The following is a 112,522-nucleotide window of genomic DNA, read 5'->3' on the forward strand; positions in this document are numbered from 1 at the left end:
AGGGGCAGACGTGTACGATTTCATCATCATTGGAGCCGGTATTCTGGGACTGTCGACCGCCATGCAGCTCAAGCGGGCGTATCCCGGCAAGCGCATGCTGGTCCTGGAGAAGGAGGAGGGGCCGGCGCGTCACCAGAGCGGCCACAACAGCGGCGTCATTCACGCCGGGGTCTATTACGCCCCCGGCAGTCACAAGGCGACGTTCTGCCGCGAGGGCAATCGCGCCACCAAGGCGTTCTGCGACGAGCATGCCATCCCTTACGACATCTGCGGCAAGGTCCTGGTCGCCACCAACGACCTGGAAATGCAGCGCATGCATTCGCTGTGGGAGCGCATCGGGGCCAATGGCCTGCAGCGTGAATGGCTCTCCGCCGAGGCGCTTCGCGAACGCGAGCCCAACATCACCGGGGTGGGGGGCATCTTCGTGCCTTCCAGCGGCATCGTCGACTATGCCCGGGTGGCGGCGGCGATGGGCGACGAATTCGTCCGCCAGGGCGGCGAGATTCGCTTCGCCACCAGCGTCACGGGACTCAGCGAGCGTCGCGAGGAGGTGGTCGTCGACACCACTCAGGGCACCTATACCGCCAGCCACCTCGTCTCCTGCGCCGGGCTCATGGCCGATCGCGTGGTCAGCATGCTGGGCGTCAAGCCGGGCTTCACGATCTGCCCGTTCCGCGGCGAATACTATCGCCTGCCGGCCGAGCACGACACCATCGTCAATCATCTGATCTACCCGATTCCCGACCCGTCGATGCCGTTTCTCGGCGTGCACCTGACCCGCATGATCGACGGCAGCGTCACGGTGGGCCCCAATGCGGTGCTGGCGTTCAAGCGCGAGGGCTACCGCAAGCGCGACGTGTCGCTGGCCGACAGCGCCGCCATGCTGACCAACCGCGGGGTGCTCAAGGTACTCAAGGCCAATCTGCGCCCGGGACTGGCCGAGCTCAGGAACTCGTGGTCCAAGAAGGGCTATCTGGGCGAGGTGCGCAAGTACTGTCCGAGCCTGACCCTCGACGACCTTCAGCCCTATCCGGCCGGGGTGCGCGCGCAGGCGGTCTCCGACGACGGCAAGTTGATCGACGACTTCCGCTTCGTCAACACGACCCGCACGGTGAACGTCTGCAATGCGCCGTCCCCCGCGGCCACCTCGGCACTGCCCATCGGCGCGCACATCGTCGACAAGGTCAAGGCGCTGGTGGGTGGCTGAACGCCGCTACAGGCGTACCTTGTCGTCGCCGCGCATCGGTATCAGTCGACCGTGGTCGATCACCGGGCCGGTGGGCTTGCCCTGCGGGGCGCCGCCGGCGGGCTCGATGCTCACCGCCAGGTCGACGTGGCGCATCAGCGAGCGCAACTCCCGCGGCATCTCCATGCGCGCCTCGCCGCGGTCCGGCAGCATGCCCAGCGAGACGGGCTCGCCATCCTTCATCAGCCACAGCTCACCGGCCATGCCCGAGGGCATCGCCGGCTGGACCGCCTGGACCATCAGCTCGCCGCTTTCGCTGGCGCTGATGATCCAGCCCGGTACCTGATCGTCGTCGAGGACCACGAAGACGGCATCGCCGGGGATCATGCCCGGGGCCGGGCGCAGGTAGAGCGCGCCGGCGAGCATCAGCGCCGCCAGTGCGAAAGTGGCGGTCAGTCCGCGCCAGACACCCAGGCGTCGACGCCAGGGCGTGCCGCTCAGCCCCAGCGTGCGGGCGATGCGTGGCCACAGGGTCTCGGGGGGCGGCACGGGGTCGAGCTGGTCGTTGAATACCTGGAGGTGCTCACGCCACCGGGCGACCTGGCGCCGAAGGTCGGGGCTCACCGCCAGCAGGGCCTCGAAGTTGGCGCGCTGGCGGCTGTCCAGGGTGCCCAGCACGTATTCGCCGGCGGCCAGGTCGCGCTCTTGCGGATCGCTCAGATCCCACGGCTCATGCATGCCTTCAACCTCTCCAGTCCGCGGCGTATCCAGCTCTTGACGGTGCCCAGCGGCTGGCTCAGGGCGCCGGCCAGCTCGCCATGGGTCAGCCCCTCGAAATACGCCTTCTCGAGCACCCGGCGTTGATCCGGCGACAGTTCCTCGAGACAGACGTGCAGGCGCCGGGTCTGCTGGGCGAGCTCGCTGATGGCGGCCATGTCGGGATCGCTGCCCAGCCGATCGAGCGCCTCGTCGCCGTCCTCGACATGGCGATAACGGCGCCGCAGCCAGTCGATGCCGATGTTGCGGGCGATGGTGCTCAACCAGGTCATGGGTCGGGCCAGGTTGGCATCGTAGCGTCCCGCCGTCTGCCAGACACGCAGGTAGACCTGCTGCAGGCAGTCCTGGGCGGCGCCTTCCTCCCTGACGATACGCAGCAACTGGGCATAGAGATGCGGGCTGGTCGCCCGGTACAGGCGTTCGAAAGCCCGGGCCTCGCCGTTGGCGCAGGCGGCCAGGTTGTCGATCAGGTCTTCCTGCGGTTCGTGAGGCATGCCGTTCCCATGGCGTAAGGCGACGTCGAGCGGCGCGTCATAGGGTGTTTTGGTCTAGTCTTCGCTACCCGGTGCTTCCTGTAAAGCCGTCACTCTCCAAGGGCGCGTCAGGCTTACCACTTTGGTCGCGGGTACGGCGCCGAGCGCTTGATGCTCCCGGTCGGGCGACGCATCATCTCTCGAACTTTACTGATGATCTCCCCCTCGGCCTCCTCGCCGGGTGGGGCCCGGGAACGCTCCCTCTATGACGATGCAGCCTTCGACGGTGGTCGTGGTCGACGATGATGCCGAGATTCGTGAACTGCTCAAGACGTACCTCGATCGTCACGGCTATCGGACGCAACTCGCCGAGGACGGCGATGCCCTGCATGCCCTGATGCGGGAAGCGACGCCGGATCTGGTGATCCTCGACATCATGCTGCCCGGCGAGGATGGGCTCTCGCTGTGTCGCGATCTGCGCCGCCACGACGACGTGCCGATCATCATGCTCACCGCCAGTGCCGACGAGACCGACCGCATCCTCGGCCTGGAACTGGGCGCCGACGATTACCTGGCCAAGCCGTTCAACCCCCGCGAACTGCTGGCGCGGATCAAGGCGGTGCTGCGCCGCGCCCGGCCGGCGACCGCGGAGTCGGCGCGGGTGGTGCGCTTCGGGCACTGGCGGCTGGACCGCATCACCCGCGAGCTGATCGACGGTGACGGCAACCGCAGTTCGCTTTCCGGCGCGGATTACCTGTTGCTGGGGGTCTTCCTCGACCATCCCGAGCAGGTGCTTTCACGGGAACAGTTGTTCGACCTGAGTCGCGGCCGTCGCGCGCCACCGCTGGACCGCTCGATCGACGTCCACGTGTGTCGCCTGCGCCAGCGTCTGGGCGAGGATGCCCAGCATTCACAGCTGATTCGTACCGTGCGTGGCGCCGGCTACGTGCTGGCCGCGCCGGTCGATGCGGTGACGTGAAGCACTGGTTTCGCCCGCGCACCCTGCGCGGACGCTTCGTGCTGCTCATGCTGGTCGGCGTCTTGGGCGCCCAGGTGACGAGCTATGGCCTGTGGAGCTGGCAGGCCGATCGCGAGCGCATGACCCAACTGGATACCGTGTCGCGCAATCTCGCCGAGAGTCTGGCGGCGACGGTGCGCTACTTCCGTTCGCTGCCCTACGAGTATCGGCACATCGTTCTCGATCAACTGCGCGACATGGGCGGCACGCGCTTCTTCGTCAGCGTCAACGACCACCGTATCCCGATCGAGCGCACGCACGGCGGCCGGGCGCGGGAACTGGTCGCCCGCAACCTGCGCGACGGGCTGACCCGCGAGCTGGGCCGGCTCGAACTGCACATCGGCTTCTCGCGGCCCGCCGACCTGCGCGTGTTCAACAACGAGGTACCGCTCAACGAACTGCCGGCACACTGGGCCCATCGCAGCCTGGCGATGGCGCCGCTGTCGACGCCGATCCTGGTAATACAGATGCCGCTCGAGGGCCGTCACTGGCTGTTCGTGGCCACCACGCTGCCGATCGCCGGGCTGCTCGACGAACCGGCGTGGTTCTCGGGGGATCGGCTGTTCGTCTCGCTGGCGGTGCTGATCACGGTCATCGGCCTGTCGCTGCTGGGGATCCGCTGGCTGACCCGGCCGCTGTCGGTGCTGGCGCGTGCCGCGCGGCGCCTGGGCGACGATCTGGAATCGCCGCCGCTGGCCGAGCGTGGCCCCCGCGAGCTGCGGGACACCGCCATCGCCTTCAATCGCATGAGCGAGCGGATTCGCCATCAGGTCGACGAGCGCGAGCGTTTGTTCTCGGCGATCTCCCACGACCTCAAGACGCCGATCACCCGGCTGCGCCTGCGTGCGGAGATGCTCGACGACGTCGACCAGCGCGAGGCGTTCGTGCGCGCCCTCGACGAGATGGATCAACTGGTCAAGGGCGCGCTGGCCTCGGTGAAGGGACTCGACCTGCACGAGCAGGCCGTGACGGTGGACGTGGATGCGCTACTCGAGGATCTCGTCGCCGAACTGGCCGTCTACGACACGCCGCTTCGCCGTGACGGTCGGGCCGGCGAGATCGTTGCCAAGCCGCTGGCGCTCAAGCGCTGTCTGGCCAACCTGATCGAGAACGCCATCTTCTACGGCCAGCGCGTCGAGATTGCCTGCCGACGCCACGCAAATCAGCTGGTCGTGACCATTTGCGACGACGGCCCGGGCATCCCCGAGGCGCAACGCGAGCGGGTCTTCCAGCCCTTCGTGCGTCTCGAGCCCTCGCGCAGTCGCCACACCGGTGGCAGCGGCCTGGGGCTGGCGATCGCCCGCCACATCGCCCGGGCTCATGGCGGCGATATCCAGCTCGGCGCGGCGCCGGGCGGGGGCCTTGCCGTGCGGCTCAGCCTGGCGCTGGGCGGCAATCTGGGCGCGACGGAGCGGAATATTACGAGCCTGTAAGAAACCGGCAAGACTTTGCAGGACTCGGTAACTCGCAAACCGCTGAGCGTACGTTACTGTACTTAACATGATGCCGAATCCGGCACGTGATAACGACAAGAGTGCAGGACCACGCCATGCCGTTTACCGAATGCCTCACCAGTCAGGCGTCCATCATGCGCCGTGCCTCCCCGCCGCCATGGCGTCTCGCTATCCGTGCCGAATATCGGGATTCCGTGACGCGTAGCGTCCGTACCACTTCCCGTGTTTCCCAGGATCGAGACGAGTGCGTCTCGTGACCGACCCCGCGTCAGCACAATAACCAGAAGGAGTCACACGCCATGAAGCCGATTCATACCCTTGCCGTGGGTGCCGCCCTGGCAGCCGCCGTCGGACAGGCCAACGCCGCCGAAATCGAGGTGCTGCACTGGTGGACCTCGGGTGGCGAGGCCAAGGCGGCCAACATGCTCAAGCAGAAACTCGAGGCCAAGGGCCATACCTGGAAGGATTTCGCCGTGGCCGGAGGGGGTGGCGACAGTGCCATGACGGTTCTCAAGTCGCGGGCGATCTCCGGTAATCCGCCGGCGGTGGCCCAGATCAAGGGGCCGTTGATCCAGGAGTGGGGCGAGATGGGTTTCCTCGGCAACATCGACGAAGTCGCCGAGAAGGAGAACTGGAATGCGTTCCTGCCGGAGCGCCTGGCCGCCGACGACAAGGTCGATGGTCACTTCGCGGCGGTACCCGTCAACATTCACCGCATCAACTGGCTGTGGGCCAACACCGAGGTGCTCGAGAAGTCGGGTATCGACACCCTGCCCAAGACCTGGGACGAGTTCTTCGCCGACGCCAAGAAGATCCGTGAGGCGGGATTCATCCCGCTGGCGCATGGCGGTCAGCCCTGGCAGGACGCCACCGTCTTCGAGGTGGTGCTGATGGGGACCGGGGGCGCCGATTTCTATCGCAAGGCCTTCGTTGATCTCGATCCCGAGGCGCTGACCAGCGACACCATGGTCGAGTCGCTGAAGACCTTCAAGAAGCTGCGCGGCACCATGGACCCGGACATCGCCGGGCGTGACTGGAACATCGCCACCTCGATGGTGATCAGCGGCAAGGCGGCGATGCAGATCATGGGCGACTGGGCCAAGGGCGAGTTCACCGCTGCCGGTCTCGAGCCGGGCAAGGATTATCTGTGCGAGGCCGCCCCCATGACCGAGCACATGTTCTCCTACAACGTCGACAGCTTCGCGATGTTCCAGGTCGACGACGAGGGCCAGCATCAGGCGCAGATGGATCTGGCCAGCCTGATCCTCTCCAAGGACTTCCAGGCGACCTTCAACAAGGCCAAGGGCTCGATCCCGGTGCGCATGGACGTGCCCCTGGATGATTTCGACCCCTGCGCCAAGGCGTCCCACGAGGCCTTCCTCGCCGCCCAGGACGGCGGTGGGCTGGTGCCCAGTCTGGCGCACGGCATGGCCGTCTCGGCGAGCGTCCAGGGGGCGGTGTTTGACGTGATCACCAATTTCTTCAACGATCCCGACATGAGCGCGGAAACCGCGGCGGAACGCCTGGCCAGCGCGGTGCGCGCGGCCAGCTGATGTCGCGCCGGGGCCGGCCTTGTCGGCCCCGGCTTCCCACGCCCATCCAGAGGGTGTTTACAGGACGGCCGATGGCGGTCCTGGTAGGTATCCTCTCAGCAAGGTTCTGTTCATGACTCCGACCCATTCCTTGCCACGCGCGCGGGCGCAGGCGGGACGGCGTTCGCTGTCCGGCTTTCTCGAGCGCGCGCTGCCACGCCTGGTGGTGGCGCCGTCGCTCGCCGTGGCGCTGTTCTTCGTCTACGGCTACATGCTGTGGACGTTCATCCTCTCGCTGACCAAGTCGCGCATGCTGCCGCAGTACGACTTCGCCGGCTTTGCCCAGTACGCGCGGCTGTTCGCCGACGAGCGCTGGCACGTCGCCGCCACCAACCTGGTGGTCTTCGGTGGGCTGTTCGTCGTCATCTGCCTGGTGCTGGGGCTGGTGCTGGCGATCCTGCTCGACCAGCGCATCCGTCAGGAGGGCGCGCTGCGCACCATTTACCTCTATCCGATGGCGCTGTCGCTGATCGTCACCGGCGTCGTCTGGCGCTGGCTGCTCAACCCCGGCCTGGGCATCCAGGCGATGGTGCGCGGCTGGGGCTTCGAGGGCTTCGACTTCGGCTGGCTGGTCGATCCCGACATGGCGATCTACACCCTGGTGATCGCCGCCGTGTGGCAGGCCTCGGGCTTCGTCATGGCGCTGTTCCTGGCGGGGCTGCGCAGCATCGACGACAGCCTGTTCAAGGCCGCCGCGCTCGATGGCGCCAGCCTGCCGCGGATCTACTGGCGCATCGTGCTGCCGTGCCTGCGCCCGGTGGTGTTCAGCGCGGTGATGATCCTCTCGCACATCGCCATCAAGAGCTTCGACCTGGTGATGGCGCTGACCGGCGGGGGGCCGGGGTATGCCACCGATCTGCCGGCGACCTACATGTATGTCCACACCTTCACACGCGGTCAGATCGGCCTGGGCTCGGCGAGCGCGATCATGATGCTCTGCGGGGTGCTGGCGATCCTGATTCCCTACCTGTATTCCGAACTGCGGGGGCGCAAGCATGGCTGACATGATACGTCGTCGAACGCCCGGCGCCCGGCTGCTGCGCGCCGGTCTCTACGCGTTGCTGATCGTCGCGGCGCTGGTCTACCTGATGCCGCTGGTGGTGATGATCCTGACCTCGCTGAAGCCGCTCGACGAGATCCGTGCCGGCGGGCTGCTCACCCTGCCGCAGGAGATCACCTTCGAGCCCTGGATCAAGGCCTGGAGCGAGGCCTGCACGGGCATGCGCTGCGAGGGGCTGTCCGGCTACTTCGTCAATTCGATCCGCATCGTCGTGCCGGCGGTGGCGATCTCCACGCTGATCGGCGCGATCAACGGCTATGCGCTGACCAAGTGGCGCTTTCGCGGTTCCGAACTGGTCTTCGCGATGCTGCTGTTCGGCTGTTTCGTGCCGTTCCAGGTGGTGCTGATGCCGATGGCTCGGACCCTGGGCTGGCTGGGGCTGGCGAGTTCGGTCAGCGGGCTGGTGCTGGTCCACGTGGTCTATGGCATCGCCTTCACCACGCTGTTCTTCCGCAATTACTACGTCTCGGTGCCCGACGAGATGATCGCCGCGGCCAAGCTCGACGGTGCCGGTTTCTTCCGCATCTTCTGGCGCATCCTGCTGCCGGTGTCGGGACCGATCATCACCGTCTCGGTGATCTGGCAGTTCACCCAGATCTGGAACGACTTCCTGTTCGGGGTGGCCTTCGCCGGGTTCGATTCCCAGCCGGTGACGGTGGCGCTCAACAACCTGGTCAACACCTCGACCGGGGTGAAGGAGTACAACGTCGACATGGCGGCGGCGATGATCGCGGCGCTACCCACGCTGGTGGTCTATGTACTGGCCGGCAAGTATTTCGTTCGCGGGCTGACCGCGGGATCCGTCAAGGGTTGAATCGAGGATTCGGAGGTTTTTCATGTCCGCACTGGCAATACGCAATCTCTACAAGACGTTCGGCAGCACCGACGTGCTCAAGGACATCTCGCTGGCGATCGATTCGGGGGAGTTCCTGATCCTCGTCGGGCCCTCGGGCTGTGGCAAGTCGACGCTGATGAACGCCATCGCCGGCCTCGAACCGGTCACCGCGGGGGAGATCCTGATCGGCGGCGAGGAGGTCACCTGGCACACCCCGGCCGAACGCGACATCGCCATGGTCTTCCAGTCCTACGCGCTGTACCCGAGCATGACGGTGCGCCAGAACATCGCCTTCGGTCTGGAGATGCGCAAGGTCCCCAAGGCCGACCGTGAACGGGCGGTGGAACGGGTCGCCGACCTGCTGCAGATCTCGGCGTTGCTCGATCGCAAGCCGTCGCAGCTCTCCGGCGGCCAGCGTCAGCGTGTCGCCATGGGCCGCGCACTGGCCCGCGAGCCGCAGATCTACCTGTTCGACGAGCCGCTTTCCAACCTCGATGCCAAGCTGCGCGTCGAGATGCGCACCGAGATCAAGAAGCTCCACCAGCGCCTGGGAACCACGATCGTCTACGTCACCCACGACCAGATCGAGGCGATGACCCTGGCCGATCGCATCGCGGTGATGCGTGATGGCCGCATCCTTCAACTGGGCACGCCCGACGAGGTCTACAACGATCCCGCCGACATGTTCGTCGCCGGATTCATGGGCTCGCCGTCGATGAACTTCATCCACGCCGCGCTGGAGGGCAACCCGGGCGACTACCGGTTGCGCATCGATACCCAAGCGGGGCAGGGGGCGTTGACGCTGCCCTGGCCGGGTGAGCGGGAAACGCCGGAGATGGCGCGCTGCGTGGGCGAGACGGTGATCCTGGGCCTGCGCCCCGAGCATTTCAGCGAAGAGGATGTCCGGCTTGGCGACCAGGCCGAGGGGACCCTGTTCGAAGCCACGACCACCGTGGTCGAGCCCACCGGTGCCGATACCCTGCTGCAGGTCAGCCTGGGCGAGACCGAGGCGACCGTGCGACTCGGCCCGAAGAGCCGGCTGGTGGCCGGCGAGCGGGTGGCGCTGCGGATCGACATGAGTCGCGCGGTGTTGTTCGAGGAAGATAGCGAGCGCCGCCTGGCCTGAGCCTCAGGGGTCAATCCAGCGGCTGGATCGACTCCCTGGTCTCCACGTGGCGCGGGCGCAACTCGCTCCAGGCGCCATAGGTGCTCAGGAAGACCCGGCCGGTCAGGTCGTCGAGCAGATCGCTGTGCTTGAGACGATCCATGACCGGCCCCTTGACCTCGGCCAGATGCAGGGTCACCCCGGAATCCTTGAGGCGGGCGTTGATCGCCTCGAGGCTCTCCAGCGCCGAGGCGTCGATCAGGTTGACCGCCGAGCAGATGAGCACCACGTCGGTGAGTTCGGGACGCCGGGCGACCAGCGAGTAGAGGGTGTCCTCGAGATAGCGGGCGTTGGCAAAATACAGGCTCTCGTCGATGCGCAGCAGCGCCACCCGGGCGTGACTCTCCACGTTGTGGCGGGCAACGTTGCGGAAATGCTCGGTGCCTGGCACCCGGCCCACCAGCGCGCTGTGCGGGCGGCTGGTGCGGTACAGGAACAAGCCGACCGACAGCGCCACGCCGGCGATGATGCCCGCCTCGACGCCTTCGAGCAGGGTGACGGCCAGCGTGGCCAGCAAGCCGGCGAAATCGCTGCGCGAATAGCGCCAGGTCCGGCGCATCGCCTTGACGTCGACCAGCGTGAGGATCGATACGGTGATGGTCGCCGCCAGGGTGGCGATCGGCAGGTAGTGAATCAGCGGCGTGAAGAACAGTGTGATCGTGGCGATGCCGAGTGCCGCGATCAGTCCCGCGGCGGGGGTGCGGGCGCCGGCATCGAAGTTGATCACCGTCCGCGACAGGCCGCCGGTGACCGGCATGCCGCCCGAAAAGGCCGCTGCCAGATTGGACGTTCCCAGTCCGATCAGTTCCTGATCCGGGGAGATCCGCTCGCGCCGCTTGGCGGCCAGCATCTGTCCCATCGACACCGATTCCACGAACCCCACCACGCTGATCAGCAGCGCCGGCACCAGCAGGCGATGCCACAGGTCGGTATCGAAGCCGGGCAGGGTCAGCGGCGGCAGGCCGCTGGGGACCGCGCCGACCACGGCCACTCCGGCCTCGTCCAGGGCGAACCGCCAGGTGACCCAGGTGGTCAGTACCACGGCGAACACCGGGCCGGCCTTGGCCAGCAGGTCGGCCAGCTTGCTCGGCAGACCCAGCCGCGTGAGCAGCCCTCGCCCGTGACGACGCACCGCGACCAGAAAGACCAGGGTGGCGAGGCCGATCGCCAGTGTCGGCAGGTTCAGCGAGGCGAGGTCGCCGAACAGACTGCCCAGCAGGTCGGGGAGGGTGAAGCCGGAGGCCGACACGCCCAGCAGGTGGGCCGCCTGGCTGGCGGCGATCAGGATGCCCGAGGCGGACAGGAAGCCCGAGATCACCGGATGGCTGAGGAAGTTGGCGAAGAATCCCAGCCGCAACAGGCCCATGGCGGTGAGCATCAGCCCCGACAGCAGCGACAGGACCAGCGCGGCCTGGACATAATCGGGTGACCCCGGTGGGGCGACGTTCGCCAGGGCGGCGGCGGTCATCAGGGCGATGATGGCGACCGGTCCCACGGCCAGGGTCCGGCTGGAGCCGAAGACCATGTAGACGATCGCCGGCAGGATGCTGGCATACAGCCCCATCACCGCCGGCAGTCCGGCCAGCAGGGCATAGGCCAGCGATTGCGGGATGACCATCACGGTGACGATCAACCCGGCGATCAGGTCGTGGCCGAATGTCTCGCGCCGGTAATCGGGAAGCCAGCTGAGCAGGGGCAGGTAGCGTTTGAGCATGAGCTAGGATGTCTGGAAACTGCCGAGAGGCCCGGCATGGCGGATTTGCGGAAATGATGAGGGGTCGCCCGCGTGGGTGCAAGGTGCGGCCCGGACTCATCCCGGCGAAGTCAGGTGGCGGCGCTCGTCGGGTGTGCCACCCGGGCGGTAGCGGGGTATTGGGAGGGTGATGCCCGCAGCGGTTCGTGCAATACGTGAAGAAAGCCTGACGTGAAGGTTGATACTTCCTGGTATTCATACGCGGAGCCGTGGGCCATGCTGAGCCTGACCATCGGGCAAGATCACAACCACAGGATTCCCGCCATGCCAAGTCTCGACACCCAGGCCTCGCGGCCACCCGCCCACGACGATGCCCTGTCGGCCGGCTCGGCCTACTGGATGCCGTTCACCGCCAATCGCGACTTCCGCGACAATCCGCGCATGGTGGTCGGCGCCGAGGGGCGCTATCTGATCGACCGGGAGGGGCGGCGGTTGTTCGATTCGTTGTCCGGTCTCTGGTGCTGCGGCGCGGGCCACAATCGGGACGCCATCCAGCAGGCCGTGGCGCGCCAACTGGGCAGCCTGGACTACGCGCCGGGCTTTCAGGTCGGTCATCCGCTGGCCTTCGAGCTCGCCGAACGGATTGCCGCGCTGACGCCGACGGGGCTCGATCACGTCTTCTTCACCAATTCCGGCTCGGAGAGCGCCGATACCGCGCTCAAGATGGCGCGGGCCTACTGGCGGCTCAAGGGCAAGCCCGAGAAGACGCGCCTGATCGGGCGCGCCAAGGGCTATCACGGCGTCAACGTCGGCGGTACCAGTGCCGGCGGGATCGTCGGCAATCGCAAGCACTACGGGCAATTGCTCGAGGTCGGCCATCTGCCGCACACCCTGCAACCCGGCCATGCCTTCACGCGCGGCCAGGCCGACAGCGGCGCCGAACTCGCCGATGCGCTGCTCGACCACATCGCGCTCAACGATGCCTCGAACATCGCCGCCGTCATCGTCGAGCCGATGTCCGGCTCGGCCGGGGTGATCGTGCCGCCCAAGGGCTACCTGGAGCGCCTGCGGGCGATCTGCGATCAGCACGACATCCTGCTGATCTTCGACGAGGTGATCACCGCCTTCGGTCGCTGCGGCGCGGCGACCGGCGCGGCGGCCTTTGGCGTCACGCCGGACATCATGAACGTCGCCAAGCAGGTGACCAACGGCGCCGTGCCGATGGGCGCGGTGATCGCCTCGAACGAGATCTTCGACACCTTCATGCAGGGGGGCGGGCCGCGCCACGCCATCGAATTCCCCCACGGCTATACCTACAGCGCACATCCGGTCGCCTGTGCCGCCGGCCTGGCGGCCCTCGACCTCTTCGAGCGCGAAGACTTTCCGGCCCAGGTGCGCGAGATCGCCCCGGCCTTCGAGACACGCCTGCATGCCCTGCAGGGGCGCTCCCACGTGGTCGACATCCGCAACTACGGCCTGGCCGGGGCCATCCAGCTGGCGCCGCGCGGCAACGACCCGACCATCCGGCCGCGTGACGCGGCGCTGGCGCTGTGGGAGGCGGGCTTCTACGTGCGTTACGGGGGCGACACCCTGCAGTTCGGCCCGCCGTTCGCCTCGACCGACAGTGAGCTCGAGCGGCTGTTCGATGCCGTGGCCACCGCGCTCGACGCGCTCGACTGATCCCTTTCCACTCAACGACAACTCGACAAGGAATCTTCCATGACGGTCATCGCCCATCTGATCGACGGTGAGCCCCACAACGGTACCGGCGCCTCGCTGGATGTCACCAACCCTTCGACCGGCGAGGTGATCCGGCAGGTCGCCTGCGCGGACGCCGCCACCGTCGAGCGTGCCGTGGCCGCGGCCAAGGCGGCGTATCCCGCCTGGCGCGATACGCCGCCGGCCAAGCGTGCCCAGGTCATGTATCGCTTCAAGCAACTGCTCGAGGACAACGCGGAGCGCCTGACGTATCTGGTCAGCGAAGAGCACGGCAAGACGCTGGAAGATGCGGCGGGGGAGCTGCGCCGCGGCATCGAGAACGTCGAATATGCCTGTGGGGTGCCCGAGCTGCTCAAGGGCGAGTATTCCCACAACGTCGGTCCATCCATCGATGCCTGGTCGAATTTCCAGCCGCTGGGCGTGGTGGCCGGTATCACGCCGTTCAATTTTCCGGCGATGGTGCCGCTGTGGATGTATCCGATGGCGATCGCCTGCGGCAACACCTTCGTGCTCAAGCCCTCCGAGCGTGACCCCGGTTCCGCCCTGGCGATCGCCGAACTGTTGCAGGAAGCCGGCCTGCCCAAGGGCGTGATCAACGTGGTTCACGGCAGCCGCGAGGCCGTCGATGCGCTGATCGACTCGCCCGACGTCAAGGCACTCTCGTTTGTCGGCTCGACGCCGGTGGCGGAGTCGATCTATACCCGGGGGGCGGCCAACGGCAAGCGTGTCCAGGCGCTGGGCGGGGCCAAGAACCATGCCGTGGTGCTGCCCGACGCCGACATCGAGAACGCCGCCAACACCCTGATGGGCGCGGCCTACGGTAGTTGCGGCGAGCGCTGCATGGCGATCTCGGTGGCCGTCTGTGTCGGCGACGAGACCGCCGATCAGTTGATCGCCTCCCTCGAGCCCAAGATCGCGGCGCTCAAGATCGGCCCCGGGACCCAGAAGGGGCTCGACATGGGCCCGCTGATCACCGCCGAACAGCGTGAAAAAGTGCTCGGCTATATCGAGGATGGCGTCAAGAGTGGTGCCAAACTGGTGGCCGATGGTCGCGGGCTGAGCGTGGCGGGGCACGAGGGCGGCTTCTTCGTCGGGGGCTGTCTGTTCGATGCCGTGACCTCGGAGATGCGCATCTATCGCGAGGAGATCTTCGGCCCGGTGCTCTGCGTGGTGCGGGTCGAGTCCCTGGACGCGGCGATCGCGCTGATCAACGCCCACGAGTACGGCAACGGCACCTGCCTGTTCACGCGGGACGGCGAGGCCGCGCGGCGTTTCGCCGACAGCATCGAGGTGGGCATGGTCGGCATCAACGTGCCGCTGCCGGTCCCGGTGGCTTACCACAGCTTCGGTGGCTGGAAGCGTTCGCTGTTCGGCGATCTGCATGCCTACGGGCCCGATGCGGTGCGTTTCTACACTCGCCGCAAGGCCATCTCCCAGCGCTGGCCGTCCTCCTTCGAGACGACCCACGCCGAGTTCCATTTCCCCTCCGGCGGCCAGTGATCATCAGCCAGTACCCGCCCGGCAGCGTCGGGCGGGTTTTTTTCGACCCTGAACTTATACCGTTATCTTATTTTCTTGAACGCACTAAACGATAGAATCCTAATGATCGTTTGGCAACGTTGGTTCATTCCTGCAAGAAAAAGGCACATTCCGTGTGAAATCGCTCAAGAAGCGCCCATGATGGCCGTTAAAGGAGATAAGGGTCGATGACATAACACGTAAGAAGAAGAACGGCTTGCACGGTTGCCGCGGCGAGACCGTTTCGTACGCAGGAGTCAAGTATGATCAAGGGCATATCTAGCCCGCTTAGCCTGTTGCAGGAATCCCTGCTGGGCGAAGCGGCAGGCGAAGTACTGTCGCTGGACCGGTTGACCGAAGAACTGATGATTGCCTGCCGCGAACTGGCGGCGCCGCTCCATCGCCTGAGTCTGGGGGATGCGCCTTCCGAGGATGTTCGAGCCAGGGCGCTATCGGCCAGCACCCTGGCCATGCGCATGAGCGAACCGATGCATGCCCTGCAGGCCTGGGCGCTGGCCGAAACGCCGTCCGGTGGCGTCACCTTGGCCCCCGAGACACTGGGTGATTTCTGGTACCTGGTCATGATGGCCCGCAGTCTGACCGAGACGCTGGAAACACCGCCGCCCGACCGGTTGCTGCATCTGCTGGGCCTGGTCGGCCTGCGACTCCGGCTCGAGAAACACGTGGGGCTGACTCCCGCGTTGCCGATCGTGGTCGGCGATGGCGAGCCGTATGGATTGAGCGTCACCGAGATCGCCGCACTGTGCGGACTCAAGCTGTCGACGGTGCGCAATGCGCTGTCGCGCCGCGAAATGCATTATCAGCGGGACAGCGGGGTGGGGCTCGACGAGGCCCTGGACTGGATGGTCCAGCGCAGCGGTTTCCTGTATCCCCACGTCAACGCCGCGACCCGGGACCGGCGCATCAACGGGCGCCTGGCGGCCGAGTGGCTGGCGGCGAGTGATGCGGTGGTCTACGAGCGTTCGATCAGTCGCCTGCGGTTGTCGATCTGGCGCTCGTCGACCACTGGACGACGCTTTGCCCTCAATACCGAAGGTGTGCGGAGCTGCGTCGTGCTGCTTCCCGAGACCCGGCTCGACGAACTCGGCGACATTCCACTGGACGGCTGGGAGGAACGCGGCCGGGACCCCTCGGCGACCATGCACCGCGAGGCGCTGGGCCTCGAGGAGGGGGCCGCGCTGCTGCAGTGCCAGATACCCACGACGGGAGCCTTGGCGGCGATCGTCGACTGTCTGGGCACGCCACGCCAAGAGGGGGAGGGCGGTGTGGCACGACAATCCGTGGGTCGCTGTCAGCCGGTCGGCTGAAACCGTGCCGCTCAGGCCGCCCGCGCTCGTGAGCGGCCCTGCCACGCCGAGTAGGAATACAGCGCCAGACCGATCCAGATCAGCACGAAGGTCGCCAGTTGCACAGGGTCCAGGGGTTCGTGGAAGACCAGCAGGGCGATGAAGAATTGCAGGGTCGGGTTGAGGTACATCAGGAATCCGATGGTCGCCAGACGCAGCCGCCGGGCGGCACCGGCGAAGGCCATCAGGGGGAGCGCGGTGATCACGCCACTGGCGATCAGCAGGTTGGTCGCGCGTGTATCGCCCTGAAGGAAATGCGATTGGTCGGCGACACTCAAACCGGCGAGGGCCAGCACGGCCAGGGGAAACAGCAGCAGCGTTTCCACGAAAAGCCCCGACAGGCCATCCAGCGGCACCTGCTTGCGTAGCAGCCCGTAGGTACCGAACGAGATCGCCAGCGTCAGCGTGATCCAGGGTAATTCGCCGAGCATCACCAACTGGCCGAGAATGGCCGCCGCCGCCAGCAATACCGCCACCCCCTGAAGCCGCGACATGCGCTCCTTGAGGATCAGCATGCCCAGTGCGACATTGACCAGCGGGGTCAGGAAGTAGCCGAGACTGGCCTGAAAGACGTGCCGGCTTTCCACGGCGTAGATGTAGATCCCCCAGTTGGCCCCGATGAGCACGGCACAGGCCAGCACCCGCCCCAGGCGGCGGGGGCGGGCCAGCGCGCCCCGCACCGGCCCCCAGCGCTTGAGCAACGTCACCAGTCCCGCCAGGAAGACGCAGGACCAGAGTACCCGGTGAATCAGCACTTCCCAGGCGGGTGTCGACTCGAAGAGCGCGAAGAACAGCGGGAAACAGCCCCACATGAGATAGGCACAGAGGCCGAAGGCGACGCCTCGGGAGGCTTCCTTGTCGGGTGGGGTGGCCGGGGTCATGGTTGTCCTGACACGTTGGTGAGTGAGGACGATCGTTGCGAATCGCCGCGCTGAAGCCGGCGCTAATGTTAGCATGGGTCACCTTGACCGGCTGCACGCAGGCGCGCACTTCATTACCCTGGAAGCAGGGCTTCGATCACATTTCTCGACCATTGAGGACACCCCATGAGCGAGCTGCGTATCTCACTGGTTCAACCGGACCTGCGCTGGGAGGATCCCGATGCCAACTGTCGCCTGCTCGACGAGCAGCTCGGCGGTCTGGACCGTACGACGACCGACCTGATCGTGCTGCCGGAGATGTTCGCCACCGGTTTCACCATGAATTCGCGGGAGATGGCCGAACCGATGGCAGACAGCCGCAGTGTCGCCTGGCTGCGCGCCCAGGCCCGGCAGCGGGGCTGCGTGGTGACCGGCAGCGTGGCGATCCAGGAAGACGGCGATTACTACAACCGGCTGGTCTGGGCGACCCCCGACGGCGACGTGATCCACTACGACAAGCGGCACCTGTTTCGCATGGCCGGCGAGCACGAACGCTACGCTATGGGCAACGACCGGGTCATCGTCGAGCTCAAGGGGTTCCGGATCCTGCTCACGGTCTGCTATGACCTGCGCTTTCCGGTCTGGCTTCGCCAGCAACCCCGCGGGGGAGAGCATTTCGAGTATGACGCCCTGCTATGCGTCGCCAACTGGCCGGCGCCACGGCGTCAACCCTGGCGGACCTTGCTGCAGGCGAGGGCCATCGAGAATCTGTGCTACGTCATCGGTGTCAATCGTGTCGGCCAGGACGCCAAGCAGATGGACTATGCCGGCGACTCGATGCTCGTCGATTTCAAGGGCGAGGCGCTGATCGATGAACCGCGCGATGAACCCTTCATTCGTACCGGCTCGATTTCCCACGAGACGCTTGCGCGCTTTCGCGACAAGTTTCCGGCGTGGATGGATGCCGACCGCTTCGAGGTAAACGCCTGATGCGCCTCGACAAGTTTCTCTGCGAATCGACCGACCTGACCCGCAGCAAGGCCAAGAAAGCCCTGCATCGTGGCGAGGTCACGGTAGACGGGCAGGTCGTCAAGGACGCCTCGTTCCATGTCGCTGACGACGACGAGGTGCACTGGCTCGAGGAACGCCTGGTGTCGTTCGGCCACCGCTACCTGATGATGCACAAGCCGGCCGGGGTCGAGTGCACGACGCAGTCAGGCCTTTACCCGACCGTGCTCGAGCTGATCGAGCTGCCCAAGGTGGAACGCCTGCATCCGGTCGGGCGCCTCGACGTGGATACCACCGGGCTGGTACTGCTCAGCGACGATGGCCAATGGTCGCACCGCGTCACCTCACCGCGTGCGGCCTGTGCCAAGGTGTATCTGGCCGACCTCGTCGATGCCTTCGACGAGCCAGCCCGGGAAAGGGCATCGCGGCAATTTGCCGAGGGCATCCAGCTCGATGGCGAGAAGAAACCGACGCAACCGGCGACACTGGAATGGCTGACGCCGACCGCGGTGCGCATCGTCATCACCGAAGGCAAGTATCATCAGGTCAAACGCATGATCGCCGCCGTGGGCAACCGGGTCGGCACCCTGCACCGTGAGTCGATCGGCCCGTTGTCGCTGGACGACGGGTTGGCGCCCGGCGAATGCCGGCATCTCACGCTGGACGAGATCGAAGCCTTTTGAAATCTATTATACCGTTATCTCCGATGATTCGATTATAGATAGCCGATCCACCTGTTTTCCTGAAAACTGCGAAATGCCAGGAAGATAGATATGCCAGAAACCCAAGAGACGGAGGCGCAGGGCGTCCGCATCCACGAGCGTCTGGTCCCCGTCCCCGCGTCGATCAGCGCCGCCGCACGGGGGATGCTGCAAGCCGCCGTACGCCACGATGGCACACCACTGAATGCGCTCTATCCGTCCCCCGCCCCGGAAGATCATGACGGCTGGAGACAAATGCAGGAAGCCGCCGACGCGCACTACGCGGAAGCGGTCAGGGGGCTCGCGGGCGAGCTGGAAGCCGAGATCGAGACTCAGTACATTGGCCCAGCAACCGTGCATATCGCGACGCCGCACGATCTTCGCCACGAAGACTGTGTCTGCATCGATTTCCACGGCGGCGCGCTGGTCTTTGGTGGTGGGGAAGCCTGCCGCCAAAGTGCGCGGATGCAGGCGGGCCGGCATGGCATGGTGTGCTTCGGTGTTGACTACCGGATGCCCCCGGATCATCCCTACCCGAACGCTCTGGACGATTGCATGGCAGTCTACAGGCATGCAATCGAAGCGTACGGTGCCGATCATGTCATCCTCTGCGGACGCTCGGCCGGCGGCAATCTCGCGATGGCCATGATCCTGCGGGCGCGGGACGAGGGACTGCCTCTGCCGGCCGCCGTTGTCCTTCTATCCCCGGAAATCGACTTGACGGAATCGGGTGACAGCTTCCAGACCAATCGGACCATCGATGTCGTGCTGCCGAATTCCTTGATGTCATGCAACCTGCTCTATGCGGGTGACGTGGATCTGACACATCCCTATGTTTCACCGCTGTTCGGTAAGATGACGGCCGACATGCCGCCAATGTTCCTGCAGAGCGGAACCCGTGACCTTTTTCTCTCCAATACGGTACGCCTTCACCGCAAGCTGCGACGGGCGAGCGTACCGGCAGAGCTACACGTCTTCGAGGCGATGCCGCATGGCGGGTTCGGAGGTACAGCCCCCGAGGATCTCGAACTTGTGCAGGAGATGACCCGTTTCATCACGGACAATCTGCCTCAACGCAAGGTGTAAAGCCAGCCTCTCCGTCATGCGCGATGTCTCCAATGCAGCGTTCAAGGCCCATACGCTCGATACGGGTATCCGGACCAAATGATTGACTGCAACATTCCGAGAGGGTCAAGAGGTGGATATGCAGGAAAGTTCCATCCACCATTTAATCCGTATACCCAGACTTAGGATAAGGAATGTCCGATGAAGACGAAAAAGCAACGTATCATCGAAACGCTGCTGGATCGGCATGGGCAGACGTTCGCCGAAGAGCTGGGGGCGAACATCCCGCGTAACACCCCGTCTCCGTTGTTTCGCGTATTGTGCCTGGCATTGTTGACCAGCGCCCCCGTCGGTGCCGCTCAGGCCATGCGGGCCTGCAGTGCGCTGGGTGAGGCGGGGCTGACCACGCCGCGCAAGATGGCCGACTCGAGCTGGCAGGAGCGAGTGACGATACTCAACGAACACGGCTATGCGCGCTATGACGAAAAGACGGCCAGCCAGCTCGCGGTGATGACCTACCACCTGCAGGAAAACTATCACGGCGACTTGCGTTATCTTCGCGAGGAAGCGGACGGCAACCGCGACAAGGCGCGCAAGCGACTCAAGACGTTCAAGGGCATCGGCAGTGTCGGTGCCGATATCTTCCTGCGCGAGGCGCAGGTCTGCTGGCCCGAGTTTCGTCCGTTCGCCGACAAGATGGCCCTCAAGTCGGCGGCACGTCTCGGGCTCGGCGACGATGTCGAGACGCTGTCGCAATGGGTCGAGCCGGAAACCTTTCCACGGCTGGTCGCCGCCCTGGTGCGTGCCCAGTTGAACAAGGATCACCCGACGATCGAGAAAGCGGCCGCCTGAATTCGGCCACGGGGGTCATCGTGCCGAGAGCAGCCCGGCGGCCCCGAGCAGGGCACGGGTGTAGTCGCTCGACGGCGCGTGCAGGACCTGCTCGCAATCCCCCTGTTCGACCACCTCGCCGTCCTTCATGACGAGCACCCGGTGGGCCATGGCACGGACCACGCTCAGGTCGTGGCTGATGAACAGGTAGCTCAAGCCATGCCGGGCCTGGAGATCGCGCAGCAAGACGACGAGCTGTTTCTGGACCGTGCGGTCCAGCGCCGAGGTGGGTTCGTCGAGTACCACCAGATCCGGTTCGAGGATGATCGCCCGCGCCACGGCGATGCGCTGTCGCTGGCCGCCGGAGAACTCATGGGGATAGCGCGACACGACGTCCTCGGGCAGACCGACTTCACGCAGGGTGGTGACGACCCGCTCTCGCACTTCGTCGTCGCCGAGATGCGGATGGTGGTAGCGCAGCCCTTCGCTGACGATGTCGAAGACCGGCATGCGCGGCGACAACGAACCGTAGGGGTCCTGGAAGACGATCTGGGCACGGCGGCGCTGCCGACGCAGGGCCTTGCCGCTCAACGCGTCGAGACGCGTCCCGTCCAGACGGATCTCGCCGCGCGCGGCGTTGAGCCGCAGCAGGCCCATCGCCAGGGTAGTCTTCCCGGACCCCGATTCGCCGACGATACCCAGCGTTTCGCCGCGTGCCAGATGCAGGTCCAATGGCTTCACGGCGACGAAATCCGGCGGGCGCTTGGCCAACAACCGCTTGGGTCGCGCAAAGGTCACGCCGACGCCACGCGCCTCGAGAAGTGTCGTTGCGGCGTGGCAGGGCGCCGGACGCCCGTCGGGTTCCGCTGCCAGCAGGGTGCGGGTGTAGTCACTCTCGGGCGCCTCGAAGACCCGCTGGACCGGGCCGGTTTCCTGCTCCCGACCGCGATAGAGCACGCAGACGCGGTCGGCGTGGCGCCGCACCAGATTGAGATCGTGGGTGATCAGCAGCATCGCCATGCCGTGGCGTGCCTGGAGATCGCGCAGCAGATGCAGGATCTCCTGCTGGACGGTGACGTCGAGGGCGGTGGTCGGCTCGTCGGCGATCAGCAGGCGCGGGCGATTGGCGATCGCCATGGCGATCATCACGCGCTGTCGCTGGCCGCCGGAAAGCTGATGCGGCCAGGCATCGAGCAGTTCCTCGGGGCGCGGCAGGCGGACCTGCTCGAGCAGCTCGCGAGCCTCACGGCGCGCCTCCCGCCCGCGCAAGCCACCGTGCAGTCGCAGCATCTCGCCGATCTGCTTGCCGACCGTGTGCAGCGGGTTCAACGAGGTCATCGGCTCCTGGAAGATGAAGCCCACCTGATTGCCGCGAAGGCGCTGCCACTCCCGGGCGTTCAGCGCTCCCAGGTCGCGGCCCGCCATGTGCCGGGTCCCGCCGATACGGGTATCGGCCGGCAGCAGGCCCATGGCCCCCAGCGCGCTCACCGACTTTCCGGAGCCCGATTCGCCGACCAGGGCCAGGGTTTCACCGGCGTCGACGCGCAACGACAGGCGCTCGACGACGGGCTCCCCGCCAAAGGCGATGGTGAGGTCCTGGAGCTCGAGGACGGTTTCAGCGTTCATCGACGCGCTCCCTCTCGGCGGCGGGGTCATGGGGCGGTGCCTCGCTCTGAGGTATCGGGGCCGGGGCCCGTTCGGCGTGTTCGATGTGTCTCGGATCGAAGGCGTCGCGCAGTCCCTCGCCGATGAAGACCAGCAACGACAACATCAGGCTGAGACTGACGAAGGCGGTGATCCCCAGCCACGGCGCCTGGAGGTTGTTCTTGCCCTGGGCCACCAGTTCGCCCAGCGAGGGTGATCCGGGCGGCAGGCCGAAACCCAGGAAGTCGAGCGCCGTCAGCGTGGTGATGGCCCCGGTAAACAGGAAGGGGATGAAGGTCAGGGTGGCGACCATGGCGTTGGGCAGCACGTGGCGCCACATGATCAGATGTGGCGGCAGGCCCATGGCACGTGCGGCACGCACATACTCGAGGTTGCGCGCGCGCAGGAATTCGGCGCGCACGATATCCACCAGCCCCAGCCACGAGAACAACAGCATGATCCCCAGCAGCCACCAGATGTTGGGTTCCACCAGACTGGCGAGGATGATCAACAGGAACAGCATCGGCAGCCCCGACCAGATTTCCGACAGCCGCTGGCCGATCAGGTCGACCTTGCCGCCGAAGTAGCCCTGGATGCCGCCGAAGAGCACGCCGAGGATCAGCGAGCCCACCGTCAGGGCCAGGGCGAAGAGCACCGACAGCCGAAAGCCGTAGATCACCCGGGCCAGCACGTCGCGCCCCTGGTCGTCGGTGCCCAGCCAGTGGCGCGCGTCGGGCGGCGAGGGCGCGGGGTGGTTGAGCTGCTGATCGAGGGTATCGAACGCGAAGGGGATCGGCGGCCAGAGCATCCAGCCGTGGGCCTCGATCTCCTCGGCGACGAAGGGGTCGCGGTAGTCCGCCGTGGTGGGCAGGAAACCGCCGAACTCGGTCTCCGGGTAATCGACCAGCAACGGGGCGTACCAGTGGCCCTGATAGTGCATCACCAGCGGTTTGTCGTTGGCGATCAGTTCGGCCCCCAGGCTCAGCGTGAACAGCGCGAGAAAGCACCAGAACGAGATCCAGGCGCGGCGGTTGCCTCGGAAAATGCGCAGCCGACGGCGGGTGATCGGCGACAATCGGGACTTGCGGGCAGGGGAAGTGGCCATCATGACTCCCGCGCCTCGAAATCGATGCGGGGATCGACCCACACATAGGTCAAGTCGGAGACCAGCTTGAGGATCAGGCCGATCAGGGTATAGAGATACAGGGTGCCGAAGATCACCGGGTAGTCGCGCTGCATCACCGCCTCGAAGCCCAGCAGGCCCAGGCCGTTGAGCGAGAAGATCACCTCGATCAGCAGCGAGCCGGTGAAAAAGATGCCCACCAGTGCCGACGGCAACCCGGCGATGATCAGCAGCATGGCATTGCGGAAGACATGCCCGTAGAGCACGCGCCGGTCGCTTGCGCCCTTGGCCCGGGCGGTCAACACGTACTGCTTGTGGATCTCGTCGAGAAAGCTGTTCTTGGTGAGCATCGTCAGGGTCGCGAAGCTGCCGATCGAGGCGGCGATCACCGGCAGGGTGATGTGCCACAGATAATCGGTCACCTTGCCCCACAGCGAGAGCTGATCGAAGTCCGGCGAGGTCAGCCCGCGCAACGGGAACAGGTCGAAGTAGCTACCCCCGGCGAACAGCACGATCAGCAGGATGGCGAACAGGAACCCGGGAATCGCGTAGCCGACGATCACCAGTCCCGAGGTCCAGACATCGAAGCGGGACCCATGGCGCAGCGCCTTGCGGATGCCCAGGGGGATCGAGATGAGATAGACCAGCAGCGTCGTCCATAGTCCCAGCGAGATCGACACCGGCAGCCGTTCGAGCATCAGATCGACGACCGGGCGGTCGCGGAAGAAGCTGTTGCCCAGGTCGAAGGTCGCGTAGTCCACGATCATGTCGAAAAAACGCTGATAGGCGGGCTCGTCGAAACCGAACTGCTTCTCGAGCTGGGCGATGAATCGCGGGTCGACACCGCGTGCGCCCCGCGATTCCTGACCGCTGCCGACCGAATCGCCGCCCCCGCCCTCGAGACGGGTGCTGGCGTTGCTGTCCAGGCCCTGATAGCGGGCGATGATCTGGTCGATCGGCCCGCCGGGGGCCGCCTGGACGATGATGAAGTTGAGCAGCATGATCCCCAGCAGGGTGGGGATCATCAGCAGCACTCGTCTGAGGACATACGCAGCCACCGCGGCTTATTCCCCGTGCTGGCGATTGTCGATGGTCTTCGCCCGCTGCGGGTCGACCCACCAGGCGTCGAGATCGGGGGTGTAGCGGGGAGGCGGCTGCGGACGGCCGAACTTGTCCCAGACGGCGATCCGCGTCTTGTCGAGATGCCACTGGGGGATCACGTAGAAGCCCCAGCGCAGCACGCGATCCAGGGCCTGGGCCGCGGTGTTCAGCGACTGCCGCGAGTCGGCGCGGATCAGGTCATCGACCAGGGCGTCGATCACCGGGTCCTCGAGGCCGATCAGGTTGCGGCTCTGCGGCTTGTCGGCGTACTCGGAGGTCCAGTACTCGCGTTGCTCGTTGCCCGGGTTGGACGACTGCGGAAAGCTGCCGACGATCATGTCGTAATCGAAGCTGCGCAGCCGATTCAGGTACTGGTTGACGTCGACGGTGCGGATGCGGCCGTCGATGCCGATTCTCGCCAGGTTCTTGAGCAGCGGCTGGACGATGCGTTCGAACTGGGTGTCGTGGAGCAGGACCTCCAGCGTGAAGGGCTGGCCGGTCTTGCGGTCGACGAGCTGCCCGTTCTGGATCTCGTAACCGGCATCGCGCAGCAGTCCGAGTGCCTTGCGCAGGCGCGGACGCAGGTCCGCGGGCTCGTCGATCGGCAGCGGCGCGTCGAAGACCGACTCGGGCAACTGGTCGCGGTAGGGCTCGAGCAGCTCGAGCTCGCCCGGCCCCGGCTCGCCGCTGGCGGCCATCGGTGAGTTCTCGAAATAGCTGTGGGTGCGCTGGTAGGCGCCATAGAACAGGTTGTCGTTGAGCCAGGGAAAGTAGAACGCCAGGCTGAGCGCCTCGCGAACCCGCACGTCCTTGAACTTGTCGCGACGCAGGTTCATCACGTAGCCCTGCATGCCCGCCGGTTGGCCGTCGGGAATCATCAGCTTGTCGACGAAGCCCTGGTTGGCGGCGGGGAAATCGTAGGCCGTCGCCCAGTTGCGCGCGCTCGACTCGATACGCATGTCGAGGTTGCCGGCCTTGAAGGCTTCCAGGGCGACGCTCTGGTCGCGATAGTAGTCGAAGATCAGCTTGTCGATGTTGTGGCGCCCGCGATTGACCGGCAGGTCCTTGCCCCAGTAGTCGTCGACACGCTGGTAGACGATCCGCCGCCCCGGTTCGATCCGGGCGACCCGGTAGGGGCCGGAGCCCAGCGGCGCGTCGAGCGTCGGCCGGGTGAAGTCGCGGTCTTGCCAGTAATGCTTGGGCAGCACCGGCAACTGGCCGAGGATCAGCGGCAATTCCCGGGAATTGTGCTCGGCGAAGTCGAAGCGCACGGTGTCGGCGTCCACGGTCTGGACCGACGTCACGTCGGCATAGTAGGACGCATAGAAGGGCGAGCCCTCGTCGCGCAGCAGACGAAAGCTGAACGCCACGTCCTCGGCAGTGACCGGTGTGCCATCGTGGAAGCGAGCCTTGGGGTTGATGTCGAATTCGATCCAGCGACGCTGCGGATCGAGACGCACCCCCGACGCGAGCAGGCCGTACATGGAGAAGGGCTCGTCGGGGTTGCTGACCATCAGCGTGTCGTAGACCTCGGTCAACCCGCTGGCGGGGGTGCCCTTGACGATGAACGGGTTGGTGGAATCGAAGCTGCCGTAAGCGGCTCGGGCCAGCGTACCACCCTTCGGTGCCTTGGGATCGACGTAGGGAAAGTGGGCGAAGTCGTCGCCCAGTTCCGGGCGGTCGTAGAGTGACAGCCCCGACACGGTGGGTACCTCGCCGGGATCGGCAGCCAGCGCCAGGGGTGAGGCGACCAGCGCCGAGGCGGTCAACAACGCGGCGAGGGCGTTACGTAGCATCGAGGACGTCCTTTTGGGCACAGTTCGAAACGAATCCGCTGCCGCGTGCCCGGGCAACGGCGCGGCGGCATCGCTGAGCAGCGCCCGGCCGAGGGGCCAGGGCGCCGCATTCTTCCAAGACTGCCGGCCATGATGCGAGTTCCTTCAACGGCAATCAACGCAATCGCGGCCGGCCGTCATTGGTTCGCGAACAGGGTCAATTCCTGGCCGGGTCGTAGATACTGGTCGCTGTCGAGTTCGTTCCAGCGGGCGAGGTCCGCGACGCTCACGTCATGCTTCGCGGCAATCCGGCTCAGACTGTCGCCGGGTCGGACCTGGACCACCAGGGTGTCGCCGGCGGTATCCGGGCCCGGCGGGCCCAGCGGTACGCGAAGCACCTGGCCGACGCGGATGATGTTGCCACGGATGCCGTTTTCGCGGCGCAGCGCGCTGAGCGGGATCCCGTGTCGCGCGGCAATCGCCGATAGGGTGTCGCCGGGCTCGACCCGATAGCGATCGACACGCGCCATGGCCTTGTCGGGCCGGGAGGCCAGTGCCGCGACCAGCGCGTTGCGGGCCTTGGTGGGTACCAGCAACGCCGGCGAGCGCCGCGGCAGGGTGGCACTCTGCAGCAGGCCCGGATTCAGGGCCCGCAGCTTGCTCTTGCTGACGCCGGCCAAGCGAGCCGCCTGGGCCAGATCGATCTGCCCGGGGACCTCGACCCTGGCGAACGCCGGACGGTCGGGAATGTCGGGCAGCACGACCCCGTAACGCTCGGGGTCGGCGATGATCTCCGAGAGTGCCAGCAGCTTGGGAACGTAGTTCATGGTCTGCCGGGGCAGGGACAGGCTCCAGTAGTCGCCGCTGCCGCCCTGCGAGATGGCCCGGCGCATCGCCCGGTTCACGGTGCCGGCGCCGGCGTTGTAGGCGGCCAGGGCCAGCTCGAGATCGCCGTCGTACCACTGGTCGGCCTGCTGCTGCAGATAGTCGAGCGCCGCCCGGGTCGAGGCGATCACATCCACGCGGCCGTCGTACCAGCCGTCACGGCGCAGCCCCAGCGCATCGCCGGTACCGGGCATCAGCTGCCACAGGCCGGTGGCACCGCCGGGATTCTTGGCCGTCGGCCGAAAGGCGCTCTCGATGAACGGCAGCAGGGCGATCTCGGCGGGCATGCCGCGACGCTCGACCTCCTGAGTGATCCAGTAGAGCCAGGGGCGTGCCCGCTCGGCGATGCGCGCCACCCCGAGCGGGTGGCGGCGATAGTAGTCGAGCCAGTGCTCGACCCGCGGTTCCCCGGTGTCGACCTGCCACTGGAACCCCGATCGCAACTGCGCCCAGAGGCTGGCCTCGGTGGGGCCCTGCAGTTGCAGGGCGTCCCAGAAGGTATCGGGGGCGGCATCCGGCTGGGCCTGCACCGCCCCACCGAGCGTGGAAAGCGTCAATAGCAACCCGCCCGCCAGGTACCTGGCCCGGCGGCGGTTCGATCGATCTGTCATATCGTTTGGGCCTCGTGGGCGCGTCGGTTGGCGTCCATGGGGAATCAGAAGCGGTCCTTCCAGCCACGCAGGGTGGCGAATGTCTCGAGCGGCGTGCCGCTGTCGCCCTGTTGGGCCGCGGCGCGCTGTACGCTGGGCTCGGCCGCGCGCAGGAACGGATTGATCTGGCGTTCGCGGCCGATGTTGCTGGGCAGCGTCGGTCGGTCGAGCGAGCGGGCCTGCTGGCATTCCCGCAGAAAGGCGTCGCGCAGCGGGTTCTCCGGTTCGGCGGCCTGGGCGAAACGCAGATTGGCCAGGGTGTATTCATGCCCGGCGAAGACCAGGGTGTCCTCGGGCAATGCCGCGAGGCGGGCGAGCGAGTCGAACATCTGCTCGGCGCTGCCCTCGAACAGGCGCCCGCAGCCCCCGGCGAACAGGGTGTCTCCGCAGAACAGCAGCGGCGGCGTGCCCGAGGCGAAGAAGGCGATGTGATCCAGGGTGTGACCGGGCACCGACAGCACGTCGAAGCGGCGTCCCAGCACGCGGCAGGCGTCGCCGTCGCCGAGGTGCTCGTCGAGCCCGTCGATATCGGGGTTGGCCGGGCCGATGACCCTCGGCGAGTAGCGCTCGACGAGTTCGGCGATGCCCCCGGTATGATCGGGATGGTGGTGGGTGATCAGGATGTGGCCGAGTTCGAGCCCTTCGCGTTCGAGGGTATCGATGACCGGGGCGGCATCGCCCGGATCGACGATGGCCACCTGAGGCGTGGTATCCTGGCGCAGGAGCCAGATATAGTTGTCCGTGAAGGCCGGTATCGGTGTCACGCTCATCATGGAGAGTCTATCCTTAGCGCGGTTGACGGCAGCCGACGACGAGTCCCAAGGCGCGGCGTCGTGAGAATCGCCCACGGCGCCTTCCGCAACACCGGCTGCGTAAAATGGCTAAACCTTGGGGGGAACGAGCCGCCGTGTCAAATTCGCCATTGACGATATCGTTGGCTCAACTGGTGCGGGAAGGGCGCCAGTACTGGACGACGCCCCATGGCCGGGCCCACTGGCAGGCCGAGCGGGCCTGCCTGGGCCCGGTCTGCGAACGGCTCTTCGGCCAGCACAGCCTGCAGCTCGGCATGGCGCCGCGACTGACCGACATGTGCCCCGTGCGCCACGCCCTGACCTGGGCGCCCACCCGTGAGCTCGCCCAGGACGCGAGTAGCGTGATCTGCACGCCCCACCGTCTGCCACTGCCCGACGAAAGCATGACGCTGGTGGTCGTGCACCACCTGCTCGAAGTGGTACCCGAGCCGCACCGCGTCCTTCAGGAAGCGACCCGCCTGGTCTCCGACGGTGGCCGTCTGATCCTCTTCGGCTGGTCGCCGCTGAGCGTCGAGGGTTGCCGACGCCCCTGGCCCGGCCGTCGGGCGATGCTGCCCTGGCGGGGCAACTGGCGAACGCCGGGCCGCCTGCGCGACTGGCTGACGTTTGTCGACTTCGAGATCGAGCGGGTAGACTACTGCGCGTTCCGACTGCCCGGCAGCCAGCCACGGAACGCCGGTCTGGAGACGCTGGGCCGCCGCCACAACGTGCCGCTGGGCGACAGTTACATGATTCGCGCTCGCCGCCGTGCCCAGCGGGTCCAGATCGTTCGCCCGCGCCTCCGGGCACCGGCGGTCGGACCCCGTCTGCTGGGCCATGCGCCGCGAGTCGCCCCCACCGAGCACGAACGCGAGAGGATGACCGAGGTTGACTGACCAGAAGACGCCCGCCGTGATCATTCATACCGACGGCGCCTGTCGCGGCAATCCCGGCCCCGGTGGCTGGGGCGCGCTGCTGCATGCCGGCCGCCACGAGAAGACGCTCAACGGCTACGAGGCGGTGACCACCAACAACCGCATGGAGCTGAAAGCGGCGATCATGGCGCTGCGGGAACTCAAGCGTCCCTGTCACGTGGCGCTGTATACCGACTCGGAATACCTGCGCAAGGGCATCACCGAATGGATCCACGGCTGGCAGAAGCGGGGCTGGAAGACCGCGGCGCGCCAGCCGGTCAAGAATGCCGAGCTGTGGCAGGAACTGCTCGCCGAAACCCGGCGCCACCAGATCGAGTGGCACTGGGTGAAGGGGCACAGCGGCCACCCCGGCAACGAACGCGCCGACGCCCTGGCCAACGAGGCCATCGACGCCGCCATGGCGACGACGGACTGAAGCGACAACCCGGTTACCGCGAGAATCCTATGCGTCAGATCGTACTCGACACCGAAACCACCGGCATCGACCCCCGGGAAGGCCACCGTCTCGTCGAGATCGGTGCCGTCGAGGTCGTCAACCGCCGTCTGACCGGACGCCACTATCACCAGTACATCAATCCCGAACGCAACATCGATGCCGAAGCGGTGGGGATCCACGGCATCACCAACGAGCGCGTCGCCGACGAGCCGGTATTCGCCGAGATCGCCGACGCGTTCTGGGCCTTCATTCAGGGCGCCGAGCTGGTGATCCACAACGCCGCGTTCGACGTCGGCTTCATCGACCACGAGTTCGAACTGCTGCAGGCCAAGCGTGGCGAGCCCCGACTGGGGCCGGTGGCCGAGCACTGCGGCATACTCGATACCCTGAAACTCGCCCGCGACCGCCATCCCGGCCAGCGCAACAACCTCGACGCCCTGTGCAAGCGCTACGAGATCGACAACGGCCATCGTGTCCTCCACGGCGCCTTGCTCGACGCCGAGATTCTCGCCGACGTCTATCTGGCGATGACCGGCGGGCAGACCGCCCTGGTCCTCGACGCCGACAGCGTCGAGGCCAGCGAGAACGGGGCCGGCACCACACGCATACGTCGCCTGAACAACGATCGCCCGCGCCTGGTCGTCGCCCGCCCCAGCGAGGCGGAGTGGGCCGCCCACGAGGCCAAGCTGGCCAGCATCCGCGACAAGGCCGGGCAGTGTTGCTGGGATGCCCTGAATGATGCCGGCCGTCTCGGAGGCGAGTAGATGTTTCGTCGTGACCTGGCCGAGGCCGAAGCGCACCGTGGCGGACTCTTGATCCGTGTCGACGCCGCCGGGGGCATCGCCGAAGGGCCCGACGGCTGGCCCTTCGCGGCGGTCGAGACCTGGCCCGAGGCGGCCCAGCCGCTGGGTTTCTGGAACGACGAGCCGGTGGCGGTGCTCGCCGAGCCCGAGGAGCGCGGCTGGCCCGCGGCCCGCCAATGGCTCGGCGATCTTCCCGAGTCGCGCTTCACGCTGCTCTCCACGGCGCTGCAGGTGATCGCCTGGCAGCGCAACCATCGCTTCTGCGGACGTTGCGGCAGCACCATGCGGCGGATCGCCGGCGAGTTCGCCATGCACTGCGATGCCTGCGGGCATCGCAACTATCCGCGCATCTCGCCGTGCATCATCACCCTGGTCACCCACGGCGAGGACCTGCTGCTGGCCCGCAGCCCGCGCTTCCCGCCCGGGCGCTACTCGACGCTGGCCGGCTTCATCGAGCCGGGGGAATCCGCCGAGGATGCCGTGCGCCGCGAGATCTTCGAGGAAGTCGGGCTGACAGTAGGGCGGATTCGCTATTTCCGCAGCCAGGCCTGGCCGTTTCCCCACTCGCTGATGCTGGGCTTCTTTGCCGAGGCCGCCAGCCGGCGGATCCGTATCGACGGGGTGGAGATCGCCGACGCCGCCTGGTTCACGCCACGCCGCCTGCCGCAACTGCCCCCGGCCTACTCGATATCGCGGGCGTTGATCGAGACCTATCTCGACGGCATCCGTTCACGCTGAGCGAGCCACCACGACGCAGGGCGGCCGTTCGGGTATAATCCGGCGCCACTTCGAGGGTTCCCTCACCCCTCGCCATTTCGACCGTCAGTAAAAAGGATCCGCATGCTCTCGCTCACCGCCAGCCAGTACCGGCGTTGTCTGGCCGCCATGGTCGCCTTCCATATCCTGATCATCGCCGCCAGCAACTATCTGGTGCAGTTGCCGTTCACCATTGCCGGCGTGCACACGACCTGGGGCGCCTTCAGCTTCCCGTTCATCTTCCTCGCCACCGACCTCACCGTGCGGCTGTTCGGCAAGACGCCGGCGCGACTGATCATCGCCCGGGTGATGATCCCGGCGCTGCTGGTGTCGTATCTGCTCTCGGTACTGTTCGAGAAGGGCGAGTTTCGCAGCCTGGCGGCGCTCACGCACTTCAACCTGTTCGTGGCGCGCATCGCGCTGGCGAGCTTCATGGCCTACGTGATCGGTCAGTTGCTCGACATTCAGGTCTTCGACCGGCTGCGGCGCAACGCCCACTGGTGGGTGGCCCCGGCAATATCCACGATCTTCGGCAACCTCGCCGACACCTTCGCGTTTTTCGCGATCGCCTTCCACCAGGGCCCCGACGCCTTCATGGCCACCCACTGGGTCGAGATCGCCTGGGTCGATTACGCCGTCAAGCTGACCATTTCGCTGCTGCTGTTCCTGCCGCTCTATGGCGTGCTGCTGGGCTTCCTGACCCGGCGCCTGCTGGCCTGGGGGGCGTCGCCCGGCCGCGAAGGCGTCTGAGCGACGGCAAGCCATCATCACCAAGGGAGACCCACCATGACCGACACCGTCGCGCTGTATTGTCAGGACAACGGTCCCGAAGGGACCCGGCCGCTGGTCATCCTCCACGGCCTGCTTGGCAGTGCCGACAACTGGCGGTCGCATGCCAAGCAGTGGCAGCGAAGCCGCCGGGTGATCGCCGTCGACCTGCGCAACCATGGTCGCTCGCCCCATGTGGCCGGCATGAGCTACACCGCCATGGCCGCCGACGTCATCGCGCTGCTCGATCGGCTATCGATCGACGACTGTGACCTGCTGGGGCATTCGATGGGCGGCAAGGTGGCGATCAGCATCGCCCGTGAAGCGCCGCGCCGCGTGGCCTCGTTGATGGTCGCCGACATCGCGCCGGTCGCCTATGGTCACGGCCATGACGACATCTTCGCGGCCATGCGGCGGGTCGAGGGCGAGGCTCCCACGTCACGCCAGGCGGCCGACGCGCTGATGGCCGAGACGATCGAGACCCAGGCGACGCGCCAGTTCCTGGCCACCAATCTGGTCCGCGACGACGCGGGCGTCATGCGCTGGCGGGTCGGGCTCGACGAGATCGAGGCCGACTACGACGCGATCATCGCCGAGCCCGCCGGCCAGGGTGCCTTCGAGGGAGCGACCCTGGTGGTGCGCGGCGCGCAGTCGGACTATGTGCCCGACTCACTGCTGCCGAAGCTGCGTGAGGTGCTGCCCAGGGCCGACATCGTCACGCTCGAGGCCGGCCACTGGCTGCATGCCGAGGCCCCGAAAGCGTTCCGCGAAACCATCGACGCCTTCCTCGAGCACAACGGCTGAGGCCGTCAGAGGGTGTTTACAAAATGCCTGCGCTCGACAATACGGCGTTAAAATCGGCCTCGTACGCGAGCCCGGTCAAAATGCTCATTTACCCCGTGTAAACTCCGCTTTTTCGGCCGATTTTGCCTTGTCTTGCCTTCGCTCGCCTAATTTGTAAACACCCTCTCAGGGGAGTGGGCGAATCTCCAGCCCACTGTCGTCGGCATCCAGAAAGCGCCGCAGGATCTTGTAGGTGTCGACGTCGAAACGCGGCGGGCGGTCGTCCAGCGAGGCCAGGGCGTCCGGAGACAGCCGCTCGACACTGCCGCGATAGCACCAGTGATCGACGATGTGCCAGACACGCGCCCCGTCGCCGGCCGTTTCACCGAAGGCCATGGCACCGGGCCAGGGCCAGTGATGGATACGCAGCCGTTCCAGTGCCTCGGCCGTGCGCCGACGATGTTCCGCGAGGCTCTCCCCGCCGTGACAGGCCCCGCGGCAACGTCCCAGCTGGCTGGCGAAACAGCGCCCCTGGCCCGCGACCAGCCCCAGCAGCTGCGGACATAGCCGATGCTGCTCGGCGATGTGTTCGAGCGCCGTGCGGGCTTCCTTGCGGTTGCGGAACAGCCCGTAGAGGGCCCGCGAGGCCGTGGGCTGGAGGGAGTCGCTGTCGACCAGCCGGGGCAGGGCGTCGTCCGGGGTCCATTGCCAGCTCACCAGTCGCCCGCGCCGCCGCAGCCGGCGGTTGTGGATCGGCATCAATGTCTTGATCCAGTGCGCCTCGAGCAACTGGGCGCCGAGATCGCCGGCGGTTTCCTGCCACGTCAGCGCGTGGGTCTGTTGCTTGAGGCGCATCTCGCGATCGCTGCGATGGTCGCCGTGGAAATGGCTCATGACCCGAGAGCGCAGGTTGACGCTCTTGCCGACATAGAGCACCGCGCCGTTCTCGCCGCGGAAGACGTAGACGCCCGGACGTTCCGGCAGGTCCTGCAGCTCTGCCGGGTCCAGATGCGCCGGCAGGCTGGCCTGACGACGCTGCGCGTCGAGCAGGCGCTCGATGTCGGCCGGGGCGTGCTCCTCGAGCCAGCGCCGCCAGAGAGCCAGCATCGCCCGGGCATCGCCCTCGGCGCGATGGCGGGGATGGTCGTTCAGCGCGTGCCGGGCGAGCAGGGCGTCGAGATTGTGGTGCCGCTCCTGCGGCGCCAGGCGTCGCGAGAGCTTGAGGGTGCAGATCACCTCGGCCCGATAGCGCAGGCCGGCGCGCTCGAAGGCGTTACGCAGGAAGCCGTAATCGAAACGCGCATTGTGAGCGACCAGCGGATCGTCACCCAGCCAGGCGAAGAAGTCGTTGGCCAGTGCCGCGAATGTCGGCTGGTCGCGGACCATCGCGTCGCTGATGCCGGTCAATGTCTGGATGCGCGCCGGGATCGCCATCGCCGGGTCGACCAGCGTGACGAAACGATCGACGACGCGGCCATCGATGACCCGCAGGGCGGCGATCTCGGTGATGCGATCGCGCGTGGTCCGGGTCCCGGTGGTTTCCAGGTCGAGAAAGATCAGCGGGCGTTCGAGCATGGCAGAAGCGCAGGGTCCGGTAGCAGCGTTGTTGGTTGCGGGTCAGGGCGATGGCGTCTCCGGCGCCGTGACATCGACGGCGAGGCTCGCCAGCGGCGTGACTTGCCCCACCAGGCCGCGCCGATACAGGTAATGCTCGAAGCGGCGATAGCGCTCGACCTGCAACAATCCCGGCCGCAGGGCGAAGTAGGGCAGCAGGGTCGGCCAGGCGCGGGCGTTTTCCGGCGTATCGAGGGCCGGTTCGGCCTGGCTGATCAGCGTCCAGGCTGCCTGTGGATGGCGCACGATCCAGACCATGGCTTCTTCCACGGCATTCATGAAGTGGGCGATGTCCCGCCGGTGCCGGCTCAGCGTGTCGCGGTTGGCGACCACGGTCAGCGCGTCGTAGAGCGGTAGCGTGCCGTCCTCGATCTCCAGCTCGTGCGTCGCCACCCCTTGTTCGGCCAGCCCGTCACGTTCCAGGGGCCGCAAGGGGCCGACGATGGCATCGACCTTGCCGCCGGCCAGCGCCTGCCCGAGACCGAAGTCGACGGGCTGGAGGGTCACGGCGTCGAGACCGAAAGGCTGATGCGCGAACAGGGCGTCGAGATAGACCCGCGCCGGGCCTTCGACCGCATAGCCGATGGTCTTGCCCTCGAGGTCGGCAACCGAGTCGATCCCGGCATCGTCGCGGACCAGGACCCCGCTGAGCGGCAGCGGAATCAAGGTGCCGACCCGGATCAGCGACAGGCCCTGGTCGACCAGCCGATGCAGGCTCGGTTCGGAAACCAGGGCGAGTTCCGCCCGGCCGGCCGCGACCAGCTTGGGCGGCACGCTGGGGTCGGCGGGGGGTGAGAGCGTCACGTCGAGCCCCAGCCGATCGAACAGACCGCGTTCGCGGGCCACGATGAGGGCGGCGTGATAGGGGTTGACGTACCAGTCGAGCACGATCCGCAGCGCATGGGTGGGCGGTGGCGTGATCGGCTCAGGGTCCTTGCTCACGTAATCCGGTTCGTCGGGCTCGTCGAGCAGCACGGCTCCCCGCTCGCCGGCCAGCTCGTGGATCAGCGGGTTGTCGCGAATGATGTCGGCCGGGGACTCGGCATCGGCCTGGACGCTGCTGAGCGCGGCGGCGACCGACGCCGGGTCGAGCGAGGCAGCGGCGAATGCCACGGGACTGGCCGCCAGGCACACGCTCAGCAGGATGGCCGGAAGACAGCGTTCCAGCATGATGTCGATGGTTCCTGTAGCGAATGGGAGTGTCCCGCGCAGACGAGCGGCGTTCCAGTCTATCCGCGCGCTTGCTGCCTGGCCAGACGGGCCCGCGGGCGTGCGCCTTCCCAACGATGACGCCTCTCGTTCTTGCCTCGCCTGCGACCATGGCATAATGGGCTCGGATTCGCGACAGGGACGGCCATGGATAGCATTCACACTCTCTTTCTGTTCAGCGGCTCGCTGCTGGCCCTGAGCATTCTCGCCAGTCGCCTGTCGTCGCTGTTCGGCGTGCCGCTGCTGTTGATCTTCCTCGGCCTGGGGATGCTGGTCGGCGAGGACGGCCTGCTGGGCATCGAGTTCGACAACTACCCGCTGGCGTTCATCATCGGCAATCTGGCACTGGCGATGATCCTGCTCGACGGCGGGCTGCGCACACGGCTGAAGACCTTTCGCGTCGGCTTCAAGCCGGCCCTGTCGCTGGCCACGCTGGGAGTATTCCTGACCAGCGGGATCATGGGGCTGTTCGCCATGTGGATCCTCGACCTGTCGCTGGCCCAGGGGTTGCTGGTGGGGGCCATCGTCGGTTCGACGGATGCCGCGGCGGTGTTCTCGATGCTCGGCGGGCAGGGCGTGAACCTCAACGAGCGTGTCGGTGCGACGCTGGAGATCGAGTCCGGGACCAACGACCCGATGGCGATCTTTCTGACCATTTCGCTGGTGGAGATCCTGACCGGCGACGTCCAGGGCCCGCTGGATACGCTGTGGCTGTTCCTCAACCAGTTCGGCCTGGGCCTGGCGATCGGTCTCGGCGCCGGCTGGTTGATCGCCCGGCTGCTGAGCTGGCTGTATCTGGCACCGGGACTCTATTCGTTGCTCACCCTGGCGCTGGGCTTCTGCGTCTTCGGCCTGACCAGCGCCCTCGATGGCAGCGGTTTCCTGGCGATCTATCTCACCGGCCTGATGATCGGCAATCGCCCCGGGCGCCACCTCAACTTCATCCTCCCGGTCCACGACGGCTTCGCCTGGTTGAGCCAGATCGGCCTGTTCCTGGTGCTGGGGCTGCTGGTGACGCCCAGCACCATGATCGGTTACGCCTTGCCCGGCATCGCCCTGGCACTGATCCTGATCTTCGTCGCCCGTCCGCTGGCGGTGGTGTGCGCCATCAAGCCGTTCTTTCGTTTTCGCTGGCGGGAGGTGGCCTTCATCGCCTGGGTGGGCCTGCGCGGCGCGGTGCCCATCGTGCTGGCGATCTTCCCGGTGATCGGCGGCGTCGAGAACGCGGCGCTGTATTTCAACATCGCCTTCTTCGCCGTGCTGATTTCGCTGCTGATCCAGGGTGGCTCACTGTCGCCGATGGCCCGCTGGACCCGGGTGCAGATCCCCCCGCGGGTCACGCCCAATCTGCGCGGTCCGCTGGGCGTGCTGCCCGAAAACGACTACGAGATGTTCGTCTATCGGGTCGAGAACGATGCCCTCGAGGATGTGCCGATCCGCCTGTTGCGCTTTCCCTCGGGGGCCCTGATCTCGGCGCTGTTCCGCCAGCACACCATGTTGCACCCCAAGGGCAGCACCCGGCTGCGCATGGACGACGTGCTCTGCGTGATCGGCCGCAGCGACGACCTGCCGGCGCTCAACCGACTGTTCAACGGCGATGCGCGACTCAAGCGTGAGCGGGCCTTCTTCGGGACCTTCACCCTCGACGGCGCGGCACTGATGCGGGACGTGGCCGATGCCTATGGTCTGACACTGAGCCCGGGCGAGCAGGAGATGACGCTCGGCGAGTTCGCCTCGCTGCGGGTCGGCGGGCATCCGGTGGTCGGGGACGACATTGACTGGCACGGCATCCACTGGGTGGTCAGCGAGATGCAGGGCAATCAGGTGACCAAGGTGGGACTGCGGCTCTATCAGTGAACGTCACGACCGCTGTTGCGGTGGGGCATTGCGTGGTGCAACCGGGCAGCGGTCTCGGCAGGATGGGCACGCCGCAGCGGCCACCGGCATCAGCCAGTGAGGCCTCGACCGGTGCGGCGGCCAGGGCAGGGGACGCGTCAGGCGCGTCTCACTGCGTATCCGGTTCCTCCTCGTTCGGCGGATCGATGGCGACACGGTTGGATGCCTTCATGCTCTCCATCTCCGCCTCGGCGGCCTCGTAGGTCTCGAAGGTGCCCAGTGGCGTGCCCGTGTCGCTGTCGTAGACTTCGTAGTGGGGCGCCTCATCGGCGCCGGATGCTGGAACTTCGCGAATCGCGATGGCCTCGTGCAGCATGATCGAGTCCTGCCCTGCGGATGGGTGGGTCGCTTGTCCGGGCCGCTACCGACCCGATGGATCAAGCCTAGTGAAGCCTAGCAAAGGCATCAGGTCGCGCCGCGATAACCTGGAGCAAGTCGCCCGTGGCAGCTCGAGGCGGCGACTCAGCCGAAGCGCCGTTCCGGGGCGTTCAGCCAGCCGCCGCACTGCGTGCCGGCCCCCGCCCAGTCGTCGCCGATACGCACCACGAAAACCGCATCCTGACCATGGATGTGCGCCTTGAGCTGGTCACGCAGGCTGCCGGCATCGTCGTCGCTCTCGACGAGCCAGCAGCCATCCATGATGTGATCGTGCGGAAACGATTCGAGCAGATTGTAGAAGCCCTCGTAGGTCTCGGGTTGTTGCAGATCGTAGCTGACGTTGAATACGGCCATGGTTCACCTGCGTGGCTCTTGTCGTGTGGGTTCGATAGGCGTACCCCACTCACGATACGGACCGTGACACGACGCAGGCAACCGGGTCTCGTGACCTCGGTCAATGTCGGCCTGCTTCCCCGATCCTCAGGCCGTCTGCGGGTCGAGCACCTGCTCGTGCAGGGCGCGTCCGGCGACATCCATCAGGGTCACCGTGAGCCGTTCGCTGTCGCCGTCGAGATCGACCCGGCCGAAGAACTGGTAGCCCTCGGACGGCGGCAGGTTCGAGCGCCCCTGCGGCGGCGCCTTCTGATAGACGACCCGGGGGCCGAAGGTGGCGTCCAGGTCGCCGGGGCCGAAGGTGCCGGCATGCAAAGGGCCGCTGACGAACTCCCAGAACGGGGCAAAGTCCGTGAAGCTGGCCCGCTCGGGGGCATAGTGATGGGCCGCCGTGTAGTGGACGTCGGCGGTCAGCCAGACCACGTTGCGCACGTCCGCGTCACGAATGCCCCGCAGCAACCGGGCGATCTCGCGTTCGCGTCCCAGCGGCCGGCCCGCCTCGTCATTGGCCACGGCCTCGAAGTCGTCGCCATCCCGCACCACCAGCCCGATGGGCATGTCCGCCGCGATCACCTTCCAGGTCGCCGTCGAGCGTTTCAGGCCATCGAGCAGCCAGTCGACCTGGGCGTCGCCGAGGAAAGGCGCCGGCTGCGGCGCGGCCTGACGATTGCGGCTGTTGGCGTCGCGGAAACTGCGCATGTCGAGCATGAACACCTCCAGCCCCGGGCCGTAGGCAAAGCGGCGATAGATCCGCTGCGGGGATTCCGGGCGCTGGCGGATCGGGGTGTACTCCAGAAAGGCCTGGCGGGCGCGGGCGGCGAGCAACGACACGTTCCTGACCCGGTAGCGGTCGTCCTCGAGCGTCTCGCCGGGGTACCAGTTGTTGAGGGTCTCGTGATCGTCCCACTGGGCGAGCATCGGCACCTCGCCATAAAAGCGCCGGACATTGTCGTCCAGCAGGTTGTAGGCGTGCTGGCCGCGAAACTCGTCGAGCGTTTCGGCGACCTTGCTCTTGGCTGGCGTCAGCCGGTTGCGCCAGGTGCCGCCGTCGGGCAGCGTCACCGTCTCGGGCAGCGGGCCGTCGGCATAGACGGTATCGCCGGAATGGATGAAGAAATCGGGGCGCTGCGCGCGCATGGTCTCGAAGATGGTCATGCCCCCACGCGACTCGTCGATGCCCCAGCCCTGGCCGGCCACGTCACCCGACCACACGAACCGCACGTCACGGGGTGCGGTCGGCGGCAGCCGCAAGCGCCCCTCGACCGGCTCGCTGACCGCGCGCGGATCGCCCAGCGCCGCGAACCGCACCCGGTAGTGCAGGGTATCGCCATCGAGCCCGGTCACGTCCTGCTTGGCCGTCAAGCCGCCGGCCGGCAGGGCGTTGGGCCCCTCGAGCCGGCGGGCACCGTGAAATTCCGGGTTGTCGGCGATTTCCAGTAGCATCCGCGCGGGCCGGTCGACCCGCGACCAGAGCATGGCGCGGTCGGTCAGCATGTCGCCGCTCATCACGCCAGACGTGATGACCGGACGCCGGCTTTCGGCCAGCACAATCGACGGGGCGGCGATCACGGCCCCCATTGACGCGACACCTTTCAGCCCCAGGCCGAAGAGCTCCCTGCGTGACAGTTGCATGACGGCTTCCTCACGGTCGTGGATCCATCCCGGACGATGGCAGCAGGCGATGACGCTTTCGGGTCATTTCGTTGAAGACACGGCAAGCCGAAAGACGTGCCACGTGGCGGGAGCGACCGCTAAGGCATTGTATTGATTGTGTCAGACAGTTGACGCCGAAAGAAAAAGTGGTAATATGCGACGCCGTGAGCCGGAGGGATGGCAGAGCGGTTGAATGCACCGGTCTTGAAAACCGGCGAGGGTTAACGCCCTCCCAGGGTTCGAATCCCTGTCCCTCCGCCACTTTATTCCAGGGAATCAGCCATTTGGCTGGTTCCCTTTTTCGTTTGCGCTGGCCATGGCGGGGCGATGGCAGATCGCTCTTCCCGTTGGCGGGACGCGACGCCGAAGATCTCGGCGGACGGTGGCGCAAACCCTAGGCGAACTCGCGGCAGGCCTGCTAGGGTAATCCATGAGCAGCCATGAAGGCTGCCCACATGAGTAGACAAGGAGACAGTCATGAACTCGGATCAGGTCAAAGGCAACTGGAATCAGCTCAAGGGCGAAGCCAAGAAGCGCTGGGGCAAGCTCAGCGACGATGACCTCGACGTCATCGGCGGCGAATACGACAAGCTGGTCGGCAAGCTCCAGGAGCGCCACGGCATGGAGCGCGAAGAGGCCAAGAAGGAAGTCGACGCGTTCTACGGCAAGCTCTGAAACGAAACGGCCACGGAGAGGCATATGCAAACCGAGAACCCTCAGAATGACACGCTCCTCATCGAGAAATCGTCCTCGGGTGAGCGGCTGGGTCCCGTGCATGGCACGGTCACGGGCGACACCGTCATCCTCGAGGCGCTGCACGACATCGACAAGGGTGACGTGCTGATTCACCGCCGCGTGGATACCGACGATGCCCGGCTGACGGTGACCGACCCGCGTTACCATCCCGAGGTCGGCGATGTGCCGGCGCACTACGAGGCGCGTGTACAGCCTCAGTCCTGAACGCTCTCGCCGGATGCGAGACCCATTCCAGAATGGCAAAAGGAGACGCCATGGAGATCACGATTCAGAACGCTGGCGAAGACGAGACCAACTTCCACGACATGGTCGCCGGGGAAGTCGGTACCGCGTTGCGCAAGACTGGCAAGGATTATCTCGGTTCCAAGAATCTGTCCGAGAACCAGCTGCTGGCCATGCAGCGCGATGACGCCGAGGCCTTCAAGCAGCTCGAAGCGGACATGACTCAGCATGCGCTGGAGCTCAACAATGTCCGCACCAATGCCGGCATTGCCCTCAAGATCAACCTCACTGGCGACAAGAAGACCTGACGCCGGTCGCTCGGTCCCGGCCTGCGCCGGGGCCGTTTCACGCCCCCACCCGACCTCCGCCATCATCGATCGCGGTACGCCATGCGTGGCGACCGACCTCAACCGGCACCGTCTGCCCGAGACACGATGATCGAACGCTTCGCCCCCAATCGCTACGGTACCGACTATGTCGTCGGTGACATCCACGGCTGTCATGGCCTGCTGATGGCGGCCCTGGACCGGCTCGGTTTCGATACGGCCCGCGACCGTCTGTTCAGCGTCGGCGACCTGATCGATCGCGGCCCGGATTCACCGGCGTGTCTGAAGCTGGTCTTCGAACCCTGGTTCCACGCCGTGCGCGGCAACCACGAATGCCTCGCGCAGGACGCCCTCGACAACGGCGCCTGGCCGCTGTGGCTGGAAAACGGCGGGCGCTGGGCACTGAAGGAAGATCGGGCATCGCTGCAGGCGCTGGTCGATGCCGCGCTGGCGAGGATGCCCTACGCCATGGAAGTGGCGCTCGGTGCGACGCGGATCGGCATCGTTCACGCCGAACCGCCGGATGACTGGCGGGATATCGAGCAGGCCGACCCCATGCTGCGCCGGCATCTCGTCTGGGCGCGGCAGCGACTGGCGGGTTGGGATACGCGGCCGGTCGCCGGCATCGATGCGGTGATCGTCGGCCACTCGATTCTCGAACGGCCGACCAATCTGGGTAACGTTCGCTACATCGATACCGGCGCCTTCACCACGCAGCATCTGCATGTCGAACCGCTGAGCGAAAGTCTGGCCAGGCTCGCCGACTGACGGGGGCGTCTGAAAAGCGTCAACCGTCGCGTTCGCAGCGGGCTTGCGTAGGGAACTCGCAGTCGGCATGCTAGGTCCAATCGTGCAGTATTCGATCCCACAGGAGTCCGAGCACATGGCCTATCAATCGTCCCAGGTCACCGATCGCCGCGAGTCGGCGTTGGCGACCAACAAGGTTCTGCGCAATACCTACATGCTGCTGGCGATGACGCTGCTGTTCTCGGCAGTCACCGCAGCGGCGGCCGTCGCCATGGGCGTCGGCCAGATGAACATCCTGATCTTCTTCATCGGCGCCTACGGCCTGATGTTCCTGGTGCACAAGACCGCCGACTCCGCGGCGGGCCTGGCGGCGATCTTCGCCTTCACCGGGTTCATGGGCTTCACGCTGGGCCCCATCCTCAGCCTCTACCTGTCGGTGCCCAACGGGGCGCAACTGGTGATGACCGCGCTGGCCATGACCGGCGCCACCTTCGTCGGTCTCTCCGCGGTGGCACTGGTGACCCGCAAGGACTTCAGCTTCCTCGGCAACTTCCTCATGGCCGGCGCGATCGTGCTGATCCTGGCGATGGTCGTGGCGATGATCTTCAACATCGGCGCGCTCGCCCTGGCGGTTTCGGCCGGCTTCGTGCTGTTCTCCTCGGCCGTGATCCTCTACCAGACCAGCGAGATCGTGCACCGCGCCGGGGAAACCAACTACATCCTCGCCACCGTGACCCTGTACGTGTCCATCTACAACCTGTTCATCAGCCTGCTGTCGCTGCTGGGCGTGATGAGCGACGACTGAGCGTCGGGGTAACGTCGTGCTTCCGGCCCCGTCGCGATGACGGGGCCATTTGCATTCAGGGAGTCAGGTCAGCTTGCAGAACGCACCGTTGCGCTACGCCGTCGTCGTCCAGGGCGGCCCCTACAGCCACCAGGCGGCGCATTCCGCGCTGCGCTTCGCGCGGGCGGTCATCGCTGCCGGGCATCGGCTGCAAACCGTGTTCTTCTATCACGACGGGGTCTACAATGCCTCGCGACTGGCCGCGCCCCCCCAGGACGAACCGCAACTGCGGGAAGGCTGGCAGGCACTGGCCAGCGAGCACGGCTGTGAACTGCTGGTATGCATCGCTGCCGCCCTGCGCCGCGGCCTGATCGACGAGGGCGAGGCCGCACGACACGGCAAGCCGGCCCACAGCCTCGAAGCGCCCTTCGTGCTGACCGGGCTGGGGCAGCTGGTCCAGGCGGCGATCGATCACGACCGGCTGGTCACGTTTTCGCCCTGAGGAGCCGAGATGAGCGAGAAAACCGCGCCCGCGATGCTGGTGATCCTGCGCCACGCCCCCCACGACAGCAGCTGGCTGCGCGAAGGGCTCGACGTGGCGCTGGTGGCGGCGGCGTTCGGCCAGCGCGTGACGCTGCTGTTCCTGGGCGACGGCGTCGAGGCCTTGCGCCCCGGCCAGCGCGCCGGCGCCCTGGGGCAGAAGGGGACGCATCCCACCCTCGACATGCTCGCCATGTACGACATCGAGGACATCCGCGTGGATCGCGATTCGCTGGAGCGTCGCGGGCTGACGCCCGACGCGCTCGGCTGGACGGCGGCGCCGGTGGATGCCGAGTCGCTGCCCGCCCTGATTGCCGGCAGCGCCGCCGTTTTCAATTTCTGACCCCAGCCAGGTAGCCTGTCGACATGCTGTTGCATCTCCTCAACCGCTCGCCCGCCAGCAGCCAGGTCCCGCAGGACGCGCTGCGGGCGATGGGCGCGCACGATCGGCTGTTGCTCATCGAGTCCGCGGTCTACGGCGCCGTGGCGCCCCAGGCGGACCTGTTCGCCGCGCTCGAGGGGCGCTGCTTCGCCCTGCGCGAGGACCTCGTGTCGCGGGGGCTGGTCGAACACTGCGCCCCCTGGATCGCGATGGTCGACATGGCCGAATTCGTCGACCTGACCGCGCAAACCCAACGCACCGTGAGCTGGTACTGATGGCAACCACCAACCCGACACGTCATCTGGTCGTCGACGGGCGCGAGGTGGCGCTCGACCCGGAAGGGTATCTGGTCGATCTCCAGGCCTGGACGCCCGCCGTGGCCGAGGCGCTGGCCGCCGAGGAGGGGCGTGAACTGACCGCCGAGCACTGGGAGGTCATCGAGGTGTTGCGCGCCTTCTATGCCCGCTACGAGGCGGCCCCGGCAATGCGTCCGCTGGTCAAGGCGGTGGGGCTGGAACTCGGCGCGGAAAAGGGGCGTTCGCTGCACCTGATGCGGCTGTTTCCCGACAGTCCGGCCAAGGTGGCGGCGCGTCTCGCCGGCCTGCCCAAACCGACCAACTGTCTCTAGGCTTATATGAAAAGTCGCCGAGCACGGGCAGTTTTCGTCCAGGGCCGAGGCACGCCGTGAACTTTCTCGCCCATGGCTGGCTGGCCCGCGGCGGCTCGGATGGTTTTCTCTACGGCAACCTGGTCGCCGACGGGGTCAAGGGGCGCGATCTGGAAGCGTGGCCCGTCGATGTCGCCGCCGGCATCCGCCACCATCGGCGCGTGGATGCCTGGGTCGACCGGCACCCCGTGGTTCTCGGCGCGCGCGCCAGGGCGCCTCGTCCCGGACGGCGCTATGCGGGCATCGCGCTGGACATGGTCTGGGATCACTTCGTCGCCCGGGACCATGCCGATGCGGCGCTGATCGAGCGCTGTTATCGGGTCCTGGCGTCGGGCGAAGCCCCCGATCGCCTGGCGCGTCTGGTGCCCGCCCTGATCGCCGAGGACTGGCTGTCGCGCTACGCCGAACTCGCCTTCACCTGTCGGGCAATGGCCGGCCTCGGCCGCCGGCTGTCCGGCCCCAACCGGCTCGCCGGCCTGGTGAGTTGGGTCGAGGCGGACTATCCGGCGCTGGAAAGCGACTTCAACGCCCTGTGGCCGGCGCTCAACGACGCACTCGGCGTGTGAACGGCGTTCAATCGTCGACGAGCCATCGGCATTCGATGGCGTCGCCTTCGTTGACCACGCTGTGGGCGGGTATCACCGCCAGCGCATCCGCCGCCGCACAGGACGTGAGCACCGCGGAATTCTGATCGGCGAACGCCCGGGCAACGATCCCATGCGTAGTGAACTCGAGACTCACCCGCATGTAGTGCCGGCGCGCCTGGGTGCGTGTCGAGAAATCCGCACGCGCGACGAGCCGTGGCAGTTCATTCAGCCGGGGGCAGCCCAGCAGGGCGCCGATCAGCGGGCGCAGGTAGAGCCAGGCGCCGACGAAACTCGACACCGGATTGCCCGGCAGCCCCACGAAGCGAACCATCGGCGTGTCCTTCCCCGCCAGCCGCCCCAGTGCCAGCGGCTTGCCGGGGCGCATCGCCAGCCGCCACAGGTCGAGCCGGCCTAGCGCCTCCAGCGCCTGCTTGACGTGATCCTCCTCGCCGACACTGACCCCGCCGGTCGATATCACCACATCGGCCCGCTCGGCCGCCGCCTGCAGCTGCTCGCGCGTCGTCGCCGGATCGTCGGCGACGTGGACGGCCATCACCACCTCGGCGCCGAAGCGTTCGAGCAGACGCACCAGCATGGGCCGGTTGGAGTTGTAGATCTGCCCGGGGGCAAGCGGCTCGCCGGGCTCGATCAGCTCGTCGCCGGTAGAGAGCAGGGCGACGCGGGGCCGTCGCCTGACCGCCACCCGGGTGATGCCCTGGCCCGCCAGCAGCCCCAGGGCCGCGGCTTCGAGCCGCGTTCCGGCCGCCAGCAACGGCTGACCGACGCTGACATCGCGGCCGCGACGCCGCACGTTGTCGCCGGCGGGGATGTCGGCGGGCAGCATCGCGCTGTCGCCCGCCACGTTCACGACTTCCTGCATGACCACGCAGTCCGCGCCGTCGGGAATCTCGCCGCCGGTGAAGATGCGCGCGCAGGTGCCCGGCGCCAGCGGCTCGGCAGCGCGGCCGGCAACGATCCGCTGACTGATCGGCAGGGTGCGGCCGGCATCGGTCGCGCGCAGGGCGTAACCGTCCATGGCACTGTTGTCGGCGGGCGGCACGTCGAGGCGTGCGACCACCGGCTCGGCGAGCACGCGCCCGGCCGCCCGCTCGACGCACAGGGGCTCGGCGGGCAGCGCCGCGACGCCGTCGAGCAGGGCGGCCAGGGCCCGTTCGACGCTCTGCAGCTCAGCCATGCTGGCCTCGTCCGGGGATCACCAGATTGGCGTAGTTGCAGGGCCGGTGACAGCTGTCGAGCTGTTCACGGAGGATGCCGTCCCAGGCCGTGCGACAGGCACCGGTCGAGCCCGGCAGACAGAACACCACGGTGGCATTGGCCAGCCCGCCCAGGCAGCGGCTCTGGATGGTCGAGCTGCCGATCTCCTGCCAGGAGAGGTGACGGAACAGTTCGCCGAAACCCTCGATGGTCTTGTCGAGCAGCACGCCCACCGCTTCGGGGGTCGAGTCACGGCCGGTAAAGCCGGTGCCTCCGGTGGTCAGCACCACCTGGACGCGCGCATCGGCGATCCACTCGGCGACCACCGCGCGGATTCGATAGACGTCATCGACGACGATGCGCTTCTCGGCGAGCTGGTGGCCAGCCTCGCTCAGGCATTCGACCAGCGCCTGGCCGGAACGATCGGTGTCCTCGGTACGGGTGTCGGAAATGGTCAGTACCGCGATATTCAGCGGCACGAAAACGTCGCGATCGGTACTCATGCGTCGTCCTTCTGCTTGCGACTCTGGCGGGCTTCCAGCGCCGCCAGCTGGTCGGGTGTCGCCGGCGCTTGATAGTGGGCCTTCCAGTCGCTGTAGGGCATGCCGTAGACGTACTCGCGGGCGCTTTCGTAATCCAGGGTCTCGCCGCGCTCCTCGGCGGCGGCGGCCAGCCACTTGGACAGGCAATTGCGACAGAAGTCGGCGAGGATCATCAGATCGATGTTCTGGACGTCCTTGTTGGCGTCCAGGTGCTCGAGGAGACGCCGGAAGGCGGCAGCCTCGATGGCGTCGCGGGTGGCGTTGTCCAGATGGTCCATAGCAGGCGGCTCCGGGTGATGAAAGTGCGCCCAGCATAACAAAAAGGCAATGACGACAGGGCTGCCCGATGCGGGATCACTCGCCCAGCGCGGCGCGGAAGGCCCTCAAGTGACCCACCTGGCGCCTCAGGTCGGCCTCGCCGCCGTCGCTGTCGCCGATGGCCGGTTTCCGCTCGGCGTATACCGAGCGCCCGCCGAGCAGCGCAACGATTGCCAGGGCGGGGCCGGCAAGGCCCAGGCCGCGGAGAAAGCGACGGCGGGCAGTGCATGAGGGGGCGGACATGCGGTTCTCCTGAGCGATGTGCCATCCAGAGCGGCGACACTATCGTGGCGGCGGCCGGCGGCGGTTTCTACCTTTCGAGAATAGCGGCGCATTCGAACGAGAGGCCGCTGGTCATTCCCGACACAAGGAGAATTACTATGACAGGGGATACGTCTTCCCACCAACTGGTCCGCGTGCTCGCCCGCAAGGATGTTCTGGCCCTGGCGTTCGGGGCGATGATCGGCTGGGGCTGGATCGTGATGACCGGACGCTGGATCGCCTCGGCCGGCAGCCTGGGGGCGATCACGGCCTTCATCCTCGGTGGCCTGGCGATCGTGCTGGTCGGCCTGACCTACGCCGAGCTCGCCTCGGCGATGCCGCGGGTCGGTGGCGAGCACGTCTACAGCTACCGCGCCCTGGGGCATTTCCCGTCGTTCTTCTGTACCTGGTCGATCGTGCTGGGCTATGTGAGCGTGGTCGCCTTCGAAGCCGTCGCCTTGCCGACAGTGTTCGAGAACCTGTTTCCGGGGTACTCGGCCGGGCATCTGTGGACCATCGCCGGCTGGGAGGTCACCGCCAGTTGGGTGGCGGTCGGGGTGATCGGCTCGCTGATCATGATGGGCGTCAATTACCTGGGGATTCGCACCGCGGCGCTGGTCCAGAAACTGGTCACGCTGCTGATCCTGGTGGTCGGCGTGATGTTCATCACCGGCGCCTTGTTCGAGGGTGACACGGCCACCATGCAGCCGCTGTTCAATACCCAGGCCGGGGTGGTCGGCGGGATCATGACGGTGATCGTCATGGTGCCGTTCATGTTCGTGGGCTTCGATGCGATCCCGCAGGCGGCCGAGGAGATCGACCTGCCGTTTGGCGAGATCGGCCGGGTGCTGATGTTCTCGGTGATCCTGGCGGTGTTCTGGTACGCCCTGATCATTCTCGGCACCTCGCTGATGCTCGACAGTCAGGCCCTGGCCGACAGCAAGCTGGCGGTGCCGGCTGCCATGCAGGCGGTCTTCGATGCACCCTGGGCCGGCAAGCTGATGGTACTGGCCGGCGTCGCGGGGATCATCACCAGCTGGAACGCCTTCTACGTGGGCGGCTCGCGGGCCATCTACGCACTGGCCGCGTCGGGCATGCTGCCGGCCTTCCTGGCCAAGCTGCATCCGCGTCATCGCACGCCGGTCAACGCCATCCTGCTGATGGGGGCGTTCTCCAGCCTGGCGCCGTTCTTCGGGCGTCCGGCCCTGGTCTGGCTGGTCGACGCCGGCGGCCTGGGCATCGTCATCGCCTACCTGTGCGTGGCGCTGTCCTTCGTGGTGCTGCGCCTGCGCGAGCCGGCGATGCCGCGGCCCTTTCGGGTACCCGGCGGGCTCGCGGTGGGTGGCGTGGCGGTACTGCTGGGCCTGGGGATGGTGGTGCTTTATCTGCCCGGCAGCCCCTCGGCCCTCACGCCGGTGGAGTGGGCGGTTTACGGGGTCGCCATGCTGGTGGGGCTGGCGATGTATGCCTGGTCGCGGGCTCGCTACGGCCTCGAGCCGACTCGGGAGATCGTGCGCGAGGAGCTGGCCGGCGAGTCGCGCTGAATGCGAGAGGCGGGCGCTCAGCCGGCGTCCGCCCGCGTGCACACCGACAGCACGATGGCATCCTGCTCGCTCATCGACACCAGGGCGTGGCCCATGTCGCTGTCGAAATAGATGCTGTCGCCGGCGTCGAGCGGCACCGGCTCGTAGAACTCGGTGTAGAGCATGATGCTGCCGTCGAGGACGATCAGGAACTCCTCGCCGTCGTGACGGACCCATTCGCTGAATTCGTCGAAGCGCCGGGCCCGGACGATGGTCTTGAAGGGGATCATGCGCTTCTGTGCCAGTTGATGGGACAGCAGTTCGTGCTCGTAGGTCGGGGTGGGGTGGCGCTGGCCGTCCCCGGAACGCGTCAGGTCGCGTCGCCCCATGGTACGGGTCTGGGCCTTCGGCGTGCTGAGCAACTGGGGCAGGTCGATGTCCAGGCCCTGGATCAGCTTCTGCACCGCCGTGAAGGTCGGCGAGATCTGGCTGTTCTCGATCTTGGACAGCGTCGAACGGGCCAGGCCGGTGCGCTGGCTGACGTCCTCGAGCGTCCACTGGTTGGCCAGACGAATCTCCTTGAGCCGCTCGCCGAGGCGTAGCGGTTCGACGAAGGGCTTGCGACCCGAGGCGATGCGCAGAGCGGCATCCTGATCGGTGTTGGACATGGCGGCGTTCACGATAGGAAACAAAATTTCCCGTCATGCTACCACACTCGCCCCGCCGGGCCGTGCCATTCGCGCCACGCACGTGGTCGCCGGCGACTGGGGGCCGGCGAGGTTTCCCGGGACCGAGAAACCTCCCGCGCCAGACTCACGGCATGACGTAGGGCTGGCCGAGCAGTGCCCGGACGTGGGCGGTCGCGCTGCGCCCCAGGGCCTCGAGCGAATAGCCCCCCTCGAGCACCGAGACCAGCCGGTTGTCGGCATGGCTTCTCGCCACGTCCATGAGCAGGGTGGTGACCCAGTGATAGTCGGTCTCGTCCAGGCAGATGTCCGCCAGCGGGTCGTCGCGATGGGCATCGAACCCGGCGGAGACCAGCACCAGTTCGGGGCGGTGGGCCTGCAGGGCCGGCAGCCAGTCCCGCTCGACTCGGGCACGGAAGGTGGCGCCGTCGCAACCCGCCTCCAGCGGGGTATCGACCACGTTGTCGAACTCGGGGCGCAGGTAGCGCCACGGATAGAAGGGGTACTGGTAACTGGTGCAGATCAGGGTGTCCGGATCGCCACCGAAGATATCGATGGTGCCGTTGCACTGGTGGACGTCGAAGTCGATGATCGCCACGCGCCGGATCCCGTACTGTGCCCGGGCGTGAGCGGCGGCCACGGCGACGTTGTTGAAGAAGCAGAATCCCATCGCTTCGCTGAGCTCGGCGTGGTGGCCCGGTGGCCGTACCGCGCAGAACACGTTGTCGGCCTGATGGCGGAAGACGCGGTCGACCCCGGCGACGGCGGCCCCGGCCGCATACCGCGCCGCCTTGAGGCTATCGGGATTCATCAAGGTATCGTTGTCGAGGTTGATCAGCCCCTGATCGGGCACGCAGCGCGCCAGCGCCTTGAGATAACGCAGCGGATGAATGCGCGAGATCTGCTCGTCGCTGGCCTGGCGGGCATCCGCTTGCATGGTCTGCTGCAGCACCCCGGCCAGGGCCATGTGCGAGCGGATCGACTCGAGCCGCTGGGGGCTTTCCGGGTGCGCCGGCCCCATGTGGTGACGATCACAGTAGGGGTGACTGATGAAAGCGGTGATCATGAGGGGCTGTCTCCGGCGGCGAGCGGTTCCACGGTAATCGGCGACGAGGCTTGCACGACACTGGCAATAAGTCGTACACAGGGAACATTCTCGAGGCAAGGGCGAGGCAGGAGAGCATCGTGAGTACGCGCTTTCTACGGTATTTCTTTGACCCACGCAGCATTGCGGTGATCGGCGCCTCCGAAAAGACCCATTCGATGGGCGGTCTGGTGCTTCGTAACCTCACCGACAGCCAGTTTCCGGGCACCCTCTGGGCGGTCAATCCCAAGGGCTATGCGTCGGTCCATGGCTGCGACTGCGTGCGCCGGGTCGCCGACCTGCCGCAGGTTCCCGATCTGGCGGTGATCTGCTCCCCGGTGGCCAGTGTCCCGGGGCTGATCGAACAGCTCGGCCGCTTCGGCGTGCGGGCGGCCATGGTACTCTCGGGTGGCGCCCATCTCGACGACCGGCCGCACCACGGCGGTTCCATCCGCGAGCGCATGCTGACGGCGGCGCGTCGCTCGGGGATCCGCGTGCTCGGCCCCGAGTGCATGGGCATGATCGTGCCCGGCCGGCGGCTCAACGCCACCTACGCCAGCCAGCCGGTCAAGGCGGGCCGGGTCGCCTATCTCGGCCAGTCGGGCATGCTCGGCAACGCCATGATCGACTGGGCGGCGGGGCGGGGCATCGGCTTCTCGCACCTGGCCACCCTGGGCGACAGCGTCGACGTGATGCTTCCCGACCTGATCGACTACATCAACCAGTATTCGCCCTGCCAGGCGATGCTGCTGCACCTGGAGCGTATCCACGACGCCCAGCATTTCATGACCGCGCTGCGCGACGCCTCGCGCAATCGCCTGGTTCTGGCGATCAAGAGTGGCCGCACGCCACGCTCCGACCTGTCCCAGGCGCCGCCCACGCCGGGCATCGCCAACCGCGACGTGGTCATCGACGCCGCGCTCGCGCGTGCCGGGGTGGTCAGGGTCGACGATTCCGACGCGTTGTTCGACGCCCTGGAAACCCTGTCACGCATGAAACCGCTGCGCGGCGACCGCCTGGCGATCGTCGCCAACGGACTGGGGCCGGCCCTGCTGGCGATCGACAAGCTGATCAGTGCCGGCGGTCAACTCGCCGAATTCAGCGATGCCACCCGGGAAGCGCTCACCGCCGGCGAGTTCGATATCAGCCTGCCCGGGCGCAATCCCGTCGACCTGGGCGGCAACGCCACGCCCGAACGTTTCGTCGAGGCCCTGGAGATCGTCGCCGCCGATCCCGGGGCCGATGCGGTGCTGGTCGTCCATGCGCCGACCCGCCTGGCGCCGTCGCGAACCACCGCACAGGCGCTGGTCGCCAACCGCAAGCGCTTCAAGCGCAATCTGCTGACCAGTTGGATGGGGCTGGAAGAGGCGCTGTCGGCCCGTCACGAGTGCAATCTCGCCGGGATCCCGACCTATATCTCGCCGGAGAAGGCGATCAAGGCCTTCATGCACATGGTCGACTACCAGCGCGTTCAGGCGCTGTTGCAGGAAACCCCGCCGAGTCTGCCGTTCACCACCACGCCGGCGATCCGCGAGCGCTGCCACCGGCTGATCGAGTCGGCCAAGGAACGCGGCCGCGACCGCCTGACCCATGAGGAAACCGCCGACGTGCTCGCCGCCTACGGTATTCCCGCGGCACCCAGTCGCTACGTCTTCGATCCCGATCAGGCTGCCGAGGCCGCGGCCCAGCTCTCCGGACGCCTGGCGCTGAAGGTGGTCCACGCGCACAACTGCCTGCCGTTTCGCTATCGCCAGCACCCCCACAAGCTCTCGGCGGGGCTGCTGCAGGACCTGGAAACCCCCGAGCAGGTCGCCGAGGGCGTCCGCCAGCTGGGCGACAAGGTCCGCGAGAAGTTTCCCGACAGCCCGGTCTACAGCTATTGCCTGCAGAGCATGCAGCGCGGCAAGCATTCGATGCAGCTGTGCGCCGGCATCACCCGCGATGCGGTCTTCGGGCCGGTGATCGTCTTCGGCATCGGCGGCTACAAGGTCAACGTGCTGGCCGATCGCCACGTCGCGCTGCCGCCGTTGAACATGACGCTGGCCGATGAACTGATCCGGCGTACCCACGCCGCGCGCTTGATACTCGAGCATTCCCGGGCCCCCGACCGCGACATCGAGCGGCTCTGCCAACTGCTGGTCAAGCTCTCGCAGATGGCCTCCGACCTGCCGGAACTGCGCGGGCTCGAACTCAACCCGCTGCTGCTCAATCGCGATGGCCTGGTCGCGGTGGATTTCGCCATGGATCTGGGTGAACCGGCGCGGCACGCGATCATGCCCTATCCTGAAGAATTGCGTGAGTGGCTGACCCTCGACGATGGCATGGCCGTCGAGATACGTCCCATCCGCGGCGAGGATGCCCCCCTGATCCGTGCCTTCCACGACCGGCTCTCCGAGGAAAGCATCCGCTTTCGCTACTTCCACAACAAGGCGGACCTGTCCCAGCGCGACCTGTCGACGCTGGCCCAGATCAACTACGACCGCCAGATGGCTTTCATCGCCGAGCACCGGCGCGACGACGGCAGCCAGGAAATGCTCGGCGTGGTCAGGGTCTGGAACGACCCCGACAACATCCGCACCGAGTTCTCGATCATCATTCGCGACGACCTGCATGGCCACGGGTTGGGGCGCTTGCTGATGGAAAAGATGATCCGCTATTCCCGGGGGCTGGGCACGCTGGAGATGACCGGCAAGATCATGGTCGACAATGGCCCGATGCGCGCCCTGCTCAAGCAGCTGGGCTTTACCTGCCGCTACAACATGGAAGAGCAGGTGATCGATGCCTCGCTGAGGCTCAACGAACCGAGCAGCGACTGGCAACGCCACCGTCTCGAGAACTCACTGTACTGATCGGGGAATGCTCACCAAGGCGCATGGTTGAGCCAACGGGTTATTGAACCGTTGATCAATCATCAGATCTTCTGATTTGAAGCCCGTTTAATAAGAATGTACGATGCGTGAAAAATCATAATCAATCGTTATGAAAAAAAGGGGTAACGATTTCAATGGAAAATCGTTGGCGATCGCCCCCGACACAACGAGAACAGGTCACGACGAAAAACAGGCAAAGCCGATGAGCGAATCCCAAACGATCAAGATTCAGGTACGCGGCTTGAGCAAGGTCTTCGGCAGCCAGCCGAAGAAGGCGCTCGAGTTGCGCGACCAGGGCCTGAAGCGCCCGGAGATTCTCGACAAGACCGGCCAGACGCTGGGTCTGTCCAATATCAGCTTCGATGTCCAGGAGGGGGAACTCCTGGTGATCATGGGCCTTTCCGGCTCCGGCAAGTCGACGTTGATCCGCTGTCTCAACCGACTGATCGAGCCCACCGAGGGCGACATCATCATCGACGACGAGAACATCCCTCAGCTCAACGATAAAGAGCTGCTGCAGTGCCGTCGTCGGCACTTCTCGATGGTCTTCCAGAACTTCGCGCTGTTCCCCCATCGCACGGTGCAGCAGAATGCCGAGTACGGTCTCGAGATCCGCGGCATCGACAAGGAGGAGCGCGCCAAAAAGGCGCGGGAGTCCCTCAAGCAGGTCGGTCTGGACGGTTGGGAAGACGCCTTGCCCAACCAGCTTTCCGGCGGCATGCAGCAGCGTGTCGGCCTGGCCCGGGCACTGGCCAACGATTCCAGCGTGCTGCTGATGGACGAGGCCTTCTCGGCACTCGATCCGTTGATCCGCAAGGACATGCAGCAGGAACTGCTGGAACTCCAGCATCGCATGAAGAAGACCACCATCTTCATCACCCACGATCTCGATGAGGCGTTGAGCATCGGCGATCGCATCATCCTGCTCAAGGACGGCGAGATCGTGCAGATCGGCAAGCCGGAGGAGATTCTCACCAAGCCCGCCAACGACTATGTCGCGCGCTTCATCGAGGGCGTCGACATGTCGCGGATTCTCACCGCACGCCATGCCATGCGGCCGGTCCGTGCCACCGCCCGCGAGGACGACGGCCCGCGTACCATCCTGCACAAGCTCCGCGAGAACAGCCTCGACTCGATCTACGTCACCAATCGCGAGCGCAAGCTGCTGGGCCTGGTGGAGGTGGACGCCGTCGACCAGGCCGCCAAGGACGGGGCGCAGTCCATCAAGTCGCTCATCCACGACGACTTCCCGCGGGTCGGCCCCGACGAGCCCCTGCACAACCTCTTCGCGATGTTCAGCGAGAAGAGCTATCCGATCGCCGTGGTCGACGAGGACCAGCGCCTGCTCGGCGTGGTGGTCAAGGGTGCCGTGCTGGCGGAACTGGCTGAATCTGGAGAACGCTGATGGCTATCGATATTCCCCGTATTCCTCTCGGCGACTGGATCGAGAGTGGACTGGACTTCCTGACGACGCAGTTTTCCTCGGTCACCCGGGGCATCTCGCACGTCACCCAGACCGGTATCAATGCGCTCAACGACGCCCTGGCGTGGATGCCCGAATGGTCGCTGATGGCGCTCATCGCGCTGCTCTGCTGGCGGTTGTCGGGCATCCGCCTGGCGATCGGCTCGCTGCTCGGCCTGGGACTGATCTGGAACATGGGCCTGTGGTTCCCGATGATCGAATCGCTCACCCTGGTGGTGATCGCGACCCTGGTGGCGATCGTCATCGCACTGCCGGTGGGCATCGCGGGGGCGTTGTCGGACCGTCTCTACAGCGTGATCATGCCGGTGCTCGATTTCATGCAGACCATGCCGGCCTTCGTCTACCTGATTCCGGCGATTCCGTTCTTCGGCATCGGCTCGGTGTCGGCGATCTTCGCCACGGTGATCTTCTCCATGCCGCCGGCGATCCGCTTCACCACCCTGGGCATCCGCCAGGTTCCCAAGGAATTGATCGAGGCGGCCGATGCCTTCGGCTCGACACGCGGGCAAAAATTGTTCAAGGTCCAGTTGCCGCTGTCGCTGCCGACCATCATGGCCGGCATCAACCAGACCATCATGCTGGCCTTGTCGATGGTGGTGATTGCCGCCATGATCGGTGCCGACGGTCTGGGCAACGAGGTCTGGAAGGCCATCCAGCGGCTGCGCCCGGGTGATGGCTTCGAGGCGGGGATCGCGGTGGTCATCCTGGCCATGCTGCTCGATCGCCTGACTCAGTCGTTCCGCAAGACCAAGAAGGCGCAATGAAGCAGTGAATAAGACGCCTGGACCGACTCTTGCATGATTCATGCAGGGTCGGGGCGGCCCGAAGCGTGACGGCGGGCCGCCCTCACACTCAACCAAGAAGAAGGGGAAAGTGATGAAAGCGTTCAATACGATGTCACGCGCCGTGCGTTTCGGTTCGCTGATGATGGTTGCCGGCCTGGGCATGAGCGGAGTGGCTCACGCGCAGGACGACAGCAAGGGCACCGTGACCCTGGCCTACGTCGAATGGGCTTCCGAGGTCGCCTCCACCAATGTGGTGCGCGCGGTGCTCGAGGACATGGGCTATGACGTCAAGATGTCCTCGCTGTCGGCCGCCGCGATGTGGCAGGCCGTCGCCTATGGCGATGCCGATGGCATGGTGGCCGCCTGGTTGCCGACCACGCACAAGAACTACTTCGAGCAGACCAAGGACAAGGTCGTCGACCTGGGTGCCAATCTCGACGGCACCAAGCTGGGTCTGGTGGTTCCCGCCTATACCGACATCGATTCCATCGAGCAGCTCGACGACAAGGCGGACAGCTACGGCGGCGAGATCATCGGCATCGACCCGGGTGCCGGCCTGATGGGCCTGACCGAGGACGTGATCGACGATTACGGCCTGCAGGGCGACGTCAAGCTGCGCAGTGGCAGTGGCGCGACCATGACCGCCGCGCTCAAGTCGGCGATCCAGAACCACGAGGACATCGTCGTCACCGGCTGGACTCCGCACTGGATGTTCTCGCGCTGGGATCTCAAGTATCTCGACGATCCCAAGAACGTCTACGGCGATGCCGAGCACATCAATACCATCGTGCGCCAGGGTCTCGAGGAAGACATGCCGGCGGTGTACGAATTCCTCGACAACTTCCACTGGACGCCCGAGCAGATGGGCGAGGTCATGTTGATGAACCAGAAGGAAGGCTCCGACCCGTACGAAAATGCCCAGAAGTGGGTCGACGAGCACCCGGACGTGGTCAAGGAGTGGACCGCCGACATCCAGGGCTGAACCCCGAGCGAATGTCGCTGACGAGAACGCCCGGCCTGGCCGGGCGTTTTTTCGATCCGGCGCGCGCCCGACGGCTCAGGGCGCCAGACGCACCTTGCTCCAGTGATCGTCCTGGCGGCGATAGCGCAGCCGATCGTGGAGCCGGTCGGCCTGCCCCTGCCAGAATTCGATGATCTCGGGTTCGACCCGGTAACCGCCCCAGTGTGGCGGGCGATCGACATCCTGACTGGTGTAGAGTTGCTCGAAGCGGTGGCGACGCTCCTCGAGCCATTCGCGGTCGGGAATCTCCACGCCCTGCTGGGAGATCCAGGCACCCAGTTGGCTGGCCCGCGGGCGACTCTGGAAATAGCGGTCCGATTCGCCGTCCTCGACCTGCACGACCCGGCCCTCGACGCGGACCTGGCGCTGCAGGACCGGCCACCAGAAGACCAGGGCGGCGTGGGGCACATTGGCGAGTTCTGCGCCCTTGTGACTCTGATAGCTGGTGTAGAAGGCGAAGCCGCGCTCATCGAGGCCCTTGAGCAGCACGATGCGCGCATGGGGGAGTCCCAGGCTGTCGACGGTGGCCAGGGTCATGGCGTTGGCATCGTCGTTCTCGCGCTCCAGCGCCAGTGTCAGCCAGCTCTGGAACAGCTCGAGCGGCGCGTCCGGCGTGCTCTCGGCGTCGAGATGGTCCCCGCTGTAGTCGCGTCGTACATCGGCAATGTCGGTGTTCATGGCGCTCTCCTGAGGTTTTCCTCATCATCGCCCGTGATGCCGGGAGGCTCAAGCGTAGCGGGCCCGAATCACCCTCTGTCAAGGGCCGATGACCCGCATCGAGATCATGCCGGGCGCTATTTTCATCTGACGCACCTCATCCGGTGCCCCCGGGACGTCGCGGCTATACTCCCTCGATGAGGGGAACGGGGCCGGTTCTACCGATCGAGGGCGTGGCCACGAGGAGTGACGATGAAGACGCTGAAAGCCTGGGACGTCCCCATCCGGTTGTTCCACTGGATACTGGTCGCCAGCATCCTGGTCTCCTGGTACACGGTGAAGACCAGTGGCGAACCCCTGCTGTTCCCCATCGAATGGCATGCACGCGCCGGCTACACCATTCTGGTGCTGCTGGTCTTTCGCTGGTCGTGGAGTATCGTCGGCAGCCGGCACGCCCGGCTGCGCGCCTTGCTGCGCTCGCCACGGGTCGTGGCGCGCTACGCCGCGGGCTGGTTTCGGCGCCATCCCGACCGGTATGTCGGCCACAACCCGCTGGGCGGCTGGATGACGTTACTGCTGTTGCTGTCGCTGAGCCTTCAGGTCACCTCGGGGCTGGTGATGAGCGACGATGTGCTGTTCACGGCACCGCTGGCCGGCAAGCTGGGCGGGCGCCTCGAGGAGATCCTGGTGACATTGCACCACTGGAACGGCAACGCGCTGTTCGTGCTGGTGGGCATCCACCTGGCGGCGATCGTGCTTCACCGACTCCGGGGGGAGGCGCTGGTCGTGGCGATGGTCACCGGACGCAAGCGGTTCTCTGGTGCCGTCAAGGATGGCGAGAACCAGCCGGTATCCGGCTGGCGGGCCTGGGCCGTCGCCGCCTTGGCCGTCGCGGTGCTGGTGGCCATTCTGGAGTGGGCCTGACCCGGCGGCGACTCAATCGGCACGGTAGTCGTCGTGGCATGCCTTGCAGCTGCGCGCCATCTCGGCGAAGCGGGCCCGCATCGTATCGAAGCTGCCGTCGCCGGCGACCTCGGCCAGTTGCACGGCGGCGTCCTCGAAGGCCTGCGCCTTGGCATCGAAATCATCGCGATTAGCGGCGATCTTGGGCAACGCATGGGTGCCCTGGCGATCGTAGGAGTCCGCGATGAACCCTTCCCAGGGCAGCGGCGCCAGGTCGGCGACACGTCGGGCACGCTCGGCGAACGCCTCGGCATCGTAGTCGATGTCGCCCTTGACCATCCGGGACATCGGCCCCATTTGCCAGGCGATCACTTCCATGGCCGCGTGCCGATAGTGGATGGCGTCGTCGATGTCATCGGCCTGAGCGATCGTCGCGGGGCCGCCCGTCAGACTCGCCAGGGCGAGCAGGGAGAGCAGGGAGAGCATGCGCTTCATGAGTCACTCCTCGTTGTCTTGTTATTGCGGCGTTCGCCGCCGACGACCGGGATGTCAGTCCTGCCACCGATCGCCCCGGGACCTTCACAACATAGGCACCCGAGCCCGGCGCGTCGAGAGGCCGTGATCAGGACAATGCCGCACGCACGCCGAGGATCGCCCCGCAGGCCAGCCAGCCGACGATCGCGTAGGGCAGGTTCCAGCGCAGCATCTCCCGGGGCGCGACGCCATAGCGCGAACACAACACGAGATTGCTGCCCGATAGCGGGCTGCTGCCGGTCCCCAGCGCCCAGCCCATGAGAAAGACCATGCCCAGCAGCGTGGGGTCGGGATGCAGCGAGGCGAGCAGCGGCGCCAGGGTCGTCACGCCGACCAGCGGGTGGATGCCGACGAAGGCCAGTGCCACGATCACCCCCAGGGTCAACCAGGCCTGTAGATGCCCGAAGTGCGTGAACGGCAGTGCCGGGCCCTCCGGCCAGCTCGCCAGCAGGGCGCTGAGGCCGCTGGACAGTACCCCGGCGGCGAGAAACAGTGCGAACTGCGGCATCAGCCGTGACAGCCCGTGGTCGAGCTGGTGACGCAGCCGCGAGCGGCGCTCGCGTGCCGGCGCCAGCAGCAGGGCGGCCAGCGGGGAGACGATGCTGATGATCAAGGGGATGCCCAGCGTCGGCCAGGCGGTGTGAAGCAGGAGAACGGCGAGGGCGAGAACGCCGGGCAGCACCAGGGCGCGTGCCTCGAGCGGGTAGCCCGTGAAAGGCCCTTTGACGCGCAAGGTGTCCAGGGCGACCAGGGTCAGCAAGGCCAGCGCGCAGGCCAGCCCCCAGGGCAGCAGGGCGGTGAACTCGAGCCCCGGGGCATAGGTCAGGGCCACGCCCATGGCGACGAAGAACGGCGACCAGGCCGCTGCCGCGGGAAAGGCGCGACCCAGCACCATCGCCTGCCGCCGGGAAAGCCGTCGATCGTGTTGCATGCGGTCGGCGAACAGGAACAGCGCCGAGAGATTGATCACGGCGCCGAACAGGTGCACGCCGAACAGCGTGCCCCAGAAACTGTCGCGCTGTGTCGTGTCGGCCCGGGTCGGCACGCTGGGCGCGGCCATCGACAGAAAGCTAACGCCGGCGAACATCATCAGCAGCGTCTGGTTGATCGCCAGGGCATGCAGGAGCGTCACCGGCGTGCCGCGGACCAGGGCGACGGCCCAGAACACCACGCCGGCACCGCCCAGGGCCAGCGCCTGGCGGCGCGAGGCCCGTGGCAACTGACGGGCCAGACGCAGGGTCGCCAGCCAGCTGAGAATCGCCGCCGGCCACAGCGGCCAGTGCATCAGACTGCTGGCGATGCTCAACGCGAGCATCGCCAGGATCAGCGCGCTCGAGGGTCTCACGAGCGCAGTTGCCGCCCGCGCCAGCGCGCATAGAGCGCACTGGCGACACACAGCACCGCCGCGGCGGCGATCTCGAGCCCGCCCAGCCAGAGCTTGTCCGGCAGCGAGGCGATCATCACCCCCTGCATGAGATAGAGCAGACTGACGAAGGCCAGCCAGAGGTGACCGCGCGGGCGGCGGGTCAACAGGCTCGGCAGCAGCAGCACCAGCGGCAGGAGGCGGACCAGGATCGGCCCCCAGCCCACCTGATGCTGGCTCTTGAGCAGCCAGCCGCCAAGGCACAGCAGCACGATCAATGCCGCATAGCTGCCGATCACCACGCGGCGTGCCTGACGAAGGCGTTGGTCCTGACGGGTCGCAGGCGTCGCGGTGTCGCCCGTCATCGGCGCGCCTCCGTCAGCTCCTGCAGCGCCTTGGCCAGTCGCCCGATCCGCCGTCCCTGGGCCTGGGCCAGCTCGCGTTCGGTGTCGTCGACGCTACGATCGCTGCGCCCCCCGGCGACGTGACTGGTGCCGTAGGGCGTGCCGCCACTGGTGGTCGCCAGCAGCCCCGGTTCGCTGTAGGGCACGCCGGCATAGACCATGCCGTGGTGCAGCAGCGGAATCAGCATGGTCAGCAGGGTGGCCTCCTGGCCGCCGTGCAGGCTCGCCGTGGAGGTGAAGGCAGTGGCCGGCTTGTCGACCAGGGTACCGCCGAGCCAGAGCTCGCTGGTCCCGTCCAGGAAGTACTTGAGCGGCGCGGCCATGTTGCCGAAGCGCGTCGGGCTGCCCAGGGCCAGTCCGGCGCACTCGCGCAGGTCGTCGAGCGTGGCGTAGACCGCGCCCTCGTCGGGGATCTCGGGATCGACGGCCTCGCAGGTCGCCGACACCGGCGGTACCGTGCGCAGCCGGGCGTCGATGCCGGCGTTGCTCTCGATGCCGGCCGCGACCTGTTCGGCCAGCAGGCGCGTCGCACCATGACGGGAGTAGTACAGCACCAGCACGAAGGGGCGTGACGAACTCATGGGCATTCCTTGTCGTTGCGACGGCCAGCCGGCCAGTCGGAGAGAGTGTTCGGCACCGACGGTCCCGTGTCGTGCGGGCCGTGGTCGTGCCAGGTTCTAGTCGTCGGCGAGCAGCGCCATCACCGCCTCCGGCGGCCGGCCGATGACCGCCCTGTCGCCACGATCGAGAATCGGCCGCTGCATGAGCCGCGGGTGCTCGGCGATCGCTGCCAGTATCTCGTCGCGGGACGGAGAACTCAGCGCGAGAGCCTTCCATTCCGTCTCGTTGTCACGCAGCAGCGATTCGACCGGGGTGTCGAGGCGCGCGGCCAGCGACTCGAGTTGCGCCCTTGGCAGGGGATCGTCGAGATAGCGGTGAACCTGGAATTCGACGCCGCGCGCCTCGAGCAGCTTGAGGGCGTCGCGGGATTTCGAGCAGCGCGGGTTGTGATAGAGCGTCAGGGCGGACACGCCGACTCCTTGATTTTCAAGGGTTGATGATGCCGTCCATTCTACGGGGGCGGCTGACGGGCCACAACGCATGGCCGGCCCGCTCAGGATTCAGGGGGCGTCAGCCGGTCGTAAAGCCATACGCGCCGGCCATCGGCCAGGGTGGTCTGTATCCGACGATAGCGCACGCCCAGGTGTTCATAGCGGTCGAGCTGCGCCAGTTCCTCGGCGTCGACCGTGAGCACCAGGCCCGGCACTCGGGCGCCGGGCCGGGGTTCGACGTCCAGGCCGTCGCGCTGGTGATCGTCGAGCACGCCGGGCTCGGGGTCACCCCAGCGGCCGTAGACCAGCCAGCGCACCACGCCGTAGCGCAGGGTGCCGTAGACGAAGACGGCATGCTCGCCCGGCGCGATCGGTTCCAGGTCAGCAGGCCGCTGATACCCATAAGGGCTGGCGAAGGTGAACCACAGATAGACGATGGCCGCCAGCGGCGCGGCCAGCAGGGCCGTGGGTACCCAGCTCAGTCGTTTCATCGAAACTCTCGCGTGTCGCAACGAACCCGAGACCTTGCCACAAGCCACGGGTGGCTGCCCAGCGGTGTCAGCCAGGGGACGTTGCGTCTTAAGTCCGGACAGAGAGCTTTGCTACCATCGAGTCATGACCACCACGGAGGGCGTAGCCATGAATCGTCACCAGGACGCGGATGCCGATTTCGAGGCATTGATGGGAAATCAGGTGCGCCCGCTGACCAAGGGCCGGGACAAGGCCGACGTCGCGCCGGCCTCGCGCCCGCCCAACGAGGCGCAACTGGCCCGCCGGGCCAGCGCCGAAGCGCAGGAGGAGGTCGCCAACTTCCTCAGCGAGGAATTCGTCGACCTGATCCCCCACAACGACCCCATCGAGTATCGCCGCCCCGGGGTGCAGACCGGGGTCGCCGACCGCTTGCGGCAGGGCGGTTACCCGCCGGAGGCCCGGTTGCACCTGATCAAGCAGCCGGTCCGCGAATGTCGCCGGGAACTCTTTCGCTTCATCCGCGAGGGCATCGACCACGACCTGCGCTGCCTGTTGATCGTGCATGGTCGTGGCAAGGCGCTGGACAGCCACGCCAACGTGGTGCGCTCCTACGTCGCCAAGTGGCTCACCCAGTTCGACGAGGTTCAGGCCTATGTCTCCGCCCAGTCGTTTCACGGCGGGCTGGGCGCGACCTACGTGATGCTGCGCAAGTCGCTGCGTGCCCGGGCGCTCAACCGCGAACGCCAGCAGAAGCGGCGGGGTTGAATGCGACACGGCGCCACCCGAAGGCGGCGCCGTGTCGACGGGGTGGGGGATCAGGCGGTCTCGCGCAGGCGCCGCTCGAAGAGCGCCTCCTTGACGTCCACCGCGGGCTGATAGCTGACGCTGAAGGCGCCCAGCGCGCGCAGGGCGTCGTCGAGGCGCTGGTCCTCGCGTAGCGCCAGGGCGTCGAAGCCGCAACGCGTCATGTAGAACAGCTGGTCGACCAGCACATCGCCGATCGCGCGGATCTCGCCGCTGTACCCATACCGCTCGCGCAGCAGCCGGGCCAGCGAATAGCCGCGGCCATCGGTGAAGGCGGGGAAGTCGATCGCCACCAGGGGCGCCTGGCGGAGCTGTTCTGCCAGCTCGGCGTCGAGTTCTGTGTCGCTGGGCAGCCAGGGCGCCAGCTGCGGCTCGTCACGGTGTGCCTGCCACAGCGCCAGGGGCACGATGGTCGGGCGCTCCTCGGGCAGCGTCTGGTCATCGCGTGACAGCGCCCAGGTGTCCTGCTCGGGTCGGCCGAGCTTGATCAGGCTGGTATCAGGCATAGACACGCTCCTTGAACGGCTTGATGCCGATGCGACGGTAGGTATCGAGAAAACGCTCGTCCTCGTGGCGCTGGGCGAGGTAGACCTGCAACACCTTGTCGATCACCTCGGGGACGTCCTCGCGGTAGAAGGAGGGGCCGAGGATCTTGCCCAGCGAGGCATCGTCGCGGGCGTTGCCGCCCAGCGAGATCTGGTAGTACTCCTCGCCCTTCTTGTCGACGCCGAGGATGCCGATGTTGCCGACGTGATGATGACCGCAGGCGTTCATGCAGCCGGAGATGTTGAGATCCAGCGGACCCAGGTCGTAGAGGAAGTCGAGGTCCTCGAAGCGCTCCTGGATCGCCTGGGCGATGGGGATCGACACGGCGTTGGCCAGCGCGCAGTAGTCGCCGCCGGGGCAGCAGATCAGGTCGTTGAGCGTGCCCACCGTGGGGTTGGCCATGCCCAGTTCCTGGAGGTTGTGCCACAGCGCCTGGATCTCGTCGACCGGCACGTCGGAAAGCACCACGTTCTGCTCGTGGGTGACGCGCATCTCGCCGAAGCTGAAGGCATCGGCGAGATCGGCGATCGCCTCCATCTGGTCGGCGGTGACGTCCCCCGGGGCGTGCTCGCGGCGCTTGAGCGACAGCGTCACGGCCTTGTAGCCGGGCACCACGTGGTCGGTCACGTTGTTGGTGACGAAGCGCGCGAAGGCGCGATCGTCACGCCGCAGTTGCTCGTAGCCGGCGATCGCCGCCTCGTCGACCGGGCGGCGATCCGGCTCGGGGAAATGCGCCCTGGCAGATTCGACCGCGCTCTCGGTCAGCGTCTGCGGGCCGTCCTTGAGGTGCGCCCACTCGTCCTCGACACGCCGGCGATACTCCTCGATGCCCAGCGCCTTGACCAGGATCTTGATGCGCGCCTTGAACTTGTTGTCGCGGCGCCCGAACTGGTTGTAGACCCTGACGCAGGCTTCCAGGTAGGTCAGCAGGTGCTGCCAGGGCAGGTCCTCGCGGACCACGTCGCCGATCATCGGCGTGCGGCCCATGCCGCCACCGGCCAGGACCCGCACACGCAGTTCGCCGGCCTCGTTGCGCCACAGGCGCAGCCCGATGTCGTGGACCTGAATGGCCGCGCGGTCGTGATCGGCGCCAGTCACCGCGATCTTGAACTTGCGCGGCAGGTAGGCGAATTCCGGGTGCAGGGTCGACCACTGGCGGATCAGCTCGCACCACGGGCGCGGGTCCTCGATCTCGTCGCCGGCGATCCCCGCGAACTGGTCGCTGGTGGTGTTGCGGATGCAGTTGCCGCTGGTCTGGATGGCGTGCATCTGCACCTTGGCCAGCTCGCCGAGGATGTCCGGCACGTCCTCGAGCTTCGGCCAGTTCAGCTGCAGGTTCTGCCGCGTGGTGAAGTGGCCGTAGCCGCGGTCGTAGCGGCGGGTGATGTCGGCCAGGGCGCGCAGCTGCTGGCTGGAGAGCATGCCGTAGGGGATAGCGATGCGCAGCATCGGCGCATGGCGCTGGATGTAGAGCCCGTTCTGCAAGCGCAGCGGACGGAACTCGTCCTCGCCCAGGCGCCCGGCCAGATAGCGATCCATCTGGTCACGGAACTGGGCGACGCGCTCGTCGACGAGCGTCTGATCGTAGGTGTCGTACCGATACATACCGGATATGTCCTGCTAGTCAGGGCGAAATGGGATCCGTGCCGTTGGCACAGACCATACTCCGTTCCATTTATTCTATGAAAGAATAAATAGGCATACTTTTTGATTTTGAAGTTATTAAGGCATTCGGACCGGTCGTGTCGCTCATACCGCCAGGCGCTGCCAGCGTCGACGCTGCCAGACCCGCGCGAAGATCAAGGAATTGAGCCCACGATAGCCCAGCTGGGCCCACCAGATGCCGAGCAGGCCGTAGCCCTGGACCACGCCGACCCACCAGGCCAGCGGCAGGAACAGCAGCCATTGCAGTGCCAGCGTCAGCAGCATGACGGTGCGATTGGCGCCGGCCCCCAGCAATGCCTGGGCGAGCACGATGGCCGCGGCGTCGAGCACGATCATCAACGCCGTCAATTGTAACGGGACACGCCCCATCTCGACCAAGCTGCCGGGCAGGAACAGGCCGAGCACCTCGGCGGGGAACAGCAGCATCGGCAAGGCGAGCAGCGTCAGGCTCAGCCAGGCCAGGCGCACCACGTCCCAGCCCCAGCGATGGGCGTCGTCCGGCGTCTCCCGGCCCAGCGCCTGACCCACCAGGCTCATGGCGGCCAGCCCCAGACCCACGCCGGGCAGGATCAACAGCAACGACAGGTTGACCAGCACGTGTCCCACGGCGACGCTGGCGGTGCCTATGTGGGCGAGAATCCAGAACAGCACGGCGTAACCGCCGGCGAACCACAGTTGCTGGAAGGAGTGCGGCGCGGCCAGGCGCAGGGTGGTCGCGAAGACCCGCCGTGGCGGCCAGCGCCGATGCCCGCCGCGACGATCGCCGGGCAGGTGTCGCCAGGTCTGGGCGGCCCACAGCAGCACCCCCAGGTACACTGCCGCGGCGGAGCCGGCACCGGCGCCGGAAGCGCCCATCGCCGGCAGCCCCGCCAGACCGAAGACCAGACCGGCGCTGATCGCCACGTTGAGCGCCTGGGTGATCAGGATGATGCGCAGGTAGACGTGCGCCTGCTGAATACCGTTCCAGTAGCCGCGAAAGCAGACGATCAGGGCGATCGGCACCAGGGCGGCGACCCGCCAGCGGAAATAGCTCGCGGCGACCTCGTTGACTTCGGGGGCGGGCGTCATCAGGCCGAGCAGTTGCGGGGCCTGCCAGACACACACGAGACTCAGCGGCAGCGCCACGGCCAGGGCGATGAGCAGCCCCGCCTGCAGCGGCTGGGCGAGCCCGGCTCCAGCCGACTCGCCGTGACGCCGCGCGGTCTGCGCCTGGACCCCGGACGACAGCCCCAGGACCACGGCGGTGACCAGGAACATGGCGTAGCCACCCAGCCCCACACCGGCCAGCGGGACCTCGCCCAGGGTACCGACGAAGGCGGCGTCCACCAGGTTCATCAGGCTCTGGGAGAGCATGCCGCCGATGATCGGCAGCGCCAGCCTGAGGATGGCGCGGCTGCGGGCAACGTCGACCATTCAGTCCGGATCGTAGCCCAGCACCGGCGACAGCCAGCGTTCCAGCTCGCCCAGCGGCATGCCCTTGCGTTCGGCCAGGACCTCGACCTGATCGCGGGTGATCTTGCCGGTGGAGAAATACTTCGACTGCGGGTGTGCGAAATACCAGCCGGAGACCGCCGCCGCCGGCCACATGGCGAAGCTTTCGGTGAGCTCGAGCCCGGTGTTGGCCGTGGCGTCGAGCAGGCGGAACAGCGTGGCCTTCTCGGTATGGTCGGGGCAGGCCGGATACCCTGGCGCCGGCCGGATGCCCTGATACTTCTCGGCGATCAATTGATCGTTGTCGAGGGTCTCGTCGGGCACGTAACCCCAGAACTCCTTGCGCACCCGCTCGTGCATGCGTTCGGCGAAGGCTTCCGCGAGCCGGTCGGCCAGCGCCTTGACCATGATCGCGTTGTAGTCGTCGCCGGCCGCCTCGTAGCGGGCGGCGAGTTCATCGGCGCCGTGGCCGGTGGTCACCGCGAAGCCGCCGATCCAGTCGGCCTTGCCGGACTCCTTGCCACTCGTCTCATAGCGAGGCGCGATGAAGTCGGCCAGGCTGTAGCACACGCCGTCGCGGTTCCTGGTGGTCTGCTGGCGGATATGGAAGAGCCGCTCGACGACGGTTTCACGCCGCTCGTCGGCATACACCTCGATCACGTCGTCGTCGACGCAGTTGGCCGGCCACAGGCCGATCACCCCGCGCGCGGTGAGATGCTTCTCGTCGATCAGCTTGCGCAGCATGGCCTGGGCCTCGGCGAACAGGGTGCGCGCCGCCTCGCCGACCACCTCGTCGTCGAGGATCCTGGGGTACTTGCCGGAGAGCTGCCAGCTGAGGAAGAAGGGCGTCCAGTCGATCCGCTCGACCAGTTCCTCGAGGTCGTAGTCGTCGAACACCTTGAGACCGGTGAAGGTCGGCTCGGGCGGCGTGTAATCCGCCCAGTCGGGCTGGAAGCGCCGCTCGCGGGCCTCGGCGTAGCCGAGATCCGCGGCCTTGGGCCGGCGCCTGGCGTTGCGCTCGCGGACCTTTTCGTACTCGGCGCGGATCTCGGCGACATAGTCCGCCTTGAGCCCGGCCGAGAGCAGCCGACCGGCCACGCCCACGGCGCGCGACGCATCGGTGACGTAGATCACCGGGTGCTCGTAGCCCGGCTCGATCTTGACCGCGGTGTGCGCCTTGGAGGTGGTCGCGCCGCCGATCAGCAGCGGGATGTCGAAGCCCTGGCGCTGCATCTCCTTGGCAACATGGACCATCTCGTCCAGCGACGGCGTGATCAGGCCCGACAGGCCGATGATGTCGGCGTTCTCGTCGCGGGCGGTCTGCAGGATCTTCTCGGCCGGCACCATCACGCCGAGGTCGATCACCTCGTAGTTGTTGCACTGCAGCACGACGCCGACGATGTTCTTGCCGATGTCGTGGACGTCGCCCTTGACGGTGGCCATGACGATCTTGCCCTTGGCCTGGGTCTCGCCGCTCTTCTCGGCCTCGATGTAGGGGATCAGGTAGGCCACCGCCTGCTTCATCACCCGGGCCGACTTGACCACCTGGGGCAGGAACATCTTGCCGGCGCCGAACAGGTCGCCGACCACGTTCATGCCGTCCATCAGCGGCCCCTCGATCACCTCGATGGGGCGCTCGGCGCGTTGCCGGGCGAGTTCGGTGTCTTCCTCGATGTAACTGGTGATGCCCTTGACCAGGGCATGCTCGATGCGTTTCTCGACCTCCCAGCCGCGCCACTCGAGGTCTTCCTTCCTGGTCGCGCCGCTCCCGTCATCCTTGTAGCGCTCGGCGAGTTCGAGCAGCCGCTCGGTGGCGTCCGCGCGGCGGTTGAGCACCACGTCCTCGACCGCCTCGCGCAATTCCCCGGGCAGGTCGTCGTAGACCGCCAGCTGGCCGGCATTGACGATGCCCATGGTCAGCCCGGCCTGGATGGCGTGATAGAGGAACACCGAGTGGATCGCCTCGCGCACCGTATTGTTGCCGCGGAACGAGAACGACACGTTGGAGACTCCGCCAGAAACCATGGCGTGGGGCAGGTGGCCGGTGATCCAGCGGGTCGCCTCGATGAAGTCGACGGCGTAGTTGTCGTGCTCCTCGATGCCGGTGGCGATGGCGAAGATGTTGGGGTCGAAGATGATGTCCTCGGCGGGGAAGCCGATCTCGTCGACCAGCAGCCGATAGGCGCGCGCGCAGATCTCGGTCTTTCTCGCGAGGCTGTCGGCCTGGCCGCTCTCGTCGAAGGCCATCACCACGATCGCCGCCCCGAAGCGCCGGCAGGCCAGGGCCTGCTCGCGGAAGGCGTCTTCCCCCTCCTTGAGCGAGATCGAGTTGACCACGGCCTTGCCCTGGATGCACTTGAGGCCGGCCTCGATGATCGGCCACTTGGACGAGTCGATCATGATCGGCACACGGGCGATGTCCGGTTCCGAGGCGACCAGGTTGAGGAAGTGGACCATCGCCTCCTGGGAGTCGAGCATCCCCTCGTCCATGTTGATGTCGATCACCTGGGCGCCGTTCTCGACCTGTTCCAGGGCGACTTCCAGGGCGGTGGTGAAGTCCTCTTCCTTGATCAGCCGCTTGAAGCGTGCCGAGCCGGTGACGTTGGTACGCTCGCCGACGTTGACGAACAGCGAGTCGGCTTCGATGTTGAATGGCTCGAGACCGGACAGCCGGCAGGCGGCCGGGCGTTCGGGGATGCGTCGTGGCGTCACGCCCTCGACGGCATCGCGGATCGCGGCGATGTGCTCCGGCGTGGTGCCGCAGCAGCCGCCGATGACGTTGAACAGACCGCTCTCGGCGAACTCGCCGACGATCGCCGCCATCTCCTCGGGGGTCTGGTCGTACTCGCCGAACTCATTGGGCAGCCCGGCGTTGGGGTGGGCCGAGACCAGGGTGTCGGCCTTGGCGGAGAGCTCTTCCAGGTAAGGGCGCAGTTCGGCCGCCCCCAGCGCGCAGTTCAGGCCCACCGACAGCGGCCGGGCGTGACGGATCGAGTTCCAGAACGCCTCGGTGGTCTGGCCCGACAGGGTGCGACCCGAGGCGTCGGTGATGGTCCCCGAGATCATGACCGGCAGCCGCGCACCGCGCGCCGCGAACAGCTCCTCGAGGGCGTAGATCGCCGCCTTGGCGTTGAGGGTGTCGAAGATCGTCTCGATGAGGATCATATCGACGCCGCCGTCGATCAGCGCCTCGGCGGCCTCGTAGTAGTTCTCGCGCAGGGCGTCGAAGGTGACGTTGCGCTTGGCCGGGTCGTTGACGTCCGGCGACAGCGAGGCCGTGCGACTGGTCGGTCCCAGCACCCCGGCGACATAACGCGGCACGCCGGTCTCCGCGCCGACCGCATCGCACACCGTGCGGGCCAGGCGCGCCGACTCGCGATTGAGCTCGACGACCAGATCCTCCATGCCGTAGTCGGACTGCGACAGGCGCGTGCTGTTGAAGGTATTGGTCTCGACGATGTCGGCGCCGGCCTCGAGATAGTCGCGATGGATGCGACACACCAGCTCCGGCTGGGTCAGCGCCAGCAGGTCGTTGTTGCCCTGGAGCTGGGTCGGCCAGTCGGCGAAACGCTCGCCGCGAAACGCCGCCTCGCTGAGTCGGGCGTTCTGCAGCATGGTCCCCATGCCACCATCGAGGAGCAGGATGCGGCGTTCGAGACTCCGTGCCAGCGTCTCGGGGAGGCAGGCGGCGAGCGAAGGCGGAAGCGACGAAAGAAGCGTATCGGCAGCCATGGTCGGCAGGTGTCTCCAGCGATGTCGTTATGTCGGTGGCCAATGCGGATCGCGGCAAGCGGCGGCCCGCCGCCCGGCAAACACGCCCGGCGAGGGTCGAATATGCTACCAGAAACGCGCCGCTGGCGGGGATCCCGCGACAAAACCCAGTATTTCACTCAGGATTGTGCCGTGGGCGGTTTTTTCTTACCATTGCATAAAACCTGCATTTCCCTGACGGACCGAAACGATGAGCGAGAGCATCCAGATCACCGACAGCGCACAGGACTACCTGGCCGAGCTGCTGGCCAAGCAGAACGTCGACGGCATCGCCGTGCGTATCTTCATCACCCAGCCGGGCACGCCCTACGCCGAGACCTGTCTGGCGTATTGCCGCCCCGGCGAGGAAGAGCCCACCGACGAGACCATGACGCTCGACAAGATCAAGGTGTTCGTCGATACCCACAGCGTACCGTTTCTCGAAGAGGCCGTGGTCGACTTCAATGCCGACCGCATGGGCGGTCAGCTGACCATCAAGGCGCCCAATGCCAAGATGCCCAAGGTCAACGCCGACAGCCCCCTCGAGGATCGCATCAACTACATCCTCTACAGCGAGATCAACCCGGGCCTGGCGGCACACGGCGGCGAGGTGCGGCTGATCCAGCTCACCGACGAGAACTTCGCCGTGCTGCAGTTCGGCGGGGGGTGCCAGGGCTGTGCCGCGGTCGACCTGACCCTCAAGGAGGGCGTCGAGAAGACCCTGGTCGAGCGCATTCCCGAGCTGGCCGGGATCCGCGACGTGACCGACCATACCGACACCACCAACGCCTACTATCGCTGACCTCGTGAGGCCCGGGCGACGCCTCGGGCGCATTGCGCCGAACACATTGCACCGAACACATGAAAAGGGCCGCTCCGGACATCGGGGCGGCCCTTTATCGTGTGAACCCGCTCCCCGCGGGCGGCGCGCTCAATAGACGAAGGGCGGCAGGGGCGCTCGTGCCAGCCGCGCCTCGAGGTCGCGCTGGCGATCGCGGGCCTCGTCCCGCGCGCGTTCGCTGTCGGCCAGTTCCGCCGCCAGCCGTGCCTCCCGGCGTTCGCCGTCCTCCCGGGCCGATTCCGCCTGCTTGAGTGCCCACTGGGCCTCACGGTGTGTCGCCTGTTCCTCGGCGAGCTCGCCACGTACCGCCTGCAACGTCTGATCGCTCTCGCGTAGCCGCGTTTCGAGCGCTTCCAGCCGCTGGTTGAACTGCTTCTCGCTGCGCTGGCGTTCCTGACGCGCATCGTCGAGCAGCGTCATCAGGCGGGCCTCGGCGGCTTCGTTACGCTGCTCCTCCTGGGTCAGTTGTTGGCGCCATTCCGCCTCCTTCTCCGCCAGCGCGCTCTGATGGGCGTCCACCAGGCGCTCGTTATCGGCCTGCAGGCGGGTCAGTCGCTCGTGGGCCGCGTCCCGTTGCTGCCCGAGCTGAGTCTCACGCTGTTCGGCCCCCTCGAGGGCGGCTTCCAGTCGCGCAAGGCGGGCGCTGGATTCCTGTAACTGCGCCTGGGTCGCCACCAGATGTTCGTTGAGCGCGGCCTCCCGCTGGCGGGCGTCCTCGGCCTCCCGTCGGGCGCGCTCCGCCTCGGCGCGCGCCTGTTCGATGGCACGATCCGCTTCCTCGCGATAGTGGGCCAGCCCCTCGACGGCGCTCTGCTGCGCCTGCTCCCAGAGCGCCTGCATCAACGCCTCGACGGGCTCGGGGATCGCCTGGGCGGGTGGCTGATCGCGATTCTCCTCGCGCTGCGCGCGCCATTCGCGCAGGTGATCGCTGATGGTGGTGAAACTGCCCGTGCCCAGCACCTCGCGTACCTTCTGAACGCCCGGCGTTTCGCCACGCTGCAAGAGGGTATCGATGGCCCGTCGAACATCCTCGTACTGCACGCCACTGCGCGCCATGACTGCCTCCTTGGTCACCTGGGAGCGCTTGCTCGAGACAGCAATTCTAGCTCAGAAGGGGGCGAACGTCAGCTTTTTACGTATTACGTAATATGGATAATTACGTATAAAACTAGCCAATAATTCATGATTACGCGGCTTATCTTGATTATTGGCGCCATGCCCGGGACAATTTCCCGGTAGATGGGATGCCAGCGAAAGGGGGGAGCATGGACAGCCGAGATATCGCGGCGGGGTGGAGCGACGGTGACGCGCCCCCGCAAGCACGGGCAGCGCCGGAAGAAGAGACGGCGCCGAAAGAAGAGGCGGCGCCGGTCCCGGGCGGCAACCCGCCGCTGGAGGCCGCCACCAGCGCGCCCCTGGTGGCGCTCGATTCACGTCCCGTCGCGGCGCCGGATCACGTCCATATCGCCGCCGCCGACGACGTGGAAGCGGTGGCCCTGTGGCTCGACGAGTACACCGCCACGCCGCAGACGTGGCGGGCCTACCGCAAGGAGGCCGAACGGCTGCTGCTGTGGCTGGACGAGCAGGCGCTCACCCTCGGCCAGGTCGATCGCGCGGTACTGCAGCGCTTCGAGGCCTTTCTCACCGATCCGCGACCGGCCGAACGCTGGATCGGGCCGCCGCGTTCGCGAACCCACCCCGAGTGGCGGCCGTTCCGCCGGCCGCTGTCGGCCGCGAGCCGCCGCCAGAGCCTGGTGATCCTGCAGGGGCTGTTCGCCTGGTTGAACGAGGCCGGCTGGGTCGCCCACAACCCGTTCCGACTGATGCGCGACAAGCGTCGGCGCCTCGACAACCGCCAGACGGGCATTGAGCGCTACCTGGAACGCCCGGTCTGGGAGTGGCTGTGGCGCTGGCTGAACCGACCGCCCGACGACCAGGCCACCTCCCGTGAATGGCACCTCTGGCAGCGGCGGCGACTGATCTTCGGCTTTGCCTATCTCCTGGCGCCACGCATCGGCGAAATGGCCCAGGCGCGCATGCGGGACTTCACGTATCGCGAGGGAGGCTGGTGGTGGCGGGTGACGGGGAAGGGCGCCAAGCTCGCGAGCATCCCGGTGCCCGACGACATGATGCGACTGCTCGCTGAATGGCGCCGCAGTCTGGGGCTTGTCGCGCTACCTGATAGCAGCGAAGCGACGCCGGTGATCCGCGCCCTGGATGGCAGGCGCGGGCTCGGCGACAACCAGCTCTATCGGTTGATCAAGACGACCTTTCACGAAGCGGCCCGGGATCTGGCCGACGATCCGGCGGGGCACCAACTGCCGCCACATCTCGTCGAACAGCTCGCCCGGGCCACCCCGCACTGGCTGCGCCATACCGCGCTCACCCATCAGGCCCAGGCCGGCGTCGAGCTGCGCTTTCTCGCCCGGACCGCACGCCACTCGCGACTCGACACCACGGCGCGCTATCTTCACGTCGAAGCCGAGGAGTGGCAGCAGCAGGTGGCCATCCACCGCCTCGATGGCACGCGGCGGGCGGACGACGAGGGGGGCGAGTCGTTATAATGCCGGGATCGAGCAACGAGGAGAGACCATGACTGCCCAGCAAGCCCAGGCGGAACTGATCGAGGAATTCGACATCTTCGACAACTGGATGGACCGCTACCAGTACATCATCGACATGGGCAAGCAGTTGCCGGCGTTCCCCGAGGCGCTCAAGACGCCGGAGACCAAGATCCACGGTTGCCAGTCCAACGTCTGGATCCATCACCAGCGTCAGGGCGATACGCTGCATTTCCAGGCGACCTCGGATGCCGCCATCGTCTCCGGTCTGATCGCCGTGCTGATGCGCATCTACAATGATCGCTCGCCGGCGGAGATCGTCGCCACGCAACCCAGCTTTCTGGAGGAACTGGGCCTCGACAAGCATCTGTCGCCGACCCGTTCCAACGGCCTGCACGCCATGCTCAAGCGCATCTATGCCGTCGCCGAGGCGGAAACGGCCGCCTGATCGCGGCGCTGTGCGGTCGGGCCTATGGCCGACGCGGCGCGTTCGACAGCCGTGAAGCCGACGCCCGGCAACAGGTCTCGTCGAGTTCCGGGTCGTCGCGGCACAGCTGCTCGCTGGGGCCGCCCGGAACCGGGTCGAGGCCGCCGGGCGAAGCGGGATGGCAGCGCAGAATGCGTTTCACGGCCAGCCAGCCACCGCGCCGGAGGCCGTGACAGCGCAGCGCCTCGAGGGCGTAGTGCGAACAACTCGGCCAGAAGCGGCAGCGCGGGCCAAGCAGGGGGCTGATCAGCAGTTGATAGCCCTTGATCAGCGCGACCAGTGGCGCTATCGCCAGGCGTCGCACCGGTCGTGCAAAGAGACCGTCAGCGCGATTGGCCATACAGTTCGCCGGGATCGACGAGGGCATCGGCATCGACCTCGCCGCGTTCGGCCCCCAGAGCGATGTAGAAACAGCTACGCCGGCCGGTGTGGCAGGCCGGCCCCTGCTGATCGACCTTCACCAGCAGGGTATCGCCGTCGCAATCGAAGTGCGCCGATTCCAGGCGCTGCAACTGTCCCGAGGTTTCGCCCTTGCGCCACAGCTTGCTCCGCGAGCGCGACCAGTAGCAGACCCAGCCGGTGGTCAGGGTTTCCTCGAGGGCCAGGCGGTTCATCCAGGCCATCATCAATACCTCGCCGCTGTCGTGCTGCTGGGCGATGACGGGGACCAGGCCATCGTCGTTCCAGCGCACGGCGTCGAGCAGGGCGTTGGTGGAACGGGTCGTGCCGCGCTCGGCGGACTCGAGGGTCTTGAACAGGGTCGTCATGGTAACCGGGCTCGTGGGGTCAGTGGGTCGGGAAGGGGCGTTTCAGGAAGAGGCCACGGCCGACGTCGCACGGCAGGCGTCGCAGGCGCCGAGCAGCTCGATGGTCTGACGTTCGACCTGAAAGCCCATGTTCGCCGCGCGGGCGCTGAGCTGGGCACTGACCTCGTCGAGATGCAGCTCCTCGACGCGACCGCAATGGCGGCAGATCAGCAACTGGAAGCCGTGGCGATGCTCGGGGCAGGAGCAGGCAACGTAGGCATTAAGCGATTCGATGCGATGCACCAGCCCCTGCTCGATCAGGAAATCCAGCGCCCGATAGACCGTCGGTGGGCGGGCGGCCCCGTGCTCGGCAGCCAGCTTGTCGAGCAGGTCATAGGCCTTCAGGCCGCCGGGCGCGGCGGCGATCATTTCCAGCACGCGCCGCCGGATCGGCGTGAAGCGCACGCCGCGGCGCTGGCACTGGCGTTCGGCCTGCTGGGTGAGGGTCTGCGTATCGGGCATGAAGCGGGTATCGATATCCGTGGAGCCTCCATTCTACGCGTCCGGCCGATGGGCGGCCAGACGCCTGCCGTCACGATGCCGCCTGGAGTTCGCCGCGGCGGGCGAAGTGCGTCTGGGCGAAGGCCACGCGTTCGGCGACGCTCTTGCCGTCGGGCTGACGCTCGACCAGATCCAGCCGGGGTCGCAACCCCTCGCCGTTGGTCATCTGGATGGCCAGGCCGGGGCGGGCGTTGAGCTCCAGCAACATCGGCCCGTGATGACGATCGAGTACCATGTCGGTGCCCAGATAGCCGAGGCCGGTCATTTCGTAGCAGCTGGCCGCCAGGTTCAGCAGGGTGTCCCAGGCGGGCACGCGCAGGCTGGCCAGGTCATGACCGGTATCGGGATGATCGCTGCGTGGGCGGTCGTGCTGGACGCCGCGCAGCGCCAGGCCCGAGGCGATGTCCAGGCCCACGCCGACGGCCCCCTGGTGCAGGTTGGCCTTGCCGTCGGAGGCGGCGGTGGAAAGCCGCATCATGGCCATGACCGGATAGCCCTTGAAGACGATGACCCGGACATCCGGCACTCCCTCGTAGGTATAGGCCGACAGCGTCTCGTCGAAGGCGATCAGCGACTCGACCAGGGCCACGTCCGGCGTGCCGCCCAGCGAATACAACCCCGACAGGATGTTGGACACGTGGCGCTCCAGGTCCTCGCGCTGCAGACGGTGGCCGCTGGGCTTGATGTAGCCGTCGCCATCGTGATGCTCGATCACCAGAATGCCCTTGCCGCCGCTGCCCTTGGCCGGCTTGATGACGAAGCCGGGGTGGGCGTCGACCATGGCGGCCACGCGCTTGACATCGAACTGGGTGGTGACGGTGCCGATCAGCGCCGGAGTGGTGATGCCATGCTGCTGGGCCAGCAGCTTGGTCTTGAGCTTGTCGTCGACCAGCGGATAGCGGCTGCGGTCGTTGTAGCGGCCGATGTAACGGATGTTGCGGCGGTTCATGCCGATGATGCCCTTGGCCTTGAGCTTGCCGGGGGTGGTCCACATGGCCTCAGTCCTCCGTGACCGGCTTGAACCGCCGCAGCTCGAGCAGCCGGTAGCCGGTGTAATTGCCCAGCAGCAGGATCAGCGCCATGAGAATCAGCTGCACGCCGAGGAAGTTGAAGGTGAGGTGGCGAATCCACGGATTGTTCATCGCCAGATAGGCGAGCACCGCGGTCAGCAGGCTGCCGCCACCCTGGATCAGTACCTCCTTGGGGCCTTCTTCCTCCCAGAGGATCGACATCCGTTCGATGGTCCAGCTGAGAATGATCATCGGGAAGAAGGTGATGGTCAGCCCGGCATTGAGTCCCAGTCGATAGGCGAGCACCGAGAACAGCGAGATGATCGCGATCACCGTGATGATCACCGCCGAGACCCGGGCCACCAGCAATAGATTGAGGTGCGACAGGTAACTGCGGATCACCAGCCCCACGGCCACCACCAGCAGGAACCCGATCAGCCCGGTGAACAGGGTGGTCTGGATGAAGGCCAGGGCGATCAGCACCGGCATGAAGGTGCCGGACGTCTTGATGCCGATCAGTACGCGCAACAGCACCACCACCAGCGCCCCGATGGGAATCAGCAGGATGGTCTTGAACAGCGATTGCTCCTCGAGCGGCAGACTGTGGATCGAGAAGTTGAGCAGCGTATCCTCGGCGAGCTGATTGCGTACCGCCACCGCCGCGGGCTCGTTGTGGCGGATCATCGAGAACGTCACCTGCGAGCGGCTGCCGCCCTCGACCTCGAGAACCGACTGTCCGCCGGCGCCCCACAGCAACAGGTTGTCGGGCCGCCCCTGCTCGCCGGTGACCGGATCGATCAGCATCGATCGGTCGTTCTCGAAGACCTGGACCCAGGGCGTCAACGACTGTCGCCGTCGGCCATCCTCGAGCATCAGGCCGTTGACCACGCGGGCCGGCACATCGGCCTGATTGAGCAGGCGGACCAGCAATTCGGGGCGCGGATACTGGGTCAGCAACAGGCGGGCATTCTCGCCGGCGTCGTCGTCGCTGAAACGGCCGACCAGTTCACGCGCGAAGGTGAACGGATCGGCGGAACGCTGATGGGAGCGCGCGATGATCGCGCGGGCCGCCGTATCGTAGGGCCGCTCCCAGGCGACGTCCCGGGGGACCTCGGGAGGCACCGCCGGCGGCGCCTTGGCCCCCGGCGCGACGAGCAACTGTACCGAATAATAGAGGCGTTGCGTGCCCGTCGCCTCACGGATCGCCCACTGCGCGCGCCGCGCCCCCTGGTCGTCGAGAAACGACAGGCCGTAACCCGACGAGGCGGTGTTCTCGGTCAGCACGCGAAACCCCTGCTGGTGCGTGGGCAGGGCAAGGTCGATCTTGGCCGGGCCGCCATCGGCGACGAAATTGACCTGGGCCTCGATCTCCCAGACCTGACGCTGTTCACCCGGTGTCCAGGGAACCTCGAAGGCGATGTGGCGGTAGAGCGTGACGGCGACGCCGGTCACCAGCAATACGCCGACCAGCAGATAGAAGGGCAGACGGGACATGCGCGTTCCTTATTCGTCGTCGTCGTTATCGGTGGCCTCGTCCCTGGCGGCCGCGGAGGCGGGGGCCCCACCGGGGTATTCGGGACGGTCGTAGAGATAGTGCCGGGCAACGTCGACGACGACGATGTCCCGCATGAAGCGCCGCCCCAGGAGTACCGGATAGGTGAGGTGGGTACGGTCGTTGAGGGTGAACTCGACGTTCTGCTTGATCGGACCCAGGCGCATCAGCAGGCTGATCACCGGTCGGCTTTCCTCGCCGGAGGCCTGGATGATCCGCACCCGGCGCGTGATCTCCGCCTCGATCCATCGATCGCGGACGCTGTCGACGACGACGGCGTCGTCCTCGAGCGCCAGCTTGAAGCGCACCCAGTCCTCGCCGTCGCGCTCGAACTCGGTGATGTCGCGGGCCGACAGCGAGCCGGTATTGGCCCCGGTGTCCAGGCGCGCCTTGAGATAGGTGCCGAGGGTCGGGAAGCCGACCCATTCACTGCGCCCCACGACTTCCATGTTCTCGAGGGAGGGATCCACGCTGGTCGGGCAGTCGGGGACCTTGATGGCGGGCTCGCTATCGCGTTGCTGGAGATCGCCGCGCAGTGCCTTGAGCTGCAAGGTCGTCGCCCGGACATCGCCCTGCAGGACGGCCAGACGCTGTCCCGTGTCGTCGCGACGGGCGGCGTCGGCCGCACACTGCGCGGCCAGGGTGTTCTCGAGTTCGGCGATGCGGTCATCGAAGCGCGACGTGGTCAGCAGCGTGTCGAGACGCGGATCCTGGGAAGCCGGCAGGGCGCAGCCCCCCAGTAGCAAGAGCAGGCCGGCGGCGATCGCCGGCCTCGAATGTCGAATCGGCATGACGGGGATCCTTGTCGACCGTGTCGGGGCCGTCGGCCGCTGGCGACCGACGGCACGGGGTCAAAATGCCGAACGATGATAAGGAGCCCCATCGCCCCTGTCCACGCCGGTCAGCCGTGACCGGCGCTGGAACCCTCGGAATCGGCGGCTCCGGCATCCCGTGCGGCGTTGTGATCGCGGGCCAGAAGCAGATAGAAGGCCGGCAGCACGAACAGCGTGAACAGCGTGCCGATGCCCAGCCCCGCGGCGATGGTCAGGCCGATGTCGAAGCGGCTGACCGCCCCGGCGCCGGTGGCGATCAACAGCGGGAACATGGCGACGATCAGTGCCACCGAGGTCATGATGATCGGTCGCAGACGAATCGAGGCCGCCTCGATGACCGCCTCGCGCTTGTTCAGGCCACGGTCGTGCTGCAGCGTGTTGGCGAACTCGACGATCAGGATGCCATTCTTGGCCACCACGCCGATCAGCGTGATCAGCCCGACCTGGGTGTAGATGTTGACCGTCGACACCCCGAGCGTGATGAAGGCCATCGCCCCGGCGATCGACATGGGCACCGAGACCAGGATGATCAGCGGGTCGCGCCAGCTCTCGAACTGCGCCGCCAGCACCAGATAGATCACCAGCAGCGAGAGGAAGAAGGTCACCATCAGCGCGCTGCCCTGGTTCATCAACTGCCGCGAGGAACCGGTGTAGTCGATCGAATACTCGGCGGGCAGGGTCTCGCTGGCCGCCTGGTTGAGCCAGCCGAGAGCGTCGCCGAGCGCCACGCCGGGGCGCGGCACGCCTTCCAGGGTGATCGCATTGAGCTGCTGGAACTGGGTGCGCTTGGAGGGTTCGACGCCACGCTCGAAGCTCACCACGCTCGACAAGGGCACCTGAGCGCCGGAATCGGCCTCGATGTAGTAGTTGTCGATCATCGAGCTATCCAGACGGTAGGCCTGCTCGACCTGGGGGATCACCTTGTAGCTGCGGCCTTCCATGCTGAAGCGGTTGACGAAGCCTTCGCCGAGCAGCGTCGCCAGCGCCTGACCGACATCCGCCATCGACAGCCCCAGGTCGGCGACCCGGTCGCGGTCGACCTGGATATGGGTGACCGGCCGATCGAGATCGATCGACTTGCGCAGGAAGGCGAAATTGCCGCTGGCCATGGCCTTGCCGAGCAGCTGATCGGCGGCGGCGCTGAGATCCTCGAAGCTGTTGCCGGTGGTGATCACGAACTGCACCGGCAGGCCGCCGCTGGAACCGGGCAGGGAAGGGCGCGGGAAGGCGGCGGTCTGCAGGCCGGTGACCTGGGACAGCGCCGCCTGGACGTTGGGCAGCACGCTCATCTGCGAGACGTCGCGCTGGCTCCAGGGCTTCATCTTGAAGCCGCCGAATACCGTGTCGGCGCTGGTGCCGCCGAGGATCATGAAGGTCTCGTCGTAGCCATCGATGGTCTCGACGCCCTGCTGGATCTGCGTGGCATAGCGCTTGAGGTAATCCAGCGTGGCGGTCTGCGGCGCCGTACCCTGGAAGAAGATGATGCCCTGGTCCTCGGTGGGGGCCAGCTCGTTCTGGCTGGTGATGAACATGAAATAGATCGACACCAGCACCACGGCGGCGAAGACCACGATCACCGAGACCGTCTGCAGGGCCCGTGAGAGCAGGGCACGGTAGCCGTTGGCCAGGCCGTTGAAGGTACGCTCGACCAGCCCCTCGAACCGCGACGGATCGCCGTGGGGCTTGAGCACCTTGCCGGCGAGCATCGGCGACAGCGTCAGCGCGATGATGCCGGAGACGATCACGGCGCCGGCCAGGGTGAAGGCGAACTCGGTGAACAGCGAGCCGACCAGACCGCCCATGAAGCCGATGGGGGCATAGACCGCCACCAGGGTGGTGGTCATGGCGATGATCGGCGTGGCCATCTCGCGGGCGCCATTGAGGGCGGCCTGGAAACGGGTTTCGCCGGCCTCGATATGGCGATGGACGTTCTCGACGATGATGATCGCGTCGTCCACCACCAGGCCGATCGCCAGCACCATCGACAACAGCGTCAGCAGGTTGAGCGAGAAGCCCAGCACCAGCATGACGAAGGCGCCGCCGATCAGCGACAGCGGCACGGCCACCGCGGGGACCAGGGCAGCGCGAAACGAGCCCAGCGACAAGAAGATCACCACCAGCACGATGATCAGTGCCTCGGCGAGGGTCTTGATCACCTCGTCGATCGAGTCCTCGATGAATTCCGAGGCATCGTAGGGCAGTACCACGTCGAGCCCGGTGGGCAACTGGCTGCGGATTTCCGGCAGCGCCTCGCGAACGGCGCGGGCCACGTCCAGCGGATTGGCGCCGGGCGCCTGTTCGATGGCCATGAAGGTCGAGGGCGTACCGCTGTACCAGGCGACGCTGTCGTAGCTTTCGGCGCCGAGGTCGGTGCGCGCGATGTCGCGCAGACGGATCAGGTTGCCGTCATCGTTGCGAACCACCATGTCGGCGAACTGTTCGGGATCGGTGACGTCGGTGCTCGCGGTGAGGTTGATCGCCACGAACTCGCTGCGGGTCTTGCCGACCCCGGCCTGATAGTTGTTGTTGCGCAGGACGTCGACGACGTCCTGCGGGCTGACGCCGAGCGCGGCCATGCGCTGCGGGTCGAGCCAGATGCGCATGGCGAAGCTCTGGCCGTAGAGTCGCGCCTTGGCGACCCCGGGCAACGCCTGGAGCTTGGGCTGGACTACCCGCGTGAGATAGTCGGTGATCTGCGGTACCGGCATCTCGTTGGAGTAGAACGCCAGGTACATCAGGGCGGTGGAATCGCCGGTCGTCGACTCGATCACCGGACTTTCGGCAGAGGCGGGGAGTACGCTGCGCTGACTCGCGACCTTGGCCTGGATCTCGGCCAGGGCGGCGTTGGCATCGTAGTTGAGCATCATGTGCACCTCGATCGTCGAGGAACCCTGGATACTGCTCGAATCGATGTAGTCGATGCCGTCGGCCTCGGCGATCGCCTGCTGCAACGGCGTGGTCACGAAGCCCTGGACCAGTTCGGAACTCGCACCAGGATAGCTGGTGGTGACCGTGATCACGGTGCTCTCGAGTTCGGGGTACTGGCGGACCTCCATGTCGAGCGTGGAGCGCAGGCCCATCAGCAGGATCAGCAGGCTGATGACGGTGGCCAGGACCGGCCGGTGGATGAACAGGTCGGTAAATGACTTCATCAGCCCTGCGCCTCCGGCGTCGTCTCGCTGGACGCTGCCTCGCCGGATGAATCACCGCCGGGCTGGGCTGCCGTCGCGCTCTTGCCGTCACCGTCCTGGTCGACAGGCTTGATCGCCTGACCGTCGCGCAGGCGCAACTGGCCGGCGGCCACCACGCGGGCACCGACCTCGAGGCCCTTGACGATCTCCACCTGGTCACCGCGGACACGCCCGGCGGTCACCTGGGTGCGCTGGGCCACGGTCTGTCCCTGATCGTTTTCCACCACGCGGAAGACGTAGTCGCCGTAGGTGTTGAAGGCCAGCGCCGTGCGCGGCAGGGTCAGCACGCGCTGGGTATCCGGGGCGAGGGTGCGCACGTCGGCGAACATACCGGGCCTGAGCCGATTCTCGGGGTTGTCCAGTGTGGCGCGCACGGCCAGTGTCCGACTGCTTTCATTCACCGCCGGGGCCACGGCTTCGATCTTGCCGGTGAAGGCGCGATCCGGGAACGCCGCCACGTGCACCTCGACCTCACGGCCGGCCTGGACGCGGTCGAGCTGCTTCTCGGGGATGCTGTAGTCGACGTAGATGGGGTCGAGCATGTTGAGATCGACGATCGGCGTGCCCACGGCGATGTACTCGCCGATGTCCACCTGACGCAGCCCGACCACGCCATCGAAGGGCGCGCGAATGGTCTTCTTGTTCAACTGGGCCTGCTGCTGGGCGACATCGGCGCGGGCCGCCTGATAGTTGGCTCGCGCCTCGTCGTATTGTGACTGCGAGATCGCCTTGCGCGGCAACAGGTCGGAATAGCGCCGGAACGTTTCGTTGGCCAGACGGGCCTGGGCCTGGAGCGCCGCCAGCGCCGCCTGGTCGACGCTGTCTTCGAGCTGGATCAGCACGTCACCCCGCGAGACGCGCTGCCCGGACTCGAAGGCGATCTTGCTGACTACGCCAGCCACTTCGTTGGACACCGCCACGCCGTTGATGGCCCGCAGCGAGCCCACCGATTTCAACGCCGGTCGCCAGGGTTGGGCTTCGAGCTCGACGACCTCGACCGGCGCCGGCGGCTGGGCCTGAGCCATCTGCTGGCCCATCTGCTGCATCTGCCAGTATTTCCAGCCGAAAATGCCCCCCAGAACGATGGCCAGCAGGACGATCACGACGATCATGCGTAGGGTGGTCTTCATGGGGGAACTTCCTGAATGAATGCGTTTTTCTTGGTGTGCGGACGTCGGCGGCGCGACCGATGACACAAACGCCACATCATGCGATGTTCATGCAGCAAAGACCAGTCCCGTCTCGCCAACGTCGATCAACGCCGAGGACACGGTCGGCGATGGCTGGTGACCCAGTCAGCTGTTAACGCCGCGTGGGCGGGCGCAGACATGTTCAAACACAGCGTAAGCGCCGGGTGTGACAGTGCGAAGACGACAAGGATCCAGGCAATGACGCGACCGCGTATGACTCGCCAAATGCATTATTTAACATAATATAGATTATACGAACTAAAGGATCGGCAAGGTCATTCTATTCTCGACCGGTGCTCGGTGATTCGATCGCGACACGCGCCCACGGCGTATCCGTTCGCATTGGGACCCGACTGACAGGCAATGCCGGCCACGTGATCGTCACTCGTCACATGGCCGGAAGACGGCGTGCGCCAATCCCATTCAGCCCGTTCGGTCAGCCGTAATGCGTCGAGCCGCCGAGGAACAGCTCGCCGGCCTCGCCGAGCGTTTCGGTCAGCGTCGGATGCGGATGCACGGTCAACGCCAGGTCCTCGGCGACGGCGCCCATCTCGATGGCCAGCACGGCCTCGCCGATCAGCGACTCCGCCTGGGGCCCGACGATCCCGGCACCCAGCAGCCGGCCACTGCCAGGCTCGACGATCAGCTTGGTCAGGCCGTCATCGGCCTGCAGCGTCAAGGCGCGCCCGGCAGCCTGCCAGGGAAACTTGAGCACCTGGATCTCGCGGCCCTCGTCGCGGGCCTGGGTCTCGGTCAGGCCGCACCAGGCGATCTGCGGCACGGTATACACCACGGCCGGCACCGCGCGGGCGTCGAAGGCCGCCGCTTCGCCGGCTGCGGCGCGTGCCGCCACCTTGCCCTGGTGCATGGCTTCATGGGCCAGCAGCATGCCGCCGGTGACGTCGCCGATCGCATGAATATGCGATACGTTGGTGCGACATTGCGCATCGACCTCGATGAAGCCGGCGTCATCACAGTGCACGCCGGCCTTGTCGAGATCCAGCCCATCGCTGTTGGGACGCCGGCCCACCGCGACCAGCACCCGGCTGAAGCGGTGATCGCGCGAGCCATCCGCGTCTTCCAGCGTGACTCTTACCTGGCGCTGCGTTTCATGCAACCCGGAGACCTGGGTCTCGAGGTGCACGGCCTTGAAACGCGACGCCAGTGTCCTGGTGAGCGGCTCGACCAGATCCGCGTCGGCATTGGGCATCAGGCGCTCGGCCATTTCCACCACGGTCACCTGACTGCCCAGCGACTGATAGACCATGCCCATTTCCAGACCGACGTAGCCGCCGCCGATGACCAGCAACGAGTCGGGAATCTCCTCGAGTTCCAGGGCATCGGTGGAATCCATGATCCGCCGGCTCGCGGCGATATCCACGTCGGGCAGCGCGACCGGTCGCGAGCCGCTGGCGATGATCGCCTGCTCGAAGCGCAACGTGCCCGAGACCTCGTTACCTTCGACGGTCAGGTTCTGCTCGTCGGCAAGGCGCGCGCGGGCCCTGACCAGCCGCACACCGCGCTGCCGACACAGCCCTTCCAGCCCGTCGGTGAGCGTCTTCACCACCTTCTGCTTCCACTGGCGAAGCGCATCGACATCGATCTCGGGCCTGGCGAAGCGCAGGCCCATGGTCTCTGCGGATTCGCTGGCATGGATCAACTCGGTGACCTCGAGCAGGGTCTTCGAAGGGATGCAGCCACGCAACAGGCAGACGCCGCCGACCGGTGTCTCGTCGTTGATCAGCGTCACGTCCAGGCCCAGCTTGACCGCCTCGAAGGCCGCGGCATAGCCGCCCGGCCCGCCGCCGATCACGGCCAGCTGCGTGCTGTCGGGCAGCTTGGAAGATGTGTGCTTTCTTGCCATGGTCGTCCATTACCTCCGGCAACGTGGCTCAGATCTTGAGCAGCAGCGAATGTGGGTCCTCGAGGGCGCCGATCAGCGTGGTCACGAAGCTGGCGGCATCCGCGCCATCGTTGGCGCGGTGATCGAAGCCGAGCGACAACGGCAGCATCAGCCGCGGCTTGATCTCGTAGTCATCGAGGTCGCCGTGCACCACGGGTTCGAGTCTGGCCTGCCCCATGCCCAGGATGGCGACTTCGGGCGGGTTGATCAGCGGCGACAACGAGGTGCCGCCCATCGGCCCGGGGTTGGTGAGGGTCATGCAGCCGCCCTCCATGTCCTCACGTGCCAGCTCCCCCGCCTTGGCCTTGTCGATGATCGCTTTCAGCTCGGCGGTCAGCTCGATCATGTTCTTGCGATCGACGTCACGAATCACCGGCACCAGCAGGCCCTGGTCGGTGGCCACGGCCACGCCGATATGGAAATAGCACTTGAGGACGAGCTCCTCGTTCTCGGCATCCAGGCTGGCGTTGAAGCGGGGAAACTGCTTCAAGGCGTAGACCATCGCCTTGAGCATCAGCACGGTCATGGTGAACTTGCCGCCGTTGCTCTCGGCGCTGGGTTCGTAATCGCGACGAAAACGTTCGAGGGCCGTGATGTCGGCCACGTCCTGATGATAGACGTGAGGGATCTCCTGCCATGACCGGGACATCCGCTGGGCGGTGGCGCGGCGGATCGAGCGCATCGCTTCGCGCTCGGTCTCGCCCCAGCGCGAGAAGTCCGGCAGCCCGCTGGACTCTTGCCGCGATGGCTGTTCGGCCGACAGCGTCTCTCGGGCGGCTGCGCCCTGCTCTCCCTGTGCCGCGGCCTCGACATCGTCCGCGGTCACCCGGCCCTGCGGGCCGCTGGGCTCGACATCGTGCAGGTCGACGCCCATCTCGCGGGCGATGCGCCGGGTGCTGGGCGCCGCGGGGACCGGCTGGCGGCGATCGGTATGCTTGCCGTTGGAACGCGTTTCGCCCTCCTGTCGAGAGCCCGTGTCTTCCTGGGCACTCTCGTCCTGAGCGCTCTCCGCGTCATCTTTCTTCGACGCCTCGCTATCGGCTTCCTGCGTCTCGTCTTCGCTCTCGCGAGAAGACGTATCCTCCTCCTGGTCCTGCGTCGCTTGTTCGTCCTGTGACTCGTCGGCAGTGGCTTCCTCTTCCTTCTCGCCGTCGGGTTGGTAGGTGATCAGCGCGTCATCGACCCGGACGCGATCGCCGGTGCCGGGATGCACGGTCTCGACGGTACCGGTGAACGGCGCGGGGATATCCGTGGCGGCCTTGTCGGTCTCCACCGTGAGCACGGTGTCGCCGTCGTTGATGTGATCGCCCTCGCCGACATGAATCTCGAGAACTTCCGCTTCCTCGAGCCCCTCGCCAGGGTCGGAAAATCTGAACGTTTCGCTCATGGTCCCTTGGTCCTCAATCGTTCAACACGCCGCGGGCGGCTGCCAGGATGCGTTGCTGATCCGGCAGATAATCCTGCTCCCGGGCGAACAACGGTACGATGGTGTCGAAGCCGGTCACGCGGCGCACGGGGGCCTCGAGATAATAGAAGGCGTCCTCGATCAGCCGGGCCATGATTTCGCCCGCCGGGCCATAGGTGCGATGCGCTTCGTGGACGATGACCACCCGCCCGGTGCGGCGTGCGGATTCGGCGAATCGCGAGTGATCGAGCGGCGACAGGCTCAGCAGGTCGATCACCTCGGCCTCGATGCCGTCCTCCTCGGCCAGGGTATCGGCGGCCTGAAGGGTCCGATGGAGCATCGCGCCGTAGCTGATCAGGGTCAGGTCATCGCCTTCGCGGGCAGTCCGCGACTCGCCCAGCGGCAGGGTCTCCTCCGCGTCGGGCACTTCCTCGCGAAAGGCCCGATAGACGGCCTTGGGCTCGAAGAACACTACCGGGTCCGGGTCGCGAATGGCACTGACCAGCAGCGCACGGGCGTTGCGCGGCGTCGAGGGGACGACCATCTTCAGACCCGGGGTATGGGCATAGAAGACCTCCTTGCTCTCGGAGTGGTGCTCGAGGGCATGCACCCCGGCGCCATAGGGCATGCGCAGCACCATCGGCACGCTGTGCCCGCCGCGACTCCGCCAGCGCATGCGCGCGGCGTGGGCTTCCATCTGGTGAAAGCCCTGGTAGCTGAAGCCCGAGAACTGCATTTCGCAGACCGGCTTTAGACCATTGATCGCCATGCCCACCGAGATGCCCGTCAGCGCGGTCTCGGCCACCGGCGAATCGATCACCCGCCGTTCGCCGTAACGCGCCAGCAAGCCGTCGGTGATACGAAAGACCCCGCCGTCGACACCGACATCCTCGCCGAGCACGACCACGGACTCGTCGTTGTCCATTTCCTGGCTCAGCGCCAGATTGAGCGCATCCGCCATGTTCAGTTCGGCCATCGGTCACTCTCCTTCCTTGAGTCGATCGGCGAACGATTGCCGTTGCGATTCGAGATACTCGGGGGTGTCTGCATGGATGTGATCGAAGATCACCTGCGGATCGTTCAGCGATTCGATGCGTTCGTGGGCCGCCTTCCAGGCCTCGTCGACCTGCTCCTCGATCGTCTTCTCGAGCTTGTCGATCTGCTTGTCGCTGAGCCAGCGCTTCTTCTTGAGATAGCTCTGCAGACGGGCGATCGGCTCACGCCCCTGCCACTTCTCGACCTCTTCCTCGTCGCGATACTTGCCGGGATCGTCCGCGGTGGTATGTACCGTCAGCCGATAGGTGACGCATTCGATGAGGGTCGGACCCTCACCGTCCCGGGCACGCTTGGCGGCCTCCTGGACGGCGGCATACACGGCCAGCACGTCGTTGCCGTCGACCTGCAGCGAGGGGATCGCGTAGGCCAGCCCCTTCTGGGCCAGGGTCTTAGACTCGCTCTGGCGCCCGCGCGGCATCGAGATCGCCCAGTGGTTGTTCTGGCACAGGAAGATCACCGGGGTCTTGAACACGCTGGCGACGTTCAGAGCCTCGTGGAAGTCACCCTCGGACGTGGCACCGTCGCCGAAGAAGGTGATGGTGACTTCATCGAGCTCGCGCAGACCGGAGGCGTAGCCGATCCCCACCGCATGGGGGATCTGGGAGGCCACGGGGATGGAGATGGGCAGATCGTGACTACCCTGCTCGATGGCGCTGCCTTCGCTGTAGCCGGCGTTGTAGAGCAGCAGGTTTTCCGGCGGAACGCCACGCCAGAGCATGGCCGACGTTTCCCGGAAGGCCGGAACGAACCAGTCATCGTCGCCGAGTGCCGCCATGGCCGGGATCTGGGACGCCTCCTGGCCCTTGGCCGGGGCGAAGGTGCCGATCCGCCCCTGGCGCTGCAGGGTGAGCATCCGTTCGTCGAGGCGTCGGCTGAGCAGCATCGTGCGATGGATGTCGAGCAAGGTGTCCTTGCCGATGTCCGGCTCGAGCTTTTCATCGACCCGGCCCTTCTCGTCGAGTATCGAGAGATACTCGACGGCGTGTTCCAGTCTGACTCGCTTCCTCGGCATGACGTCCCTCCGCGGATTCAGTGAGTTCCCTGTCCCGGCCGCGCTCCGTGCGACCTTGCGACGACTACTGACTGTAGAAACCCTGCCGAGGTATTGCCAATCATTACCGGGCTACCGATCTACGCCGGCCTGTCGATGCCGAGCACACAACGCAAGACGCCCCCGCCATGGGCGGGGGCGTCGTTTTGCGCAGTCTTGCGTCGGCGAGCGCTTAGAGCTCTTCGGCGGGCGCGTAGGAACCATCGGGACGATGGTCTTCCTTGCCGGTCAGACCCGGCGTGAAGACACAGGCCAGCACCAGGGTCTCGGAGGCACGCAGCATGTGGTCGTCATGCTGGTCGAGGATGTAGATGTCGCCCGGGCCGATGGGCCAGATCTTGCCATCGGCCAGGGTTTCCACCTCGCCCTTGCCTTCGATGCAGTAGACCGCCTCGAAGTGGTGCTTGTAATGGATGTGCGTTTCGGTACCGCCGAAGATACGCGTGATGTGGAACGAGCAGTTGCCGCCATCGTCGGCCAGCGAGAGGCGGGTGCTGTCCCAGTTGCCATTCGCGGCCGTGACCAGACGGTCGGTCTGGCGAGCTTCTTCGAGATTGCGAACGATCATAGCCGTTTTCCTTTTCTAGTTCGTGAAGGAGCGCGCCATCCTCGATCCGGGCACGCTCCACCGGGCTTTGCCGGCCTCGGTCAGGCCAGAGCTTCCTTGGCGCTCGCCTCGAGAATATCCAGCCCTTCGATCAGGTCTTCGTCGGAGATGGTCAAGGGGCAGAGGCACTTGACGACTTCGCCGTCCTGGCCGCTGGTCTCGATGATCAGCCCCTTCTCGAAGGCCTTGTGGGTGATCTTGTCGGCGATATCGCCGCTGGCCACGTCGATGCCGCGCATCAGGCCGCGGCCACGCTCGGAGGCCGGGAAGCCGTTCTCGGTGAGCCAGGCGGCGATCTTCTGGAAGCGATCCTCGACCACGCGACCCTTGCGCTGCACGTCACGCTCGAGGGTGTCGTCGCTCCAGTACTTGCGCATCGCCGCGGCGGCGGTGACGAAGGCCAGGTTGAAGCCGCGGAAGGTGCCGTTGTACTGGCCCGGTTTCCACTTGTCGAGCTCGGGGCGCATCAGCACGTGGGCGAACGGCAGCCCGAAACCGGACAGCGACTTGGAGTTGGTGACGATGTCCGGGGTCACGCCGGCATGCTCGAAGCTGAAGAACTTGCCGGTACGTCCGCAGCCCGCCTGGATGTCGTCGACGATCAGCAGGATGTCGTGGGCGCGGCAGATCGACTCGAGGCGCTTGAGCCAGTCGAGGCCGGAGACGTTGATGCCGCCCTCGCCCTGGACCGTCTCGACGATCACCGCGGCCGGCACGTCCAACCCGCCGGACTTGTCGCCGAGCAGCTTCTCGAAGTAATCCAGGGTGTCGACGGCATCGCCCATGTAGCCGTCGTAGGGCATGAAGGCGGCGCCCTGGGTGGGGATGCCACCGGTCGCTTCACGGAACTTGCGGTTGCCGGTGGTGGCCAGCGCGCCCATGGTCACGCCATGGAAACCGTTGGTGAAGGTGACGATGTTGTGACGTCCCTTGGCGACACGGGCCAGGCGGATCGCCGCCTCGACGGCGTTGGTCCCGGTCGGCCCCGGCAGGTGGACCTTGTAGTCCAGGCCGCGCGGCTTGAGGATTACTTCCTCGAGGGTTTCCAGATACTCGCGCTTGGCGGCGGTCCAGAAGTCCAGGCCGTGGACGATGCCGTCGCTGGCCAGGTAATCGACCAGTGCCTGCTTGATGTGCGGGTTGTTGTGCCCATAGTTGAGGGTCCCGGCGCCGGCCAGGAAGTCGATGTATTCGCGACCGGTCTCGTCGGTCAGGCGGGCATTGCGCGCCTGGGTGAAGACGACCGGAAAGGAACGCGAATAGGTCCGGACTTCGGATTCCATGCGCTCGAGAATCTGTGTCTGCATTGAACGACCTCCGGGTCGATGACAAGTGACTGATTAAAAGCGTGTGACGATGATGACGCGTTGCGCGGTCAGATGCGTTCGGGATCGAACGGGCCGATCCGCACCAGGTTTTCGGGATCGTGCTCCCCGCCCAACTGGTCGGTGGAGAAGTATTCGCGACTGTTCAGCGGGGCCTGCCAGCGGTCGGCGAGGCGCTTGAACAACCCCCAGGACGCCTGATTGTCCGGCGTGATGGTGGTTTCCAGATGACGAACGTGGGCCAGTTCGGGGCGCCGCATGACGGCCTCGACCAGACGCCGGGCGAGCCCGGTGCCGCGTGCCTTGTCACCCACGGCGACCTGCCAGAGGAAGTAGGTTTCCGGGGAGTTGCGCTTGGGGTAACCGGACACGAAGCCGACGATGTCGCCCTCCTCGTCCGTGGCGACGGCACAGCTGTCACGGAACTGCGTGGCCAGGAGCAGATAGGCGTAGGCGGAATTGACGTCGAGCGGCGGGCAGGACTTGACGAGTTCGTAGATGCCCCAACCGTCATCGGTGGTCGGCTTGCGAATGAACAACGGGGCGTGCTGACGCCCGACCACGGCATCCGCGACGCTGGGCTTGGCCAGTTCCGCCGACGGAGTGAAGGATTGCGTTGTCATGGTCATGGGATCGATTCGCCATTGCGAGTTTGAATTCAACCTTAACAGGCGCTTAGCGATAAATCAAAAATATGGTTATGCCGGGAGGCAATGTCCATAAAGGCGGGTTATGTAAGCCGCAAGACGCCTACCGTCGATGACACTGGCAGAAGCTCACCGCCCTTTTATGCACGGCGCCTGTGTCGAGCCCGTGACACGGCCATACCGATCGCCGACCGGTGCGCTCCGGGCCCGGGTCGTCAATCAGTCTAGGCAAGGCTGGCGGTCACGGCGAGGCCGGAGATCGAGAAGCGGAGATTCCGCGAGAACGAGCGGATGCCGCGGGGAGGCGGGCGACACGCCCGGAAACGATGAGGCCGCCCGAAGGCGGCCTCGTGAGACGGGGTATCAGCGACGCGTCGGCGTGCGCATGGTGACGAATTCCTCGGCCCCGGTGGGGTGGATGCCCACGGTGGCATCGAAGTCGCTCTTGGTCAGACCGGCACGCACGGCGATGGCGATGCCCTGGATCACCTCGCCGGCTTCCTCGCCAACCATGTGGGCGCCGAGCACCCGATCGCTCGCCTCGTCCACCACCAGCTTCATCAGACAGCGTTCGTCGCTGCCCGACAGGGTATGTTTCATGGGCCGGAAGTCCGCGGTATAGATGCTCACGGCCTCGTATTCGGCGCGCGCCGCCTCCTCGGAGAGCCCCACGGTACCGATGTTGGGGTGACAGAACACCGCGGTGGCGATGTTGCGATAGTCCAGCGGCCCCGGCGGGTTGGCGGTGAAGTGATGCTGGACCATGTGCATGGCCTCGGCCAGGGCCACCGGGGTCAGTTCGGGGCCGCCGGTCACGTCACCGAGCGCCAGGATCGAGGGAACCGACGTCTCGTAGCGGTCGTTGACCTTGATGGTGCCGTCGGGGTTGAGCGCGATGTCGAGCTGGTCCAGCCCCAGGCCACGGAGGTTGGGCCGGCGCCCGGTGGCGGCCAGGACCGTATCCACGACGAGCGTCTCGCCATTGGTCAGGGTGACCGCGAGGCCGTCGTCACGCTTCTCGATGCCCTCGATGGTGGTCTCGAAATGCAGATTGACGCCCTTCTTGGCCATCTCGTCGCGGGTGAACTCGCGCACCTCGTGATCGAAGCCGCGCAGGAACAGCTCGCCGCGGTAGACGAGATGGGCATCGCTGCCCAGGCCGTTGAAGATGCTGGCGAACTCGACGGCGATGTAGCCGCCGCCCAGCACCAGGAAGCGCTTGGGGAATTCGTCGAGATCGAAGACGCGGTTGGAGTCGAGCACGTGCTCCCGACCCGGAAAGTCGGGCACCCAGGGCCAGCCGCCCACGGCGACGAGGATCTTCTCGGCGCTGATCGATTCGCCGTCGACCTCGACGGTGTGGGCGTCGACGACCCGGGCCCGGCCGTTGATCAGGCGCACGTCGGCATTGTCGAGCAGGCGCCCGTAGATGCCGTTGAGTCGCTTGATCTCGGCAATCTTGTTGTCACGCAGCGTCGCCCAGTCGAAGCGCGGCGCCTCGGCAAGCTGCCAGCCGAATCCGGCACTGTCCTCGAAGGCTTCATGAAAATGTGCCGCGTAGGAATACAGCTTCTTGGGCACGCATCCGACGTTGACGCAGGTGCCACCCAGGTAGCGATCCTCGGCGATGGCGACGCGAGCCCCGGTCGCCGCCGCGGTACGTGCCGCACGCACGCCACCGGAGCCGGCGCCGATGACGAACAGATCGTAATCGAACTCAGCCACGTTGCTCTCTCCTGTCTACTGTTGGCGGCGATGATAACAGCCGTGCCGCCCGCCCGGGAGGCCCGGGCCATTGACCCTCTCTATACCGTTGATAAAGAATGCAAGCCGCCGCGCGGCCCGACCACAAGGAGTCCTTTTCCATGAAAAAAGAAATGCAGCGTCTGCTGGAACGCAACCGTGACTGGGCCGAGAGCGTCCGTCGGCAGGATCCGGATTTCTTCGCCCGCCTGTCGCAACAGCAGAATCCGGACTATTTGTGGATCGGCTGCTCCGACAGTCGCGTGCCCGCCAACCAGATCGTCGACCTGCCCCCCGGCGAGGTCTTCGTCCACCGCAACGTCGGCAACATCCTCAATCACAGCGACATGAACGCCCTGTCGGTGGTGCAGTTCGCCGTCGACGTGCTCAAGGTCAAGCACATCATGATCGTCGGCCACTACGGGTGTGGCGGGGTCAAGGCGGCGATCACCGGCGGCGAGTTCGGGATCGTCGACTACTGGCTGCACTCGATTCGCGAGCAGTACAGCCGCCATCGCCAGGACCTGCAGCAGCTGCCGCTCGAGGAGCAGGTCGACCGCATGTGCGAACTCAACGTCAAGGCACAGGTCGCCAATCTCTGCCAGACCAAGATCATCCAGCGCGCCTGGCTGCGCAAGCAGCCGCTGGCCGTTCACGGCTGGGTCTACGGGCTCAATGACGGTCGCGTCAACGACCTCGACTGCTCGGTCGAGGGTCTCGAACAGGTCTCGCAGCTCTATCGCGTCGACCGCGTCGAGCCGATTCCCGGCGACGACTGACCCCCCTTCGGCGTCATTGTCGCCACGACGATGACGCCCGTTCGCGCGCTTTTGCGACGTTTTCCCGCCGCCCTGCCGAACGCTCGCCGGACACCGCCCCACCAGCCGGCCGATACGCCGGGCGCATGACCCCAGTCAGTTTTTCGATTGTCCGCCTGTCGGGGGCTCACTATGGTGGTCATGGGACCCAAGGGTCATACAACGAACAATCAACCTTCAGGTTATGACATGACATTCAAGAAAACGCTGCTGGCCTCTCTGGTAGGCGCTTCACTCTGTCTGCCGATGGCGGCCCTCGCCCAGGACGTCAACGGTGACGGTAAAGACGTTATCCTGCGCGTCGCCTATGACGCCGATCCGGTGTCCCTGGACATCCACGAGCAGCTGTCCGGGGGCATGCTGCAACTTTCCCACCTGGCCTTCGACCCCCTGGTACGCTGGACGCAGGACCTGACCTTCGAACCGCGCCTGGCGACGGACTGGGAACAGGTCGACGACACCACCATGCGTATGCATCTGCGTGAAGGCGTCACCTTCCACAGCGGCAACCCCTTCGCCGCCAAGGACGTCGTCTGGACCGTCGAGCGTCTCAAGCGCAGCCCCGACTTCAAGGCGATCTTCGACCCGATCGCCAGCATCACCGCCGTCGACGATCACACGGTGGAGTTCAAGACCAAGAAGCCCTATCCGCTGCTGCTCAACCTCGCCACCTACATCTTCCCGATGGACAGCGAGTTCTATTCCGGTACCGATGCCAACGGCAAGCCCAAGGACGCCATCGTCAAGAACGGCAACTCCTTCGCCTCGCGCAACATCTCCGGCACCGGGCCGTACCGGGTCACCGAGCGTCAGCAGGGTGTCAAGGTCGAGTTCGAACGCAACGAGAACTACTGGGACAAGGATTCCCCGGGCAACGTCGATCACATCGTGCTGACGCCGATCAGCGAGAACGCCACCCGCGTGGCGGCACTGCTCTCCGGCGACGTCGATTTCATCGCCCCGGTCCCGCCCAATGATCTGCAACGCGTCAAGGCCGACAAGAACGTCAAGCTGGTGACCATGTCCGGCACCCGCATCATCACCCTGCAGATGAACCAAAAGCGCGTCGAGGCCTTCAAGGATGCCCGCGTGCGCCAGGCGTTCAACTACGCCATCAATCAGGAAGCCATCGCCGATCGCCTGATGAAGGGCTTCGCGACACCGGCCGCGCAGCTCTCGCCCAAGGGCTACGCCGGTCATGACCCGGATCTCGAGCCGCGCTACGACCTCGAGAAAGCCAAGCAGCTGATGAAGGAGGCCGGCTACGCCGACGGCTTCAGCATCACCATGCTGGCGCCCAACAACCGCTACGTGAACGATGCCCAGATCGCCCAGGCGGTGGCCGCCATGCTGGCGCGCATCAACGTCACGGTGGATCTCAAGACGCTGCCCAAGGCCCAGTACTGGGGCGAATTCGACGACCGTGCGGCCGACGTGATGATGATCGGCTGGCATGCGGACACCGAGGATTCGGCGAACTTCTTCCAGTACCTGACCGAATGCCCCGACCCGGACACCGGTGCCGGCCAGTACAACAGCGGCAACTACTGCAACCCCGAGCTCGACGAGCTGGTCGCCAAGGCCAACCTGGAGACCGACCGGGACAAGCGCGCGAAGATGCTGCAGGCGGTGGAAAAGGGCCTCTACGACGACGCGGCCTTCATTCCGCTGCACTGGCAGGATCTTGCCTGGGCGGCGAAGAACGAGGTGCAGATCGAGCCGGTGCTCAACGTCATGAACTTCCCCTACCTGGGAGACGTGGTCGTCGAGCAGGACTGACGCCGCCACGGCCGTTCGCCGGTGTTTCCGGCGAACGGCATCACGCCAGAGACCTCAAGCCAAGGAAAGCGCTTCGATGCCTCGCAAGGGGTGTCGCCGGCGTCTTTCGTTTCCAGACAGGACCTGCAATCCATGATTGCCTTTCTGATCAAGCGCCTGTTTCACGCCTTCCTGGTGATGTTCGTCATCAGCGTGATCAGCTTCGCGATCCAGGACAACCTCGGCGACCCCATCCAGCAGATGGTCGGTCAGTCGGTCCCCGAAAGCCAGCGCGCCGAGTTGCGCGAGGAACTGGGTCTCAACGACCCCTTCCTGGTCCAGTACCTGCGCTTCGCCAAGAACGCCCTGCACTTCGACTTCGGCTACTCTTATTTCTACAACGAGCCGACCACCGACGTGGTATTGCGCCACCTGCCCGCCACCCTGGAGCTGGTTTTCGCGACCACCGTGCTGATCATCCTGCTGTCGGTGCCGATCGGCGTGTACAGCGCCATCCGCCCCCGTTCGCCGCTCTCCCGACTGTTCATGGGGGTGTCGATCGTCGGTATCTCGATCCCGGTGTTCCTCACCGCCATCGTGCTCATTCAGATCTTCGCCATCGGCGTGCATGTCTCGCTGTTCCCCGCCGATACCGGCTGGGGCGCCTGGCTCAACGACCTGCTTTCGACCGACGGCGGCATGCCGGCCTACGGCCGCGGTGACGTGACCCATGTCATCGGCACCTGGAGTACCAACTTCGCCTCGCTCGAGGGACTCACCTACCTGGTGCTGCCGGCGATCTCCCTGGCCTCGATCATGCTGCCGCTGTTCATCCGCCTGATCCGCGCCGAAATGATGGAAGTCCTGCAGTCCGAGTACGTCAAGTTCGCCAAGGCCAAGGGCATCAGCATGCGGCGGATCTACTTCCTGCATGCGCTGAAGAACACCATGCTGCCGGTGATCACCGTCGGCGGGGTACAGATCGGCACCCTGGTCGCCTACACCATTCTCACCGAGACGGTGTTCCAGTGGCCCGGCGTGGGGCTGATGTTCCTGGATGCCATCCAACGCTCCGACATCCCGCTGATCATCACCTACCTGATGGTGGTCGGCCTGATCTTCGTGATCACCAATACGCTGGTCGACCTGATCTACGGACTGGTCAACCCCACCGTGAAGCTCACAGGTAAGCCCGCATGACGACCCCGACCCAAGCTGCTTCGGTCCCCTCGCGCTGGGCCCGCTTCCGCCATTCCTATCTGGTCTACAGCTTCAAGCGCGACTGGATCGCCCAGGTCTGTCTGCTGGTGTTCGTCGCCATGGTCGCCGCCGCCGTGCTGGCGCCCTGGCTGTCACCGATGAACCCCTACGACCTGGCGCAGATCGACATCCTCAGCTCCGAGCTGCCGCCCTTCTGGATCGACGGCAGCGACCCGCAGTACGTGCTGGGCACCGATGCCCAGGGCCGCGACCTGCTGTCGACGATCCTCTATGGCGCCCGCGTGTCGCTGATCATCGGCTTCGGCGCGGTGATCCTCCAGGCCCTGCTGGGCGTCACCTTCGGCCTGCTCGCCGGCTACCTGGGCGGGCGCGTGGATGCCTTCCTGATGCGTCTGGCCGACATCCAGCTGTCGTTCTCCACGCTGATGGTGGCGATCATCGTCGGTGCGGTGATCAAGGCCACCTTCGGCGGCGCCATCTACAGCGAGTACGCGGTGATCATCCTGGTGCTGATCATCGGCCTCGCCGAATGGCCGCAGTACGCGCGCACCGTGCGCGCCTCGGTGCTCGCCGAACGCAGCAAGGAGTACGTGGATGCCGCCCGGGTGATGGGCTTTCGCGCCAAGCGGATCATGTTCCGTCACATCCTGCCCAACACCCTGTCGCCGATCTTCGTGATCTCCACCGTGCAGATCGCCAACGCCATCATCTCCGAGGCCGCGCTGTCGTTCCTCGGCCTGGGCATGCCCGAGACCCAGCCGTCGCTGGGCTCGCTGATCAAGTCGGGCTTCGACTACCTGCAGTCGGGTTCCTGGTGGATCACCCTGATCCCCGGCGCCGTGCTGGTCGTGCTGGTGCTGGTCATCAACCTGCTCGGCGACTGGCTGCGCGACGTGATGAATCCGCGACTCTACAAGGGCTGACGTCATGGCATTACTCGAAGTCTCCAATCTGGACGTGCGCTTCGCCCTGCGTCAGGGCGAGGTCAAGGCGCTGCGCGACGTCAGTTTCACCCTGGATCGCGGCGAGCGACTGGGCATTGTCGGCGAATCCGGCGCCGGCAAGTCGGTGGCCGCCTTCACCATCCTCAACCTGATCGCCAAGCCGGGCTACATCGCCGGCGGCAGCATCCGCTTCGACGATCGCGAACTGACCGGGATGAAGCCGCGCCAGTTGCAGCAGATCCGCGGCAACAAGATCTCGATGATCTTCCAGGACCCGATGATGACGCTCAATCCGGTGCTCACCATCGGCGAGCAGATGGTCGAGTGTCTCAAGGCGCACCGGCGTATCCGCACCCGGGCGGCCCGCGAGATCGCCCTCAACAAGCTGCGCCAGGTCCACATCCCCTCGCCGGAGAAGCGCCTCGACCAGTACCCGCACGAACTCTCCGGCGGCATGCGTCAGCGCATCATCATCGCCATCGCGCTGTTGCTCGACCCGGACATCATCGTCGCCGACGAGCCGACCACCGCGCTGGACGTGACCATCCAGGCGGAGATCATGTCGCTGCTGCTCGAACTGTGCGAAAAGCACAACGTGGCGCTGATCCTGATCACCCACGACCTGGGGGTGGTCAGCCAGGTCACCCAGCGCACCCTGGTGATGTATGCCGGCCGGGTGATCGAACAGGGCCCGACCCGCGAGATCATCAACGATGCCCAGCACCCCTACACCCAGGGGCTGATCAACGCCCTGCCGCAGATGGCCACGCCGGGCAGTCGGCTCAACCAGATCCCCGGGGCGATGCCCACGCTGGCCAAGATTCCGCCGGGCTGTGCCTTCCACCCCCGCTGCAGCTTCGCGTTCAACGACGACGGCTCGCCGCGTCGCGATTGCCGGGAAGTGATTCCGGGCTTCGTGCGCTCGGGCAACTGCGATGTCGCCTGTCACATGGTCCGCGACCTGGTCGACAGCGACGCGAACGCCGGCGACCCCGTCAAATTCCAGGAGGCCCCATGACCCAGGTGATGGCCCAGAACGCGTCGCCGGCCACCACGGCGCAGGCGGGCGACACACTCGTCGAGATCCGTAACCTCGAGAAACACTTCCCGCTGTCCGGGGACTTCCTCGAGCAACTGCGCTTCAAGGGTGGCAAGCTGGTGCGCCGCCAGGAGTTCGTCCACGCCATCAACGGCGTCGACATCGACGTCAGACGCGGCGAATCGCTGTGCGTGGTGGGCGAGTCCGGCTGCGGCAAGTCGACCGTGGCACGCATGGTGATGGGGCTTCTGCACCCCACCGGCGGCGAGATCCGCTACGACGGCGAACGCATCGACAACCTCTCGCCACGTCAGTTGCTGCCCTACCGGCGGCGCATGCAGATGATCTTCCAGAATCCGTATGCCTCGCTGAATCCGCGCATGACCATCCAGCAGACCCTCGAGGAACCGCTGCGCTTCCATCATCCAGACTGGAAGGCGCCGCAGATTCGCGACAAGGTCGCTGAAGTCATGGATTCGGTGGGTATCGATCCCGAATGGGGCAAGCGCTTCGGCCACGAATTCTCCGGGGGGCAGCGCCAACGCATCGCCATTGCCCGCGCCCTGGCCGTCGATCCCGAGTTCATCGTCGCCGACGAGCCGATCTCGGCACTCGACGTGTCGATCCAGGCGCAGGTGCTCAACCTGCTGATGGACGCCCAGGAGACCCACCATCTCACCTATCTGTTCATCACCCACGATCTGTCGGTGGTCGAACACTTCGGCACCCGGGTGGTGGTGATGTACCTGGGTCGGGTCTGCGAGGTCGCCGAAACCCGCGCGCTGTTCGCGACGCCCCGCCACCCCTATACCCAGGCCCTGCTCTCGGCGATTCCGCGCCTCGAGGACGATCGTCCCGACTACATCCGGCTGTCCGGCGAAGTACCGACGCCGGTCAACCTGCCATCGGGCTGCGTCTTCCACGGCCGCTGTCCCCACGCCAACGAACGCTGCCGACGCGAAGTCCCGCAACTGATCGATGCCCAGGGCACCCAGGTTGCCTGCCATGCCGTCGAGGAGGGGCGGATCTAGGCAATCCTCGCTATAGGCCGATCGCAGTGTCATGTCACAATGTCCCGCCGGCCCCGGAATGGTTTCCGGGGTCCGCCAGCGCCGTGAACACGACACACGCCCACTCTTGTCTTTCGTCAGGCGTCGCCGCAAACGAGGTATCCGATGGAGATTCGCTGGCTGGAAGACTTCATCACGCTGGCGCGGACACGCCATTTCTCGCGTGCCGCCGAAGCGCAGAACGTCACACAGCCGACCTTTTCACGCCGTATCAAGCTCCTCGAGGAGGAGATGGGCACCACGCTCGTCAATCGTCAGACCCTGCCGCTGTCGCTGACGCCGGCCGGCGAGGAATTCCTGCGCCTGTGCGAACAGATCACCGAACGCGTGCGTCTGACCCGTGAGCGTATCCGACAGCTCGACAACGATCAGGCCCGGCGGATCGTGGTGGCAGCGCCGCAGAGCGTGCTTTCCTATCTGCTGCCCGACTGGCTGGCCCGCCACCAGCTTACCCACCAGGTGGAGCCCTATCTGCGCGCCACCAGCTGGTTGCTCGCCGACTACTTCGAGGCCCTGGATCGCGACGAGTGCGACCTCGCCTTCTGCTACTGGCCGCGTCAGCATGTCGCCCTGGAGCTCGACACCAGCGGTTACGACCACCTCCTGGTCGACGAGGACACCCTGATCCCGGTGAGCGCCCCCGACGACGCCGGCAAGCCGCGCTTTCGCCTGCCGGGTCACCGCCGTCACCCCCTGCCCTTCATCGCCTATCACCCGCAGGGGCTGATCAAGAGCGTGATCGAGGCGCACCTGATGAGGCTGTCGCAGCCGGCGCATCTGATCACGCTCAACGAGAACGTCCAGACCGCCAACATCAAGGAGCTGGTGAGCCAGGGTTACGGCCTCGGCTGGCTGCCGCTGCGCACCATCCGCCGCGCTCTGGAAAGCGGCGAACTGGTCCGTGCCGGCGCCCATCAGTGGGACATCCCGCTGGAGATCCGGCTCTATCGCAGCCGACACAACCGCCACCCCGGCCTCGATGCCCTCTGGCGACAGCTACAGGAGACACAGGATGACTCATGACGCCCTCGAGGCCGCCCATGCCACGCATCTCGACGCCCTCGAGACCGCCTACGCCGCGCTGCTGGAAGCCCACGGCTACGACGGTGTGCTGCTCTACAGCGGTCATCCCCACACCCATTTCGCCGACGACCAGCAGGCCAGCTTCGCGACCTTCGCGCATTTCCTGCACTGGGTGCCCCTGCCCGGGACCCAGCACAGCTGGCTACTGGTCCGTCCCGGCCGCACGCCGCTGCTACGCTTCCACGCCCCCGCCGATTTCTGGCACCTGACGCCGCGCCTGCCCGATGCCGCCTGGGCACGGCGCTTCACGATCGAAGCCACCGACGAAGCCACGCCGCCACATCCCGGCGGCGGACGCATCGCCCTGATCGGCGAGATCGACCCGACGCTGGCCCAGGCGATCGGCGGCGAGCTCAATCCGCCGGCCCTGCTCGTGGCCCTCGACGAGCTGCGCGTGCGCAAGAGCGACTACGAGATCGAGCGGCTGCGCGAGGCCAACCACCTGGCGCTGGCCGGCCATCACGCCGCGCGCGAGGCGTTCGAGGCCGGCGCCGCCGAGCTCGATATCCAGCTCGCCTACCTGGGGGCCAGCCGCCAGCGCGAATCGGACGTGCCCTACCAGAACATCGTCGGCCTCAACGGCCATGCCGGGGTCCTGCACTACCAGCACTACGATCTCGAGGCACCGGTTCACCGGCGCAGCCTGCTGGTCGACGCCGGGCGCCGCGTGGCCGGCTACTGCGCGGACATCACCCGTACCTGGGCCGGCCGCGACGCCGACGCCCGCTTCGCGGCGCTGATCGAGGGCGTCGAGCGCTTCCAGCAGTCGCTGATCGCCGATATCGCCGCCGGGGTCGATTTCGTCGCGCTGCACGAGCGCATGCACCAGGCGCTTGGCGAACTGCTCCAGGCACAGGGCGTGATCCACTGCGATCCCGCCTCGGCCGTGGAGCGCGGCATCACCCGGGCCTTCTGCCCGCACGGGCTCGGCCATCTGCTGGGATTGCAGGTGCACGACGTGGCCGGGCGGCAGGACGATCGGGGGCGGCCGTTGCCCCCGCCGGCCGACGATCCGGCGCTGCGCCTGACCCGTCGCCTCGACGCCGGGATGGTGGTGACCATCGAGCCGGGACTCTACGTCATCCCCCTGCTGCTCGATCCGCTTCGCGAGACGCCAGCCGGCCGGGACATCGACTGGCCGGTCGTCGAACGCCTGGCGCCGCACGGCGGTATCCGCATCGAGGACAACGTGGTCGTCACCGCTCAGGGTGCCGACAACTTGACCCGGGGCATGGCGTCGCCACGCTGACCGACGTCGCGCTTGCCAGATGGCGGCTGCGGGATATGCTGGAAGAGAACCGAGACCGAGGCCGTCATGTCACGCACCATCGTTCCCGCCGATTTCGTGGCCGCACCGGGGCTGGGCAATCGCCACGTCCAGACCCTGCTGCCACTCATGCGGGCCCTGCGCCCCCTGGAACGCGACACCGAGATTCTCAATCTGCCGGACGGGGACTTCGTCGAACTGGCCTGGGTCCGACCGGCGCCGTTGTCGGACGAGGCGCCGATCTTCCTGCTGTTCCACGGCCTCGAGGGATCGTTCGACTCGCCGTATGCCCGCGAGCTGCTGGCCACGGCCAGTCGGCTCGGCTGGCGCGCCGTGCTGATGCACTTCCGGGGCTGCGGTCAGGGGCCCAATCGCCTGGCACGCGCCTATCACAGCGGTGACACGGCCGACGCCTACTGGCTGATCGGCCAGTTGGCAAGACGCTATCCGCGGGCTTTGAAGGTCGCTGCCGGCGTATCGCTGGGCGGCAACATGCTGGTCAAGCTGGTGGCCGAACAGGGCGGCGACGGCCTCGACCTGGCCGGGGCCATCGCCATCGGCGCCCCGCTCGATCTGGCGGCCAGCGCCGATGCGCTCAACCGGGGTTTCGCCAGGGTCTACCAGCGTCATCTGCTGAAGTCGCTGAAACGCAAGATCGCCGACAAGCTGGAAAGCCACCGCTCCCTGCCGATCGACCTGTCGGCCCACCAGTTGGCACAACTGGATACCTTCTGGGCCTACGACAACGCGGTGACCGCCCCGCTGCATGGTTTCAGCTCGGCCAGCGACTATTACCGGCGCGCCTCGGCGGGCCGGTTGCTTCGCGACATCGAGTTGCCGATGCTGGTCCTGCACGCCGCCGACGACCCTTTCATGCCGGCGGAACTGTTCGAACGCCTCCCTGCCCCCGGTGACGCGGTCCGCCTCGAGATTGCCCCACGCGGTGGGCACGTGGGGTTCGTCGAGTCACGACACGGGCGCCTCGGCTCCTGGCTGGCCAGGCGTGTGGCGCGTCAGCTCGGCGACTGGATGACCGTCACACGCCCCCTGAGTGCCACGGCGCAAGGCGACTGACCGCCCTGCCGGGCGATCGACACCTTCCGCGTCTCAGCCGATCGGGCAACTGACCCCCGTGCCCTTGAGGCCGCAGTAGCCGCCCGGGTTCTTGGCCAGATACTGCTGATGATATTCCTCGGCGTAATAGAAGGTCTCGAGCGGCGCGATTTCCGTGGTCACCGCCCCCATGTGTGCCGTTTCCAATGCCTGCTGATAGCAAATTCGGCTCTGTTCGGCTTTTTTTTGCTGTTCGGAGGTAACGGTATAAATGGCGGAGCGATACTGGCTGCCGATATCGTTGCCCTGGCGCATCCCCTGTGTCGGATCGTGGGCTTCCCAGAACACCTGCAGCAGCTCCGGCAAGCCGATCTCGGCGGGATCGAACACCACGCGCACCACCTCGGCGTGTCCGGTGAGGCCGGTGCAGGTCTCCTCGTAGGTGGGATTGGGGGTATAACCACCGGCATAGCCCACCGCCGTGACGTAGACGCCCGGGAGCTCCCAGAACAACTGTTCCGCGCCCCAGAAACAGCCCAGCCCGAGTACGATCTCCTCGTGACCCGCCGGGAACGGCGGTAGCATCGAGCGGCGGTTGACGGCGTGAATGCCGCTGATCGACATTGGCTCATCGCGCCCCGGCAGGGCCTGCTCGGGCGTGGGCATGCGCTGTTTGTCTCTGATCCACATGGGGTGTCTCTCTCTTGAAGTCGACTATCGAATTGTCTGCCGCCTGTCCCTGCGGCAGCCAGCGAACGTTCGCCGGCTGCTGCGCGCCGGTCCTGCAGGATCTTCGCCGGGCGCACACGCCCGAGGCCCTGATGCGGGCCCGTTACTCGGCCTTCGTCATCCAGGACACGGACTTCCTGCAGGCCAGTTGGGACCCGGCGACACGGCCGCCAATGGCCGACCTGGAAGCCTCCGGCCCGCGCTGGTGCCGGCTGACGGTCATCGACAGCGAGGACGCCGGCGACGGCACGGGATGCGTTCGCTTCACGGCGGTCGGTCGCGAGTCCGGCGGCTTCTTCGTGCTCACGGAAAGCAGCCGGTTTCGCTTCGACAGCCAGGCCGATCACTGGCGCTACGTCGATGGCGATGCCGACTGGCGCCGCCTCGACGTGGGGCGCAATGCCCCCTGCCCCTGTGCCAGCGGGCTCAAGGCGAAGCGCTGCTGCGCCCGAGACTGAAACTGTAGATGAGGTCGACGGCCTGGGCGGCCCCGGTCACGGCCTCGACATACAGATTCTGCATCAGCTTGTAACGCAGCGTCAGTTCGGCGATCGGCGAAAAGATGCCCACGCCGTAGCTGACCTGCAGGTCATCGAACAGCTGGCCGCTGACCACCACCTGGCTGTCCTCGCCACTGCCCGCGGTGTCGAGGCTCAGATCCTGGACACCGAAGGCCTGTCCGAGCTGGCCGATTGCCCCGCCGGTGCGTGACAGTGACAGGCCGATCAATGCCGAGGTCATGGCCCCGTCGGAACCGGTGTCGTCGGGCGCCCGCCCGCGCAGCAGGTAGGACAGCGCGCGACTCTCGGCCATCGCCGGCTCGGAGAACACCTCGAGCCGGGGCTGGGAGGCCGGCCCGGTGACCCGCAGGCCGGCGATCACGTCGTCCTCGGTGGCATCCGGATTGCGGATCGCCTCGAACTGCAGCCGCGGCTGGGAAGCCGGGCCGCTGAACAGCACCTGCCCCTGGCGGATCAGCAGATCCTGACCGAAGGCCTCGTAGCGCCCCCCGACCAGATTGACGTCCCCGAACAGCTGAACCGGACCATTGCCCTGGCGCACCTGCAGGCTGCCCTGCAACGCGGCCTGCAGGCCGTAGGCCTCGAGCTGCACATCGGGGCCGATATGCAGGTCGATCTGTACGTCGAGCTGCATGCCCGCCTCGGAGAGCGTCTGGGCGGTGGCCTCGTCCGCCCCCTGCGAGGCCTGTTCGGCCGCCTGGCGCGCCTTGCGGTCGGCGTCGGCCTGATCCTCGCGGGTGATGATCACTTCGTCGCTGCTCGGCGAGACCGCCGACGGCGGGATCTGGCCGACCTCGAGCCGTGCCCAGGGCACATCGACATCGCCGCGTACCTGCAGCCGCTGCGGCGTCGCCTGGATGGCGAGATCCGGTGCGACGTGCAGTCGGCCGAATTCCGGCATCGCCACCAGCAATGGATCCTGGGTGGCGTCGAGCGAGATATCGGCCTGCCATTGCGGAAGCTCGTCCCAGCGCGCCTGACCGGATAGCAGCAGGCGCCCTTCCTCGCCGGCCACGTAGCCGTCCAGGTCGGCCCGGTGGCCGGACAGCGCCATCGCGACCCGGCCATCGGCGACGCTCAGCGGCAGGTCACGGCCACTGGCTTTCAGCCCATCGAGCACCAGCCTGCCATTCAGCTCGGGGTTGGTCAGTGCCCCGGCCAGGGTCAGATCGCCGTCGAGCGTCCCCTCGAGACTCTGCAGGCCGGTTGCCAACGACCGATAGGGGGCGAGGCGCAGGGCCTCGAGGCGCAGGCGACCTTCGAGCCCGGCCTCCCCCGTGGGCTCGACGACGCGGGCGTTCAGGGTCACGTCGCCGGCGTCGGCCAGCGAGACACTGGCCTTGACGTCGGCTGCCGCCGGCGAGGCGTCGAGGCTCAGTCCGAGCCGGGTCTCGGGCAGCGACCAGGGCTTGCCATAGGCATCCTGGCCCTGCAGGCCCAGACGGCCGTCGAGGTCGCCCCGAGCCCGCCAGCGTTGCCCGCCCGCCGACCAGTCGAGGTTCACGGTGCCGCCGGCCTGTCCCTCGGCACGCCAGCCCTCGGGCAACAGCGGATCGACCAGATCCAGCGGCAGCGCCTCGAGGGACAGGGCGGCCTGGCCCTGCTCGGCGGACGCCGCCAGTTGACGGGTGGCGCAGAGTCGCCCGCCCTGACGGCGGCTCAGGCAGAACGGCTGAAGGGTGAAGCGGCTCGCCGTTAGATCGATGGCAAAGGCCGTGGGATCCCCGAGACGCAGGTCGCCCCGGTCGCTGTCGAGCGACAGCCCGGTCAAGCGGCCGCGATACCGCGTGCGTGCGGCATCGAGCCCGCCCTCGACGGCCAGGGCGGCCCGCGTCAGTGGCGTGTCGTCGGCGGCATCGACATCCAGTGTCAGGCGGTGATCGGAGAGCTTGCCGACCAGATCCAGCGCGACCCGCGTCAGACGGCGGTCGGTGGCCTCGAGGTCGGCCGCGTCCAGCGTCACGTCCAGCGTCGGATCGTCGATCCCCTGCACATCGGCGTCGAGCGACACTCGCGCGACACGCTGGTCCGCATAACGCAGATCGCGGCCCTCGAGGGTGGCGCGTACCTGGGGGGCGTCGAGCGTTCCGGCCAGTGAAAAGTTGCCCTTCGCGCTGCCGCCGAGCGCCGGCAACAGGCTATCCAGGGCCGGGGCATCGAGCCGGCCCTGCATGTCGAGCCTGTCGGCGATGTGACCCTGAGCGGTCAGCCGGTTGCGCCCCTGGCGCAGATCCAGGGTGTCGATCTGCCAGTGCATGTCGCTGCCGCCGTTCAGCTTGGCCTCGAGCGACAAGGCGCGATCCTGCAACGTCCCGTCGATGGTCAATTGCGGGACATCCAACTGCCAGCCCGCGTCGCGCATGGCGAAATGGGCCCGGACATCGCCATCCAGCGTCCCGCTGACCGCCTGGGTGACGGCATCCAGCGAGAAGCGCTGAAGGTTCACGCTGGCCGTGACATCCAGCGACGGCGACCAGCGGGCCTCGCCGTGGCTGATCAGCGCCCCGTCGGCCGAGGCCAGCGACAGCGGCTGCCAGACGAAATGCTCGAGATCGCCGTTGCCGGTCAGACCGACCCGAACCGTCTGCGGAATCGCGCTCCCCGAGACCTGCCCCTGCAAGGCCACCCGGTAGTCTTGCAAATTGCCGTGCGCCTTGAGCTGCAGGTCCCGAACCCGATAGCGGGGCTCGCCGGCGGTGTCGGGGGGCGACGCCGGGGCGGTATCCACGGCGTCCTTCTCGCCGACCTGCGGCGGTTCGGCCATGCCGGGCAACGGCCAGACGAGCGACGTCGACTGCAGCGCGACGTCGAAGGGAATCCGCGCGGCGAGAACGTCGGCGGTGGCCTCGAGACGCGCCGTGACGGGCCCCTCGGCCGCCAGATCGACGCCCAGGTCCGCCAGCGAACCGGAGACGTCGAGAGTGACTCGCTGCCCGGCAAGCGGGGCCCGATGCACGACACCCTCCAGGTGCGCGCTCAGCGGGTAGTCGTCCTGCAGAGTGACCCGCGCCGCCAGGCGGGCATCGGCCTCGGGCGAGGTCACCGCCAGGCTGTGCAGACGCACATCGTGCCCTTCGCCATCGAGGCGCAGCGCCAGGCGCTCGATGCGACGCGGGTCGGGCCCGTCGAGACGAAAGTCGTCGATGACCAGGCTGGGCACATGCACCGCCAGGGGCAAGCGGATATCGGGTAGCTCCAGGCCCGGCGCAGGCTCGCTGGACGTTTCCCCCGGCTCGCTCGCGGCAGGCCCATCGGGGGCCTCGGTGGTGGCGACGCCCGCCCCGGCAGCCGGTTCGTGCAGGGCCACGCTGGCATCGATCGCCGCGCTCGAAAGCCCGACGTCACCTGCCCCGGACGATGGCGCGAGCGTCTGCCCGGCACTGCCGGGCAGCGCGAGGCGGGCGCCATCGAGCCGCGTGGGCAGCAGCGTCAGATCACCGCCGGACAGGCGCGCGCCGGTGGTAAAGCGTTGCCAGTTCAGTCGTGTCCCGTCGGCGAGCTGCACGTCGACGTCGCGCAACGACACGCCGCGCAGCTCGATGGGAAACGGCACCACGATCGGCGGCAGACCGCCGGAGGATGCCGGCTTTTCGGGAGGTGGCTCGCCGTCGCCGGCCACCAGACGCACGTCGGCGCCTTCCACCTGCAGGGCATCGAGGCACAGCTTGCCGTCGAACAGGCAGTCGTCGGCCCAGGCCAGATGCAGGCGATCGATACGCACGTGCGCCGACCCCGCCGTCAGGACCAGTCCGGTCACGGTGAACTCGTCGAGCGGCGCCCCCGAGACGCTGTCGACCGACAGCCAGCCGCGCTGTTCGCCCTGCCCGACCAGCCAGGCCGTCCCCCAGGGCGACAGCGCCAGGCCCAGCAACAGCAGCACCAGGCCGATCAGCCAGAGGGGAAACCACAGCAGGAGACGCAGTGACGGAATCAGAATTCGGGCCCTATGGCGAAGTGCAGACGCCACGAGTCCTCCTCGTTGTCGAAGGGATGAGCGATGTCGAGCCGGATCGGCCCCACCGGCGAGACCCAGCGCACCCCGAGCCCCGCCCCGGTGGCCAGTTCCTGCGGCCACCAGTCGTTGAAGGCGTTGCCGGTATCGACGAAGGCCGCGCCCCACCAGTCACCGGTCAGCCGGCGCTGCGCCTCGAGACTGGCCACCAGCAGCTGTTGCCCGCCGAGCAGCTCGCCATCGTCGTTTTCCGGGGCCAGGCTCTCGTAGCCGTAGCCACGCACACTGCGATCCCCCCCGGCGAAGAAGCGCAGCGACGGCGGAATCTTGTCGAAGTCGCCGGTGCTCATGGCGCCGACGCTGGTGCGACCGATGAAACGCCAGTCGCTGCCCAGCGAGCGGATCCACTGGGAATCCAGCGTACCGCGCACGAAGCGGGCGTCCGACCCCCAGGCGGTGTCAGACACGGCCAGCGACAGACGCTGGCTGTCCCCCCAGGTGGGGAAGCGCGGGTTGCGCGTGCGCGTCCGGCTCCAGGTGACCCCGGGATAGTAGAGCAGGACCCGTTCGTCCTCGTCGGCCTGCTTGAAGTCCTCGTAGGTCGAGCGCGCGAAGATCCGCTGCGTCCAGCCGTTGTCGAAGGTCCAGAGCCGGGCGATTTCCACCGAGGCCTCGAGACTCTGGGTATCCTCGTTGTCGAGATTCTTCAGGCCGTACTGCAGCTCGTAGCTGTCCTTGAGCGGATTCTCGAGCGGCAGGGTGTAGGTGCCGCTGAAGGTCTGCTCGGGGCCCGAGAGATACAAGGAATGATCGAGGCTGTCGCCGTCGTCGTTGAGCCAGGGCTGCTTCCAGGAAAACTGCAGCCGCGGCCCGACATCGGTGGCATAGCCCACGCCGACCTCGAACTGATGGCGGTCGGCGGGGATCAGGCTGATGTGGACCGGCACCCGTGGCGGGCCCGGCGTAGCCAGGTCGCGGGCCGCCGTCACGGCGCCGGGCTGCAGGAGCACGTCGGCGTCGTCCGCCGGCGTGCCGGACGCGGACTCGCGCACCGTGGCCTCCCACCAGTTGCGCTGGGCCTGGGCCACCGGCGCCGGCCGTTCGATCCGCGGTCGCACCCCGATACTGCGAAACCAGTTGGTCTGACCGAGACGCTGGTTGTACTCGGCGAGCTTGCCCGCCGCGTAGGGGTCGCCCGCCGCGAACGGCGACATGTTGCGCAGGCGCTCGAGCGCGATCTGGCTGCCCTCGAAGCGGATGTCGCCGAAACGGTAACGCGGACCGCTGGCCATCGTCAGGTAGATGCGCGCGCTCTGCTCCCAGGGCCGCACCTCGATGCGATGCCGGGTGAAGTCGGCGTCGAAGTAGCCACGCTCGAGCGCCAGGGTCGACAAGCGGTTGCGCAGGTTCTCGTAGGGGGCATGCAGGAGCGGCTCGCCCTCTTTCAGGGGCAGGTCTTTCAGGGCCTGGCGGAACGCCTTGTCATCGCTGCCCTCGCCGGTGACCTCGATGTCGAGTTCGCGAATGATCACCCGTTGTCCCGGGTCGACCGCGACCCGGGCGCCGTCGATCGTGGCGTCACCGCCGCGCAGTGTCACCGACACCGTCGGGCTGTAGTAACCGTAGGCCTTGAGTGCCTTGCGTGTGCGCTGCTCGATTTCGGCGACCAGGCGCTGGCGCCCGTAGTCCGCGGCAGTCAGGGCGTCGAGATAGTGGCGAACGTTGTCCGCCGGCGGACCGGAGACACCCGTGACATCGGCATCGAGCGCCAGGGCCGGGGCGCTGAACAGCAAACCGGCGGCAAGGCACGCAGGCGTGAACCGGGGGTGGCGCATCGTTCAGCGTCCCGGGCCGAGGCGCACGGCGACTGACGGCGCCGCGAAATGACCGCATCCCGCGGACGTCTGGCGGTGGCGGGTGACCGATGCTGGCATGCGCTCCTCGATTCCTTGAGTGGCTGGCGTGTCGTTATCCCGGGCGAGGCCGTCAGCGGTTGCCGAGGCTCTCGAGCGTGGCGTTGATCGCCACTTGATTCTGGCGCAATTCGGTGATGGCCGCGCGCAGTTCGCTGACGCTCGAATCGAGTGTCTGCCACTGTGCCTGACGCGAGTCGGCACCGTCACTCAGCGCCGCCACCCGGCCGGCCAGATCGCCGAGTCGCGAATCGAGGTCATCGAGCGTCTTGCCCATGGCCTCGACCCGCGTCGTCAGCGTCTGCGAGGCGTCCTCGAACGACGCGATACGCTCACGCAGCTCGTCCCGCGAGGCTTCCAGCGTATCGAGTCGGGTCGCCAGCGCCTCACGCCCTTCATCGCTCTTCTGCTCGAGGGCATTCATCGAGCGCTGGGTGGCCGACAGCGTGGCGGTGAGACTGTCGCGTTGCTGGCGGGCAGCGTCGAGCCGCTGCTCGAGAGCGGCGAGCGCCGAACTGTCCGCCGCTTGCTGATCTAGACTCTCGACGCTGCCCGCAAGTTCACTGATTCTGTGATCGAGCGCTTGTTGTTCATCGCTCAGCTGACCGATGCGCTCCTCGAAGGTGGAGGCGGAAACGTCCCGGCCGTCGTCGAGCCCGTCGAGCCGGGCGTGCATGTTGGAGATCTGACCCGCCAGCTCGCGCTGCGTCTCGTGCCACGACTGACGATCGACCCAGTACCAGCCGGACAGCACGCACAAACCGGCGAGCAACAGCAGGCAGACCAGCCAGAGTGGCCCGGTCCGCCCCCCGCGGCTGGCCGCCCCCGCACGGTGATGTCGCGTCAATTCGTCCTCCGGCCCCGGTACGATGGGGTTCAGGCGTGGTTCGTGATCACGATCCGCCATGGGGTCTCCTCGTCGGCATGTGGTCGCAAGTGCGTGGCGAGCCCGGCATCGATCGATTCCCGGCGATGCTAACGGAATTGGCGAGCATACCCCAGACTGCTAACATACCGCGACGCCACTAACGCAGATGCTTGGTATTGTAAGGTTTTTTATCAGGTTCTGTATTCCACGGCGATTAATAAAAGGAGATAACCTTGGCATTTGAACTTCCCGCCCTGCCCTATGAGAAAAACGCGCTGGAACCGCACATCTCTGCGGAAACGCTCGAGTATCATTACGGCAAGCATCATCAGGCCTACGTCACCAAGCTCAACGACCTGACCCAGGGCACCGACGACGCGAACAAGTCTCTCGAGGAGATCATCCAGTCCGCGTCCGGGGGGCTGTTCAACCAGGCCGCCCAAGTCTGGAACCACACCTTCTACTGGCACTGCCTGTCGCCCAACGGCGGCGGCGAGCCGAGCGGCGCCCTGGCCGAGGCGATCAACGCCAAGTTCGGCTCCTTCGACGCCTTCAAGGAGACGTTCAACACCACGGCGGCCGGCAACTTCGGCGCCGGCTGGACCTGGCTGATCAAGACCGCCGACGGTGGCGTCGACATCATCAACACCGACGATGCCGACACCCCGATCGCCCATGGCCAGACCCCGTTGCTGACCATCGATGTCTGGGAGCATGCCTACTACATCGACTACCGCAACGCCCGTCCCAAGTACCTGGACGCGGTGTGGAACGTCATCAACTGGGACTTCGTCGCCCAGAACTTCGGCTGATCGCTTTCGGGCCCAGCCCGAGCGTCACCGAAACGAGAAGCGCCTCGCGATCCGCGAGGCGCTTTTGCATGACCGGGTGCCCCGTGGCTGGACCGGGCCTGAAAGACTGGTACCAGGTTGGTATTTCGGTCGTCTTCACCGGGAAGAAACACCTAGAGCGCCTCTGCCACGACCGCCTCGAAGGCTCGCGAATCCTGGTCACTGAAGAAGCATAGCGTCACGTCCAGCGAGTGGCGCGGCAATGCCTCACCCAGCGCATCGAGCACCACCCGGGCGGCCGCGTCGAACGGGTAGCCGTAGACACCGGTGGAGATCGCCGGAAAGGCGATGCTGCGGCAGTCGTGCGCGTCGGCCAGCGCCAGGGCGTTGCGATAACAGTTGGCGAGCAGGTGCGACTTGTCCTTGGTCTTGGCGTAGACCGGGCCGACGGTGTGAATCACGTAGCGTGCCGGCAGCTTGAAGCCGTCCGTC

The 112,522-nt window shown here is 66.5% G+C and carries 106 protein-coding genes and 1 tRNA gene (1 of these 107 running past the window's edge); 53 read left to right on the forward strand and 54 right to left on the reverse strand.

Going from position 1 to position 112,522, the window contains the following annotated elements; translation table 11 throughout:
• Positions 1-10 precede the first annotated feature (10 nt).
• Complete coding sequence (gene lhgO / locus KGR00_RS08825) at positions 11-1,207, forward strand: L-2-hydroxyglutarate oxidase (protein ID WP_224417093.1); 1,197 nt, start codon at positions 11-13, stop codon at positions 1,205-1,207.
• Between the two features lie 6 nt (positions 1,208-1,213).
• Here the strand turns inward: lhgO and KGR00_RS08830 are convergent, their stop codons facing one another.
• Both KGR00_RS08830 and KGR00_RS08835 read right to left on the reverse strand, forming a co-directional pair.
• Positions 1,214-1,924: an anti-sigma factor gene (locus KGR00_RS08830; protein ID WP_224417092.1), complete on the reverse strand. Its 711-nt coding sequence runs from the start codon at positions 1,922-1,924 to the stop codon at positions 1,214-1,216.
• On the reverse strand, positions 1,903-2,457 hold the full coding sequence (locus tag KGR00_RS08835) for a sigma-70 family RNA polymerase sigma factor (protein ID WP_129139920.1): 555 nt from the start codon (positions 2,455-2,457) through the stop codon (positions 1,903-1,905). The genes KGR00_RS08830 and KGR00_RS08835 overlap by 22 nt, the downstream gene beginning before the upstream one ends.
• Before the next feature lie 244 nt (positions 2,458-2,701).
• Between KGR00_RS08835 and KGR00_RS08840 the strand changes: the two genes are divergently transcribed.
• The 6 genes from KGR00_RS08840 to KGR00_RS08865 all read left to right on the forward strand — a co-directional run bounded on the left by KGR00_RS08840 (position 2,702) and on the right by KGR00_RS08865 (position 9,521).
• Positions 2,702-3,415, forward strand: coding sequence for a response regulator (locus tag KGR00_RS08840; protein WP_224417091.1), 714 nt, complete (start codon positions 2,702-2,704; stop codon positions 3,413-3,415).
• Positions 3,412-4,887: an ATP-binding protein gene (locus KGR00_RS08845; protein ID WP_224417090.1), complete on the forward strand. Its 1,476-nt coding sequence runs from the start codon at positions 3,412-3,414 to the stop codon at positions 4,885-4,887. The genes KGR00_RS08840 and KGR00_RS08845 overlap by 4 nt, the downstream gene beginning before the upstream one ends.
• A 320-nt stretch (positions 4,888-5,207) precedes the next feature.
• Positions 5,208-6,461 carry an ABC transporter substrate-binding protein gene (locus tag KGR00_RS08850; RefSeq protein ID WP_129139917.1) on the forward strand — a complete coding sequence of 418 codons (1,254 nt, stop codon included), beginning with the start codon at positions 5,208-5,210 and terminating at the stop codon, positions 6,459-6,461.
• Between the two features lie 112 nt (positions 6,462-6,573).
• Entirely contained in the window at positions 6,574-7,503 is a 930-nt protein-coding gene (locus tag KGR00_RS08855; RefSeq protein ID WP_129139916.1) for a sugar ABC transporter permease, read from the forward strand.
• Complete coding sequence (locus tag KGR00_RS08860) at positions 7,496-8,374, forward strand: carbohydrate ABC transporter permease (protein WP_129139915.1); 879 nt, start codon at positions 7,496-7,498, stop codon at positions 8,372-8,374. Before KGR00_RS08855 ends, KGR00_RS08860 begins: the two co-directional genes overlap by 8 nt.
• A gap of 22 nt (positions 8,375-8,396) precedes the next feature.
• Entirely contained in the window at positions 8,397-9,521 is a 1,125-nt protein-coding gene (locus tag KGR00_RS08865; protein ID WP_224417089.1) for an ABC transporter ATP-binding protein, read from the forward strand.
• Positions 9,522-9,531: 10 nt separating this feature from the next.
• On the opposite strand, the gene sulP is transcribed toward KGR00_RS08865, so the two are convergent.
• Positions 9,532-11,274 (reverse strand): sulfate permease, encoded by a 1,743-nt coding sequence (gene sulP, locus KGR00_RS08870; protein ID WP_224417088.1) that lies wholly within the window; start codon positions 11,272-11,274, stop codon positions 9,532-9,534.
• 378 nt (positions 11,275-11,652) lie between these two features.
• On the opposite strand from sulP, the gene KGR00_RS08875 reads away from it, so the two are divergent.
• From KGR00_RS08875 to KGR00_RS08885, 3 genes are all read left to right on the forward strand, one after another.
• The gene (locus tag KGR00_RS08875; protein WP_224419792.1) at positions 11,653-12,933 is read left to right on the forward strand and encodes an aspartate aminotransferase family protein; all 1,281 of its coding nucleotides are present in this window, start codon (positions 11,653-11,655) and stop codon (positions 12,931-12,933) included.
• A gap of 39 nt (positions 12,934-12,972) precedes the next feature.
• On the forward strand, positions 12,973-14,472 hold the full coding sequence (locus KGR00_RS08880; protein WP_129139911.1) for a CoA-acylating methylmalonate-semialdehyde dehydrogenase: 1,500 nt from the start codon (positions 12,973-12,975) through the stop codon (positions 14,470-14,472).
• 281 nt (positions 14,473-14,753) lie between these two features.
• Positions 14,754-15,818 (forward strand): hypothetical protein, encoded by a 1,065-nt coding sequence (locus KGR00_RS08885; protein WP_224417087.1) that lies wholly within the window; start codon positions 14,754-14,756, stop codon positions 15,816-15,818.
• 11 nt (positions 15,819-15,829) lie between these two features.
• Here KGR00_RS08885 and rarD read toward each other — a convergent pair whose 3' ends face one another.
• Positions 15,830-16,738 (reverse strand): EamA family transporter RarD, encoded by a 909-nt coding sequence (rarD, locus tag KGR00_RS08890; RefSeq protein ID WP_224417086.1) that lies wholly within the window; start codon positions 16,736-16,738, stop codon positions 15,830-15,832.
• Between the two features lie 165 nt (positions 16,739-16,903).
• On the opposite strand from rarD, the gene KGR00_RS08895 reads away from it, so the two are divergent.
• From KGR00_RS08895 to KGR00_RS08910, 4 genes are all read left to right on the forward strand, one after another.
• On the forward strand, positions 16,904-17,707 hold the full coding sequence (locus KGR00_RS08895; RefSeq protein WP_224417085.1) for an amidohydrolase: 804 nt from the start codon (positions 16,904-16,906) through the stop codon (positions 17,705-17,707).
• Entirely contained in the window at positions 17,707-18,408 is a 702-nt protein-coding gene (locus tag KGR00_RS08900; protein ID WP_224417084.1) for a pseudouridine synthase, read from the forward strand. The genes KGR00_RS08895 and KGR00_RS08900 overlap by 1 nt, the downstream gene beginning before the upstream one ends.
• Positions 18,409-18,498: 90 nt before the next feature.
• Positions 18,499-19,512 carry an alpha/beta hydrolase gene (locus KGR00_RS08905; RefSeq protein WP_224417083.1) on the forward strand — a complete coding sequence of 338 codons (1,014 nt, stop codon included), beginning with the start codon at positions 18,499-18,501 and terminating at the stop codon, positions 19,510-19,512.
• A gap of 180 nt (positions 19,513-19,692) precedes the next feature.
• Entirely contained in the window at positions 19,693-20,343 is a 651-nt protein-coding gene (locus KGR00_RS08910; protein WP_224417082.1) for a hypothetical protein, read from the forward strand.
• Between the two features lie 15 nt (positions 20,344-20,358).
• On the opposite strand, the gene KGR00_RS08915 is transcribed toward KGR00_RS08910, so the two are convergent.
• From KGR00_RS08915 to gloB, 6 genes are all read right to left on the reverse strand, one after another.
• Positions 20,359-21,948 (reverse strand): dipeptide ABC transporter ATP-binding protein, encoded by a 1,590-nt coding sequence (locus tag KGR00_RS08915; RefSeq protein WP_224417081.1) that lies wholly within the window; start codon positions 21,946-21,948, stop codon positions 20,359-20,361.
• Positions 21,938-23,071 carry an ABC transporter permease gene (locus tag KGR00_RS08920; protein ID WP_224417080.1) on the reverse strand — a complete coding sequence of 378 codons (1,134 nt, stop codon included), beginning with the start codon at positions 23,069-23,071 and terminating at the stop codon, positions 21,938-21,940. Before KGR00_RS08920 ends, KGR00_RS08915 begins: the two co-directional genes overlap by 11 nt.
• On the reverse strand, positions 23,071-24,147 hold the full coding sequence (locus KGR00_RS08925; RefSeq protein ID WP_224417079.1) for a microcin C ABC transporter permease YejB: 1,077 nt from the start codon (positions 24,145-24,147) through the stop codon (positions 23,071-23,073). The genes KGR00_RS08920 and KGR00_RS08925 overlap by 1 nt, the downstream gene beginning before the upstream one ends.
• A gap of 6 nt (positions 24,148-24,153) precedes the next feature.
• Positions 24,154-25,986: an extracellular solute-binding protein gene (locus tag KGR00_RS08930; RefSeq protein ID WP_224417078.1), complete on the reverse strand. Its 1,833-nt coding sequence runs from the start codon at positions 25,984-25,986 to the stop codon at positions 24,154-24,156.
• A 176-nt stretch (positions 25,987-26,162) separates the two neighbouring features.
• Positions 26,163-27,461 (reverse strand): LysM peptidoglycan-binding domain-containing protein, encoded by a 1,299-nt coding sequence (locus tag KGR00_RS08935; RefSeq protein ID WP_224417077.1) that lies wholly within the window; start codon positions 27,459-27,461, stop codon positions 26,163-26,165.
• 44 nt (positions 27,462-27,505) lie between these two features.
• On the reverse strand, positions 27,506-28,273 hold the full coding sequence (gene gloB / locus KGR00_RS08940; protein ID WP_224417076.1) for a hydroxyacylglutathione hydrolase: 768 nt from the start codon (positions 28,271-28,273) through the stop codon (positions 27,506-27,508).
• Positions 28,274-28,407: 134 nt separating this feature from the next.
• On the opposite strand from gloB, the gene KGR00_RS08945 reads away from it, so the two are divergent.
• The 6 genes from KGR00_RS08945 (at position 28,408) to KGR00_RS08970 (ending at position 32,793) form a co-directional block, all read left to right on the forward strand.
• Positions 28,408-29,187 carry a methyltransferase domain-containing protein gene (locus KGR00_RS08945; protein ID WP_224417075.1) on the forward strand — a complete coding sequence of 260 codons (780 nt, stop codon included), beginning with the start codon at positions 28,408-28,410 and terminating at the stop codon, positions 29,185-29,187.
• A complete protein-coding gene (gene rnhA / locus KGR00_RS08950; protein ID WP_129139897.1) occupies positions 29,180-29,641 on the forward strand; it encodes a ribonuclease HI in 462 nt (153 codons plus the stop codon). The genes KGR00_RS08945 and rnhA overlap by 8 nt, the downstream gene beginning before the upstream one ends.
• Positions 29,642-29,670: 29 nt before the next feature.
• Positions 29,671-30,426 (forward strand): DNA polymerase III subunit epsilon, encoded by a 756-nt coding sequence (gene dnaQ, locus KGR00_RS08955; protein WP_224417074.1) that lies wholly within the window; start codon positions 29,671-29,673, stop codon positions 30,424-30,426.
• Entirely contained in the window at positions 30,427-31,203 is a 777-nt protein-coding gene (gene nudC / locus KGR00_RS08960; RefSeq protein WP_129139895.1) for an NAD(+) diphosphatase, read from the forward strand.
• Between the two features lie 102 nt (positions 31,204-31,305).
• Entirely contained in the window at positions 31,306-31,971 is a 666-nt protein-coding gene (locus KGR00_RS08965) for a 7-cyano-7-deazaguanine/7-aminomethyl-7-deazaguanine transporter (RefSeq protein ID WP_224417073.1), read from the forward strand.
• Positions 31,972-32,007: 36 nt separating this feature from the next.
• A complete protein-coding gene (locus KGR00_RS08970; protein ID WP_224417072.1) occupies positions 32,008-32,793 on the forward strand; it encodes an alpha/beta fold hydrolase in 786 nt (261 codons plus the stop codon).
• A gap of 165 nt (positions 32,794-32,958) precedes the next feature.
• Here the strand turns inward: KGR00_RS08970 and KGR00_RS08975 are convergent, their stop codons facing one another.
• Both KGR00_RS08975 and KGR00_RS08980 read right to left on the reverse strand, forming a co-directional pair.
• Positions 32,959-34,347, reverse strand: coding sequence for a 3'-5' exonuclease family protein (locus tag KGR00_RS08975; protein ID WP_224417071.1), 1,389 nt, complete (start codon positions 34,345-34,347; stop codon positions 32,959-32,961).
• Between the two features lie 42 nt (positions 34,348-34,389).
• The gene (locus KGR00_RS08980) at positions 34,390-35,556 is read right to left on the reverse strand and encodes an ABC transporter substrate-binding protein (protein WP_162500840.1); all 1,167 of its coding nucleotides are present in this window, start codon (positions 35,554-35,556) and stop codon (positions 34,390-34,392) included.
• 186 nt (positions 35,557-35,742) lie between these two features.
• Here KGR00_RS08980 and KGR00_RS08985 point away from each other — a divergent pair, with 186 nt between their 5' ends.
• Complete coding sequence (locus KGR00_RS08985) at positions 35,743-37,452, forward strand: potassium/proton antiporter (RefSeq protein WP_224417070.1); 1,710 nt, start codon at positions 35,743-35,745, stop codon at positions 37,450-37,452.
• A gap of 148 nt (positions 37,453-37,600) precedes the next feature.
• On the opposite strand, the gene KGR00_RS08990 is transcribed toward KGR00_RS08985, so the two are convergent.
• From KGR00_RS08990 to KGR00_RS09000, 3 genes are all read right to left on the reverse strand, one after another.
• On the reverse strand, positions 37,601-37,807 hold the full coding sequence (locus KGR00_RS08990; RefSeq protein WP_129139889.1) for a hypothetical protein: 207 nt from the start codon (positions 37,805-37,807) through the stop codon (positions 37,601-37,603).
• 146 nt (positions 37,808-37,953) lie between these two features.
• On the reverse strand, positions 37,954-38,223 hold the full coding sequence (locus KGR00_RS08995; RefSeq protein ID WP_224417069.1) for a hypothetical protein: 270 nt from the start codon (positions 38,221-38,223) through the stop codon (positions 37,954-37,956).
• A 126-nt stretch (positions 38,224-38,349) separates the two neighbouring features.
• Complete coding sequence (locus KGR00_RS09000; RefSeq protein WP_224417068.1) at positions 38,350-39,894, reverse strand: alkaline phosphatase D family protein; 1,545 nt, start codon at positions 39,892-39,894, stop codon at positions 38,350-38,352.
• A 192-nt stretch (positions 39,895-40,086) separates the two neighbouring features.
• On the opposite strand from KGR00_RS09000, the gene KGR00_RS09005 reads away from it, so the two are divergent.
• The 11 genes from KGR00_RS09005 (at position 40,087) to KGR00_RS09055 (ending at position 44,905) form a co-directional block, all read left to right on the forward strand.
• Positions 40,087-40,176 (forward strand) — tRNA-Ser (locus KGR00_RS09005).
• A 216-nt stretch (positions 40,177-40,392) separates the two neighbouring features.
• On the forward strand, positions 40,393-40,590 hold the full coding sequence (locus KGR00_RS09010; RefSeq protein WP_129139849.1) for a CsbD family protein: 198 nt from the start codon (positions 40,393-40,395) through the stop codon (positions 40,588-40,590).
• A 24-nt stretch (positions 40,591-40,614) separates the two neighbouring features.
• Positions 40,615-40,875 (forward strand): hypothetical protein, encoded by a 261-nt coding sequence (locus tag KGR00_RS09015; protein ID WP_129139848.1) that lies wholly within the window; start codon positions 40,615-40,617, stop codon positions 40,873-40,875.
• 50 nt (positions 40,876-40,925) lie between these two features.
• Positions 40,926-41,201, forward strand: coding sequence for a hypothetical protein (locus KGR00_RS09020; RefSeq protein WP_129139847.1), 276 nt, complete (start codon positions 40,926-40,928; stop codon positions 41,199-41,201).
• A gap of 126 nt (positions 41,202-41,327) precedes the next feature.
• Entirely contained in the window at positions 41,328-41,987 is a 660-nt protein-coding gene (locus KGR00_RS09025; protein WP_224417067.1) for a metallophosphoesterase, read from the forward strand.
• A gap of 115 nt (positions 41,988-42,102) precedes the next feature.
• Positions 42,103-42,771 carry a Bax inhibitor-1/YccA family protein gene (locus KGR00_RS09030; RefSeq protein WP_224417066.1) on the forward strand — a complete coding sequence of 223 codons (669 nt, stop codon included), beginning with the start codon at positions 42,103-42,105 and terminating at the stop codon, positions 42,769-42,771.
• A gap of 88 nt (positions 42,772-42,859) precedes the next feature.
• Positions 42,860-43,252, forward strand: coding sequence for a sulfurtransferase complex subunit TusD (tusD, locus tag KGR00_RS09035; protein WP_224419791.1), 393 nt, complete (start codon positions 42,860-42,862; stop codon positions 43,250-43,252).
• A 9-nt stretch (positions 43,253-43,261) separates the two neighbouring features.
• Positions 43,262-43,633: a DsrE family protein gene (locus KGR00_RS09040; protein WP_224417065.1), complete on the forward strand. Its 372-nt coding sequence runs from the start codon at positions 43,262-43,264 to the stop codon at positions 43,631-43,633.
• Between the two features lie 23 nt (positions 43,634-43,656).
• Positions 43,657-43,947, forward strand: coding sequence for a sulfurtransferase complex subunit TusB (gene tusB, locus KGR00_RS09045; RefSeq protein WP_224417064.1), 291 nt, complete (start codon positions 43,657-43,659; stop codon positions 43,945-43,947).
• Entirely contained in the window at positions 43,947-44,300 is a 354-nt protein-coding gene (locus KGR00_RS09050) for a TusE/DsrC/DsvC family sulfur relay protein (protein WP_224417063.1), read from the forward strand. Before tusB ends, KGR00_RS09050 begins: the two co-directional genes overlap by 1 nt.
• A 56-nt stretch (positions 44,301-44,356) precedes the next feature.
• Entirely contained in the window at positions 44,357-44,905 is a 549-nt protein-coding gene (locus KGR00_RS09055; protein WP_224417062.1) for an ACP phosphodiesterase, read from the forward strand.
• 7 nt (positions 44,906-44,912) lie between these two features.
• On the opposite strand, the gene glp is transcribed toward KGR00_RS09055, so the two are convergent.
• The 4 genes from glp to KGR00_RS09075 form a co-directional block, all read right to left on the reverse strand.
• Positions 44,913-46,121: a gephyrin-like molybdotransferase Glp gene (gene glp, locus KGR00_RS09060; protein ID WP_224417061.1), complete on the reverse strand. Its 1,209-nt coding sequence runs from the start codon at positions 46,119-46,121 to the stop codon at positions 44,913-44,915.
• Positions 46,114-46,644, reverse strand: coding sequence for a molybdenum cofactor biosynthesis protein B (gene moaB / locus KGR00_RS09065; RefSeq protein WP_224417060.1), 531 nt, complete (start codon positions 46,642-46,644; stop codon positions 46,114-46,116). Before moaB ends, glp begins: the two co-directional genes overlap by 8 nt.
• Entirely contained in the window at positions 46,641-46,961 is a 321-nt protein-coding gene (locus KGR00_RS09070; protein ID WP_129139838.1) for a DUF1244 domain-containing protein, read from the reverse strand. The genes moaB and KGR00_RS09070 overlap by 4 nt, the downstream gene beginning before the upstream one ends.
• A 76-nt stretch (positions 46,962-47,037) precedes the next feature.
• Positions 47,038-47,244, reverse strand: coding sequence for a hypothetical protein (locus KGR00_RS09075; RefSeq protein ID WP_129139837.1), 207 nt, complete (start codon positions 47,242-47,244; stop codon positions 47,038-47,040).
• Positions 47,245-47,381: 137 nt separating this feature from the next.
• On the opposite strand from KGR00_RS09075, the gene KGR00_RS09080 reads away from it, so the two are divergent.
• The gene (locus tag KGR00_RS09080; RefSeq protein WP_224417059.1) at positions 47,382-48,806 is read left to right on the forward strand and encodes an APC family permease; all 1,425 of its coding nucleotides are present in this window, start codon (positions 47,382-47,384) and stop codon (positions 48,804-48,806) included.
• A gap of 17 nt (positions 48,807-48,823) precedes the next feature.
• Here KGR00_RS09080 and KGR00_RS09085 read toward each other — a convergent pair whose 3' ends face one another.
• Together KGR00_RS09085 and KGR00_RS09090 are read right to left on the reverse strand one after the other, a co-directional pair.
• Positions 48,824-49,453, reverse strand: a complete 630-nt coding sequence (locus KGR00_RS09085; RefSeq protein ID WP_224417058.1) for an XRE family transcriptional regulator — start codon at positions 49,451-49,453, stop codon at positions 48,824-48,826.
• Positions 49,454-49,598: 145 nt separating this feature from the next.
• Complete coding sequence (locus tag KGR00_RS09090) at positions 49,599-50,537, reverse strand: histone deacetylase family protein (protein WP_129139834.1); 939 nt, start codon at positions 50,535-50,537, stop codon at positions 49,599-49,601.
• A 119-nt stretch (positions 50,538-50,656) separates the two neighbouring features.
• On the opposite strand from KGR00_RS09090, the gene KGR00_RS09095 reads away from it, so the two are divergent.
• The 4 genes from KGR00_RS09095 (at position 50,657) to KGR00_RS09110 (ending at position 56,675) form a co-directional block, all read left to right on the forward strand.
• A complete protein-coding gene (locus KGR00_RS09095) occupies positions 50,657-53,404 on the forward strand; it encodes a bifunctional acetate--CoA ligase family protein/GNAT family N-acetyltransferase (RefSeq protein ID WP_129139833.1) in 2,748 nt (915 codons plus the stop codon).
• Positions 53,405-53,627: 223 nt separating this feature from the next.
• Complete coding sequence (locus tag KGR00_RS09100; protein WP_224417057.1) at positions 53,628-54,830, forward strand: glycine betaine/L-proline ABC transporter ATP-binding protein; 1,203 nt, start codon at positions 53,628-53,630, stop codon at positions 54,828-54,830.
• Positions 54,830-55,672 (forward strand): proline/glycine betaine ABC transporter permease, encoded by an 843-nt coding sequence (locus KGR00_RS09105; protein WP_224417056.1) that lies wholly within the window; start codon positions 54,830-54,832, stop codon positions 55,670-55,672. The genes KGR00_RS09100 and KGR00_RS09105 overlap by 1 nt, the downstream gene beginning before the upstream one ends.
• Positions 55,673-55,784: 112 nt before the next feature.
• Positions 55,785-56,675 carry a glycine betaine ABC transporter substrate-binding protein gene (locus KGR00_RS09110; RefSeq protein ID WP_224417055.1) on the forward strand — a complete coding sequence of 297 codons (891 nt, stop codon included), beginning with the start codon at positions 55,785-55,787 and terminating at the stop codon, positions 56,673-56,675.
• Positions 56,676-56,750: 75 nt separating this feature from the next.
• Here KGR00_RS09110 and pdxH read toward each other — a convergent pair whose 3' ends face one another.
• Positions 56,751-57,392, reverse strand: coding sequence for a pyridoxamine 5'-phosphate oxidase (gene pdxH, locus KGR00_RS09115; protein WP_224417054.1), 642 nt, complete (start codon positions 57,390-57,392; stop codon positions 56,751-56,753).
• Positions 57,393-57,623: 231 nt separating this feature from the next.
• Between pdxH and KGR00_RS09120 the strand changes: the two genes are divergently transcribed.
• Positions 57,624-58,295: a cytochrome b/b6 domain-containing protein gene (locus KGR00_RS09120; RefSeq protein ID WP_224417053.1), complete on the forward strand. Its 672-nt coding sequence runs from the start codon at positions 57,624-57,626 to the stop codon at positions 58,293-58,295.
• A gap of 12 nt (positions 58,296-58,307) precedes the next feature.
• Here the strand turns inward: KGR00_RS09120 and KGR00_RS09125 are convergent, their stop codons facing one another.
• From KGR00_RS09125 to KGR00_RS09150, 6 genes are all read right to left on the reverse strand, one after another.
• Positions 58,308-58,769, reverse strand: a complete 462-nt coding sequence (locus KGR00_RS09125) for a cytochrome c (RefSeq protein WP_224417052.1) — start codon at positions 58,767-58,769, stop codon at positions 58,308-58,310.
• 127 nt (positions 58,770-58,896) lie between these two features.
• Positions 58,897-60,153 carry a hypothetical protein gene (locus KGR00_RS09130; RefSeq protein ID WP_224417051.1) on the reverse strand — a complete coding sequence of 419 codons (1,257 nt, stop codon included), beginning with the start codon at positions 60,151-60,153 and terminating at the stop codon, positions 58,897-58,899.
• Entirely contained in the window at positions 60,150-60,536 is a 387-nt protein-coding gene (locus KGR00_RS09135) for a DUF2069 domain-containing protein (protein ID WP_224417050.1), read from the reverse strand. Before KGR00_RS09135 ends, KGR00_RS09130 begins: the two co-directional genes overlap by 4 nt.
• Positions 60,533-61,156 (reverse strand): NAD(P)H:quinone oxidoreductase, encoded by a 624-nt coding sequence (gene wrbA, locus KGR00_RS09140; protein WP_224417049.1) that lies wholly within the window; start codon positions 61,154-61,156, stop codon positions 60,533-60,535. Before wrbA ends, KGR00_RS09135 begins: the two co-directional genes overlap by 4 nt.
• A 96-nt stretch (positions 61,157-61,252) precedes the next feature.
• The gene (gene arsC, locus KGR00_RS09145; protein WP_224417048.1) at positions 61,253-61,606 is read right to left on the reverse strand and encodes an arsenate reductase (glutaredoxin); all 354 of its coding nucleotides are present in this window, start codon (positions 61,604-61,606) and stop codon (positions 61,253-61,255) included.
• A gap of 83 nt (positions 61,607-61,689) precedes the next feature.
• Complete coding sequence (locus tag KGR00_RS09150; RefSeq protein ID WP_224417047.1) at positions 61,690-62,118, reverse strand: gamma-glutamylcyclotransferase family protein; 429 nt, start codon at positions 62,116-62,118, stop codon at positions 61,690-61,692.
• Positions 62,119-62,266: 148 nt separating this feature from the next.
• On the opposite strand from KGR00_RS09150, the gene smrA reads away from it, so the two are divergent.
• The gene (gene smrA, locus KGR00_RS09155) at positions 62,267-62,863 is read left to right on the forward strand and encodes a DNA endonuclease SmrA (protein WP_224417046.1); all 597 of its coding nucleotides are present in this window, start codon (positions 62,267-62,269) and stop codon (positions 62,861-62,863) included.
• Positions 62,864-62,913: 50 nt separating this feature from the next.
• On the opposite strand, the gene KGR00_RS09160 is transcribed toward smrA, so the two are convergent.
• From KGR00_RS09160 to metH, 4 genes are all read right to left on the reverse strand, one after another.
• On the reverse strand, positions 62,914-63,408 hold the full coding sequence (locus KGR00_RS09160; RefSeq protein WP_129140300.1) for a DUF934 domain-containing protein: 495 nt from the start codon (positions 63,406-63,408) through the stop codon (positions 62,914-62,916).
• Entirely contained in the window at positions 63,401-65,053 is a 1,653-nt protein-coding gene (locus KGR00_RS09165; protein WP_129140301.1) for a nitrite/sulfite reductase, read from the reverse strand. The genes KGR00_RS09160 and KGR00_RS09165 overlap by 8 nt, the downstream gene beginning before the upstream one ends.
• 144 nt (positions 65,054-65,197) lie before the next feature.
• Positions 65,198-66,526: an MATE family efflux transporter gene (locus tag KGR00_RS09170; protein ID WP_224417045.1), complete on the reverse strand. Its 1,329-nt coding sequence runs from the start codon at positions 66,524-66,526 to the stop codon at positions 65,198-65,200.
• Positions 66,527-70,276 carry a methionine synthase gene (gene metH, locus KGR00_RS09175; protein WP_224417044.1) on the reverse strand — a complete coding sequence of 1,250 codons (3,750 nt, stop codon included), beginning with the start codon at positions 70,274-70,276 and terminating at the stop codon, positions 66,527-66,529.
• Between the two features lie 229 nt (positions 70,277-70,505).
• Between metH and nfuA the strand changes: the two genes are divergently transcribed.
• Positions 70,506-71,096, forward strand: coding sequence for a Fe-S biogenesis protein NfuA (nfuA, locus tag KGR00_RS09180; protein WP_129140304.1), 591 nt, complete (start codon positions 70,506-70,508; stop codon positions 71,094-71,096).
• A 129-nt stretch (positions 71,097-71,225) separates the two neighbouring features.
• On the opposite strand, the gene KGR00_RS09185 is transcribed toward nfuA, so the two are convergent.
• Positions 71,226-72,191 carry a DNA-binding protein gene (locus KGR00_RS09185; RefSeq protein WP_224417043.1) on the reverse strand — a complete coding sequence of 322 codons (966 nt, stop codon included), beginning with the start codon at positions 72,189-72,191 and terminating at the stop codon, positions 71,226-71,228.
• A gap of 209 nt (positions 72,192-72,400) precedes the next feature.
• Here KGR00_RS09185 and KGR00_RS09190 point away from each other — a divergent pair, with 209 nt between their 5' ends.
• Together KGR00_RS09190 and KGR00_RS09195 are read left to right on the forward strand one after the other, a co-directional pair.
• Complete coding sequence (locus KGR00_RS09190; protein ID WP_224417042.1) at positions 72,401-73,699, forward strand: site-specific integrase; 1,299 nt, start codon at positions 72,401-72,403, stop codon at positions 73,697-73,699.
• Between the two features lie 28 nt (positions 73,700-73,727).
• Complete coding sequence (locus KGR00_RS09195) at positions 73,728-74,144, forward strand: SufE family protein (protein ID WP_129140307.1); 417 nt, start codon at positions 73,728-73,730, stop codon at positions 74,142-74,144.
• Positions 74,145-74,166: 22 nt separating this feature from the next.
• On the opposite strand, the gene yidD is transcribed toward KGR00_RS09195, so the two are convergent.
• The 16 genes from yidD to gorA all read right to left on the reverse strand — a co-directional run bounded on the left by yidD (position 74,167) and on the right by gorA (position 92,985).
• Positions 74,167-74,523 carry a membrane protein insertion efficiency factor YidD gene (gene yidD, locus KGR00_RS09200; RefSeq protein WP_129140308.1) on the reverse strand — a complete coding sequence of 119 codons (357 nt, stop codon included), beginning with the start codon at positions 74,521-74,523 and terminating at the stop codon, positions 74,167-74,169.
• Entirely contained in the window at positions 74,507-74,950 is a 444-nt protein-coding gene (hisI, locus tag KGR00_RS09205; protein ID WP_129140309.1) for a phosphoribosyl-AMP cyclohydrolase, read from the reverse strand. Before hisI ends, yidD begins: the two co-directional genes overlap by 17 nt.
• Before the next feature lie 42 nt (positions 74,951-74,992).
• Complete coding sequence (locus tag KGR00_RS09210; RefSeq protein WP_129140310.1) at positions 74,993-75,451, reverse strand: transcriptional repressor; 459 nt, start codon at positions 75,449-75,451, stop codon at positions 74,993-74,995.
• Between the two features lie 70 nt (positions 75,452-75,521).
• Positions 75,522-76,484 carry an alpha-L-glutamate ligase-like protein gene (locus KGR00_RS09215; protein ID WP_224417041.1) on the reverse strand — a complete coding sequence of 321 codons (963 nt, stop codon included), beginning with the start codon at positions 76,482-76,484 and terminating at the stop codon, positions 75,522-75,524.
• 4 nt (positions 76,485-76,488) lie between these two features.
• A complete protein-coding gene (locus KGR00_RS09220; protein WP_224417040.1) occupies positions 76,489-77,994 on the reverse strand; it encodes an inactive transglutaminase family protein in 1,506 nt (501 codons plus the stop codon).
• A 9-nt stretch (positions 77,995-78,003) separates the two neighbouring features.
• The gene (locus KGR00_RS09225) at positions 78,004-78,843 is read right to left on the reverse strand and encodes an ATP-dependent zinc protease (RefSeq protein ID WP_224417039.1); all 840 of its coding nucleotides are present in this window, start codon (positions 78,841-78,843) and stop codon (positions 78,004-78,006) included.
• 110 nt (positions 78,844-78,953) lie between these two features.
• On the reverse strand, positions 78,954-82,037 hold the full coding sequence (locus KGR00_RS09230; protein WP_224417038.1) for an efflux RND transporter permease subunit: 3,084 nt from the start codon (positions 82,035-82,037) through the stop codon (positions 78,954-78,956).
• Positions 82,037-83,206, reverse strand: coding sequence for an efflux RND transporter periplasmic adaptor subunit (locus KGR00_RS09235; protein ID WP_224417037.1), 1,170 nt, complete (start codon positions 83,204-83,206; stop codon positions 82,037-82,039). Before KGR00_RS09235 ends, KGR00_RS09230 begins: the two co-directional genes overlap by 1 nt.
• A gap of 496 nt (positions 83,207-83,702) precedes the next feature.
• Positions 83,703-85,130, reverse strand: a complete 1,428-nt coding sequence (gene lpdA / locus KGR00_RS09240) for a dihydrolipoyl dehydrogenase (protein ID WP_224417036.1) — start codon at positions 85,128-85,130, stop codon at positions 83,703-83,705.
• A gap of 28 nt (positions 85,131-85,158) precedes the next feature.
• A complete protein-coding gene (locus KGR00_RS09245) occupies positions 85,159-86,556 on the reverse strand; it encodes a dihydrolipoamide acetyltransferase family protein (protein WP_224417035.1) in 1,398 nt (465 codons plus the stop codon).
• Positions 86,557-86,569: 13 nt separating this feature from the next.
• Positions 86,570-87,550 (reverse strand): alpha-ketoacid dehydrogenase subunit beta, encoded by a 981-nt coding sequence (locus tag KGR00_RS09250; RefSeq protein ID WP_203234853.1) that lies wholly within the window; start codon positions 87,548-87,550, stop codon positions 86,570-86,572.
• 3 nt (positions 87,551-87,553) lie between these two features.
• Positions 87,554-88,642 (reverse strand): pyruvate dehydrogenase (acetyl-transferring) E1 component subunit alpha, encoded by a 1,089-nt coding sequence (gene pdhA / locus KGR00_RS09255; protein WP_224417034.1) that lies wholly within the window; start codon positions 88,640-88,642, stop codon positions 87,554-87,556.
• A 211-nt stretch (positions 88,643-88,853) separates the two neighbouring features.
• Positions 88,854-89,249 carry an ectoine synthase gene (locus KGR00_RS09260; protein ID WP_129140317.1) on the reverse strand — a complete coding sequence of 132 codons (396 nt, stop codon included), beginning with the start codon at positions 89,247-89,249 and terminating at the stop codon, positions 88,854-88,856.
• An 80-nt stretch (positions 89,250-89,329) separates the two neighbouring features.
• A complete protein-coding gene (ectB, locus tag KGR00_RS09265) occupies positions 89,330-90,595 on the reverse strand; it encodes a diaminobutyrate--2-oxoglutarate transaminase (protein WP_129140318.1) in 1,266 nt (421 codons plus the stop codon).
• Between the two features lie 68 nt (positions 90,596-90,663).
• The gene (gene ectA / locus KGR00_RS09270) at positions 90,664-91,242 is read right to left on the reverse strand and encodes a diaminobutyrate acetyltransferase (RefSeq protein WP_129140319.1); all 579 of its coding nucleotides are present in this window, start codon (positions 91,240-91,242) and stop codon (positions 90,664-90,666) included.
• A 381-nt stretch (positions 91,243-91,623) separates the two neighbouring features.
• Complete coding sequence (gene gorA, locus KGR00_RS09275) at positions 91,624-92,985, reverse strand: glutathione-disulfide reductase (protein WP_129140320.1); 1,362 nt, start codon at positions 92,983-92,985, stop codon at positions 91,624-91,626.
• Between the two features lie 140 nt (positions 92,986-93,125).
• Between gorA and can the strand changes: the two genes are divergently transcribed.
• The 9 genes from can (at position 93,126) to KGR00_RS09320 (ending at position 103,277) form a co-directional block, all read left to right on the forward strand.
• Complete coding sequence (can, locus tag KGR00_RS09280) at positions 93,126-93,782, forward strand: carbonate dehydratase (RefSeq protein WP_129140321.1); 657 nt, start codon at positions 93,126-93,128, stop codon at positions 93,780-93,782.
• Positions 93,783-94,010: 228 nt separating this feature from the next.
• A complete protein-coding gene (locus tag KGR00_RS09285) occupies positions 94,011-95,600 on the forward strand; it encodes an ABC transporter substrate-binding protein (protein ID WP_224417033.1) in 1,590 nt (529 codons plus the stop codon).
• Between the two features lie 132 nt (positions 95,601-95,732).
• A complete protein-coding gene (locus KGR00_RS09290; RefSeq protein WP_129140323.1) occupies positions 95,733-96,779 on the forward strand; it encodes an ABC transporter permease in 1,047 nt (348 codons plus the stop codon).
• Entirely contained in the window at positions 96,776-97,723 is a 948-nt protein-coding gene (locus KGR00_RS09295) for an ABC transporter permease (protein WP_129140324.1), read from the forward strand. The genes KGR00_RS09290 and KGR00_RS09295 overlap by 4 nt, the downstream gene beginning before the upstream one ends.
• 4 nt (positions 97,724-97,727) lie before the next feature.
• Positions 97,728-98,762: an ABC transporter ATP-binding protein gene (locus KGR00_RS09300; protein WP_129140325.1), complete on the forward strand. Its 1,035-nt coding sequence runs from the start codon at positions 97,728-97,730 to the stop codon at positions 98,760-98,762.
• Positions 98,759-99,814: an oligopeptide/dipeptide ABC transporter ATP-binding protein gene (locus KGR00_RS09305; RefSeq protein WP_224417032.1), complete on the forward strand. Its 1,056-nt coding sequence runs from the start codon at positions 98,759-98,761 to the stop codon at positions 99,812-99,814. The genes KGR00_RS09300 and KGR00_RS09305 overlap by 4 nt, the downstream gene beginning before the upstream one ends.
• Positions 99,815-99,958: 144 nt before the next feature.
• The gene (locus KGR00_RS09310) at positions 99,959-100,876 is read left to right on the forward strand and encodes a LysR family transcriptional regulator (protein ID WP_129140326.1); all 918 of its coding nucleotides are present in this window, start codon (positions 99,959-99,961) and stop codon (positions 100,874-100,876) included.
• Complete coding sequence (pepQ, locus tag KGR00_RS09315; protein WP_224417031.1) at positions 100,866-102,185, forward strand: Xaa-Pro dipeptidase; 1,320 nt, start codon at positions 100,866-100,868, stop codon at positions 102,183-102,185. Before KGR00_RS09310 ends, pepQ begins: the two co-directional genes overlap by 11 nt.
• Before the next feature lie 66 nt (positions 102,186-102,251).
• The gene (locus KGR00_RS09320; RefSeq protein WP_224417030.1) at positions 102,252-103,277 is read left to right on the forward strand and encodes a hydrolase; all 1,026 of its coding nucleotides are present in this window, start codon (positions 102,252-102,254) and stop codon (positions 103,275-103,277) included.
• A gap of 33 nt (positions 103,278-103,310) precedes the next feature.
• On the opposite strand, the gene msrA is transcribed toward KGR00_RS09320, so the two are convergent.
• Entirely contained in the window at positions 103,311-103,946 is a 636-nt protein-coding gene (gene msrA / locus KGR00_RS09325) for a peptide-methionine (S)-S-oxide reductase MsrA (RefSeq protein ID WP_224417029.1), read from the reverse strand.
• A gap of 14 nt (positions 103,947-103,960) precedes the next feature.
• Between msrA and KGR00_RS09330 the strand changes: the two genes are divergently transcribed.
• The gene (locus tag KGR00_RS09330) at positions 103,961-104,443 is read left to right on the forward strand and encodes a YchJ family metal-binding protein (protein WP_224417028.1); all 483 of its coding nucleotides are present in this window, start codon (positions 103,961-103,963) and stop codon (positions 104,441-104,443) included.
• On the opposite strand, the gene KGR00_RS09335 is transcribed toward KGR00_RS09330, so the two are convergent.
• The 3 genes from KGR00_RS09335 to KGR00_RS09345 all read right to left on the reverse strand — a co-directional run bounded on the left by KGR00_RS09335 (position 104,412) and on the right by KGR00_RS09345 (position 111,278).
• Positions 104,412-108,473, reverse strand: a complete 4,062-nt coding sequence (locus KGR00_RS09335) for a translocation/assembly module TamB domain-containing protein (RefSeq protein WP_224417027.1) — start codon at positions 108,471-108,473, stop codon at positions 104,412-104,414. The genes KGR00_RS09330 and KGR00_RS09335 overlap by 32 nt on opposite strands.
• The gene (locus KGR00_RS09340) at positions 108,437-110,293 is read right to left on the reverse strand and encodes an autotransporter assembly complex family protein (protein WP_224417026.1); all 1,857 of its coding nucleotides are present in this window, start codon (positions 110,291-110,293) and stop codon (positions 108,437-108,439) included. The genes KGR00_RS09335 and KGR00_RS09340 overlap by 37 nt, the downstream gene beginning before the upstream one ends.
• Positions 110,294-110,444: 151 nt before the next feature.
• Complete coding sequence (locus KGR00_RS09345) at positions 110,445-111,278, reverse strand: hypothetical protein (RefSeq protein ID WP_224417025.1); 834 nt, start codon at positions 111,276-111,278, stop codon at positions 110,445-110,447.
• A 194-nt stretch (positions 111,279-111,472) separates the two neighbouring features.
• Here KGR00_RS09345 and KGR00_RS09350 point away from each other — a divergent pair, with 194 nt between their 5' ends.
• The gene (locus KGR00_RS09350; RefSeq protein WP_224417024.1) at positions 111,473-112,051 is read left to right on the forward strand and encodes a Fe-Mn family superoxide dismutase; all 579 of its coding nucleotides are present in this window, start codon (positions 111,473-111,475) and stop codon (positions 112,049-112,051) included.
• A gap of 152 nt (positions 112,052-112,203) precedes the next feature.
• Here the strand turns inward: KGR00_RS09350 and KGR00_RS09355 are convergent, their stop codons facing one another.
• Positions 112,204-112,522 carry the 3' portion of an O-acetyl-ADP-ribose deacetylase gene (locus tag KGR00_RS09355; protein WP_224417023.1) on the reverse strand. It continues 221 nt past the right edge of the window, so the window shows 319 of its 540 coding nt (coding positions 222-540); its start codon lies off the right edge, out of view; its stop codon occupies positions 112,204-112,206.

Source organism: Modicisalibacter sp. MOD 31.J, assembly GCF_020147985.1.
GTDB classification, from domain to species: Bacteria; Pseudomonadota; Gammaproteobacteria; order Pseudomonadales; family Halomonadaceae; genus Modicisalibacter; species Modicisalibacter coralii.

Excerpts from the sequence above, each read along its gene's own strand:
- KGR00_RS08830 (WP_224417092.1), bottom strand. The coding sequence starts at position 1,924 with ATGCATGAGCCGTGGGATCTGAGCGATCCGCAAGAGCGCGACCTGGCC.
- KGR00_RS08835 (WP_129139920.1), bottom strand. The coding sequence starts at position 2,457 with ATGCCTCACGAACCGCAGGAAGACCTGATCGACAACCTGGCCGCCTGC.
- KGR00_RS08840 (WP_224417091.1), top strand. The coding sequence starts at position 2,702 with ATGACGATGCAGCCTTCGACGGTGGTCGTGGTCGACGATGATGCCGAG.
- KGR00_RS08850 (WP_129139917.1), top strand. The coding sequence starts at position 5,208 with ATGAAGCCGATTCATACCCTTGCCGTGGGTGCCGCCCTGGCAGCCGCC.
- KGR00_RS08855 (WP_129139916.1), top strand. The coding sequence starts at position 6,574 with ATGACTCCGACCCATTCCTTGCCACGCGCGCGGGCGCAGGCGGGACGG.
- KGR00_RS08860 (WP_129139915.1), top strand. The coding sequence starts at position 7,496 with ATGGCTGACATGATACGTCGTCGAACGCCCGGCGCCCGGCTGCTGCGC.
- KGR00_RS08865 (WP_224417089.1), top strand. The coding sequence starts at position 8,397 with ATGTCCGCACTGGCAATACGCAATCTCTACAAGACGTTCGGCAGCACC.
- sulP (WP_224417088.1), bottom strand. The coding sequence starts at position 11,274 with ATGCTCAAACGCTACCTGCCCCTGCTCAGCTGGCTTCCCGATTACCGG.
- KGR00_RS08875 (WP_224419792.1), top strand. The coding sequence starts at position 11,653 with ATGCCGTTCACCGCCAATCGCGACTTCCGCGACAATCCGCGCATGGTG.
- KGR00_RS08880 (WP_129139911.1), top strand. The coding sequence starts at position 12,973 with ATGACGGTCATCGCCCATCTGATCGACGGTGAGCCCCACAACGGTACC.
- KGR00_RS08885 (WP_224417087.1), top strand. The coding sequence starts at position 14,754 with ATGATCAAGGGCATATCTAGCCCGCTTAGCCTGTTGCAGGAATCCCTG.
- rarD (WP_224417086.1), bottom strand. The coding sequence starts at position 16,738 with ATGACCCCGGCCACCCCACCCGACAAGGAAGCCTCCCGAGGCGTCGCC.
- KGR00_RS08895 (WP_224417085.1), top strand. The coding sequence starts at position 16,904 with ATGAGCGAGCTGCGTATCTCACTGGTTCAACCGGACCTGCGCTGGGAG.
- KGR00_RS08900 (WP_224417084.1), top strand. The coding sequence starts at position 17,707 with ATGCGCCTCGACAAGTTTCTCTGCGAATCGACCGACCTGACCCGCAGC.
- KGR00_RS08905 (WP_224417083.1), top strand. The coding sequence starts at position 18,499 with ATGCCAGAAACCCAAGAGACGGAGGCGCAGGGCGTCCGCATCCACGAG.
- KGR00_RS08910 (WP_224417082.1), top strand. The coding sequence starts at position 19,693 with ATGAAGACGAAAAAGCAACGTATCATCGAAACGCTGCTGGATCGGCAT.
- KGR00_RS08915 (WP_224417081.1), bottom strand. The coding sequence starts at position 21,948 with ATGAACGCTGAAACCGTCCTCGAGCTCCAGGACCTCACCATCGCCTTT.
- KGR00_RS08920 (WP_224417080.1), bottom strand. The coding sequence starts at position 23,071 with ATGGCCACTTCCCCTGCCCGCAAGTCCCGATTGTCGCCGATCACCCGC.
- KGR00_RS08930 (WP_224417078.1), bottom strand. The coding sequence starts at position 25,986 with ATGCTACGTAACGCCCTCGCCGCGTTGTTGACCGCCTCGGCGCTGGTC.
- KGR00_RS08935 (WP_224417077.1), bottom strand. The coding sequence starts at position 27,461 with ATGACAGATCGATCGAACCGCCGCCGGGCCAGGTACCTGGCGGGCGGG.
- gloB (WP_224417076.1), bottom strand. The coding sequence starts at position 28,273 with ATGATGAGCGTGACACCGATACCGGCCTTCACGGACAACTATATCTGG.
- dnaQ (WP_224417074.1), top strand. The coding sequence starts at position 29,671 with ATGCGTCAGATCGTACTCGACACCGAAACCACCGGCATCGACCCCCGG.
- nudC (WP_129139895.1), top strand. The coding sequence starts at position 30,427 with ATGTTTCGTCGTGACCTGGCCGAGGCCGAAGCGCACCGTGGCGGACTC.
- KGR00_RS08965 (WP_224417073.1), top strand. The coding sequence starts at position 31,306 with ATGCTCTCGCTCACCGCCAGCCAGTACCGGCGTTGTCTGGCCGCCATG.
- KGR00_RS08970 (WP_224417072.1), top strand. The coding sequence starts at position 32,008 with ATGACCGACACCGTCGCGCTGTATTGTCAGGACAACGGTCCCGAAGGG.
- KGR00_RS08975 (WP_224417071.1), bottom strand. The coding sequence starts at position 34,347 with ATGCTCGAACGCCCGCTGATCTTTCTCGACCTGGAAACCACCGGGACC.
- KGR00_RS08980 (WP_162500840.1), bottom strand. The coding sequence starts at position 35,556 with ATGCTGGAACGCTGTCTTCCGGCCATCCTGCTGAGCGTGTGCCTGGCG.
- KGR00_RS08985 (WP_224417070.1), top strand. The coding sequence starts at position 35,743 with ATGGATAGCATTCACACTCTCTTTCTGTTCAGCGGCTCGCTGCTGGCC.
- KGR00_RS08990 (WP_129139889.1), bottom strand. The coding sequence starts at position 37,807 with ATGCTGCACGAGGCCATCGCGATTCGCGAAGTTCCAGCATCCGGCGCC.
- KGR00_RS08995 (WP_224417069.1), bottom strand. The coding sequence starts at position 38,223 with ATGGCCGTATTCAACGTCAGCTACGATCTGCAACAACCCGAGACCTAC.
- KGR00_RS09000 (WP_224417068.1), bottom strand. The coding sequence starts at position 39,894 with ATGCAACTGTCACGCAGGGAGCTCTTCGGCCTGGGGCTGAAAGGTGTC.
- KGR00_RS09010 (WP_129139849.1), top strand. The coding sequence starts at position 40,393 with ATGAACTCGGATCAGGTCAAAGGCAACTGGAATCAGCTCAAGGGCGAA.
- KGR00_RS09015 (WP_129139848.1), top strand. The coding sequence starts at position 40,615 with ATGCAAACCGAGAACCCTCAGAATGACACGCTCCTCATCGAGAAATCG.
- KGR00_RS09020 (WP_129139847.1), top strand. The coding sequence starts at position 40,926 with ATGGAGATCACGATTCAGAACGCTGGCGAAGACGAGACCAACTTCCAC.
- KGR00_RS09025 (WP_224417067.1), top strand. The coding sequence starts at position 41,328 with ATGATCGAACGCTTCGCCCCCAATCGCTACGGTACCGACTATGTCGTC.
- KGR00_RS09030 (WP_224417066.1), top strand. The coding sequence starts at position 42,103 with ATGGCCTATCAATCGTCCCAGGTCACCGATCGCCGCGAGTCGGCGTTG.
- KGR00_RS09040 (WP_224417065.1), top strand. The coding sequence starts at position 43,262 with ATGAGCGAGAAAACCGCGCCCGCGATGCTGGTGATCCTGCGCCACGCC.
- tusB (WP_224417064.1), top strand. The coding sequence starts at position 43,657 with ATGCTGTTGCATCTCCTCAACCGCTCGCCCGCCAGCAGCCAGGTCCCG.
- KGR00_RS09050 (WP_224417063.1), top strand. The coding sequence starts at position 43,947 with ATGGCAACCACCAACCCGACACGTCATCTGGTCGTCGACGGGCGCGAG.
- glp (WP_224417061.1), bottom strand. The coding sequence starts at position 46,121 with ATGGCTGAGCTGCAGAGCGTCGAACGGGCCCTGGCCGCCCTGCTCGAC.
- moaB (WP_224417060.1), bottom strand. The coding sequence starts at position 46,644 with ATGAGTACCGATCGCGACGTTTTCGTGCCGCTGAATATCGCGGTACTG.
- KGR00_RS09070 (WP_129139838.1), bottom strand. The coding sequence starts at position 46,961 with ATGGACCATCTGGACAACGCCACCCGCGACGCCATCGAGGCTGCCGCC.
- KGR00_RS09075 (WP_129139837.1), bottom strand. The coding sequence starts at position 47,244 with ATGTCCGCCCCCTCATGCACTGCCCGCCGTCGCTTTCTCCGCGGCCTG.
- KGR00_RS09080 (WP_224417059.1), top strand. The coding sequence starts at position 47,382 with ATGACAGGGGATACGTCTTCCCACCAACTGGTCCGCGTGCTCGCCCGC.
- KGR00_RS09085 (WP_224417058.1), bottom strand. The coding sequence starts at position 49,453 with ATGTCCAACACCGATCAGGATGCCGCTCTGCGCATCGCCTCGGGTCGC.
- KGR00_RS09090 (WP_129139834.1), bottom strand. The coding sequence starts at position 50,537 with ATGATCACCGCTTTCATCAGTCACCCCTACTGTGATCGTCACCACATG.
- KGR00_RS09100 (WP_224417057.1), top strand. The coding sequence starts at position 53,628 with ATGAGCGAATCCCAAACGATCAAGATTCAGGTACGCGGCTTGAGCAAG.
- KGR00_RS09105 (WP_224417056.1), top strand. The coding sequence starts at position 54,830 with ATGGCTATCGATATTCCCCGTATTCCTCTCGGCGACTGGATCGAGAGT.
- KGR00_RS09110 (WP_224417055.1), top strand. The coding sequence starts at position 55,785 with ATGAAAGCGTTCAATACGATGTCACGCGCCGTGCGTTTCGGTTCGCTG.
- pdxH (WP_224417054.1), bottom strand. The coding sequence starts at position 57,392 with ATGAACACCGACATTGCCGATGTACGACGCGACTACAGCGGGGACCAT.
- KGR00_RS09120 (WP_224417053.1), top strand. The coding sequence starts at position 57,624 with ATGAAGACGCTGAAAGCCTGGGACGTCCCCATCCGGTTGTTCCACTGG.
- KGR00_RS09125 (WP_224417052.1), bottom strand. The coding sequence starts at position 58,769 with ATGAAGCGCATGCTCTCCCTGCTCTCCCTGCTCGCCCTGGCGAGTCTG.
- KGR00_RS09135 (WP_224417050.1), bottom strand. The coding sequence starts at position 60,536 with ATGACGGGCGACACCGCGACGCCTGCGACCCGTCAGGACCAACGCCTT.
- wrbA (WP_224417049.1), bottom strand. The coding sequence starts at position 61,156 with ATGAGTTCGTCACGCCCCTTCGTGCTGGTGCTGTACTACTCCCGTCAT.
- KGR00_RS09150 (WP_224417047.1), bottom strand. The coding sequence starts at position 62,118 with ATGAAACGACTGAGCTGGGTACCCACGGCCCTGCTGGCCGCGCCGCTG.
- smrA (WP_224417046.1), top strand. The coding sequence starts at position 62,267 with ATGAATCGTCACCAGGACGCGGATGCCGATTTCGAGGCATTGATGGGA.
- KGR00_RS09160 (WP_129140300.1), bottom strand. The coding sequence starts at position 63,408 with ATGCCTGATACCAGCCTGATCAAGCTCGGCCGACCCGAGCAGGACACC.
- KGR00_RS09165 (WP_129140301.1), bottom strand. The coding sequence starts at position 65,053 with ATGTATCGGTACGACACCTACGATCAGACGCTCGTCGACGAGCGCGTC.
- KGR00_RS09170 (WP_224417045.1), bottom strand. The coding sequence starts at position 66,526 with ATGGTCGACGTTGCCCGCAGCCGCGCCATCCTCAGGCTGGCGCTGCCG.
- metH (WP_224417044.1), bottom strand. The coding sequence starts at position 70,276 with ATGGCTGCCGATACGCTTCTTTCGTCGCTTCCGCCTTCGCTCGCCGCC.
- nfuA (WP_129140304.1), top strand. The coding sequence starts at position 70,506 with ATGAGCGAGAGCATCCAGATCACCGACAGCGCACAGGACTACCTGGCC.
- KGR00_RS09185 (WP_224417043.1), bottom strand. The coding sequence starts at position 72,191 with ATGGCGCGCAGTGGCGTGCAGTACGAGGATGTTCGACGGGCCATCGAT.
- KGR00_RS09190 (WP_224417042.1), top strand. The coding sequence starts at position 72,401 with ATGGACAGCCGAGATATCGCGGCGGGGTGGAGCGACGGTGACGCGCCC.
- KGR00_RS09195 (WP_129140307.1), top strand. The coding sequence starts at position 73,728 with ATGACTGCCCAGCAAGCCCAGGCGGAACTGATCGAGGAATTCGACATC.
- yidD (WP_129140308.1), bottom strand. The coding sequence starts at position 74,523 with ATGGCCAATCGCGCTGACGGTCTCTTTGCACGACCGGTGCGACGCCTG.
- hisI (WP_129140309.1), bottom strand. The coding sequence starts at position 74,950 with ATGACGACCCTGTTCAAGACCCTCGAGTCCGCCGAGCGCGGCACGACC.
- KGR00_RS09210 (WP_129140310.1), bottom strand. The coding sequence starts at position 75,451 with ATGCCCGATACGCAGACCCTCACCCAGCAGGCCGAACGCCAGTGCCAG.
- KGR00_RS09215 (WP_224417041.1), bottom strand. The coding sequence starts at position 76,484 with ATGTGGACCACCCCCGGCAAGCTCAAGGCCAAGGGCATCATCGGCATG.
- KGR00_RS09220 (WP_224417040.1), bottom strand. The coding sequence starts at position 77,994 with ATGTCCCGTCTGCCCTTCTATCTGCTGGTCGGCGTATTGCTGGTGACC.
- KGR00_RS09225 (WP_224417039.1), bottom strand. The coding sequence starts at position 78,843 with ATGCCGATTCGACATTCGAGGCCGGCGATCGCCGCCGGCCTGCTCTTG.
- KGR00_RS09230 (WP_224417038.1), bottom strand. The coding sequence starts at position 82,037 with ATGAAGTCATTTACCGACCTGTTCATCCACCGGCCGGTCCTGGCCACC.
- KGR00_RS09235 (WP_224417037.1), bottom strand. The coding sequence starts at position 83,206 with ATGAAGACCACCCTACGCATGATCGTCGTGATCGTCCTGCTGGCCATC.
- lpdA (WP_224417036.1), bottom strand. The coding sequence starts at position 85,130 with ATGGCAAGAAAGCACACATCTTCCAAGCTGCCCGACAGCACGCAGCTG.
- KGR00_RS09245 (WP_224417035.1), bottom strand. The coding sequence starts at position 86,556 with ATGAGCGAAACGTTCAGATTTTCCGACCCTGGCGAGGGGCTCGAGGAA.
- KGR00_RS09250 (WP_203234853.1), bottom strand. The coding sequence starts at position 87,550 with ATGGCCGAACTGAACATGGCGGATGCGCTCAATCTGGCGCTGAGCCAG.
- pdhA (WP_224417034.1), bottom strand. The coding sequence starts at position 88,642 with ATGCCGAGGAAGCGAGTCAGACTGGAACACGCCGTCGAGTATCTCTCG.
- KGR00_RS09260 (WP_129140317.1), bottom strand. The coding sequence starts at position 89,249 with ATGATCGTTCGCAATCTCGAAGAAGCTCGCCAGACCGACCGTCTGGTC.
- ectB (WP_129140318.1), bottom strand. The coding sequence starts at position 90,595 with ATGCAGACACAGATTCTCGAGCGCATGGAATCCGAAGTCCGGACCTAT.
- ectA (WP_129140319.1), bottom strand. The coding sequence starts at position 91,242 with ATGACCATGACAACGCAATCCTTCACTCCGTCGGCGGAACTGGCCAAG.
- can (WP_129140321.1), top strand. The coding sequence starts at position 93,126 with ATGAAAAAAGAAATGCAGCGTCTGCTGGAACGCAACCGTGACTGGGCC.
- KGR00_RS09285 (WP_224417033.1), top strand. The coding sequence starts at position 94,011 with ATGACATTCAAGAAAACGCTGCTGGCCTCTCTGGTAGGCGCTTCACTC.
- KGR00_RS09290 (WP_129140323.1), top strand. The coding sequence starts at position 95,733 with ATGATTGCCTTTCTGATCAAGCGCCTGTTTCACGCCTTCCTGGTGATG.
- KGR00_RS09295 (WP_129140324.1), top strand. The coding sequence starts at position 96,776 with ATGACGACCCCGACCCAAGCTGCTTCGGTCCCCTCGCGCTGGGCCCGC.
- KGR00_RS09300 (WP_129140325.1), top strand. The coding sequence starts at position 97,728 with ATGGCATTACTCGAAGTCTCCAATCTGGACGTGCGCTTCGCCCTGCGT.
- KGR00_RS09305 (WP_224417032.1), top strand. The coding sequence starts at position 98,759 with ATGACCCAGGTGATGGCCCAGAACGCGTCGCCGGCCACCACGGCGCAG.
- KGR00_RS09310 (WP_129140326.1), top strand. The coding sequence starts at position 99,959 with ATGGAGATTCGCTGGCTGGAAGACTTCATCACGCTGGCGCGGACACGC.
- pepQ (WP_224417031.1), top strand. The coding sequence starts at position 100,866 with ATGACTCATGACGCCCTCGAGGCCGCCCATGCCACGCATCTCGACGCC.
- KGR00_RS09320 (WP_224417030.1), top strand. The coding sequence starts at position 102,252 with ATGTCACGCACCATCGTTCCCGCCGATTTCGTGGCCGCACCGGGGCTG.
- msrA (WP_224417029.1), bottom strand. The coding sequence starts at position 103,946 with ATGTGGATCAGAGACAAACAGCGCATGCCCACGCCCGAGCAGGCCCTG.
- KGR00_RS09340 (WP_224417026.1), bottom strand. The coding sequence starts at position 110,293 with ATGCGCCACCCCCGGTTCACGCCTGCGTGCCTTGCCGCCGGTTTGCTG.
- KGR00_RS09345 (WP_224417025.1), bottom strand. The coding sequence starts at position 111,278 with ATGGCGGATCGTGATCACGAACCACGCCTGAACCCCATCGTACCGGGG.